Below are 115343 nucleotides of genomic sequence, written 5' to 3'. Positions count from 1 at the left end.
CTGCGTACTGAAAGTGCTGAAGACTTTGCGCGCATTCGCAGTTTGAAAGATCAATTTTAATTAAACTTCACCATCTCAATTGATTCATTTTCTGCTTGTTCAATAAAGTGGAAAATGAAATCATTTTTTACATTTTACCCAAGAAATTTTTTAAAAAAATTTGCTTCCACTCGAGTAAATAAAAAATATTTTATATAATAAATTCAATTGAATAACAAAAACACAGATAAAATTCTATCTATAAAAATTACGCTAAATTTACATTACTTACATGTGGAAAAATAAATCTATGCAATCCCCCTTTAAAAAATTTTAACTGACCCTTATTAATAAATACATGTTCACAAGGAGATCTGTCATGAAAAACAGAGTTGTTAAAGCAAAAAACGTATTGGCTTTCCGTATTTGGTTAGAAAAATTGGGATATTCAGTTAAAAATCTGACAGATAACCGTGGTTTTACATTTAGCTTTAAAAAAGAATATGGTTTAGTTACTTGTGATCTCTCTGGTAATGCTTTAGCAATGCAGTTGGGTGAAGAATTCGAAGATCATTTAAAAGCCTAATGACAAATTTTTCTAAACCTGAGGATTCCAAAGGGATTTGGAATCCTTGATTAATCAAGATAAGAATACTTCAAACTTTTATCCCTTTTAATTCTTCATTTTCTAACCATTTCCAACAAAATTTCATTGGAACAAACATAATTTCCAAGTATCATAATCCCCAATCGAGGGATGCTGCGACAATTGATCGGCACAAAAGATCAATTTGCCAGGCTCGATGTGAGAAGCAACGCTTCGCAAGACAACGGCATCCGCGAACAGAATGATCCATACTATTTTTCTAGGAGATCCTGATGAACGCGGTGAATGCTTCATTTTCAGATTTTAAAGTTGCTGATATTTCCCTTGCTGACTATGGTCGTAAAGAGATCAAACTTGCTGAAGCAGAAATGCCAGCTTTGATCGGTTTACGTAAGCGTTATTCGGCAGCTAAACCACTTGCTGGTGCAAAAATCTTGGGTTGTATCCACATGACAATCCAAACTGCCGTTTTAATCGAAACATTAGTTGAACTCGGCGCAGAAGTGCGTTGGACCTCATGTAACATTTTCTCAACTCAAGACCATGCTGCTGCTGCAATTGCTGCAAGCGGTGTTCCTGTTTTTGCTTGGAAAGGCGAAACTGAAGAAGAATATGTTTGGTGTTTAGAACAGCAGATCAATGTCAACGGTCAGCCTTGGGATGCCAACATGATCTTGGACGATGGCGGTGACTTAACTGCACTTGTTCATGACAAATATCCTGCACTTTTAGAACGTATCCACGGCATTACCGAAGAAACCACAACAGGCGTTCAACGTCTATTAGAAATGTGGAAAGACGGTTCACTTAAAGTTCCTGCGATCAACGTGAATGATTCGATTACTAAATCGAAAAACGACAACAAATACGGTTGCCGTCATTCATTAAACGATGCGATCAAACGTGCAACTGACATGTTGCTTTCTGGTCGTCGTGCGCTTGTGATCGGTTATGGTGACGTTGGTAAAGGTTCTGCACAATCTTTACGTCAAGAAGGCATGATCGTTCGTGTGACTGAAGTTGATCCAATTTGTGCTATGCAAGCATGTATGGACGGCTACGAAGTTGTATCTCCATACAAAAATGGCGTACAAACAGGTAAGAAAGAAGACATCAACCAAGATTTATTAGGCAATACTGATCTTGTTGTCACGACTACGGGTAACTACCACGTATGTGATTCTGCAATGTTAGATAGCTTAAAAGCGGGTGCTGTAGTGTGTAACATCGGTCACTTTGATACAGAGATCGACACTGCATACTTACGCGGTTACAAATGGGTTGAGGTAAAACCACAAGTACACCAAGTGTATCGTTCAGAAGACGAAAACAACTACCTTATCCTTCTTTCTGAAGGTCGTTTAGTGAATCTTGGAAATGCAACAGGCCACCCTTCACGCGTGATGGATGGTTCTTTTGCAAACCAGGTTCTAGGTCAAATGCATTTATTCGCTGAAAAATTTGCGGACTTACCTGCTGATCAAAAACAAGCTGCAATTCGTGTAGAAGTACTTCCTAAGAAATTAGATGAAGAAGTTGCTGCTGCAATGGTACTTGGTTTTGGCGGTGTGTTAACCCAGTTAACGCAAGTACAAGCAGATTACTTAGGCGTTCCTGTTGAAGGTCCGTTCAAATCTGACGCTTATAAATACTAAGAAATTCAGGGCAGACGTTTTACGGACTGCCCTTTTTTCTAAAAATTCAAAGCGATTTTTAAAAAGGATTTGAAATGACAAACCGTGTTCCTATTTCTTTTGAGTTTTTCCCACCCAAAACTGATGCTGGTGCGGAAAAATTAAAAACTGTTCATCAAGAATTACAACGATTAAATCCAGAGTTTTTCTCGATTACTTATGGTGCTGGTGGTTCAACGCGTGAACGTACGCTAGCTGCCATTCATGATTTTAATGGCAAAGGCACACCAGTTGCACCTCACCTATCTTGTATTGGTGATGACAAAGCACGGATTGCAGAACTCTTAGATTTGTATAAATCGCAAGGGATTGATCGTATTGTCGCTTTACGTGGCGATTTACCTTCAGGTCAGGTCGGTCTAGGTGAATTACCTTATGCCCAAGACCTCGTGCGCTTTATCCGTGAACATTCAGGCGATCACTTCCACATTGAAGTGGCTGCGTATCCTGAAATGCACCCTCAAGCCGATACATTTGATGGTGATATTCAGCGCTTTGTCGAAAAAGTGAATGCTGGTGCGAATGCAGGTATTACTCAATTTTTCTTCAATCCAGATGCCTATTTCTATTTCATCGAACGTATTGCCAAAGCTGGTGTGAATATTCCAGTTGCACCAGGTATTATGCCGATTACCAATGCGAGTAACTTGATCCGCTTTGCTGACGGAACAGGTGCAGAAATTCCACGTTGGATCCGTAAACAACTGGCTGCTTATGGTGATGACAGCGCAAGCATTAAAGCATTTGGTCACGAAGTGATTGTGAAACTTTGCGAACGCCTAATCGCAGGTGGCGCACCTACCCTACATTTTTATTCAATGAATCAAACCGAACCAACTCGACAACTCGTTGTTGATCTTGGTTTAAACTAATTTGTACGAGCACGACCCAAGCATGAATCGTTTTTATATCGAAACCGAATTAAATACTGGCAATACTGTTGAATTAACCGAAGCGGTATTTCATCACTGGGTACGTGTGCTGCGTGCAAAAGAACAAGAGCAAGCCATCTTTTTCAATGGAAAAGGTGGTGAATATGTCGTAACACTGACGCAAATCAACAAGAAAAATGCCTTTGTTTCTGTTGATCAATTTGAAGCTGCTGATCGTACCGCACCTTTCACCGTTGTTTTGGGTCAAGTGATGAGTAAAGGTGATCGTATGGATTATGCGATTCAAAAAGCCACAGAATTGGGTGTTACGACCATTCAACTGTTGACCAGTGAACGTTGCGAAATGCGTTTGAAATATGATCGCGACCAGAAAAAATTGGACCACTGGCAATCCGTTGCAATTGCGGCCTGCGAACAATGTGGCATGAATCGCGTTCCTCAAGTGCTCGCTCCAATTCCCCTATCAGAATGGCTAAGTTCTGAGCTACCGACATCTCGTTTGGTACTCGCACCAAATAAAGACCAGAACAATGTATTACTAAATAGTTCCCCTGATTTAGCCTTACTCATTGGTCCTGAAGGTGGCTTAAGTGAAGCAGAAATTAACACTGCCAATCAACATCAATTTCAAAACTGGTGTATTGGTGACCGTGTGCTCAGAACGGAAACTGCGCCCGTTGTTGCTTTATCCATTTTAAATTATCACTTCACATCGAACTAAAGCAGCGGCATTGCTTTCTGTTATGTTTAGCGTTAATTTAAAATAGAATTCTGCTCTGTTTACAAAAAAACAAAGACTGTAAATATAGATAAAAAATGAAAAGGATTATTCTTTGTATGTTAGGGGCTCAGGAAAAAAATTTGCCACAGTTTATCTACACGGATCAAATCGATTATCCAAATCATGTGCGCCTATTCGTATTAAGCGTATTTTGTATTTGCCTGTTAGATTATGCCCTATTTGGTCTTTTTTATTCTTTTGAATCTAATATCTTTACAACATGGATGAGTATCACTCTCGTCATTTTGTTTAGTTTTTCATGTATTTGTCATTTTTTACTCAAACGTTATTCATCAGTTCGCTGTACTAAACAAACCAATATTATTTTTCAATTGATTTGTTTTTTTACCGGCTTATTGATTGGGGTCAATACCATTGTGATTAATCACTATTTAATGGTAGACGTCCCACATCTGGTTGGATCGCATGTTTTAACCTTGACAGCATTGTTACTCACTGCATCTCATATCATTGCACTGACCTTCTTAACTCAACATATCCGCTATTTCTTTTTATTTTTTATCCCAAGTATTACCCCACTAATCGTATCTCAGTTATTACATCGAGATCATGATCATACCCTGTTCTATCTTGCTTATTATTCTTCATTTTTTGCAACAGTCCTATGCGCTCAAGCCACCTTCAAAATTCATAAACGTTTGGCCTTGGTGCTGGATAAAAATAAGCAATTGATTGATGTCGCTGAACAGCACAATCAATGGACAGAAGAGCTGTGCCAACAATTACAACGTGAAGTCAATAAATCTAAAGATATTGAAGCACAACTCCAGTTTAATAATCACTTATTGGAACAGAAAGTTCGTGAGCGTACATTTGACCTGACACAGATGAACGAAAGTTTAGAAGAACATCGCCAGAACTTAACCTTTGCTCATGAAACTGCGGGAATTCGTCCTTGGGACTGGAATCTTGAAAATCATACTGTTGGTGTGACCAATGCGCACAGTAACGCAGTCACTCGTGATTCTGAAAATCACTACACCCTATTGCATAAAATCATTCACCCAGAAGATATCGAGCGTGTCAAAAATACCTTATACAATCACCTCTGTGGCCAAACTAAACGTTATGAAGAAACGTTCAGGATCAAGCGTCAAAATGGCGAATGGACATGGATTCACGATGTCGGTCAGGTGATTTTGAGAGATCCTAAAGATGATACGCCTTTAAGAATGGTCGGTATTCATCGTGATATCAATCAGGAAAAGAAAGATCAAGAGCGCTTAAAACTCGCTGCCAGTGTGTTCGAACAAGCCTCTGAAGGCATTTTTATTTTAGATGAAAACTTTAACTATATTGAAGTGAATCCGAAATACGAACAACTTACAGGCATTGATAAACAAGCGATCGTCAATAAACAGTTATTTGAAATTACCAAGCAAAATAAACAGCATCACCATAATTTCCATTTGTCTATTCTTGATACCCTGCGTGAAGAACATGAGTATGAAGGCGAATTTCAAGAAACGTATAATTCTGAAAAATCATGCTTTTTATGGATCCACATCAATGCTGTGAAAAATGAGCAGGATCGCGTCATCAATTATATTGGCATTGTCTCAGACCAGACCGAACGAAAACATCAGGAACAACGTTTATCTTACCTCACCAATTACGACACGCTTACTGATCTGCCAAATCGTTTTTATTATCAGCAACAATTACATCAGTATTTGGTGAATGAAGCTTCAATTCAGCATTTGGCAGTTATCCGTTTAAATATCGATCGTTTCCGTGCATTAAATGAAATTATCAGTAACCAAGCAGGTAATGAACTGCTAAAACAGGTCGCACAACGTTTACGCATCAGTAATATTGATGCTCTGTTGGTCGCGCACTTAAGCGCAGATGACTTTGCGATTATTTATGAAATGTCGCCGCTACATCCGCCTATTCATCAACTCTGCAATAATATCGTTGAAGCCTTCAGCAAACCGTTTTATCTGGCTGATCAAGAGTACTTCGTCAGTATTTCAATTGGCGTTGCCATCTATCCTGAACATGGTCGCCAAGTCGATAATTTAAATACTCATGCGGAACAAGCCCTGACTGAAGCCAAGCGTTTGGGTGGCAATACGATTCGCTACTATTCAAATGAAAGAGCCAATTTTGTTGCGAAATATACAGATTTAGAACTCGATCTCAGAAAAGCCATTCAAAACAATGAACTGGTTGTTTACTATCAACCAAAAATCAATGCGCACAATAATCTTATTAATGGTTTTGAAGCCCTGATTCGCTGGAAACATCCAACTAAGGGTTTGATCATGCCAAGCATTTTCATTCCTTTGGCGGAAAGTACCAGCTTAATTTCTGATATTGGTCAGTTCGTTTTGCATGAAGCCGCTAAACAATTACAAACGTGGCAAAAGCTTGGTTTTAACACTATCAACATTGCGGTCAATATTGTGGCGCAACAAATTTTACGTGGTCAACTACTGCATGATATCGATGCGGTGTTAAATACCTATGCCATTTCAGGAAAAAATCTGGAACTAGAAATTACCGAATCAGCCTTTATTGAAAATACTGAAAGTGTCAAAACGGTATTACACGCCATTAAAGAACGTCAGATTTCAATCGCACTAGATGACTTTGGGACAGGCTATTCTTCACTCGCCTACCTAACCGAATATCCAATTGACATTTTAAAAATTGATCGCGCTTTTATTTCAAAAATTGGCAATGCCAAACAAGATGCGATCGTTAATGCCATGATCGCCATGGGCAAAACCATTGGCCTAAAAGTTGTGGCTGAAGGCGTTGAGACTGAACAGCAATACGAATATTTGAAACGACAAAATTGCGACATATTACAGGGTTACTTATTTTCACAACCACTTACTTCTGCCCATGCAACGGAATATCTGCAAAAACAGATGCAACAGTCAACTGTAAAATATTCCATTTAATAGCTAATTTTGAGCTTTTTGGCAGTTTATTTTACACGCCACATCGATTGTCAATAAGCTCGAAGTTCAGTGAAAATAAGCTTTTTTGACTGTGCGAAAGCATGAACTAGTGCTATATTCTTGTGCACTTATCTTAATATAGTAATTAGACTTCTATATGTCTGATTATTATCGGAACAAACGAGACTCAGATGGACGATCAATCTTTAAAACAAGCCGCTTTGTATTACCATGAATTTCCAACACCAGGCAAAATCAGTGTGACACCTAGCAAGCAGCTCGTTAACCAACGAGATTTAGCGCTTGCATATTCCCCAGGTGTTGCTGCTCCATGTTTGGAAATCGAACGTGACCCTTCTGCTGCTGCGAAATATACAGCTCGCGGTAATCTGGTCGCGGTTGTGAGTAATGGTACAGCCGTGCTTGGTTTGGGAAATATTGGTCCGCTTGCTTCTAAGCCGGTAATGGAAGGTAAAGGCGTTCTGTTCAAGAAATTCGCTGGCGTAGATGTATTCGATATCGAAATTGCTGAAAATGATCCAGACAAGATCGTTGATATTGTTGCTTCTCTAGAGCCAACTTTCGGTGGTATCAACCTTGAAGATATCAAGGCACCAGAATGTTTCTACATCGAGAAGAAACTTCGCGAACGTATGAAAATTCCAGTATTCCATGATGACCAACATGGTACTAGTATTATTGTCGGTTCAGCATTACTCAATGCTTTGCAACTGGTGAATAAAAAGATTGATGAAATCAAAATTGTTGCATCAGGTGCAGGTGCAGCAGCACTTTCGTGCTTAGATTTACTTTGTGCTTTAGGCGTAAACAAAGCCAATATCTTCGTTGCCGACTCTCGTGGTCTTCTCACAACATCTCATGAAGGATTGGATGATTCGAAAAAACGTTATGTTCAAGACATTCAAGTCAGCCAATTACATGAAGTGATGGCAGGCGCTGATATGTTCTTGGGTCTTTCAGCAGCAGGCATCTTAACCAAAGAAATGGTTAAAGAAATGGCTGAAAATCCAATTATTTTTGCACTTGCAAACCCAGATCCTGAGATTTTACCTGAACATGCACATGAAGTTCGCCCAGATGTCATTATGGCAACAGGACGTTCTGATTATCCAAACCAAGTAAACAATGCGCTTTGCTTCCCTTACATCTTCCGTGGTGCATTGGATGTTGGTGCAACCACCATTAATGAAGAAATGAAGATCGCATGTGTACACGCAATCGCACGCATGGCACATGTTGAAGCTGATGCTGCAACCTATGGTGAAAAATCTGCTTCATTTGGTCGTGATTACCTTATTCCTCGTCCACTTGATCAACGTTTGATTCTAGAAATCGCGCCTGCTGTAGCAAAAGCTGCAATGGATTCTGGCGTCGCAACACGTCCAATCGAAGACTTCTCTGCGTACCGTCAACGTCTTTCTGAGTTTGTTTATAACTCAGCATTCTTGATGAAACCGATTTTCTCTCAAGCGAAGACTGATCCAAAACGTATTGCCTATGCTGAAGGTGAAGACCAACGTGTATTACGTGCTGTTCAGATTGTGGTTGATGAAGGCTTAGCGAAACCAATTCTGATTGGTCGTACTGCCGTGATTGAAGACAATATCAAAAAGCTAGGCTTACGTTTACAACATGGTGTAAACATTGAAATCGTCGATCAGGAAAAGAATCCGTCGTATGATGATTTCTGGAAAGAATATCACCAAATCATGCAACGTAAAGGCGTGACAGTTGAATATGCGCAACGTGAAGCACGTCGTCGCTCTACACTCATCGCAGCGATGTTGGTTAAATTTGGCAAAGCTGATGGTATGTTGTGTGGTACTTACTCAAGCTATGACATTCATTTAGATTTTGTGAAAAATGTAATTGGCTTAAAAGAAGGTCGTAGTACCTTCTTCACGCTGAATGCCTTAATGCTTGAAGATCGCAATTTATTTATTGCTGATACGTATGTAAATACCAACCCAACAGCGGCTCAACTTGCTGAAATGACCATTTTAGCGGCTGAAGAAGTTCGTCGTTTCGGTATTACACCTCGTGTTGCCCTTCTTTCTCACTCAAGCTTTGGTAGCGATCAGACTGATGCAAGCGCACAAAAAATGCGCGAAGTCTATCGTTTACTTTCAGAGCAAGCGCCTGAGTTAGAAGTAGAAGGTGAAATGCATGGTGATGCGGCATTAGATGAAAATATTCGTCACTTCGCATTCCCGAACTCACGTTTCAAAGGTTCAGCAAACTTATTGATTATGCCTAACCTAGATTCAGCGAACATTTCATTCAACCTGTTAAAAGCGACTTCTGGTAATAATGTGACTATTGGTCCTATTTTATTAGGTGCTGCAAAACCTGTTCATATTCTTACACCTACGGCAACGACTCGTCGTTTGGTGAATATGACAGCATTAACGGTTGCCGAAATTCAGCAAAGTCAAAACTAATTCGACTTAAGCCTCGCTTTTCTTGAAAAGCTTTGCTTAACGCTTGAGAAAACCTCTATTCTGTAGCATGATTGTGTGAAGAATAGAGGTTTTTTCATGCAAGTTTATTTAGTAGGCGGTGCTGTGCGAGATCATTTGCTCGGCCATCCCTATCACGAAAAAGATTATGTGGTGGTTGGAGCAACGCCCGAGCAATTATTGGCTGAAGGTTATCAACCCATTGGCAAAGATTTTCCTGTATTTTTACATCCAAAAACAAAAGAAGAATACGCCCTTGCGCGCACAGAACGTAAATCTGGTGTGGGTTACCATGGCTTTCAATTTTTTACTGATACTACAGTTAAATTAGAAGAAGATCTGATACGTCGTGATTTAACCATTAATGCAATGGCGATGGATGACGCAGGTACAGTGTACGATCCCTATGGCGGACAACATGACTTAGATCAAAAAATTCTTCGCCATGTTTCAGATGCATTTACTGAAGATCCACTACGTGTACTTCGTGTAGCACGCTTTGCAGCGCGTTATGCAAGCTACGGGTTTAAAATCGCAGATGAAACTCTACAATTAATGCAGAAAATTGCCAAATCTGGTGAGCTTGATGCATTAACACCTGAACGCGTGTGGAAAGAAACCTCGCGCGCTTTGCTTGAAGATCATGCCGATGTCTACTTCCGAACACTCAAAGAGTGTGACGCCTTAAAAATCCTATTTCCAGAGATTGATGCATTATTTGGTGTACCACAACGTCCTGAGTATCACCCTGAGATTGATTGTGGCATTCATACTCTCATGGCACTCAAACAAGCTTGTTTAGCAGAATATGCACTTGATGTGCGCTTTGCAGTCCTTGTTCATGATCTTGGCAAGGCACTCACCCCTGTGGAGGAGCTGCCAAGGCATATCATGCATGAAGAACGTGGTATTAAGCCTGTGACAGATCTCTGCGACCGTTTAAAAGTACCTACACATTTAAAAAGCTTAGCCTTAATTGTGTGTAAAGAACATTTGAAATGTCATCAAGTCAAGAACCTGAAACCAGGAACTTTATGGCGTCTATTACAACGTTTAGATGTATTACGTCGACCTGAAAAAGTGGAAGCTTATGTTCAAGCCTGTGAATGTGATGCTAAAGGTCGTTTAGGTTTAGAGCAACGTCCCTATCCGCAAGCACAGTATATGTTAGATGCGATGCAAATCGTCAGAAATATACGCGCCCAAGATTTACCCGAACATGTAACTGGTCCAGAAATTGGTGAAATGCTGATTCAATATCGGATTGATGCCTTAGCTAAATTTAAAGAAAATGCACAATAACTGATTAATTTTTAAGTAAATAAAGTTATTTTTTTGCAGTTTTTCTTTTTTACAGACCAAAAAGATTATTAATCAAGCAAACGGTTAATTTTATTTACTATTGTTGTTGACGCATCTGCTTTTCATGCCTAAAATGCGCATCAGATTCTCCAATAGCTCAGTCGGTAGAGCGACGGACTGTTAATCCGCAGGTCCCTGGTTCGAGCCCAGGTTGGAGAGCCAATCTACTATTCTCCCATAGCTCAGTCGGTAGAGCGACGGACTGTTAATCCGCAGGTCCCTGGTTCGAGCCCAGGTGGGAGAGCCAAGATTCTAAAAAGCCCTGATCATTGATTGGGGCTTTTTTTATTACTCAATAATGAATGCCCCATAAAAAAAGCTTCTGATCAACAGAAGCTTTTTTATCTTTTAATTCAACTTAGGCAGCGATCTGTGCCGGCACACCGCTATGGAAACGGAACGTATCATCAGGACTTAAAATCAAATTCTTTTCCACTTCACGAATATGCTCAATGCGTAGTTGGATCGTCTCTTCTGGATCTTTAAGTTTCGCAGTTTTTGCAACATCCAAAGCAAGTGCTAAATAGTCCTCAAAATGACGCGATTCCGATTTAAGTAGATAGCGGTAGTAACGCCCCAGCTCATCATCTACAACCGGTGCCAGCGCATAAAAACGTTCACAAGAGCGTGCTTCGACAAATGCACCAATAATCATCACATCAATTAAAGCCTCAGGCTCATAGGTACGGATTTCTTTACGTAATCCACCTGCATAGCGCCCTGCACTCAAACCCTTCCACTCTTGGCCGCGTTTGTTCATGAATTCCAAGACCTGCTCATAATGCAGCATTTCTTCACGCACTAATTGTGCCAATTTCACTTGCAGGTCTGTAAAGAAACTATAGCGGAACATCAAATTCATGGCCGTACTTGCCGCTTTTTTCTCACAGTTGGCATGATCTTGCATTAATACATCAAGATTATTAACAGCTTCGTCCAACCACGCCTGAGGAGTCGTACACCCTAGAAACCCAATGACAGGCTGCATCAACTCGTCATAATTTATACTACTCATCAACTTATCTCGCAGCAGCCTGAATCGCTGCTTTCATCTCTGTTACCGCTTGCGATAGACCAACGAATACGCTGTCCGCAATAATCGAATGACCAATATTCAGCTCATGAATTTGAGGGATCGCAGCAATCGCAGCAACGTTATCTAAATTCAAGCCATGCCCTGCATTCACCACCAAGCCTTTTGCGGCAGCATACTCCGCACCTTGAATAATACGTGCTAATTCAACTTGCTGCTGCTCTACTGTCTCTGCATCTGCATACGCACCCGTATGAATCTCAATGGTTGGTGCACCACAGGCAACTGCTGCGTCAATTTGCGCCAAATCTGCATCGATAAACAAAGACACATCACTACCAATTGCTTTGAGTGCTTGAGTTGCTGCCTTCACTTTTTCAAAATGCCCCACCACATCTAATCCACCTTCGGTGGTCACTTCTTGACGACGCTCAGGTACAAAGCAAACATGTTGCGGTTGAATCTCTTTGGCAAACGCAACCATTTCATCGGTTACCGCCAACTCCAGATTCATACGTGTTTTTAATAATGGACGCATACGACGTACATCATCATCTTGTATATGGCGGCGATCTTCACGCAAATGTAAAGTAATTCCCTCAGCACCTGCTTGTTCACATACCAAAGCAGCCTGAACTGGATCAGGGTAAGTTGTCCCACGTGCCTGTCTTAATGTCGCAACATGATCAATGTTTACACCTAAGATTGCAGCCATAAAAATATCCTATCGGTTTAGCCCTGAATCATTATTTTCAATACATCAGGAATATCAAGTTTGTGTACTTTGAATCCAAAGTTGACGGCTTTTCAGCGGTCGATCACCCAACAAGGAGCTAATCATTTGACGGTATAGTTTACCCAATAATTGCAACTGTTCGTGAGAAAAATCCTGCCCATCTTCATAACTTTGCATTGAAGCAATCAACGCGCCATCAAGTGTTGAACGCGAGGCTTGTGAAACTGGCAAAAAGCCATCATTGAGCTGAAATTGATAATGCTGATTGACCTGAATATCTTGTTGACTCGCATCTATCGAGAAATCTATGGCATAACCAAGTTCTGGCAAGAGTACATGCTCAAATTGACGTAAAATCTGCCGAAGAAATACAGCAGCTTGCTGATGTGTCGCCAATTGCTGTAACAGTACTAAAATCAACTGATATTGTTCAAATGTCTGCGGCATCATCTCTTCTAAAGGACACAGTCGCAATAGAATTTCATTTAAATAAAAACCGGCAAAAAATGCATCACCATGAAAGAATACAGGTTGATTCAGAATTTCCAGTTTTGTGAAGTTTTTTAGTTCAGATTTGCCTGTGGCTTGCAGACGGATAGGCTGATATTGCGGCGGTGGGGTCTGTCTTAGAATCCCATCCACTCGACCATATTCTTGTGTAAATAAATGCACAATATGGCTTTTTTCACGATATTTACGATGATGAATCAAATAACCATGTAGGACTTCATTGCGCATCATAGTACGAGACTAGTCCTTCTTTTTCTCATCCTTTTCTTCATCATCGCCATCGGGAATCACTGCGCCAACAACCGCAGCAGTTCCTTTAACAACACCTTTGGTGGTCTTATAAGCAACTTTAACAGGTACAGTCACAAGCTTGTGAATACAGCCTTGCAACATGAATACGCATGTTGCGATCGCGAGTATACGAATTGTTGTTTTCATACCTGTTTCCATTGTCTTAAATACGATTAAATATCGCTATAACCCAAGCTTTTGAGTGCACGCTCATCATCAGACCAACCACCTTTGACTTTCACCCAAAGCGTTAGCATAATTTTTTGCTCAAACATTTTTTCCATGTCTGTACGTGCATCCATACCGATGCTTTTCAGCTTCGCACCTTTATCGCCAATCACAATGGCTTTTTGACCTTGGCGTTCCACAAAAATAGTCGCATCAATATATGTACAAGGTGGCTTTAAACGACCTGTTTTTTCATTTACTGCTGCTTCTTCAGTTTTAAATGATTCAATTTGAACCGTTAAATCATACGGAAGTTCTTCACCTAACTGACGCATAATTTTCTCACGAATGATTTCACTCGCAAGGAAACGCTCAGAACGATCGGTAATTTGATCCAATGAATACAAAGGTGGTTGATATGGCAGATATTTTTCAATCGTGTCACGCAAATGATCTAGATTTGCCCCACGTAATGCTGATACAGGCACAATTTCAGCAAAATTCATTAGCTTGGCACGCTCTCGAATCAGCGGTAAAGCCTCATTTTTATTTTCAAATGTATCGAGTTTATTGATCACAAGGATCACTGGCATATCTGCATTTTTAAGTTTTTCCAAAACCAATTCATCGTTTTGAGTCCACTTTTGTGCATCAACTACAAATAAAACCAAGTTCACATCACGCAATGCTGAATGTGCAGCACGGTTCATCATCTTATTGATGGCGCGCACTTCTTTTTTATGCATCCCAGGGGTATCTACAAATACGGCCTGTGATTTCTCACGCGAATCAATCCCCACGATTTTATGACGTGTGGTTTGTGGCTTACGTGAGGTAATCGATAGTTTTTGACCCAAGATATGGTTCATCAAAGTTGACTTGCCCACGTTTGGACGGCCAACAATGGCAACAAAACCGCTTTTGAAATCTGAAGGAATGGTCGTTCCTTGAGAACTAAAAAATTGATCAACTAGATTATTGCCATCTTGCTGTTCAGTTGCTTCTGGCTTATTTTCTTCCGAATGAGTCATCAGGTTATTGCTCCAATAATTTTAAAATCTCTGCCGCTGCCGTTTGTTCGGCAAAACGACGACTTGAGCCCTCGCCTATAATTTTTGGCAATCCCGCTACATCACATTCCACTTTGAAATGCTGATTAGGGGCATCACCCTGAATATCTACAACCTCGTAAACTGGGAGAGGTTTTTTACGTGCTTGTAAATACTCTTGCAAACGTGATTTAGGGTCTTTCAGTTGATCTGTCGGTTCGATATGATCAAGATATGGTTCATACCATTTTAGCACAATGCGTTCTAGCAAGTTGAGATCATTGCTGTCTAAATAAATAGCACCAATGATTGCTTCAACGGTATCCGCCAGAATTGACTCTCGGTGGTGTCCACCTGATTTTAACTCGCCAGTGCTTAAAATTAATGACCGGCTGAGTTGCAAATCATTTGCGATTTTTCCTAATGCTTCCTGTCGAACCAAAGTCGCACGCATTCGCGTTAAACGACCTTCATTTTCAAGCGGATAAGCATTGTACAAATAATTCGCAACGATCATTCCTAATAAAGCATCGCCTAGAAATTCTAGGCGTTCATAATTCTGCTTATGACTCACAGAGCGATGGGTCAAAGCCAGTTTTAACAAGTCAATTTGCTTAAACTGGTGACCTATTCGCCCTTGCAGCCGCGTATCATTGAGCTTGTTTTGCAGATTTTTGGTCAAAAGTCTTCTCAAAGGTCATCACTAAACTGATATTTAGCATGAAAGGCTTACGTATTTCATACTTCTTCATTACTACAAGATCATCTTTATAAGTCACTTGTGCAATATCTTTAAAATGTAAATCACGGATCCCATTCATATCAAAACGCTGATCCATCTGAGAGGCAAACTTACTCGGTGTAACATTTTGAGGACTCTCTTTTAATAGATCCTCAATTTGAGTATTAATCAGCTTGTCATCCCAATATGCTGGCCAAATTGCAATTGCCGCTTTCACAGCAACTGCAAATAAGACCACCCCAAATAAAATTGCAATATACGAAGTCCCTTGCTGAGATTTACGCATCTGTCTATTTCCTATGTGTTTTTATTTATTAGTCAATCTTACCATTTCGGTTGAAACTTGGAAGATTTAAACCAGGTTCTTTATGCATCCATACATAAAAAGCACGACCGGTTAAATTCGCTTCAGGTACAAAGCCCCAAAAACGACTATCAGCACTTTGATCACGGTTATCACCCATTGCGAAGTATTGTCCCTTCGGTACTGTTACTTCCCAATCTTGACCATTACTTTGGATAAATACATCATTCGCTTTTGCAACAAATGGTACCAAAGCTTCAGCCCCTCTTAATTGCGCAAATTGGAATTGTTCAGCAAGTGGATTGCGTCCTTCCAAGTAGCGAATTAGGTGCTGATGCTCACCCAAAGTTTCTTTAAAATAGAGTGCTGTCGGTGTATCTTGCTGATCTTTTGCACGCGTAAATTGAGTTGCAACTTTTGCAATTTGCTGACCATTGATGGTCAACTCACCCGCTTTAAACTGAATATGATCGCCAGGCAAACCCACCACGCGCTTGATATAGCTAATGGTTGGTTGTGGTGGATAACGGAATACGATGACCTCACCACGTTTTGGCTCACCAACATCAATGATTTTCGAGTTTACGATTGGCAGACGCACGCCATAATCAAACTTATTCACCAGGATAAAATCACCCGTTTCTAAGGTTGGGACCATAGAATCTGATGGAATATTAAATGGTTCATATAAGAAAGAACGTAGCACCAGCACAACAGCTAGCACAGGCCAAAAATCATAGGCCCATGTAATGACAAAGTTCTCTTGATTACGCCCACGTGTTGCACGCTGTTTCAATACCAACTTATCCAGTAACCACACTAAAAAGAAAATTAGTGTTGCTGGTACCAGAATCAAGTTAAAATCAAAATCCACAAACCCTCTCTTGCAGTTTCACTGCCTGTCGTTGGACTGGGTAAAACAAACGTTTCCCCAGCCTCATCTTTCTTTATCTATCAACTTTTAATACAGCTAAGAACGCTTCTTGTGGAATCTCAACACTTCCCACTTGCTTCATACGTTTCTTACCTTCTTTTTGTTTCGAAAGAAGTTTCTTCTTACGCGAAACGTCACCACCATAACATTTTGCCAATACGTTTTTACGCATTGCTTTTACAGTAGAACGGGCAATGATTTGTGCTCCAATCGCAGCTTGAATCGCAACATCATACATTTGGCGAGGAATCAGATCTTTCATCTTCTCAACCAATGCAATACCACGATGACGTGCATCTTGACGGTGGCAGATCATAGCTAAGGCATCTACCTTTTCGCTATTAATTAATACATCAACCTTAACCAGAGCTGAACTCTCGAAACGTACAAAGTTATAATCCAGTGACGCAAAACCACGTGAACATGATTTCAACTTATCAAAGAAATCCATCACCACTTCTGCCATTGGAATTTCAAAGCTTACTGAAACTTGGTTACCCAAGAACTTCATATCCTTTTGCACACCACGGCGCTCGATACACAAGGTCATCACATTACCCAAGTATTCTTGCGGCACGAGGATATGACATTCAGCAATTGGTTCACGCAGATCTTCAACCGTCGAGCCATCTGGCATTTTTGATGGACTGTCGATATAAATAATGTCGCCTTTTTTAGTTAATGCTTCATAAATTACCGTTGGCGCAGAACTAATCAGATCAAGATCATATTCTCGCTCTAAACGCTCTTGTACGATTTCCATGTGTAGCATCCCCAAGAAGCCACAACGGAAACCAAAGCCTAACGCATCTGAACTTTCTGGTTCAAAGAATAAGGCAGAGTCATTGATCTGTAATTTTTGTAATGCTTCACGGAATGGTTCAAAGTCACTTGAATCAATCGGGAACAAACCTGCATAGACCTGTGGTTTGACCTTTTTAAAACCTGGTAAAGTCGCAACATCAGGGGTATTAGACAATGTAATAGTATCGCCTACTGGCGCACCAAAAATATCTTTAATCCCCGCAATCACAAAGCCAACTTCGCCTGCTTCAAGAATGTCAGTTTCAGTATGTTTCGGGTTGAATACACCGACTGAAGTCACAGGATGTGTTTGTCCTGTTGATTTCACCAACATCTTGTCGCCCTTGCGGATACGACCTTGCTTGATACGAACTAATGACACTACACCAAGATAGTTATCGAACCATGAGTCGATAATTAAGGCTTGTAAAGGTGCATCACGATCACCTTCTGGTGCAGGAATCACATCAACCAGACGTTCTAAAACACCTTCAACACCTAAACCAGTTTTTGCTGAACAGGTTGGTGCATCTGTCGCTTCAATTCCGATAATTTCTTCAATTTCATGAATCACACGCTCAGGCTCAGCTTGAGGTAAATCAATCTTATTCAAGATAGGTAAAACTTCTAAGCCCTGCTCAATTGCGGTATAACAGTTTGCAACTGACTGTGCTTCAACACCTTGTGCAGCATCAACAACCAACAATGCGCCTTCACATGCCGCCAAAGAACGTGATACTTCATAAGAGAAGTCAACGTGTCCCGGAGTATCAATGAAGTTCAATTGATATTCTTGACCATTTGGATGCGTGTAATACAAGGTGACTGACGCGGCTTTGATGGTAATCCCACGTTCACGCTCAAGCTCCATAGAGTCTAATACTTGAGCTTGCATCTCGCGATCTTGCAAACCACCGCACATTTGAATGAAACGGTCAGCCAAAGTTGACTTACCATGGTCAATATGAGCAATGATCGAGAAATTGCGTATATTTTTGATATCTACGGATTTTTTAGCTTGCGCCATGGGTTACCTTAACAAAGTAGAACGCCCTGTACTTAAAAAAGTAGTGGGCCAAATGGTTTAATAAAATTGCTCGCGATTATAACAGAACAGGCTTTCAAAGTATTCAAAATAATAAACGCTTTGATATGAACAACTGAACAATTTATCTATATTTAAACCAATCAAACTGCTTCATATGAAATGGAGAAATCCATAGGGTTTAAATCAGCAGCAATCGGCTGATACGCTTGGGTAAAACTTGGTGACATCCGTTTCGGCCGACCTGTCTCAATTTCGATACAGGCCCATTTGGTATTGCCAACAAAGAGTATGCTTTGGTCTTTAGGTCGATAAAAGGCATACTGGCGAAATGAATAAAGGGCATTAATATCATCTAACCATGTCCTTAAGATGACTTCTTCACCTTCAAGTGCGGCCTTGCGATATTGAACATGGTGCTCAACTGCGACCATTGCATGTTTGAGTTCTAAATATTGAGCCAGCCCCAAACCCAAGGTTTCAATATGGGCTGCAGCAACATCTTGCATCCACTGCACATAAATCACGTTATTGACATGCCCAAGTACATCAATATGCTCAGGCTGAACTTGTATTTTTAAATCAAAAATCGTACTCATAATCTCAGGTATTTCATTCATCAAAGTTCAGCTAGCTACACTAGTCTAAACACAATAGCATTACAAAACAAAAACCACCCTATTTTAGAGTGGTTTTATTTAGTCAATATAAGGTCAATTCAAACTTAAGGTAAGCGTAAGCCAAGAATTGCACGCTGACCTTGACGAATAATCGTCACACGCGCAACGCTATTTTTTGGCAAGGCAGACACTGTTTTGGCAAACATTTGACTGTTGGTAATTGCTGTCCCATTCACTTGAACAATCACATCGCCTGCAACCAAATTAGATAAAGATGCTGTACCACCGCGCTTCACATCTTGAATCAAAATACCACCACGAACTTCCAAACGCGCTTGTTCAGCTGCGGTTAAGTCACGAATGCTCATGCCCAAACCACTGGTTGGGTTGTTTTTCTCTGCATCGGCAGCCGTATCATCTGGTGCAGTGCCTAAGGTTGCAGAAATCGAACGTGTTTTATCATCACGAAGGATTTCAAGCTGAACTGTTTGGTTTGGCGCAATACGGTTGAGTGAATAAAGTAAATCACTCGTACGTGAAATTGGCGCACCATTGGCTTTCAAAATTACATCACCCGATTTGAGACCTGCTTTTTCAGCCGGTGATTTCGGTGCAACTTGAGTAATCAACGAACCTTCTGGTTTCGGCAACTTATAAGCTTCTGCCAAGTTACGATCAATATCTTGCATCATAATACCAAGATAAGAACGGGTCACCTTACCTGTAGTTTTCAACTGTTGCACGACATCCATCGCCACATCAATTGGAATCGAGAACGATAGGCCCATATAACCGCCCGTACCACTGAAAATACGTGAGTTAACACCAACCACTTCGCCACGCTGGTTAAACAATGGACCACCTGAGTTACCAGGATTCAGTGCTGCGTCAGTTTGAATAAATGGAACCGAAGTCTCGCCACTCATATTCCGTGATTTTGCACTCACGATCCCTGCCGAAGCTGAGTAATCAAAGCCAAATGGTGAACCAATCGCGAGTACAGGCTCACCCACTCGAAGTTGATTGACATCACCTACTTTCAACTCTGGGAAATTATTGCCGTTCACTTTCAATAAGGCGATATCGGTACGTTCATCACTCCCCACAAGTGTCGCATCAAGCTCACGACGATCATTTAGAGTAATACTGATACGTGACGCATCTGCAATCACATGTCGGTTGGTAAGCAAATAACCATCTTTCCCAATAAAGAATGCACTTCCGAATGCTGTTTTTTCTTGCGGGCCCTGCTGTTGCGGGATAATTACTTGATTACCAAAAAAACGTCTTAAAATTTCAGGGACTTGTTGTTGCAATAACTCTTCCTGAGTCATTTTCTTTACAACATTGACACTCACAACAGCAGGACTGACCTGCTCAACGAGGTTTGAAAAATCTACTGGCGCAGCAGCATTGACTTGTGATGCTGCTATCGTAAATACCGCAGCATACATTCCTTGTTGTAAATAGCGACTTTTCATGAAGCAAGAACCTACATACTGATAATTAAAATGAAATTTAGGTCTATATTTCTAGCACATACCCATCATTATTTTCGTAAAAATATGTTTATATTTTCAATGCATACAACGATCTAGAATGATGGAATGTGAATAAACTGTGGAGAAATACGCCATAACTTACCCTATAGAAATGGTTTTATCCTGAACAGCTTAACGATAGATTAAAACAATGTACTGAAACGTAATCATTTTATCATTCGTACAGATGAGGCAAAAAATAATCGGCAAATAAATCGCATTCGCTAAAAATTCACTCAATTCTAGGCAGATTGGCCCTTGCCTTTTTGATAAAAAAGCGGTGTCATTAGCGAACGTTTAAAACTGAAGCAGATCGACGACATGCCTGATTTAAAAACAATTCACCATTTTGATGTGATTATTGTGGGCAGTGGCGGTGCAGGTTTAAGCCTTGCACTCTCTTTACCAAGTCATTACAACATTGCAATTTTAGCCAAGGCTGCATTGACAGAAGCCAGTACTTACTATGCGCAAGGCGGTGTTGCTGCAGTATTAGACGAAACAGATTCTATTCAACAACATATTAATGACACGATGATTGCAGGCGGTCATCTTTGTGAGTTGGATGCAGTAAAACATACTGTTGAAGGTGGCAAACCTTCTGTTGACTTCCTACTTAAGCAAGGTGTGCAATTTACGCTAGATGACGATGAACAGTTACACCTTACCCGTGAAGGTGGCCATTCACAACGTCGTATCATTCACTCTGCCGATGCAACAGGCAAAGCCATTTCAACCACTTTGGTTGAGCGCGCTAAAGAACGAAAAAATATTACAATTTTTGAAAATTATATTGCGATTGATCTGATCACCCTACACAAGCTGGGGTACCAAAACCAAGCCAATCGCTCAATCGGTCTATATGCTTTAGATGAAGCTACCGAACAGGTTCATACTTTCTTGGCCCCATTTACTGCCCTTGCCTGTGGCGGTGCAATGAAAGCCTATCTCTATACCTCAAACCCTGATATTGCGACAGGTGATGGTATTGCCATGGCCTACCGTGCAGGTTGCCGTGTTGCCAATATGGAATTTAACCAATTCCATCCAACTTGTTTGTATCACCCCAAAGCGCGCTCATTCTTGATTACTGAAGCAATGCGTGGTGAAGGTGCTTATTTGCGCTTACCAGATGGTGAACGCTTCATGCTGCGTTTTGATGAACGTGCTGAACTTGCACCCCGTGATATTGTGGCACGCACCATCGACCATGAAATCAAGCGCTTAGGGATCCGTCATGTCTGGTTAGACATCACCCATAAATCACCTGAATTTATTATTGAACACTTCCCGACACTCTATGCACGTTTACTCGAGCTCGGCATTGATATCACCAAAGATATGATCCCTGTTGTACCAGCAGCACATTATACCTGTGGCGGTGTGGTGGTCGATGAACATAGCCAAACTGATTTAGACGGTTTATATGCAATTGGTGAGACCTCTTATACAGGTCTACACGGCGCTAACCGCATGGCAAGTAATTCTTTGCTTGAATGTTTCGTTTATGGCATGAGTGCAGCAGAAGATATCGAACAAAAGTTTGATGCAGACTTTAAACTGCCAGACGTCCCTTCTTGGGATGAAACGCAAGTGACAGATGCAGATGAAGATGTCGTCATCTTACAAAACTGGGATGAACTTCGTTCCACCATGTGGAACTATGTCGGTATTGTACGTACCACTAAGCGTTTGCAACGTGCCTTACATCGTATTGAAATGTTGAAACGTGAAATTACTGAGTATTATCAGGATTATCGTGTCAGCAAGAACTTGATTGAATTGCGTAACCTAGTCTTGGTTTCGGAAATGATTGTACGTTGTGCAATGGAGCGTAAAGAATCACGTGGTCTGCATTACACGCTGGATTATCCAGAACTCTCAAATGAAATTCGCAAAACTGTGCTCACACCACCAAACTTTAAGGTAGAACAACCGTTGGTGAATGAGTGATGAAATTAAGGCTAAAGATTCTTACTTATATATCTTTAGCCTCCAAAATTATTCATAAATTCGAGCAGCCATAAGCATTTCTGCAAAGGTTTTCCAATCAGGTTGAGCTAAACGGTCAACCTGATCTGTATTTTTATAATATCCGTCCATATCTTCAGCCCATGAAGCTAAAGCATCAAGAAAATCAGCCAGATTGATATTCTCCCAACCATTGGGATCATCTATAAGATTCTGACGTAATTTTTGAATAAAAATCGCGAGTTCAATATGACTCGATATCGCATCAATTGCCTTATCTAAATGATAGCTATCATGATCTTTATTCATAAGGACTGGCCTATTTCAAATATTGCAAAGCCTCTTCAAACACAACATCTGCATTCTGTGTTGCATCCAAACGTTTCATCCGTTCAGGTTCTGCTTGCCACAAGGTCTCATAACCTGCACGCACCTTAGCAAAGAAACTTAATTTCTCTTGTTCAAAGCGATCCAATGCTCCACGCTCTCGCGCACGGGTCATCCCCAATTCAATCGGGGCATCCAGCCAAAAGGTAATATTCGGCATTCTCGCCACAAAAGTTTGATTTAACAATTGTAACTTTTCCTGACTTAAACCACGTCCAGAACACTGATAAGCAAAGCTGGCATCGGTAAAACGATCACTCAGCACAATCTTGCCCGCCTCTAATGCAGGTAAAATCACTTGCTGTAAATGCTGCGCCCGTGCTGCATAAATCAATAGCAGCTCGGTATCATGACTCATTTGCTCTTCATGATTTACTGCTAATAATAAAGAGCGAATCTGCTCAGCCAATGGTGTTCCACCTGGTTCACGGGTCAACACCACCTCTTTACCTTGCTGTTCAAAGTACTGATGAATTTTACGAATCAGCGTGGTTTTGCCTACACCTTCCGTCCCTTCAAAACTAATAAACATTATTCGCCCTGCTTTTTCTTTGAACGTAGCACAGTTAAATATTCTTGCACTGCACGATTATGGTCTTCTAAAGACGCGGTAAATTTATGCCCACCATTGCCCGTAGCAACAAAATAGATATTTTTAGCATCATCAGGATGCATCGCTGCTTCAATCGCTTTCTTACTTGGCAAAGCAATTGGCGTTGGCGGTAAACCATTAATGGTATAGGTGTTATAAGCTGTTGGGGTACGCAAGTCATTACGAGTGATATTGCCTTTATAATTCTCACCCATGCCATAAATCACCGTCGGATCCGTTTGTAAGCGCATCCCCATTTTCAAACGACGCACAAATACACCTGAAACCTGTTCTAACTCGCTATCTAGGCTGGTTTCTTTTTCAATAATTGAAGCCATGATCAACGCTTCATATTTATCTTTATAGGGTAAGTTTGGTGCTTTTTTGGCCCAAGCATCATCTAAAGATTTCATTTGACGGTGATACAAATCGGTTAAGATTTTTTTATCGGTCTCGCCTTTGGCAAAGAAATACGTATCAGGTGCAAATAGACCTTCTGGATGCGTATATGAGATATTTAATTGCTTTAGTAATTCACTGTGCGGAAGATCAAGCAAAGTATTGGTGACATTTGGGTCTTTTCTTAGACTCTGAATCAATTGTGAAAAAGTTGTTCCTTCAATCACTAGAATACGGTTCATCTGCGCATTATCTGCATCAGACAGCATATCCATCACCTGACGAATACTCATCCCTTCTGTAATTTCATAAACACCCGCTTTCATGGTTTCATGAATCATAAACTTCTGATACAGCTTTAGAACTATAGGAAAATTCACTTTATTTTCTTTGGCTAAACGATCAATAAAGCGTGAATAGGTATCGCCAGAAGAAATCACCAAAAGTTGTTTTTTACTGTCTACAGGATAATTTTTAAATAAGCTCGACCATAGAATGCCAAAGATCACCAAAACAAAAATAGCAATGGCGATCAAAAAGGATTTAAAAAAAGAAAATCTGGATTTCGGTTTAGCTTTTGGCTTTTTCTTACTTTTGCTGGAACTAGGCGGCTTTGGCATATTAATCAATCTGGCTAAGTTTTAAAGTTTCAAATAAATCAAGATAAGGTTGTTGCTCTAAACAACGGTCATGAAATCGAATCACCGCTTTCATTGGGTGTAACGCATTACAGAAAAATAAACTCTGAATGCGTCCAATTTCACTCATATCAATACAACGCTGCTCACAGTTCACCTGATATTGCTGCATTCTCGATAAAATTCTGGCACGCATCACACCGTGGACGCCATTATAGCGAAGTTCTGGCGTAATCCACCGATCATTTATACGAATAAAACAATTACTGCTCACCCCTTCAACAATAGAGCCCTGCACATCACTGACCAATGCTTCCAGCCAGCCTTGCTGATCTGCCTCTTGCTTGAGTAATACTTGTTCTAATCTGTTTAATGTTTTTAATCCAACCAGATGCGGCATGTTCAACCCCAAGGCATGATTTAACATGCCACTTTCAATCCATTCGGGTTGAAAAGCCTGTGTCACTCTTGGGTAATACCATACGTAGATGTCAGCAGCATGCAAAGGTAGACTATAGCCTCGATCGCCTTCACCGCGGCTAATCACTACCTTTAAAGTGCCATTCAAATTTGGATGTTGCTGTTGTAAGTGCACAAAAGACTTTTCAATAAAGGATAAATCTGCATCGAGACTTAGACTATTACACGCCAATTTTAAACGTGCAAAGTGAAGTTCTTTTAGCTCAAAATTTCCGTGAAAAATACGTGCTGTGGTAAAGCAGCCATCACCATAATGAAAAGCTCGGTCTAATAAGGGGATGGAGTCAACTAATTGCCCATTTTTATAACACTGCATAATCTAAATACCTATCCACTTTATAAACCAGCACCACCAAAAAAAATAAACCATTGATTTTAAACAAGTATAACAATTAAACCCTAAAATTAAAAATTGCTTATATATCAATAATTCAGCAAAGCTTATCTGTTTTATCTATTTCTATTTTTTTCATAACAAATTCGATTTTAATTATTTTTTTTGCAAAAAAACTGACGTTATGCTGCTTACATATTCCAAACAGTGATTTAGTTTTAAGGGGTTTTACATGCGTTTTTCTCAAGTTAAAGTCGGCGTAATTGCCGCATTACTCTCAGTTTCTTCATTCGCGGCACAAGAATTCTTAAACGTTTCTTATGATCCGACTCGTGAGCTGTATACAGATTTCAACAAACAATTCGGTACTTTCTGGAAACAACGTACGGGTCAAGACATTGACTTTAAACAATCCCATGGTGGCTCAGGTAAACAAGCCCGTGCCGTGATTGATGGCTTAAATGCGGATGTAGTAACACTTGCACTTGCAGCGGATATCGATGAGATTGCTGAAAATGCAAAATTGCTTCCGGCAGACTGGCAAAAGAAATTACCGAACAACTCTACGCCATATACATCAACAATTGTATTCCTTGTTCGTAAAGACAACCCAAAACAAATCAAAGATTGGGGTGATCTAGTTAAGCCAGGTGTAGAAATCATCACACCAAATCCAAAAACATCTGGCGGTGCACGTTGGAACTACTTAGGTGCTTGGGCATGGGCGAAACACCAAAAAGGTGGAAACGATGCTAAAGCTCAAGAGTTTGTTCGTCAAATTTATAAACAAACCAAAGTTCTTGATTCAGGCGCACGTGGTGCAACGACAACATTTGCTGAACGCGGTATTGGTGATGTATTGCTGGCTTGGGAAAACGAAGCTTATCTTGCTGTACGTGAACAGCCAGGCAAATTCGAAATCATCACACCGTCTCTCTCTATTCTTGCAGAACCACCAGTTGCTGTCGTTGAAAAAAATGCTGAGAAAAAAGGGAATCTACAAATCGCTCGTGGTTACTTGAACTACCTTTACTCACCAGCAGGACAAGAGATTGCTGCACGTAACTTCTACCGTCCACGTAATGCAGCCGTATTAAAGAAATACAGCAACGTATTTAAACCACTTAAATTGGTGACGATTGACAAAGAATTTGGTGGCTGGACCAAAGTACAAAAAACTCACTTTGATAATGGCGGTGTGTTTGACCAAATCGTCAAGCTCAACAACTCAGCGAAATAAAAAAATCTCCCTTGCGCTGCTATAAACGCAGCTCATCTCTTTAAAAAGTGAGGGAACTACACGGACTTTAGTCATTCAATAAATTCGTGTTAGCCCTCCCTTTCGCAAAGGGAGACTGGGAGGGGTTCTAAGGAGAATAGACATGATTCATACTGTAATTGTTCCAGGTGTAGGCGGTAGCGAAGCACAGCATTGGCAGTCTTGGTTACAACAGCAACTCGTGTCTAGCTCTCGCGTTCAACAGAAACATTGGGATCGTCCAGTGTTAAGTGAATGGGTTGCTCAATTTGTTAAAACTGTTGTTGCAGCTCCAGCGCCTGTTCAAATCGTTGCACATAGCTTTGGCTGCTTAACCAGCGTTGCTGCACTCGCTGAACACCCTGAACTCAAAGTAAAAGTTAAAAATTTGATTTTGGTTGCACCTGCGAACCCAGCTCGTTTTGGTGAAGCAGGTTTTGCTCGCCATAGCTTGACTGACTATAAACAGTATTTTCAGCAACTGAAAATTGACGTGCCAACCACGTTATTGATTAGTGAAAATGATCCTTGGTTGGGTTATGTCGATGCCCTACAACTCGCACAGGCTTGGAAATTGACACCCATCAATTTAGGTCCTGTTGGTCATATTAATGTTGCTTCCGGATTTGGCCCTTTCCCGGAGATTCTGAACTACTTGCTGCCTGAAAAAAAGACGCAGCGCACCGCCCGAATGAGTCAGGCAAATTTTAATCTAAAATTTGCCTGACATCGCCCCCGTATTTTTAGTATTCGCATTATTTATTTGCTTGTTTTAGCAAACATTTCTCTTTGAGGAAATATCATGTCGCAGCGTTCCCGAGTGCTGCCTGGGTTTGGTCTCTCATTAGGCTTTACCCTCGCTTACGTGTCTTTGATTGTGCTTATTCCTTTATCTGCTGTCTTTATCAAATCTTTAGGGATTGGATGGGATGGCTTATGGGAAATCTTAACTTCAGAACGAATTTTAAAGTCATTACAACTGAGCTTTAGTGCTGCATTGATTGCCGCTTTGGTAAATGTCGTCTTTGGCTTATTGCTCGCGTGGTGCTTGGTTCGTTATAACTTCCCTGGTAAACGAATCGTCGATGCATTAGTAGACTTACCTTTTGCATTACCGACTGCTGTTGCAGGTATTGCATTAACCTCTTTATATGCACCAACAGGCTGGATCGGACAATATCTTTCCCCTCTTGGGATTGAAGTGGCTTATACCCCAATTGGTATCACACTCGCTTTAATCTTTATTGGTTTACCCTTTGTAGTTCGTACCGTACAACCCGTACTTAGTGATATTGAAACTGAACTGGAAGAAGCGGCCTCTGCACTGGGCGCCAATCGCTGGCAAACCATCACCAAAATCATTTTTCCGATTTTATTCCCAGCCTTGTTAACAGGTTTTGCGTTAGCATTTGCACGCGGTGTCGGTGAATATGGTTCGGTGATTTTCATTGCAGGTAACCAGCCTTACAAAACAGAAATTGCACCATTGATGATCATCTCTCGATTAGAGGAATACGATTATGCAGGTGCAACCACCATCGCTGTGGTTATGCTTGTTCTCTCATTTGCCATTCTATTTTTAATTAACTTAGTTCAAGCATGGGCAAGCCGTCGCACAGGGAGAGTTGCACAATGAGCTTAAATACCAACAGCAACGCTTTAGCTCTCAAACTGCAAAGCCGAGATGCAACACGCGAACCGACATGGGTACGTTATAGCTTAATCGGTGTTGCCTTAATCTTTTTCTTAAGTTGCTTACTGCTTCCTCTCATTTTGGTTTTTGTTGAAGCATTTAAACAAGGTCTAACGGTTTATATCAATGCTTTAACCGATTCGGACACCTTATCGGCAGTAAAGTTAACCTTACTTACAGCTGCAATTGCCGTACCGATTAATGTCGTGTTTGGTGTCGCAGCAGCATGGGCTGTTGCAAAATTCCAGTTTCGAGGTAAAGCCATTCTCACCACCATTATAGATGTACCATTTTCGGTCTCTCCTGTGATTGCAGGCTTAATGTTGGTACTGATTTTTGGTGCGCAAGGCTGGATGGGTGGCTGGTTAATGGATAACGATATCAAAATCCTGTATGCCGTACCTGCGATTGTCCTTGCCACCATTTTTATTACTGTTCCATTTGTAGCCCGAGAATTAATTCCATTAATGGAAGCACAGGGTACAGAGGAAGAAGAAGCTGCGATTGTACTCGGTGCTTCAGGCTGGCAAACCTTCTGGCGAGTCACTTTACCTAATATCAAATGGGGTTTGATTTACGGCGTAATTCTCTGTAATGCCCGTGCAATGGGGGAATTCGGTGCGGTATCAGTGGTTTCTGGCCATATTCGCGGTCAAACCAATACCTTACCGTTACACGTCGAAATTCTCTATAACGAATATACCTTCAGTGCTGCATTTGCTGTGTCATCGTTACTGGCATTTTTAGCGATTCTCACTTTGATTTTGAAAACGTGGCTCGAAATCCGTCAAGACCAAGCAAATAAACATCAGCCGGATCACTAAGGAATAAACACATGAGTATTCAAGTTAAAAATATTGAAAAAAACTTTGGTGCATTCCATGCGCTAAAAAATATCTCTTTAGATTTTCCTGAAGGTGAATTGGTTGCCCTACTTGGTCCTTCAGGCTGCGGAAAAACAACATTATTACGCATTATTGCAGGTTTAGAATCCGCAGATGGCGGGCAGGTTTTACTTGAAGGCGAAGATGCAACAGACATCCATGTACGCGAGCGTCAGGTCGGTTTTGTATTCCAGCACTATGCCCTGTTCCGCCACATGACTGTTTTTGACAATATTGCCTTTGGTTTACGTGTTCGCCCACGTGCAACACGTCCTTCTGAAGCTGAAATCAAAAAACGTGTTACACGCTTACTTGATCTGGTGCAACTTGGTTTCTTGGCAGATCGTTATCCTGCTCAGCTTTCTGGTGGTCAACGTCAACGTATTGCCCTAGCTCGCGCACTTGCAGTTGAACCCCGTGTTTTGTTACTAGATGAACCATTTGGTGCACTTGATGCTAAAGTTCGTAAAGAATTACGCCGTTGGTTACGTACCTTACATGATGAACTACATATCACCTCAATCTTTGTCACCCATGATCAAGAAGAAGCTTTAGAAGTAGCTGACCAGATCATCGTCATGAATAAAGGTGACGTCGAACAGATTGGTTCACCACGTGAAGTGTATGAAAAACCAGCAACACCATTTGTTTTTGATTTCCTTGGTCAAGCAAATCGTTTTGAAGGTGAGCATACTGACGGTATTATCCGTATCGGTGATGACCGCATTCAGCTGCCGACACTATTAGATGCACCACAAGGTAAAGTCATTGCATTTGCGCGACCAAATGAATTACATATTCACACCCAACCTCAGGCCAATACCATTGAGGCAACGTTCTTACGTGAAGTGTGGATTGCAGGTCGAGTTGTGGCTGAATTACAAGATCGTAGTGGACGAACGATTGAAATTTTATTAAGTGTAGAAGAGGCGAACTTACATCAATTCAAACCAAATCAAACCGTTTGGATTAGTGCGGCTCAACTTCATTTATTTGCAGATCAATCAACGCAAGTTGCTTAAAATAATATTGATGGGGTAAAACACGCCCCATCCTCTTTTGAGGAAAAACTTTTATGAACTTTCAACAACTCAGAATTATTCGAGAAACTGTTCGCCAAAACTTTAATTTAACTGAAGCATCTGCTGCACTTTATACCTCCCAATCTGGTGTCAGTAAACACATCAAAGATTTAGAAGACGAATTAGGTGTACAGTTATTTGTACGTAAAGGTAAACGCTTATTAGGCCTCACCGAACCGGGCCAATCATTATTAAGCATTGTAGAACGCATGTTGGTCGATGCTGACAATATTAAACGTCTAGCCGATGATTTTAATAAAGTTGATGAAGGTACACTGACCATTGCAACTACACATACTCAGGCACGTTATGTGCTACCACCGATTGTAAATCAATTTAAAAAACTTTTTCCAAAAGTACATTTGGTTTTACAACAAGCCAGTCCAGTTGAAATTGCAGAAATGTTACTTCAGGGTGAAGCGGATATTGGTATTGCAACTGAGTCATTAACAACAGAAGATAACTTGGCAAGTGTACCTTATTATGAATGGCACCATAGTATTATCACACCAAAAGACCACCCTCTAGCAAAACTAGATAAAATCAATCTAGACGTCTTAGCTGAATATCCATTGATTACCTATCATGGCGGCTTTACAGGACGTTCTAAAATTGATAAGGCTTTTGAAGATGCGCAATTGCATGCCGATATTGTCATGTCAGCACTTGATGCCGATGTGATCAAAACCTATGTTGAACTGAATATGGGTGTTGGTATTGTTAACGATGTCGCTTACGATGCAGAGCGTGATTATCGTTTGCAGCAAATCAAAACAGATATATTTGGTGTTAATACGACATGGATTGCAGTGCGCAAAGGACACCTGCTCCGTGGCTATGGTTATGAATTTATCTCTCTTTGCTCACCAGAAACGGATATTAAAGCACTGAAAAAAGTGGCTTATCCAGAAGAATAAATCCGCGACAAAACAAAAGGCTCATCTAGAGCCTTTTGTTTTGCTTATTAAAAAACATAAAAAAACGAGCGTTAAGCTCGTTTTTTTATGTTGAATGCATCATGGATTAGAACTTGAAGCTCACACCCACTTTTGCAACTGGCATCCACTCGTAACGTGACTTGTCTTGAATCTTGCCTTCTTCTTTCGCAATTTCGTCATTTAGGTTAGCACCGCTTCCGTTAGAAGCCGTACCACCATTCACGTTTTGTAAAGTTGCTGTTGGGTTACCTGTATAGTAAGCACCAACTTCACCAAATACACCAATGTTTTTATACACTTGTGGCGCAATACCAACACCTAAATATGGTGCGATATCATCTTTGTAACGCATTTTACCTGCGATATGAACATCTGAAGTCGCATTGAAATCAGTATTGTTTACACTGAAGTTACGACCTTGGCTTACACGACGATCAAGCGCATAATCGTTATCTAAATAACCAACACCTGTAGCAACATAAACTGAGTTTGCAAAATTATTTGCACTTGTACCCCAAGGACGAATCTCAGCATTTAAATATGCCGTTTTATTGTCCATGTCTAGGTCATATTTAGAGCCATTTACTTTAAGATCATCTGACCAAGAAATGTCGCCACCATTATAACCAAGACTCAAGCTCACGTATGGGTTAACTCGATATGAAATTGCACCACCATAGCCTGTCGTACCGACTTCAGCACGAACTGAAACTGGATCTAAGTATGAAGGGAATGTATATACTGATTCCTTCACAACTTGCTCATCTGCTGCAAATGCAGTACCTGCAATCGCTGTTAATGCACCTGCTGCTAACATAACACGCAAAGCTTTCATTGAAGTCTCCTCACAAAACGCTTTTATTTAAATAAATATATAATTGTTGCTTGTGAACTAAGCATAAAAGAATGCTCGCTAACTTTTTATACAGAAACTGATTACTTTTTGTTATTTTTTGATACAAATTCGAATGAATTATGTATTTCTAAATTATAGATAAAAAACAATGGACTCCATTTTTATTACAGTTTTGTTGCGCAAATTTAAAACAATATTTTGTAACTACTTTTTTCAAAGATTCTTGCTGCAAATTAGTGTAAAATCTTCAAAATTTTTTTGGAAGAACGAAGATCATGTCTCAGCTTTCTACAATCATTGAGCAAGCATTTGAAGACCGTGCCAACTATAGCGCAACGGACTGCCCAACAGAAATCCGTCAAGCTGTAGAAGAAGCATTGACTGGTTTAGACAACGGTACACTTCGTGTAGCGGAAAAAATCGATGGTGAGTGGGTTGTTCACCAATGGTTAAAAAAAGCAGTTTTACTTTCATTCAAACTCAATGACAACAAGCCAATCGAAGCTTGTGATCTCCGTTTCTATGACAAAGTAGATACGAAATATGCAGGTTGGACTGAAGCGCAATTTAAAGCAGCCGGTGTACGAGTTGTACCTCCTGCTGTCGCTCGTCGCGGTAGCTTCCAAGCAAAAAATGTGATTTTGATGCCTTCGTATGTCAACATCGGTGCTTATGTAGATGAAGGCACCATGGTTGATACATGGGCAACAGTCGGTTCATGTGCACAAATCGGTAAAAACGTTCACTTATCTGGTGGTGTTGGTATCGGTGGTGTTTTAGAGCCTTTGCAAGCAAACCCAACGATTATTGAAGACAACTGTTTCATCGGTGCGCGTTCTGAAATCGTTGAGGGTGTCATTGTTGAAGAAGGTTCTGTGATTTCAATGGGTGTTTTCATTGGTCAATCAACCAAAATCTTTGATCGTGAAACAGGTGAAGTTCACTACGGTCGCGTACCAGCAGGTTCTGTCGTGGTCGCGGGTAGCCTTCCATCAAAATGCGGTACTTACAGCCTTTACGCTGCAATCATCGTGAAAAAAGTTGATGCAAAAACACGTGCAAAAACTAGCCTAAACGATTTATTACGTGCAGACTAATTTGTAATATATACGGAACTTGATGGTTCCTCGGAGCTTCTGTCGCTCCTCGTCTCTACGATCAGTCATGGTCGTAGAGATTTTGTTTTTTATGTAGCATGCTGCTTGTGTAGCACCTGTTTGTGGTAACTATTTATGGCTTCCTTACGTTCTTCTGCAATTCCTGTCTCTGATCCTGCGGCTGGTTTACGCATTACGGAGATCTTTTACTCTTTGCAAGGCGAAGCGAATACGTTTGGTCTACCAACTGTTTTTATTCGCTTAACAGGTTGCCCGTTACGCTGTAGTTATTGTGATACCACCTATTCTTTTGAAGGCGGTGAACGTTTATCACTTGAACAGATTATCGAAACAGCAAGCCAGCATAAAACACCTTATATTTGTGTCACAGGTGGTGAACCGCTTGCACAGCCAAACTGTTTGATCCTGTTACAACGTCTGTGTGATCTTGGCTTTCAGGTTTCTCTCGAAACTAGTGGCGCTTTGGATGTTTCCAAGGTTGATCCACGCGTTTCAAAAGTGCTGGATTTAAAAACACCAACCTCAAAAGAAGATCATCGTAATTTATACAGCAATCTTGACCATCTCACCCCCCATGACCAGATTAAATTTGTGATCTGTAATCGGGCTGATTATGAATGGTCGAAACAACAACTCGAACAATTTCAGTTGCAAGACAAAGTGAGTACGGTTTGGTTCTCACCCGCTTTTGCAGTTGAAAAAGGTGCAGTTGCCCTGCCAGCTTTGGCACGTGACTTAGCCCAGTGGATTTTAGAAGACCATCTCCCTGTTCGATTCCAATTACAGTTACATAAGCTGTTATGGAATGATGAATCTGGTCGTTAAAATACCTCCCCTGTCCGTTCTGCAAGATAGATCGGCTTTTATCAAATTTATTTTAGGTTGAATCATGGAAAATAATATGCGTTCTCGTGCCATCGTATTATTGTCTGGCGGCTTAGACTCAACAACGTGTCTTGCTTGGGCACAGGCAAATTATGAATGTATCGCCCTCAGCTTTATGTATGGTCAACGTTCGACCACTGAACTGGATGCAGCTAAAGCACTTGCACAACGTGCAGGTGTAGAACACCGCGTCATTAATATTGATTTAGGTAATTTAGGCGGCTCTGCGCTTACAGATCATAACATTGACGTCCCAGAACAATTACAAGAAGGCATTCCTGTAACTTATGTTCCAGCACGTAACACTATTTTCTTATCTTATGCACTTGCTGCAGCTGAAGTATTTGACGCTGCTGCCATCGTGATTGGAATCAATGCTGTTGATTACTCTGGATATCCTGACTGTCGCCCAGAATTTATTGACGCTTTTGCCAATCTTGCCCGTCTAGCAACAAAAGCGGGTGTTGAAGGAAAACCCCTTAAAATTGAAACACCTTTGTTACATTTATCTAAAGCGAATATTATACGCTTAGGCATCGAACATGGCGTAGACTATAGTCAAACGGTATCCTGCTATCAGGCAGATGCTCAAGGACGTGCATGTGGCAAATGCGACAGCTGTCGTTTACGTCAACAAGGGTTTATCGAAGCAGGTATTGCGGATCCAACGCGTTACGCTGAATAACCGATATAGGGTAAAAAATTAGGTACATTATATGAAGTTTTCTAAATCAAATCTTATTCTTTCTACAATGATGTCAGCTGCTGCATTATTTGCAACAGCAACTCACGCAGCTGATAATCCATTACAAACTGCGTATAAAAGTACCAATGTAAAAGCGGCGTTGGTCAATGTATGTAAAGACCAAACTGCGAAAGGCGGCAAATTAACAGCGGCAGAAGTAAGCAAGTTCTGTGGTTGTCAAATTGACGCGCAAGGTAAAGTAACTGAAGCACAAAAATGGGAAATCCAAAGCGCAATCAATGCGAAGAAAAGCCCAAGTTCTTTAGGTTTTGTACAACAGCAAAATAAAGACTTACAAGCTTGCTTAGGTGCGCCACTGGTAACTAAGTTAGAAAAATTAACTGAAGAAGCAATGAAAGCCGCTCAACAACAGCAGCAACAAGCTCCTAAAAAATAAGCTTGTATTGCTCAATAAAAAGCCTGCATTTATGCAGGCTTTTTATTGAGCTTTGTTAAAATCCCATTTATCTAGAATCAGTTGAATAACATCATGCAAGACCAATGGAAAACCAATGCTGAACAAAGGGAGTCAATTGTCTCATTCAGTGGCGGCAAAGACAGTTCCCTCGCCTTATATCATGCGATGCAAACAGGCACAGTCATTGGGCTAATTGTGATGCTAGAAGAACAAGGCCAGCGTTCTCGATCACATGCGATGCCCCTAGACATTATCCGTGCACAAGCAGATGCGGTTGGTTTACCCGTATTTATGAACTCTTCGAGTTGGTCTGATTATGAAACAAAGTTTATCGCACTGCTCAATCAAGCCAAACAACACGGTGCTGAAGTATTGGTCACGGGCGATCTGGACATGCCTCAACATGGCTGTTGGCACGATCAGGTGACTCAGCAAGTAGGACTCAAATTGGGTATGCCGCTTTGGTTGCGACCTCACCGTGAAGTGGTCGAAGAGTTTATCAATCTGGGATTCCAAAGTGTCATTGTGACAGTCAACTTAAAGCTCGGTATGCAAGTTGATGATCTGGGTAAAACTTTAACCCTAGACTATATCCAAGAATTAGAAGACCGTGGCATTGATCCATGTGGTGAAGGTGGTGAATTCCACACCACCGTGATTGACGGCCCCATTTTTAACAAAGCTATTCCTGTACGTCACGGCGATATTGTTTATCATGAGGAATATGCTTTTTTACCGCTTGAACTTGATCAAAATTAATTTTATTGAAGGATAAACAATGTCTGAAAATATTCAATTACCGAATCACACCTTCCCAACCACACAAGGTGAAATCAATCTTGCTGAAATCAGCAGTGAATGGTTAGTACTCTATTTCTATCCAAAAGATTCAACCCCAGGTTGTACTACCCAAGCGGTGGGCTTTTCATGTTTGAAAGATCAATTTGACGCCTTAAACTGCCAGATTATTGGTGTATCACGCGATTCGGTCAAAGCACATCAAAACTTTACTGAAAAACAAGCGCTAAGTATTGATCTCATCAGTGACAAAGAAGAAGTGCTGTGCAAACATTTCGATGTGATTAAAGAGAAAAATATGTATGGCAAACAGGTCATGGGCATCGAGCGCTCAACTTTTATTTTCCATAACAAACAGTTAGTGAAAAGCTATCGTAAAGTTAAAGCTGCTGGGCATGCAGAACAAGTCCTAGAAGACCTAAAAGCCTTACAAGCGGTTTAACACCAATAAGTAACAAAAAAGCGAGTTTCAAACTCGCTTTTTTGATTCAAGCAAATTGCTGTCGGCTTTACGCTTGGCGTATGATAAACAGATTAAAAGAATAAGCTAAAGACATCTAAAATGAATCATCTCCATGTATTGTTATCACTTCCCTTACTTATCTGTGTATCGGCATGTAGTTCAAATACACCCATCTCAGCTCAAGATCAATTACCTTTAGCCCCACAAATTCAAAAAATGGCCATTGAAATACGCTGCCAAGATATACAAAACCCTGCTTATCAACAGGTGATTCTGAAAGCAATTAATGAAATTCGACAGCATCCACGTCAATGCGGAGATCAATATTTTCCTGCAGTTGCACCACTTAAATGGAACAATTTTTTATATCAAAGTGCCGTTGTTCATGCCGAAGATATGGCTCAACACAGTACGCTTGGACATATCAGTACCTCAGGTCAAGATTTTAGGACCCGTTTAAAACAGACGCAGTTCAAGGGTCGTGGCGGTGGAGAAAATGTGGCTCGTGGACAGAAAAATTTAAATGATGTGATGGCGACATGGCTTGCCAGTCCCGTACATTGTCATAATTTAATGCATCCAAAATTTACAGACTACGCGCTAGCCTGTACAGTTGATCAATCAGCAAAGCAAAAAAGCTATTGGACTCAACAATTTGGTGTTCGATAAAAAGGAATATGTATGCAATCCGGTTCAATTATACCCATTCTACGTATTTTTAAAGTGGAACTCGCCGAATCATTTTATTTGGATTATTTGGGCTTCCAACTCGATTGGCAACATACTTTTGGGGATAACTTCCCGCTTTATCTACAGATTTCCAAAGGTGATTGTATCATCCATTTATCTGAGCACTTTGGTGATGCCAGCCCGCATAGTGCTATTCGTATTTATTGGGAGAATCTCAGTTTGCTTCATGCAGAATTGAATGCAAAAGATTATAAATTTGCCAAACCTCAAGTAGAGAAAACCGATTGGGAAACATTGGAGCTGAGTATCACCGATCCATTTTCAAATCGAATTATCTTTTGGGAAGATGCCTAATTTTTCCACGGTATCAAGATTCATCAATATTGGAACGGTCATTGTCCTTAAACTTTTGCTGTAGTTTCTGGTAGATCGGTGATTTTTGAAATTCGCTCAGGAACTGGATTGTCCCTTGTGGAAAAAACTCAGTTTGAATCTTACCGCGATAATAGGCTTCACGCATTGGCGTTGCTGAAATGGAATCTTTCAAACTCTCCAGCTCCACCATCTGCCACTCAGGAAATAAACGTAAATAATAAGAGGATTCATCCTTAAAGTGACCAATCAAACCAACTTTTGCATTGGATTGAATGACAGCATTGACTAAATCTTTAACCTGCTTAACCCATTTTTCATCGTTATAGACATCGACCACATGGACAAAATGAATTCGCTTTTGATCTTGCTCAGAAAAGTTCGACAAGATCATTTGCTCTCGCTCAATCGCCAGAAAAGGATTTTTGATATTCCGTTCAGATTGCGCCGAGCCCAAAGCCAAGATCACGTTTCGACTTTTTTGTAATGCTATTTCAATGGTTTGCATGTGTGCTAAATGAAATGGCTGAAAGCGTCCAATAAAAACAAGATAGTCAAATGTGTACATAGGCGTAATTTCACTTTTTTGTGAACTCATCAGTTGCGCCATTCTAATAAATATGCGACATAATGAGGACACTTAAAATCAATCTGGATTAAAGCAAGGATAGTACGATGACACTTAGCTGTATTCAACAACCTCATCAACATTTGCAAGCAAATTTAGAAGATGGCGTACTCACCTTAGCCATTAACCGTTCAGAAGCAAAAAATGCACTCTATGGCGAACTTTATCTTTGGATCGCAAAAGCTTTGGATGAAGCCGATGCAGATAAAGAAGTTCGTGTGGTAATTTTCCGCGGTGCAGAACAAGACTTTACTGCGGGTAATGACATGAAAGACTTTATGGGCTTTATCCAAAAGCCACATGAAGGCAAAGCTGGCGATCAACCTCCATTTGTGTTGCTAAAAGCAGCTGCTCGCTTTTCAAAGCCACTCATTATTGCCGTAAAAGGTGTCGCAATCGGAATTGGTGTGACGATTTTATTACATGCAGATCTGGTATTTGCAGACAATACTGCCTTGTTCCAGATTCCATTTGTCAGCCTTGGTCTGTCTCCAGAAGGTGCTGCAAGTCGTTTACTAGTCAAACAAGCAGGCTACCAGAAAGCGGCTGAATTATTATTCACAGCGAAAAAATTTGATGCAGCAACTGCGGTAAAAGCAAATCTAGTCAATGATGTGGTTGAAGATGTCTATGCAACTGCACAACAAACAGCGCAACATTTAGCAGCATTACCATTGGCGTCGATCAAACAAACTAAAGCACTCATGAAACAAGACTTGGCAGACATCATTGCGTGTGTCGATGATGAAGCTGAAATTTTCATGCAACGTGTACGCTCACCAGAAATGATGGAAGCGGTACAAGCCTTTATGCAAAAGCGTAAGCCTGATTTTTCTCAGTTCAATTAATCACTGCGTAAATCATTCCAACAAACCACTTGACCCTAAAAGTTAAGTGGTTTTTTATTTTGCGTATCCGTATAGATATTTATAACCAGACCAATTAAGCTCAATTCAGATTAAAACTAAATTTCAAAAATATGAAAGTTGTGATTGCTCCTGATTCATTTAAAGACAGCCTATCTGCACATCATGTAGCTGAAGCGATTGCTCTAGGTTGGCAACAGGTTTTTCCTGATGCAGAAATCATCACTTGCCCAATGGCTGATGGTGGTGAAGGATCAATTGAAGCAGTGTTAGAAGCATGCTCAGGGCAATGGCGAGAACTGAGTGTTCAAGGTCCTCTAGGACAATCCGTATTTGCAAGATGGGGATGGTTAGATGCAGACAAAATCGCCATCATTGAAATGGCACAAGCCAGTGGTATTCAACTGCTTCAACCATCACAACGAGATGCATGCCATAGTAGTACATACGGCACTGGGCAACTGATCCTCGCTGCTTTGGATGCTGGTGCAAAGGAAATTGTACTGACTGTCGGCGGCAGCGCAACCAATGATGCTGGTACAGGGCTTTTATCTGCATTAGGTGCTAAGTTTTTAGATGCAGATCATCAAGTCTTGCCTGCTGGTGGTCTTGCCCTGCAAAACTTAGTACAGATCGATCTGGAAAATTTCGATCCACGGATTCAACAGACTAAATTTTTATTGGCTGCTGATGTAACCAATCCACTTTGTGGTCCAAATGGTGCATCTCATATTTTCGGCCCGCAAAAAGGTGCGTCATCAAATCAAGTACTTGAGCTGGATCAAGCATTGTCACATTTTGCCGATGTCACAACACAATTGCTTGGCATTGATCAACGCAATGAAGCTGGTGCAGGTGCTGCGGGTGGACTTGGTTTTGCTGCAAAAACTTACTTACAAGCCGAGTTTCGATCTGGAGTCGAAGTTATTGCTGAACTGAATCAGCTTGCTACCAAAATCCAAGGAGCGGATTGGGTGATTACAGGCGAAGGAAAGTTTGATGAGCAAACTTTAAATGGCAAAACCCCATTTGGTGTCGCCAAAATAGCACAAGCAACCAATATTCCTGTGATTGTGATTGCAGGAACACTTGGAGAGAACTATCAAGCCTTATATCAACATGGTATTACGGCTGCCTTTTCTTTAACTTCAGGTCCAATCAGCCTAGAAGAGGCCTGTCAAAATGCAGCAGAGCTGATTCGCGCACGGACAACCGATATCGCCCGATTAATTCAAATCAATATGATTAAACATAATTAGACTCAATGAATCTCTAAAATCTGGATAAACTCAAAGGCTGGCTCTTCATATGGATGACTTGCCTTTAAAGCTTTTGCCACAGCTCTGGCCTTATCTTCTGCAACAATAGTTTCAACTCGCCATTCTTCGAGTTGCTCTAATTCATCCAATTGCCCTAAAAAAGGATTTGCACCTTTAACGGGCTTGAATTGCCCAATACCTTTGACTTGCCAAGCACAGTGTTCATAGTTTCCAATACCACCTGCCCCAGCATTAAAAATCGTTTGTTTGGTAGATTCCAGATGAGATTCAGGAACGTAATAAATCAGCTTTAGCATATTGAAACGGCTCAAATCGAAATCAATGAGACTTCAATCATAACGTTATAAAAGCTGAACAATCAAAGTGAAAGATTGATGATGAGATAGCTCACGATGATAAATAGCAGTTGAATGAGTACAGTTAAGCCAAACCAAAACCAGCCTTTGTCTTTTGAATATATTGTTCTCATATGATTTTCATGTTTCATCATGCCGTTCTCTCATATCTTATTCATTGTTGAAATATAAGAAGCAAGAATTGAACCAATTAGAAAAGATGTAATACCAATATAAAGAATGGATGCTCTGTAATCATATTAAATAATTAGCTTCTCTCTCAAAAATGCCAATGCTTCCTGAAAACTCTCATGCCAAATCTCATTTGGCTTTTGATTTAAAGGGAACCAAAAGAACTCAAAATCTAAACCACCGTCATACCGACAATGATGTATCCAAGTTTCAGCTAAATCTGCGCTGACCTCACATAAATAGAAATACCAATCTTGCTGATTAGATTTGAGTTTAAAATTTCCAATAAACTTAGGATTTGTTTCAGCAATCAATCCTGCTTCTTCAAATAATTCACGGATTGCAGCTTCATCATATTTTTCATCATACTCTATTGTCCCTTTAACCAATTGAATCCCTGCAAGTGGATGCCGAAAAGCCAATATTTCCAAGCCATGCTTTTGATGTCTTAAAATTACTGGAACAACTTTTTTCATACTTTCTTATCTTCCGAGCATTAACGACTTAAACATCAATACTTAACGTTTTTAACTGTCTTTTCTCATACAATGTCATCGCAAAAGCCAGCCCACACAAAATCACAAAGCCACTGGTCATCGGAATCAAAGTACCGTTATACAGCTGCCCAATGATCGAAGCGAGTATTAAAGACAGTACAGATGAAGATGCCCCAATAATCGCCGAAGCCATACCTGCCACATGCCCCATCGGCTCCATGGCAATTGCATTGAGATTGCCAAACAGTGTGCCAAACAACAAAAACAAAATGCAGGCATACAACATAAACATCCAGAATGAAACGGCGATACCGGCAAGCTGAATGATAAGGAATAGTAATGAGATTAAACATAGGCCAAGAAAGCCATAAATACAGATGGGACGCATCCCAAATTTCATGACAATTCTAGAATTGGTAAATGATGCAATCCCCATCACACCTGCTAATAACGCAAAGTAGGCACTAAATTCCTGCCCTGTTTTGCCAAATTGCTGCATAAAGATTTGTTGTGAAGTCCCAAGATATCCAATAAAACCGCCAAAACAGAAACCTGCACATAACAAATAACTCATGGTGGTTTTATTGCTCACCACTTCTTTAAAGCCATCCTTAAATGCTTGCACACGCATAGGCAAACGATTTTCAGGAATCAGCGTCTCTTCCAGTCGTAAGGCGACCCAAGCACCAACGGCTATCGCATAGACCATATACAACACAAAAATATCACGCCAACCAAAGAAATGAATAATCAATTGTCCCAAGCTTGGGGCAACTGCTGGCGCGACCATAAACACCATCATGATCAAAGACATGATACGTGCCATTTGTGCGCCACTGTATTTATCCCGAACAATGGAAATCGAAGCCACATAAGGCCCAGAAACACCCACACCCTGAATAAAACGCCCGACCAAGAACCATTCAAAACTTTGGGTTGAATAGCACAACAAGCTTCCTAAGAAATAGATGACAATGCCGGTAAATAAAATCCGCTTTCGTCCAATCGCATCAGACAATGGCCCTGCAATCAATTGGCCGATGGTCATTCCTGAGAAAATACTAATGATGACCCACTGCGCCTGATTGCTGTTTTGCAAGGTAAAAACTCGGCCAATTTCACCCAATGCAGGTAAAACAGCATCAATCGAGAAAGAGACGATGGACATTAATAATGCCATCAGTAATGCAAATTCGTGGAAATGGATTTTTGATTTCATTTTTCTTGTCCATTAATCATTATTTTATATGGAATTAAATAAGCCACCTGACGGTGGCTTATCGCATGTATCTAATTAACCAATAAATTTACGTGCATTACGGAACATTCGTAACCAAGCACCATCTTCAGCCCAGTCTTCTGGCTTCCAAGAATGCTGTAAAGCACGGAAGTTACGTTCTGGATGCGGCATCATTACGGTTGCACGACCATCTTTAGACGTTTGGCCTGTAATCGCTTCAGGTGAACCATTCGGGTTCAACGGATAGTGTTGAGTTGGGTTCCCCAAGCTATCCACATAACGCAAGATCACTTGTTTTTCAGCATTTAAAGCAGCAATCTGCTGTTCAGTAGCAACCAGACGACCTTCACCATGCGCAACAGCGATTGGTAAAATCGAACCTTGCATATCTTCAAGCAATACAGAAACTGACTTTTCTACGCGAACGTTTACCGCACGTGCTTCAAATACTTCTGAGGTATTACGGTGGAAACGACCCCAATGCTCTGCACCTGGAATCAGAGGTGCAAGTTGGGACATCATTTGACAGCCATTACATACGCCTAAGCTGAATGTATTTTGACGATGGAAGAACTGTTCAAACTGATCACGCAATTTCGCATTGAACAATACTGATTTCGCCCAACCACCACCAGCACCCATCACGTCACCGTATGAGAAACCACCACAAGCCACTAAACCTTCAAAGTCGCTCAAGCTGACACGACCTGCTAGTAAGTCACTCATGTGTACATCAATGGTATTGAAGCCAACTTTGTCAAAAGCAGCTGCCATTTCAACATGACCATTAACACCCTGCTCACGCAAGATTGCCATGTTTGGACGACGTGTATTGATAAACGGTGCTTCAACAGGTTCATTCAAGTCATAAGTTGCTTGTGCAATCAAACCTTTGTGATTTTTATCTGCAATCAAGGCAAACTCTTGATCAGCCGTTTCAACATTGTCACGTAAGCGCTGGATTTGGTGTGATACTTCTGCCCATGCTTGTTGTAATTCAGCACGTTCTAAAGTTAAACCATTGACAGCCAATTGATCAGTTGTATTAACACGGCCCACAACTACGATGGCCTCTTTCAGGCTTGAGGCTGCAACTTCAACTTCTAACTGCGCCCAATCAGCCGCTGTGATTTGAAGTACAGCACCAATTTCTTCAGCAAATAAACTTTCAGTTGTTTGATTTTCTAATGCTACACCTAAGCGTGAAGCAAACATCATTTCAGCAACAGTCGCCAATAAACCGCCGTCACCGATATCATGGTAAGCCTTAATCACACCACGATTGTTCCAGTCTTGAATCAGGGCAAAGAATGCTTTGAAGTCGTCAAAACTATCGACATCAGGTGTAACAGAACCAATCGCTTTATACACCTGCGCAAGGATCGAACCACCTAAACGGAACTGGCCTTTAGATAGATCAATACGAACCAATACAGAGTCTGCAAGGTTCTTAAGCTCAGGCGTTAAGGTTTTACGAACATCTAGAACTGGTGCAAATGCAGTGATTACCCCTGTCATTGGCGAAGTCACGGCCTTGTCTTCACCATCATTCCACGTAGTACGCATTGAAAGTGAGTCTTTACCGACTGGAATTGCGATACCTAATGCAGGACACATTTCCATACCAATCGCTTTCACACCTTCAAACAAGGCTTGGTCTTCACCTTTTTGACCTGCCGCGGCCATCCAGTTTGCTGAAAGTTTGATATCACTAATTTGTTCGATGTTGGCACAAGCAATATTGGTAATCGCTTCTGCAACCGCTAAACGCGCAGATGCAGCTGGATTTAACAATGCAACAGGTGGACGTTCGCCCATTGCCATTGCTTCACCAGTGAAACCTTGCAAACTTGTGGTCGTCACTGCTGCATCCGCAACAGGAACCTGCCAGCGACCGACCATCTGGTCACGTGCAACCATACCGGTAATCGAACGGTCACCGATGGTGATCAAGAATGATTTAGATGCAACTGTTGGATTTTTCAATACGCGGAAAATCGCATCTTTTAAATCAACTTTCGCAGCATCAAAGTTGTTACCCGTACGCTCAATCGTTTCATACGAACGTTGCATACGCGGTGTACCACCTAAGATCACCTGCATTGGGATATCAACAGGCTTGTTCTCAAACAACGGATCTTCAACGGTTAAGTGACGTGCTTCAGTCGCTTCACCAAGTACCGCAAACGGACAACGTTCACGTGCACAAATGTCTTCAAATTGTTCTAAAGACTCTGGGCGAATCGCAAGCACATAACGTTCTTGCGCTTCGTTTGACCAGATTTCCATCGGGCTCATGCCTGGCTCTAATGATGGAATTTTACGCAGGTTCAGCACTGCACCCAACTCATGATCATTCACAAGTTCTGGCATGGCATTAGATACACCACCCGCACCCACATCATGTACAGACACGATTGGGTTAAAGTCCTCTAAACGCCAGCATGTATCGATGACTTCTTGGCAACGACGTTCCATTTCTGGATTTTCACGTTGTACCGAAGCAAAGTCCAAACTCTCGCCCATCGTACCGCTGTCTACAGAAGAGGCTGCGCCACCACCAAGACCAATCAACATGGCAGGACCGCCCAACACGATAAGCAAGTCACCCGGTTGGATTGCATCTTTTTCAACATGATCAGGGCGAATGTTACCGTAACCACCAGCGATCATGATTGGCTTATGGAAACCTTTTACATCACCATTGACATTCTGTTCAAAAGTACGGAAATAACCATTCAATGCAGGACGGCCAAATTCGTTATTAAACGCTGCACCACCCAATGGACCTTCAATCATGATTTGTAATGGCGATGCCATACGTGAAGGTTTACCGTAGTTTTCTTCCCAAGGCTGTTCAAAGCCTGGAATATTTAAGTTAGAAACGGTAAAGCCCGTTAAACCTGCTTTAGGTTTACCACCACGACCTGTTGCACCTTCATCACGGATTTCACCGCCCGAACCTGTTGCAGCACCTGCAAATGGAGCAATTGCAGTTGGATGGTTATGCGTTTCCACCTTCATTAAGATATGAGCAGCTTGGCTCTTATATTTATAAACGAAGTGACCATTTTCATCCGCTTTCGGATAAAAACGCATGGTGTCATAACCCACAATCACTGACGCGTTATCTTTGTATGCCGACAACACATCGGTCGGAGATTCTTTATACGTATTTTTAATCATTTGGAACAATGATAATGGCTGTTTTTCGCCATCAATTGTCCATTCAGAACCAAAGATTTTATGACGACAGTGTTCAGAGTTTGCTTGTGCAAACATCATCAACTCGATGTCGTTTGGATTACGACCCAACTTGGTAAATGCTTCGGTTAAGTAATCAATTTCTTGCTCAGATAAAGCAAAGCCAAACTCATTGTTGGCTTTGACTAACGCTTCTTTTCCTTGACCCAAGATATCAATTGAGTTCAATGGTTTCGGTGCTGTTTCTGAGAACAAAGCCTTTGCATCATCAATTTGAGCAAAAACACTCTCTGTCATACGGTCATGTAATGCCAATTTCACTTCATTCGAAATCTCTTTCACACCTTTCAGTGTAAATAACAGACCTCGCTCTAAACGGTGAATTGGCGTATTACAGTTTTGGAAAATATCTGTTGCTTTAGACGACCACGGAGAAATTGTCCCTACACGCGGTGTGACTAAAATCTGGATTTCATCACTTGCAGCTTGGCGAAGTTCGAAAGATTGACCATCGTTTAAAAGTTGTAATGCCGATTGATGTTGCTGCTCGTTGAGCGCTTGATCAAACAAATAAACCCACTGGCTGTCAAAAGATTGAACAGAACTCATTGACGTTAATCGGTTTAAGAGTTGAGCTTTCTTGAAAGAAGAATGTGCTGATGCACCGGCCACGATAAACATGTTGACTTTGGCTCCACGGGTGGGTCTAACGAACCTACCACAATGTGACTTATGAAAGAGCGCATATTCTACTGTGAAAGGCTCATTTCAGCTAGCTAATCCATCTTAAAAATCAGAGTTTTCTGCTGCAAATGGCTCAATTTATTGTAGCTTTATCCATTTTACTTTATTCGTAACAATTCATTTAAGCGAATACATCAATCACATTCTTTGTTTGTCGGCGATCACGCCTCTTTGTTTTCTGTTACCCAAATCAGAATATATCCCTGTACAACAGGCTTTCCATCCTCTCTGTATGCGATTACTTCTACCTTCATATCTCCAACTTTCCAGTCTTCATTAATTCTTGCCTTAAGCTGAATATCAGAATTGGCTTTAGCAACATAATCCACATGCATACCTTTAGGTAACCATCTGAGATGCGAGGGAATAGAAGCTTCCATAGCAACCCCCATCACAAACTCCAAACCATTACAAATCGCAATCACATGTACCGTTCCAATATGATTTTCTACACTGCGACTTTTAGACATGGATGCTTCACAAAAGCCAACGTCTAGCTTTGTAATGACTGGATTAACCGTACGGAAATAAGGTGCAACTCGACTAATAACTTTGGAAAGTACAAGCAACCCACCTGGGAGGTGCTTTAATGTTTGATAAGCAAGCAATACAGTATTTGATTGAATCTTTTTCTGTTTTTTTATTTTATGACTGAGGTAATCAATTGGATTTTTCATCTTAGGTTTAAATAGATACAGTGAACGACAAATTAACATATGAATATAAATAGCTATATCGCTGCATTCCCCTGTGTAATTGTCAGAAGAGATAAGCAAAATGTTGAAACTCCGCTATTTACCTTATTAAGACAACTTGTGTCGCTCTACCCTAGTGCTTTAATCTTTTTTTTGGCATGATGAAACTGAATTCATAGTGAATAATGATAAATGGAACAAATGCGTTGGGTAGAGTTGCTGTCTGCAATTCGTTTAGGCAGCAAAAAAAGTAGTACTGAATTGGCTCGAAGCCCATTCCACAAAGATTATGACAGAATTATATTTTCTCAAAGCTTTCGCCAACTGAATAGAAAAACACAAGTTCACCCACTCACTCAGCATGATGGCATTCATACTCGCCTCACACACTCGCTTGAAGTTTCTTGTATCGGCCGCTCACTCGGCATGTTAGCAGCAGAAAAAATCAAAGATGAGTTACCGATGTGGATTTCCCCAGCCGATGTCGGAGCAATTATCCAAGCAGCCTGTCTGGCACATGATATTGGTAATCCACCTTTTGGTCATGCGGGTGAATATGCGATTCGGGAATGGTTTGATGATGCCTCACATCGTGACTTTCTCACCAAACTGACACCAGAAGAAGTAGCTGATGTCCGCCAATTTGAGGGCAATGCGCAAGGGCTTCGATTACTCAGCCGTATCGACTACCACCCTGATGATGGCGGTATGCGACTCACCTGCGCCACGCTGGGTGCATATTTAAAATATCCGTGGCTCTCAAAGACGATTGAAGAACAAGGTGATATGCCATCACATCAACGGGCAAAATTTGGCTGCTATCAATCTGAAAAAGAAATTTTAAAACAATTGGCAGAGCAACTCGGTTTGATTCAGCTCGGTGACTATCATTATTGCCGTCATCCACTGACCTATTTATTAGAAGCTGCCGATGATATTTGTTATGCACTGATTGATTTAGAGGATGGCATCATTCTCAATATGCTGAACTATGCCGAAGTTGAGCCAATCTTTCTGAATCTGATTGCGGATTATGGCTATCCAGAAGAATTACATTTACCGCATACCACTTGGCAGCAAAAAATCGCAGCATTACGCGGACGGGTCATGAAACGTTTAGTCGATGAGGTCACCACGGCTTTTGCAAAACATCATTATGAAATTTTGACAGGTCAGCTCAAAGGCAGCCTGTTACAATATTGTTCCCCCGATATTGAAGCAGGTATTCAAACCGCGAAAAATCTTGCGAGAGATCGTATTTTTGAACATCCGCAAAAGTCTGGTTTAGAGATTATTGCCCATCAAAGTTTGCAAACCATCTTAGATGCTTTCATCCCTTTAACCATGCCGCATAAGACATTGAGCTTTAAAGAACAACGTTTAATGTCAATTTTGCAACATTCAGGCGTAAATCTGCAAAACAACCACTATAATAATATTATGCAAGTCTTGGATATTATTAGTAAGTTCTCAGATCATCAGGCTTATAGCTTGGCGCAAGAGTTGCAAGGAAATAAAATAGGATTCTTTTAACGGCTTAAATTAAGCTCTGTTAGTCTCTTAAACCACCAACTAAATTGTTTTAAAAATAGTGAAATTTTACTCATGATCGGATGTTTAATTGGCGAAGTGTTTGCCCTAGAAGCCCCAACCGTATTACTCAATGTGAATGGTGTGGGTTATGAAATAGATACACCACTTTCAACATTTTGCCAATTACAAAAAGGACAGAAAGTTACCTTATGGACTCATTTAGTCGTTCGTGAAGATGCACAGCAACTTTATGGCTTTAGCGATGCACAAGAAAAAACTATTTTCCGTACTTTGCTTAAAGTAAATGGTGTAGGCCCTAAAATGGCTTTAGGCATCTTGTCCACTTTAAGTATTGAATTACTGATTCATACCATTGAACATGATGATATTAATACCCTGATTAAAGTTCCAGGTGTGGGCAAAAAAACCGCTGAACGTTTAATGATTGAATTACGAGATCGTTTCAAAGCCTTAGCACAATCAACTGGCAGTATAAGCACGACAGCGGCAACGCAAATCCAATTTATGTCAAATTCACCTGTTGCTGAAGCAGAAGCCGCATTACAATCTCTCGGTTATAAACCAGCAGAAGCACAAAAAGCCGTAGCAGCAGTGAAAGCAGACCATAGTGAATCTGCCGATATTATTCGTGCTGCGCTTAAATCAATGATGAAGTAATAGATATATGCAAGATCGTCTTATTAGCGGAACAGAAAAACCAGAAGATCAATTTGATCGTGCGATTCGCCCAACCTCATTGGCTGATTATATTGGCCAGCCCGTGGTTCGTGAACAAATGGAAATCTTCATTGGTGCTGCACGTGGACGTGGTGAAGCACTCGATCATACCTTAATTTTTGGTCCCCCAGGTTTAGGTAAAACGACCCTTGCCAATATTATTGCGCGCGAAATGGGTGGAAATTTAAAGTCTACTTCTGGTCCTGTATTAGAACGTGCTGGCGATTTGGCTGCCATGCTGACCAATTTGGAAGAAGGTGATGTTCTATTTATTGACGAAATTCACCGTCTTTCGCCTGTGATTGAAGAAATTCTTTATCCTGCAATGGAAGACTACCAATTAGATATTATGATTGGTGAAGGCCCCGCAGCTCGCTCAATCAAATTGGATTTACCGCCCTTTACTTTAGTTGCGGCAACAACAAGAGCCGGCTTACTCACCTCTCCGTTACGTGATCGCTTCGGGATTGTGCAACGCTTAGAGTTTTATTCAGTTGAAGATCTTACCCATATCGTAACACGTTCTGCCAACTTGATGGATGTTCCAATTACCAAAGAAGGTTCAACAGAAATTGCCCGTCGCGCTCGCGGCACACCACGTATTGCCAACCGCTTATTACGTCGTGTACGTGATTATGCGCAAGTCAAAGGTACGGGTGAAGTGACTCAAGAGATGGCGCAACGTGCTTTGGACATGCTTAACGTGGATAAAGCTGGTTTAGATACGCTCGATCGTCGTTATCTCAGTATGTTGCTGGAACGCTTTGAAGGACGACCGACGGGTGTTGAAGCTTTGGCTGCTGCAATGGCAGAAGACAGTGGCACACTTGAAGATGTGATTGAACCCTATTTAATTCAGCAAGGGTATGTAATGCGCACAGCGCGCGGTCGTATTGCTACCAATATGGCGTATTTACAGTTTGGTATGATACCACCTGAATAAATACTGAATAGAATAAATATCGTATTAATGCGATATTTATTCTAAAAACTATTTCAACATTTTTAAAAACAAAATATCTGGATATTAAAAATAAGAATCCCTGCTATAATTTCTCGTCTTAAAAACTAAACCACACATTTAAACCAACCAAAATTCAATATGAAGGGTGAAAGAAATGCCAAACAAATTATTAATTTCCACGATATGCTCTGGGGCATTCTTATTAACAGCATGTGGAGGTGGTGGAAATAATAATCAGACATCATTTGATAGCAAAGAAAAATTAGACTATACAAAGAAAGAGAATATTGGACTTATTAATGAACCTGTAGTTGCTATTTCGAATGAACATGACAATCCAGTAATTGACATTATCACCATAGCACAAGAACTTCACTATCTAATTAGTAACCAAGATTCTAGCAGCTACACAGCTTCGTGCCAATCAGGCAGCACCACCTTAAACAAAGATGGCAGTGTAACCCTAAATAACTGTAAAAACCTGACCATTTACTCAAATACTGGATCACATTCTGTCTTTGGTCAAGATGAAGTCGTCATCGCATCTGGTACAATTCAAGCTAAACTTACCCGAACAACGACCTTAAAAAAAACCGATTTAACTTTAGTTAATTTTAGTATTGATTTAGCAGATGAAACCGCTCTCGTTAATGGCAAACTAAGCAGCACCTCTACTTCTATCAATAGCGATAATTATCAGGATTTATTTGAAGCGAATCAATTCACTTATAAACATTTAGATAAACTCGACAAAACCAATAACCTTCAATATATTCTAAACAATTATTCTTTAGCCTCAAATAACTCAATCTCCAAAGGAAATATAGATAGTAAGGCTAAAGGTGAGTTAACTGGAGAGGTTAAAGCAAAAGCTTTCTCGGTAAACTTTAATTCTAATTTTGCCTTTAACAATGCTAAAGATCTTGAAAATATGAAACCTAGCCAAGCTAAGCTAAATATAGAAGATATCAATAATAAACAAAATTCGATTGTTATTACTCAAACCATCAATGGTCAAGCTTTAATTAATGCGTATGCCAACAATCACACCGTTACAGGTTTCCCTCAAACAATTGACTGGATTAAATTTTACTAATTTCTGCTTAAGCCCCAATAAGCCCTCTTTGTAGGGCTTATTTTTTATCTAGCTCAACAATATGTTATTTATTACTATTTCCTTAGCTCGTTTGACGCAATATCATTCGTGATTGCTCACAGTACGCAAAGTATAGGAAATAGACATGGCAAATCATTTTGAGTTCAAAATTCGCGTTTATATCGAAGATACTGATGCTGGCGGTATCGTTTACCATGCCAATCATATCCGTTTTATGGAGCGTGCTCGTACCGAATGGCTGCGTGCAGCAGGTGTAGATCATTACTGGCACCAAAAAGACTACAGCTTCGTGGTGCACCAAATTCAAGTCAAATATGTACGTCCAATATTAATGGATGATTTAATTACCGTTACAGCACGTGTTATTTCGTGTAAAGCCGCATCTTTTGTGTTGCAACAAAATATTTATCGTGGTGAAATCTTGCTGGCTTCAGGTGAGGTTGTGTTGGCATGTTTAAACAAAGATCTTATGCCGCGTAGACTTCCTGATGAAATTCGTGATCTGATTCAAAAAGAATTGGCACAGGACTAAAATAAACTTTCGGCACCGTAACTTATGGCAACTCACTTAGAATCTTCCCTGCATATTTCTGACCTAATTTTACAAGCAAGTCCTGTTGTACAACTGGTCATGCTGATCTTATTATTTGCTTCAATTTATAGCTGGTACTTGATCGCTAAATTATACATGGGCTTTAAAAAAGCAGAGCAAGATGATGAGCATTTTCAAAAAATGTTTTGGTCTGGTGCCGAATTAAATACGCTTTTTAATAATGCGCAGCTCAACTCAAAACGCCGTGGTTTAGAAGATATTTTCTATCAAGGTTTGGGTGAGTTCTTTAAACTACAAAAACGTAAAGCAGATACCAATCAAACGATCGAAGGAACAGAACGTATTCTTCGCGTCGGTTTAAGCCGCGATCAGAGTAGTTTAGAAGTTGGCTTAGGTGCACTTGCCAGCATCGGTTCAGTTGCACCTTATATCGGCTTATTTGGTACGGTTTGGGGCATTATGAATGCATTTATTGGTCTTGCCGCAGTTGATCAAGTCACCTTGGCAACCGTTGCCCCTGGTATTGCAGAAGCCCTCATTGCAACGGCAATCGGTTTATTTGCAGCTATTCCTGCTGTACTTGCGTTTAACCACTTTACCGCTAAAGGTGAATCAACTTATTCAGATCGTGCTTTATTTGCAGAAGAAATGGTTGCTCTTTTACAGCGTCAAGCGATTGGAACGACACAGGAAGATGCATAATGGCGATTCAACGCTCTGGACGTTTTGAACGGATTAAAAAACCACTCAAAAGTGATATGAACGTCGTTCCCTATATCGACGTAATGTTGGTACTTTTGGTTATTTTCATGGTGACTGCACCCATGATCACCAGTGGTATCAAAGTGGATTTACCTCAGGCGAACAACCATCCTATCGAATCCAAAGATATGCCCGCCATGGTCACCATTGGTAAAGATGGTGATATCTATCTTCAATACCAAGATCACAAAGGTAGTGACCCTCTCACACTTGAGCAACTTGAAAGTCTTTTAAGCGAAGCTCAAACTCAAGCTGAACAAGAAAACAAACAACTCACGGTTTTGGTGAATGGAGATAAATCCCGCCCGTATGGTGAAGTTGTATCACTGATGGCAAGTCTACAAGAAGCAGGCTTAACACAAGTTGGTTTACTGACAGAGCCGTTAAAATAAGCTATGAAAAAATTTCAAGAGCCGCCTTTTAAGCAAAATGCGATCGCGCTGGGTTTCACACTCGGCGTACATGCGATCGCGATTGTGGGCTTATTATTTTTAGGCTTAAGTAAACCACCTGAAGAGCCGAAAAAGCTCAAGACTGTTTTAGTTAGACCCGAAGATTTGCCACAACCACTTACACAGGTTGAACAAGAAACAACAGCTGACAATCAAGCTCCCGAAGTACAAAGTCCTGTTGTAGATAAAACATTACCTGAAAATATCCCTGTCGTCCCTCCGTCACCAAGTCCACAACAACTTGCAGCTGAAAAGCAAAAGGCGGAACAAGCCCAGCAAGCAAAATTAGCTGAGCAAAAACGCAAAGCAGATGAAGCAGCTCGTGCACAACAAGTTGAAGAACAGCGTAAACGTGCTGAAGCTCAAGCACAGAAGCAGCGTGCGGATGCAGAAGCAAAACGCCAAGCTGAGGCAAAAACCGAAGCAGAGACAAAACGTCGGGCAGAACAGAATGCCAAATCTGAAGCAGAGGCTAAGGCACGTCAAAAAGCTGAACAAGATGCGAAGTTAAAACAGCAGAAAGCGGCTGAAAACGCAAAACTTCAAGCACAACAGGATGCTAAACGCAAAGCTGAGGCAGACGCAAAGGCGCGTGCCGAAGCAGATGCAAAACGTAAAGCAGATGCTGATGCGAGAGCAAAAGCTAACGCAGACGCGAAACGTAAAGCGGATGCCGATGCGAAGGCAAAAGCTGAGGCAGACGCTAAACGTAAGGCAAATGCAGATGCCAAAGCAAAAGCTGAGGCAGATGCCAAACGTAAAGCGGATGCTGATGCGAAGGCAAAAGCTGAAGCAGACGCTAAACGTAAGGCAAATGCAGATGCCAAAGCAAAAGCCGATGCTGATGCAAAACGCAAAGCTGATGCGGATGCAAAACGTAAAGCTGACGCAGATGCCAAAGCGAAAGCCGACGCGGATGCGAAACGTAAAACCGAGGCAGATGCAAAACGTAAGGCCGATGCTGATGCAAAAGCCAAAGCTGAGGCAGATGCGAAACGTAAAGCGGAAGCTGAAGCAGAATTTAAGGCTGCAGCAGCTAAAAAAGCTGAACAAGAAGCTGCTCAGAAAAAAGCCGATGCTAAACGGATTGCATCAACAGCTAAGCGAGATTTTGAACAAAAAATCTATCGTGCTTGGAATATGCCGTCAGGTTCATCAGGCCAGCGAGCCAGTGCTCGTGTAACTTTAAGTGAAAGCGGTGCTGTTTTATCTGTTGTTGTTTCAGCAAGCGACCCTGATGTTAAGGCAAGTGTAGAAGCTGCTGTTCGTGCTGCCGCCCCTTATCCAATGCCAGATGATCCTGTTGCACGCCGTGAAGCAAGAAGTTTTACTTCAAGTTTTACTGCAAAATAGTAATGAATAGTTAACGTTACAGGCTTTTAATAGCACAAAGCATGTAACTATGTTAAATAATCAACAGCCACAAAAATACGAACGCAAGTAATTGTAACTATGGACAAGACTCGTAAACACCTCCTCTCGTTGGCAGTTTTCGCTGCAATTAGTGCAGTTGCTCCCACCGCAACTTTCGCACAATTACATCTTGAAATTGCTAAAGCTCCTGAACAAGCACCTAAAATCGCGATCATTCCATTTGCAAATGACAATGCGATCTATCCAATTGTGGAAAGTGACTTGAATCGCTCAGGCCGTTTTACCAGCGCATCTCAAAATTTACCTGCAACTGCCAGCCTCAATCAGGTTCAAGCAGGTGATTGGCAAAATGCTGGTGTTCCTTATGTCGTCGTCGGGCAAATGAAAGCCATGGATGCCAATACATTCGAAATTCATTACCAATTATATGATGTACAGAAACAACAATATTTATTGAATGAAGTACTCACCGTACCGAGTTCACGTGTACGTCAAGCGGGACATCTGATCAGCGATACAATCTATCAAGCTTTGACAGGTATTGCAGGTGACTTTAGTGGTCGTATTGCCTATGTATTGCGTAATCAGGCGACACCTGCTCAACGCTATACTTTGCAAATCGCAGATACCGATGGTGAACAACCTAAAACTGTACTTTCATCACGTGATCCAATCCTCTCTCCGGCTTGGACACCTGATGCAAAGAAAATTGCTTATGTCTCATTCGAAACCAAACGCCCAGCGATTTATCTGCAAGATTTAGCCACTGGCCAACGTGAAGTTTTAGCAAGCTTCCGTGGCTTGAATGGCGCACCAAGCTTCTCTCCAGATGGAAAGTCGATGTTGTTCACAGCATCAATGCATGGCAATCCTGAAGTGTATCAAATGGATTTAAGTACACGCCAAGTTCAACGTATGACCAATGATTCTGCGATTGATACCGAAGCGCGTTACTCGCCAGATGGCAAATCCTTTATTTTTACTTCGGATCGCGGTGGTTCACCACAAATCTATCGCTATAGCTTTGATGACAGCTCTGTCAAACGCTTAACCTTCAAAGGTGCATTCAATGCACGCGGTACATTAAGCGCAGATGGTAAAAAGATTGCCCTTGTCCATCGTCCAAGTGGCAGTAACTACAAAGTTGCAATCCAAGATATCAATACCGGTATCACCAATATTCTCACACCAACCAGTTTAGATGAATCACCAAGTTTCTCGCCAAATGGCCAAATGGTCGTTTATGCAACGCGTGAAGGAAATCGTGGTCTTTTATCAGTCATGTCTACTGACGGTCGTTTCCGCATGAATTTACCAAGCGAACAAGGTGAAGTTCGTGAACCAGCTTGGGCACCAAAATAAATTTAATCGATTGGAGAATCGTATGAACATTAAATATCTAACGCTTCCGCTGATTGCTGCAACGCTCGTTTTTACTGGCTGTGCAAGCCGTAAGCCTGCTGCTGAAATCACTGCGGGCAACACACCAAATGGCTCATCTACCGTAAGCACTGATGGCTTAAGTGAAGATGCAGCTTTAAATGCACAAAATTTAGCAGGTGCATCGTCAAAAGGTGTCACTGCTGCAAACAAAGCATTTTTAGCAAAACGCGTTGTGCACTTTAATTATGACAGCAGCGATTTATCAAACGAAGATTATCAAACTCTACAATCGCATGCACAATTCTTAGTCGCGAATGCCAACTCTCGTGTTGCATTAACAGGTCATACAGATGAACGTGGTACACGTGAATACAACATGGCTTTGGGTGAACGTCGCGCGAAAGCTGTTGAAAGTTTCTTAATCACCAATGGTGTAAATCCGCAACAACTTGAAGCGGTCAGCTATGGTAAAGAATCACCGGTGAATGCAGGTCATGACGAAGCGGCATGGAAAGAAAACCGTCGTGTAGAAATCAATTACGAAGCAGTTCCACCATTATTAAAATAATGGTTTAGTTTTAAATAAAATGCTCACTACATGTGGGCATTTTTATTTTTGGATCAAGATGATGATTGAGATTTAGACTCTGGTTGCATCGACTCAATCATATCGTGCTTATTGAAATCTTTATATTCAGGCTTGGCTTCATACTCTTTCCATGCATCCTTCACATTTTCTTTAGAAATCGTATCTAAGCTAATTGGCTCACTTGGTGTGGGGGTCGCCTCAAAATTCTTGGTTGACATCTTAATCTCCAAACATCCTGTCTAGTATCTGTCCAACATAGCATGTAATCACGTGCTTGTAATCATAAAAGCAACATAAATAAAGTAAGATAATTTTTATTTTTATGTGATCTCATCTAGAATAGCCACATTCTTTTTTTATCATTTTTTGACACGGCCAAACTGGAGCTATTTAATATGTCAAACCTTACTTTGACCCAATACTTAGAACAACAAAATGGGAATTTGACTCCAGAGTTGGCACAAGTTATCGAAACCATTGCGGCAACGTGTCAAACCATTGACCAAGCATTACAAAAAGGTGCTTTGGCCGGGATTTTAGGCAGCGCTGGCAATGAAAATGTTCAGGGTGAAACACAAAAAAAATTAGACGTTATTTCAAATGATTATCTAATTGATGCTTTAAAAGTTCATCCACAAGTTGGTGGCTTAGCATCAGAAGAATTAGATGACTTCACCCCTGCACAAGAAAACGGAAAATATCTGGTATTGTTTGATCCATTAGATGGGTCAAGCAATATTGATATTAATATGTGTGTTGGTACCATTTTCTCGATTCTTCCAGCAAAAAATGCTGTAACTCAATCTGCTGATTTTATGCAAGCAGGAACTGAACAAGTTGCTGCAGGTTATGTACTTTATGGTCCATCTACCATGTTAGCGCTTACGGTAGGTGCGGGCGTTGTGTTCTTTACTTTTGATCCAACAACTCAAACTTTCGTACTTACCACTGAGCAAGTTCAGGTTTCAGCAGATACACAAGAATTTGCCATCAACTCATCAAACCAACGTCATTGGGAAAACCCTGTAAAACGTTATATCGATGAGCTTTTGGCTGGTAAAACATCAGTACGTGAAAAAGATTTCAACATGCGTTGGGTTGCGTGTATGGTGGGTGACATTCATCGTATCTTATGCCGTGGTGGTATTTTCCTTTACCCTTACGATCTAAAAGATCCTAAAAAAGCGGGCCGTTTACGTTTAATGTATGAAGCGAACCCTATGAGTATGTTAATCGAACAAGCTGGTGGTGCATCAACTACAGGCCGTGTCCGCATTATGGACATTCAACCAACTGAATTGCATCAACGTGTTCCAGTCATTATTGGTTCTAAAAACGAAGTTGAGCTTGTGACGAGCTATCATTAATTATTTTTTAATAATCAAGGCATTATAATATTATAATGCCTTTTTGGATGTTTACTTTATGGCGGTTATTTTTCTAGAATCAAAAGACAATGCAAAAATCAAACATTTGCGTGGCTTAATCGAGCTCAATAGCGCTCGAAAAAAACATCAACAAACTGTTCTAGAAGGTACACATCTTTGTTTAGCTTGGTTGCAACAACAGAAAAAACTCTTTTCTTTATTTACCACTGAACAAGCATTAGAACATCCTGATTTACAAGAAGTCATCGAGCTACATCAAGGCCATGTTTTCGTGATTAGCGAAGTCCTCTATAAAGATTTAAGTACTTTAGGCACGACTCTACCTTGTTTAGCTATTATTGATCTTCCAAAAACATCAGTAACAATTGATTTTGAAGTAGATACTTTAATTCTAGAAAACATTCAAGATCCAGGTAATGTGGGAACATTACTGCGTTCAGCTGCTGCGGCGAACATCAAACAAGTGATTTGTACCCAAGGCTCGGCTACACTATGGTCTCCCCGTGTACTTAGAGCGGGCATGGGAGCTCACTTTAGTCTTCATTGTTTTGAAAACTTTCAATTACAAGACATTCTTCCAAAATTTCAAATTCCTGTTTTAGTTACCAGCTCACATCAATCGACCAGTCTGTATGAGCAAGATTTAACACAACCTTGTGTATGGATTTTAGGTAATGAAGGCCAAGGTGCGAGTGACTATGCTTTAGAACATGCAAAGGCAGTCGCCATTCCTCAGCCAGGTGGACAAGAGTCGCTCAATGTTGCAATTGCAGGATCAATTTGCTTTTTTGAAATGGTACGCCAACGTCAGTAAAAACGTTAAATTATTTTAAATACGATTTTTTACTGAGAAAATCAATTACACTACTAAAAATAATTGCTTAAGTTGTCAACGCGCCCACCAGTTTCAACGTTATATGATTAATGAATTGGAATTAATGGTGGGTATCCATGACAGGATTTTCCATCTCTATGGATTTAGCACCGAAACAGGCTCGAACTGAAACCAGTACTGATCGCAGTACGGTTGAACAACGTCTGCGTATTTTTATGCAAGACGTTACAGGTCGTGCATTGGTGATGATGGAAAGTGCAACTCAAGGACAACAAGGCATTGCGATGGATTTAGTGCAGGAAGCCTTTATTTCCTTGCATAAATCATACGCTGATAAAAATATAGAAGAATGGTATCCCCTGTTCTACACCATTTTAAATAACAAACTCCAAGATTGGAGACGTAAAGAAGCACGTCGTGCAACTCCCTTCTCATTATTCAAAAAGATTAGTTTAGATGATGACGAGGAAATGATTGATGTTGTAGATGAATCAACTCCCAATCCTTTTGATTTTCTTGATCAAGAAGTGACAATGGACGAAATTCAAGCAGCAGTCAACCAACTACCAGTCCGTCAACAACAAGCATTTATGCTAAGAGCATGGGAAGGCTTTGATACGATGACCACAGCACAGATTATGGATTGTAGTGAAGGCAGTGTGAAAACACATTACCACCGTGCAATTCAGGGACTCAGAATTGCTCTAGAGCACTTAAACCCACATACGGGAGGATCATCAGATGAAAAAAGATGAATTCACCAAACACGTAACATCCAAGCTTGATCAGCTTGCCAGAGAGCAACATCACAACAAAATGTTGGTGATGAACCATGTTCTCGATACGGTTCAGAAAAAACCAACATCTTATTACAGTGTTTGGAAAATGAGTGGTTTCGCACTCGCTGCGGCAATCATGGGTATTGTTGTTCTGCCGAGTTCCTTACAAATGGCTGATCAACCACAGAACCAAGTTGTTGTGAATCCCAAACTTTCACCACAAATGGTTGAAGATATGGAAATGTTATTGGTTTTGGGTGAGGATAAAGTTCCACATGGCAGCTAAAAAATTAGCACTTGTTGTGTGTACACTCAGCTTATTACAAACCAGTTTTGCAGGTTCAGAACGCTTTTGGGTATTCTCCAAACCGAACAAACCAACAACTGAAGAAGCTTGGGATGATTTGTCACCTGAAGAGCAGCGTGTTTTAATCAAACGCTATCAAACTTTGAAGGAAATTCCGACAAACCAAAGCTCACAATTACAACAACGCATGGAATGGTTCACCCAACTGCCTGAAGAAGAAAAGCAGAAAATGCGAGATGTTTGGCAGAAGATGAGTACACAAGAGCGCAATACTTTGCGTAAACGTATGCAAAATGCCAGTACCGAAGAACGCGTGAATATCAGAGAAGAATACCTCACCAAGTACGCTGAGCATTAATTTTTTATTTCCATGAATATTTAAAATAAAAATAGCGCCTTTAGGCGCTATTTTTTATCTTTGATAGGCTTATTTTCTGAAACGACGGTAGGCCAATAAACCTAATAATCCGAATACTGAGTAGAAACCTAAGCTACCGCCACCACTACTTGCTTTACGTGTGTCATCAGTAGTCGTTGCTGTACTAATTGTTCGCACTGTAGCTGTATTACTTGAGATCATACCGTTAGCATCATAAACTTGGTATTTAAATGAGAAGTTAAATGGATTAAATGTATTAACTTCTTGTACATAGATATTACCACCATAACAAGTTTCTTTTTGATCAGGTACTGGACATGGCCCTTGACGATCCGCAGTGATACCTAAATCATTTTTAGGCACATCGATTAAACGGATTGGTAATTCAACCCCATCCGCATTCTTCCAAAAATGAGGTTTATTCGGATTGCTTTCTGGGCCCGCTCCACCTACGCCAGTATCCCCATCATCATTTGCAAAATCGAGTAAGTTCAAACTTAATTTTTGTTTTGCCTGATATTTAAAAGTTAATGATGTATCTTTTACCACTGGTGCAATATTAGTGAACGTAGCCTTAATTAATCCTGATGACTTTACATTCTTATCTGATTTTAATGTAATTGTATATTTACAGAAAATCTGATCACCAGCTTGAGTAATCGTATCATCCTTACGATAGAAAATAATTTGCTGTAAATCAGGATTCCATTGGCAAACTAAATTCTTTTTATCACTTTCATCTATATCAGTAACAGCATCATTAATTTGTCCCTTACCTAAAGGCTCTGCTACAACCTCATATAGCTCAGGGCTAAAGAATTGTAATTTATAACTCTTTTTCTGATCATTTTGCTGTACATCTTGTGGTAAAGGTAATTGATAGTTTCTTAAATCAAGATAAATCGCACGGTATTTTAGATTTTCTTTGGTATATTTTAATAACCTTTGATACTGATCCAAACGAGATTTATAATAGGTTAAAAAGTCTGGATTGTTTGGATTTTTAACCAAATCATTAAAAAAGTCGTATTGTACCTGATAGTCAGCGATCTTCCCACCAATAGAAGTATTGGAAACATCAGTTATATCACCCGCTGTAAACTTCATTAATTCAACAGAACCGATGTCACAAGTATTGCGTGCATTAGGGTCATAATACAATGTTCCATCGGTAATACGAGCAAGACCACGTTGATCTGTTTTACTACAACCTGAAACGCCCGTGTCTAATAAACCAACAAGCTTCGTATCATTGCCCACAGTAACAGGTATGGCATTTTTCTCTGGATAGTAGATAGGCAAAAATGCTGTATGCTCCGTAGGGTCTTGCAAAGGGCCTAATAAAGTTCGAATATTATCAACTTTTGCTATATTAATATTGGTTTTATTCTCTTTCAGTGATTCCTTTGGCACATCACATACATTATTAATAGGCAAGGTAGAATTTTCTTCTTTTAGTACAAGAGCATTATATTGAACATTTAATTTAACCTCTTCCAGTTCTGCTGCCGCACCTAGTAAATACCGACAAGCATAACTATTACCGCCTCCATTATAGGCAATAATGTTAAATGCTAATGTCTTAGTCCCTAGCTTGTCATATAATAGGGTCGTAAAAGCCTTATTCTCAACAATTGTATTACTTGTCAGAGATAAAGAACTGCTACTACTTAGAATACTGGATGGATCATCTGGTTTAGGATCTGTACCGGCTTTGGTATCACCAGAGAATTTAATCAAATTCCCTGTAGTCGAATTTACAGTATTTTGAGCAATGGTGTTAGTGCTCAAATCAACTTTAGCCGTACCACAGAACTCGATCATGCTTTTCGAATTTGCAGCACCGTTGCCAACAAAGCTATTCGAAAGAAGATTAATCGTATGTATAGAATACTGTAGATCGTTTTTACAACTCATCGCAAGTACACTACCATTTTCCGCCTGATTCCCTTGAATCAAGCTTTGAGATAGCGTCAATGATGACGATGGGCCTGCTAAAAAAATTGCCCCACCTTCTTTAGCTTTTGAATTTAAAATTTGAGAACTTTGTAATAAAACGTCAGCTCCTGCATAAATTGCACCTCCTCGATCTGAACTATTTCCACCCGTTAAAATCAAATTGGTGAGTGTCAATGCATTCTTGCCAAGAGTCGTATTAAAAATACGAGAATTTTCTGCTTTAATGGTTGTTTGTAATGTAATTTGTGCTGGATATTGAGTAACAACATCATTCAACAGTACATTCTTACCATCCCAATTCACAGGACTAGAACCAACAATTGAAATGTTTGTGTATGGCGTTAATTCCTTTTTAAGTGTATACGTACCTTTTTCAAGCTCAATAACTTTTTGGCTCGTCGATGACATGTCGGTCACAGGACAACCACCAAAAGATACTCGATCAGCTGCTGTTTTTATCGCCTCTCGTAATGAGCAAGCACTTAGATTTTCACCATCTTCATCATCAAAGGTTGTGACCTTGATTGGAGTACTTGTGGCAGCTAATAATGGCATTGTTGCCAACATCATCGTCGCCAATAACGTTTTTTTATAATGTTTCATCTCATCACATCCCTGATTACGATTTAAAACGGCGTATTCCTACTAGCCCCAACAACATTAGAATTACACCTGTACCAAAACTACCGCCACTCACATTTACCGTTTTACTTTGGAAGTTATTTGGCGGGTCTTGTACAATATTCGTTGGAATATCAATATAATAACTAGTTGCATCATTAAAGCGAGTGATGGTTGTCATAACCCGTAACTTAAACATATCGGCGCCATGCCAGTCACTATAAGGAACATAAGTCACGTTGCCATCTTGATCTAGAGTCAATTTACCTTTGGAAGGGATATGAAGATTCTGCACAATCTCTAAACAACCAGGTTGCCAAGGTTGGCCGTCTGTACGTTTGCCCAGTTCCGCTTCGCATGTTGCAGGGTCAAGTAACTCACCATCAGCTAAACTATCAAGAATACTAAATTTTGCAATTTGCTTATAAAGAATATCCATACCATTGGTTGGGATATTACTACGATCAATAAACAACTCTATTGCGCCTAGATCACATAATTCATCAAGACCACTGCGTTTCTTTCCACGTTGATCGGAACCTTCACAACCACCTAAACTGTATGATGTGCCATCACTATAAATCCGCCCTCTATTCACAATAGGAGAATCAGCCACACTCAAGTATGAAGTTAACAAACGAGGTTTAAAATAACCTAGCATCTGATCTTTTGGCGTGTAATATGGGCAAAGCAAGCCTTTTGCTGGCGGAGCAGCACACACACCCTCGTCATTCTCTCCCCCAGCGACCAATTTTTGCTCTGGATCATTCTGATTCCAAATTATATTCGGCTGACATTTGGTAGTACCAAAACCTTTACATTCAGAGGTCGTAAAATTACTTTGAACAATGCTATTATCTTCAGCTGCACTACTAATATCATTATTTCCATTCGAAACAATAATACTATTTGATACATAAGCACTTGGATATTCTTTAACTGTTTCTTTCGTCTCACCATTTTCTTTGGTTTCTGTCGTGACTTTCCACTTTAGCGACTGTAAATATAATCCAGCAGCATTTTTGATCATTGTATTATTATTTAAAGTCATACCTTCGCGGATATTGGCAACATAACCACCTTTATTATGAAAAATAGTGCTGTTCTTTATACTAGCGAAGCCTATCAATAATGCGCCACCGATTGTGTCATTATTAAGGCCCTCTTGTACATATAACAAAGCACCTGCTGGACCTGTAACACCTTCATTGTCACGTATCACTGACTGTGAAATCGCATACCTAGGCATTTCACTAAAAATGACTGCACCTTGGTCTGCCTTGTTCCCTTGTAAAAGAGTGTTATTGATTGAAACATATCCCGCTGTATTTTTAACATCAGCTGAAGTACCAACGTTATAAATTGCGCCACCTTTATTGGCCAAACCACCAGTTAAACGAGAATATTGGATTGCTAATTCTTCACGATTAAGGATTAAACCACCGTTATTCACTTTAGTAGATGAGCCCTGCAAATTTAATTCTACAAAATTTACACCGATTAAAGCTTTTTCTACATTTTCATCATCAATTACAAAAAGTCGATCTTTTCCGACCATTTTAATAGTTGCATTATTTAACCCTTTCGTATTATTAAAGTCATAACTCATTTCTGACTGAATAGTTGTTGCCGATTTGATATTTAAAGCTGAATTTAACTGATAAGTCTGATCACGCTTCAAAATAATCACAGAAGAGGAATCTTTATTACCACATCCACGGTAACCATTTTCGAACTCTTTTTTGCTTCTTTGATTCAAAAACTCTACAGCATTTCGTAACGAGCAACCGGTATAATTCTCTTCATCGAGTAACGTAGTGACTTGAATATCCGCAGAATATGCGTGTCCAGTAATCGCAAATAAAGCGCAGGCAAGCGTCCGTTTGAGCATACCGATCTCCTTCTTTTTTCATTTTTCTTCGTATTACAAACTCGGAGTTTGCAACCACATTCCTTTGTGCGTACTTTGTCATAGCTCTCGAAATTACTCAAGAAATTTTATGCTATTGGCGATATTCATCAATCAGCGCATAAATTTGCTTAAGTGTTGTATTTGAAAGCTTAGTCTTTTCGCCTTTCAGCATTTTTTCCAGTTGAGCCAATGTTTGCAACAACACTGAAGCCTGATGCGGCCCATTACTTAATAGATAATCCACAATTTGCTGATCAAAATGAATTCCCCGACGTGTCATCACCGATTGTAATAAGGCTTGTCGATCGATATAAGAGCTACCATTAGGTACTTTCACACTAACTGCTTGAGTTAGCCTTGATTGTAAATCTGGCAATTCAAGCTTGAGCTCAATTGGCGCAACACGAGACGAAAAGACCAGTTGCCCTTCATGGTTATTCATTAAATGGAAAACGGCTTTCTGCCAGTGTGGAACTCCACTGATCGCATCAATATCATCTAAAGCGACTAGATCATAAAACTCTAAAGAGGTAATCGCTTCAATCGGCGCATCTAATAATTCTAATAATGAGACTTTAATTGCTGGTCGACCTAATTCTAAGTACGAATCACATATTGCTGAGAGTAAATGGCTCTTACCCGTACCTGCCCCACCATATACATAAAAGCGGCTGACTAAACCTGCATGTAATTGTCTGACCGCATCAACCACAGGTCCCCAACCCGGCCCCGAAAAATCACTGATTCGGGCATCGAGTTGTGGTTCTATATCCAGTTGTAGTTGACGCATATATTTAATGAATTCCTCAATTACTTTAGGTCATTCGAGTTTGAAGTCTCTGTATCTTGAGAGTTTTTAATTTGAATATCAAGCTCTACTTGACTAGTTTCAACATTTATATGCTGAGTTTCGCCTTGCGCCAAAACAACTTCAGTTGGTAATCCATACAAGGGACTTTTTTCGTAATTATCACGGGCATGTTTTAATAATACGACAATAACAGCAGCTACAGGCAATGCAATCAACATACCAAGGAAACCACCCAATTGTGCGCCTGCCAATACAGCAAAAACAACCGCTACAGGAGATAATCCAATTTTATCCCCTAACAGGAATGGCTGAAGAATATAACCTTCGACCATTTGCCCAATCATAAATACAACACCAACAAGAAGTAACTGCGTCCAATCTAATCCAAACTGGAACAATGTAGCGATCACGGCAGCGATAATGCCGACACCAAATCCTAAATAGGGAATGATACTTGCCAAACCTGCAATCATGCCAATGATTAAACCAACTTCTAAACCAATCAGCTGCAATCCGACAGCATAGACAATCCCTAATAAAAGCATCACAAGGAATTGACCTTTGACAAAAGCACCCAACACACTATGGCATTCACGAACGATTGTTAAAGTTGAAGCTTCGTAAGGACGTGGAATTAAACGTCTAAAGCTTTGCAGCATTCTCTCCCAGTCTAGCAGGAAGTAGAATGAAATAATTGGAATCAGGATAACGACCCCACCAATTTGGATAAAGTTCAAGCCAGATTGAGCAACTTTTAATGCCATCGTTTGAATACTATCAGCACTATAATTAGTCTGAATATAGTCCATCAATGCTTTGGTAATCTGCTCTGTATCAATTTCCATTGGCACAAGATTAAAAGTATGTGACACCCATGGTAAGAAGGTTGCATTAATCCAATGAATACCCGCAGGAATACTATCCCGAGCGTACATTAATTGCTTCCAGATGAGTGGTACAAGGAACCATAAAACCATGGTCAAGGTCACACCTATACCAATAAATACGACACTGATCGCCAACCAACGTGGTAATTTGATTTTTACAAGAACATCAACAAGTGGGCTAAATAAATAGGCAATAAAAAATGCGCCTACAAAAGGAATCACAATGGGCTTCAATAGATAGAGCACCCAAAGGAACAATGCGAGCCCAGCGATGATAAAGATACGACGTAGTACCTGATCTTGCATAAAATCTAGCCTTTTCTTGTGTAATCGTTATAAAAGAAAAAAAATTTAATTAAAGATAGCATTTTCGAGCATAAATAACATAAGAGTTTCGTATATTCAGGTTATAATCTGCCGCCAATGCGGAGACTTCACTATGAGCAACTCAACTTCTACCCCAAATACTGGTTTAAGCTATAAAGATGCGGGGGTCGACATTGAAGCGGGCGACGCACTGGTCGATCGTATCAAATCTGTCGCTAAACGTACCACTCGTCCTGAAGTCATGGGCGGTCTAGGTGGTTTCGGTGCCCTATGCAAAATTCCAAAAGGTTATGAAGAACCAGTATTGGTTTCAGGCACTGATGGTGTAGGCACAAAATTACGTTTAGCACTTAATCTCAATCGTCACGATACGATTGGTCAAGATCTTGTTGCAATGTGCGTAAATGACTTACTTGTTTGTGGCGCAGAGCCTTTATTCTTCCTTGACTATTATGCGACTGGTCATTTGAATGTTGATGTTGCAGCAGATGTAGTGACAGGTATTGGTAAAGGTTGTGAACTTGCTGGTTGTGCATTGGTTGGCGGTGAAACTGCTGAAATGCCTGGCATGTATGAAGGCGAAGATTACGATCTTGCTGGTTTTGCTGTGGGTGTTGTTGAGCACAGCAAAATCATTGATGGGTCGAAAGTGAAGTCTGGTGACGTACTTCTTGGTGTAGCATCAAGCGGTGCTCACTCAAATGGTTACTCATTGCTGCGCAAAATCCTAGACGTTAAGAATGTAGATTTAACTCAAATCGTTGATGGTCGCCCACTTGCAGATGTTGCAATGGAACCAACGCGTATTTATGTAAAACCAGTGTTAGAGCTTTGCAAACAAGTTGATGTTCATGCTATGGCTCACATCACTGGCGGTGGTTTACCTGGCAATCTGCCACGTGTACTTCCAAATGGCGCGCAAGCTGTCATTGACGAATCTAGCTGGGAATGGTCTGAATTGTTCCAATTGCTACAACGTGAAGGTAACGTAGAACGCTTCGAAATGTATCGTACATTTAACTGTGGCGTTGGTATGGTAATTGCCGTTGATGCAAGTGAAGCAGATAAGGCAATTGATCTCTTAAATGCCCAAGGCGAAAAAGCATGGAAAATTGGTTATATCCAAGAAAATGCTGAATCAGTTGAAGGCGCAGACGAAAAAATTCGCGTGATCTTTGCATAATGAGAATTGCTGTCCTTGTCTCTGGCAACGGTAGCAACTTACAAGCCCTGATAGATGCAAATCTGTCAGGGCAAATCATTGGTGTGCTCTCAAACAAAGCTGATGCCTACGCATTGCAACGTGCCGAGAAAACCAATATTGCGACCGCTGTTATTTCACATAAAGATTATCCCAATCGAGAAAGCTTTGACGACGCTATGCATCAACAATTGTTAGCATGGCAAGTGGATCTGGTTATTCTTGCGGGTTTCATGCGTATTTTAACGCCGAGCTTTGTCAGCAAATGGCAAGGTAAGATGTTAAACATCCATCCTTCTCTCCTGCCTTTCTATAAAGGTGTTCATACGCATCAACGTGTATTGAATACAGGAGATCGTTTGCATGGCTGTACCGTTCATTTTGTCACAGCCGAACTCGATGCAGGACAAAGTATTGCACAATCGGCAATTCAAGTTGGTTTGCATGATTCTGTAACAAGCTTGGCGCAACGTGTGCATGAACTTGAGCATTTTATCTATCCTCAGGTTGCACAATGGTTCTGTACAGGTCAACTGACTTGGCAGAATGGTCAAGCCTATTTCAATCAGAAACCTTTAGAACGACCGATTCAGTTTGCACAATTCTAAAAAACAAAACGCATCCTCGGATGCGTTTTTTTATTGATTTAAACTACTAAACTTTTAATTTTCTTTACTGTTTCCACAGGATGCTCTAATGGAAACATATGACCACCCTCAAGCACAGAAAAAGGAATACCCAATTTCTTTTTCGCTACTTGTGGAAACTTTTCTTTCAAGAAAACACTCTCTTGCCCAACAACCAAATGCACGGGTACGGGTGGTTTTGGCATTGGTAACCACCACATAGATGGAGTAGTTCTAAACATAGCCACTTCATCCTCTTTAGGTATCGTTAAAGTCACCCCACCATTTTGATGATCATCCGTCAAAGCGTGTTCAATATAAGCTTGGAAACAATCAGGATCAAAATGTTGATAAAACCCTCTCGAACCTAATAACTCAGCGGCTTGTTCACGTGACTCCCAATGATCACGTCGACGTACTGACAAACCTGCTGGGGTAATTATATCTACCAATTTAGGTTTAAACATTTTAGCAAGATGAAAGACAAAGGATGCTTTACCGATAATAAGTGGTGGATCTAGCATGATCACTTGTGAAAATAATTCAGGGCGGCGATAAGCTGCCATCAGTGTCAAGACTGAACCCAATGAATGTCCCAAACCAATCACTTTACGCCCTTGTGCTTGCTGCACAATGCTATCAATAATCTGATCGACCAAGTGCGTCCATCCATGGGTAATTGGATAGCGTTTATCATTTCCAATTTCTGCCACGTAAATAATGTCGTATTGATCTTTTAATTGATCAAACAGCTTTTGATAAACTTTAGATGGGACACCATTGGCATGGGCAAAATGAATCAAAGGTTTCATAAGCTTGTCTTTTATTTTCACTGATTGGTCAATTATCCTGCTCTATATATGTATTGCAAATTAAAAGGATAACTGCCCAGTTATTTTTAGAATAAAAAAGGGTTGTGATCGACACAACCCTTTTTGAAATATTATTGTATTTTCGCGTTTTGCTGAGTCTCAAGTTGAGCAGCTAGCGAACTACTAATTCCTGCGCCAAGCTGTGCCCCCATACGTCCTAAAATAGACTCTAATGGATTGCGCTGTACTGTATAGTCCACTTTTTGCTCGATTTTTAAATCACGCATCAATGTTGTTAGACTGCCGTTACGATCCGCCACTCCTAAAGCAACCGCTTGCTCGCCTGTCCAGAACAGACCTGAGAAAATCGCTGGATCGTTTGACTTCAAACGTTTACCACGACCCTCCTTAACCGCATTAATAAAGTGAGTATGCACATTATCAAGCACTGACTGCACATGTTGTTTCTGTGCTGGATCAAGTGGTTTGGTCATACTTAAAATATCTTTATTGCTACCAGCTGTAAGTGTCCGGTCTTCAATCCCCAGTTTTTGTGCTAAGCCACTTAAACCATAGTTCGGCATGATCACACCGATTGAACCCACTAAGCTTGACGGATTGACGATAATTTCATCTGCCGCAGAAGCAATATAGTAAGCACCCGATGCGCCCATATCACCGATCACCGCATAAACTTTTTTATCTGGATGCTGTTTTTTCAGATAGCGAATTTCTTGCCAAATTTCATCAGACTGTACTGGTGAACCACCTGGTGAATTAATATTTAAAGCAACGGCCTTACTACCACTCGCTTCAAATGCACGCTTTAAGGCTTTATTGGTATCTTCACTATTCACTGTAGACTGACCTGCAGATGAATCGATGGTGCCCACAATATCGACCACAGCCAAGTGATTACTACTAACACTTGTGGTTGATTTATCAGATGAGGTGGTACAGCTCTTGGTCATTGCCAATAATACGATCAGCAAATATGCAAAGCCCAAACATTTGAAGAAAATACCCCAACGGCGGCTACGACGTTGTTCTTCAACAGAAGCAAGAACGGCTTTTTCTAAAATCTGCCATTCTTTGCCTGTCACATTATTACTATTTGTAGATTCGTTTTGTGGTTTTGGTGGCCAATCGGACATAAGATTCCAATCCAATATATTTTAAAGTGGCTTTATTATATACGTGGATTTGAGCAAAACTGTTTAAATAACTTGTCTTAACTTATAATTATTTTTTGCTTTATACTTCCCTTTGTAATTTTTCTAACTTTTAATACATGACTCAGCCCAAAACAACCAGTTCAAATTACCGTCTTATCAAGCTTATTAGTCGTCAACCAATTCAATTGGGACGGTTCTTTGCACGCTTGGTTGCCACTTTAGTCAATACATTTCCGCTTTCCAAGCTTTCAAAAATTATCAGCTTAAATATACAAATTGCTTTTCCAGAAATGGAACAACAACAAAGACAACAACTTACCAAACAAGCGATTCAGAACGAACTGACCTCTTATTTCGAGTTTTTGAGTATTTGGGGTTCAACAAATGAAAAAAATATTAAAAGTATCCATAGCATTCAGGGTGAACATTATTTCCATGAAGCTGTAGCAGAAAAGAAAGGTTTGGTTTTAGTCATCCCTCATTTTGGCACATGGGAAGTCATGAACTCATGGTTATCAAAATACACCCAAATGACGATCCTCTATAAACCTGTTAAAAATCCCGACGCCGACCAGTTTGTCCGTGATGCGCGTAGTCGCGAACAAGCTCAACTGGTTCCTACTGATGAAAGTGGGGTTCGACAGATATTCAAAGCCTTGAAACAAGGCGGAACTACGGCCATTTTACCAGATCACACCCCTGACCATGGCGGTGACATGATCAACTATTTTGGCATTCCTCTTGCCTCTAGCAGTCTCAGTACCAAACTGATTCAAAAAACCAAGGCGAAAGCCCTTTTAATCTACACAAAAAGAAATGATCAAGATGGCTTCGATATGTACATCGAGCCAATCAATCCTCAGATTTATGAAGGTACAGCAGAAGATGGGACTTTAATTATCCATCAGACACTCGAGCAGTTGATTCGACGCTATCCAGAACATTATCACTGGAGCTATAAACGTTTTCGGGCTAACCCCAATTTAAAGAAAATTTATGATATTGATGAAAAAGAAGCACTCGCAAAAGTTGCTGAAGTTCGTCTACAAACACAGCAAAAAGAGAATGCTTAGGCTATTCTCTTTTCAACCACTTCAATTGTTGTCTCTGTTGTTTTAACTCTACGGTGTCATGCTCAAAGACAAAACTCAGACTGCCTGTCTGTGCGGTATTCAGTAAAGGAATATTTAAGGCTTGAAGACGACTTTGTAGCTCTTGGCTTGGATGACCATAACGATTATTAAATCCTGATGAAGCAATCGCCAGTTTCGGTTTTAACGCAGCTAAAAAATCATATGCAGAGCTATTTTTACTGCCATGATGGCCAAGCACCAAAACATCCACTTTTAAATCAGGATATTGACGTAATAGCTTATATTCAGTTTCCCACCCTGCATCCCCCATAATCAAAAAGTTTTGATAAGGTTGGGCATTTGAGAACTGTAGGTAAACAACACAGGACTGTTCATTCTGCTGATGCTTTGCAAGTGCTAAACCGTCCAGATCAGGTGATAGAATTTCTATTTTTAGATTTGAATAAGACCAATTTTGCCCTTGCTGACACAATGAAAAATTATCTTTAAACGGTATAATGTCACTCCGCTCATTGGATTGAACTTGGGTAATATCAAACGCATTTTGAATCGAGGGAAACGCACCGCTATGATCTTGATCAAGGTGAGATAGAATGACGTGATCCAATGCTCGGATGCCCTGCTGCCTTAAGAAAGGGATAACCACGCGCTCACCTATACTAAATTTGGTTTCATCATAAGAGCCACCTGTATCGATCATTAAAGTCTGCTGTGGATGCTGCAAAAAGATCGCTTGCCCTTGCCCCACATCAACAATATTCAGGACAGTAGGCTGAGTTTTTAGGCCTAAAACTATGGGCAAAAAACAGATGCCCGCCCAAAGCTTTGGAATTGTCCCTTTTGGCATAAATAGAATAATCAACCCAACAATTAAACTCACCATCATCAAAGGCGTATAACTCACACCATACAGGCTTGGTGAAAGATGCTGGAGCATATTCAACAACCACATCAGTATCGATAACAACACATCATTCAACTGAAATAACAGCTTGCCAAATGTAGGAATCAGCAACCAAATACAAGCGGCAATGATATTCAAAGGAACAATCAAGCCACCGAGTAAGGGAATCGCAATCAGATTGCTGAATGGTGCTGACCAAGAAATTTGCTGAAAGAAAATAACAACCAAAGGTAATAAGGCAATAAAGATTTTCCATTGCGATTCAATAAAAATATTGATGGTCAAAACCATTTTTTGTGTCGGTGTCAGAATCAATTGTTGCGGCACTTGTTGAATGGTTTGATAGATACGCAGCAGAATAAAACATGCCCCATAAGACAGCCAAAATGCAGCGGAAAGAATACTAAATGGATCATAAAGCAGTAATAAACTGGCGCTGTAAACCAGTAACGCTAATGGCTGAATCGACTGGCGCAATAATAGAAAAAGACATGCAATGACGACGGTTAATAAGGTTCTTATCGCGGGGATTTCAAAACCGACAAAAATCACATACAGCAATACGCTGACCGCAAAGGGCACTAACAGCAAGATCTGTCGTGGTTGCCATAAATATAATTTTGGAGAATAACGTTGCAGCATACTTTTCAATAACCATGTCAGCAGCAACGCAAAAATGAGTACATGCGGTCCTGAAATCGCCAAAAGATGTGAAATTCCCAACTGTTGAAATTGTTGCTTTAAGCGATTTGATAAAAGGCTTTCATCCCCTGTAAGTAATGCGAGAAGTAAACCTTTATGTTGCAGACCCGAAGCCTGAAACATGTTACGAAATGACAGCCGCATGGTCTCAACTTTTAATAACAACACTGCTCGAATACTTTGTTGCTGGTTAAGATGCTGGTGATAACCTAGGTGGTAGATTTCTTCGCGACTCAATGGCTGAATCTGTTTTACCGAAAATGCCGACATAACATTTTGTTGTAAAAACCATTTCTCCTGGTCAAAAGCGCCTGCAACTGCATAACTATGGGCAGGTCTGATCATTCCATTAATACGATAATAATGACCCAACTCTAAAACCTGTTCTGGAATCGCTTGTTGTTTTGCCTTATTCAAATAAAGAAACCAAGCCACCGGCTGCTCATGTCGGTTCAGTACCTCGGCAATTTGTTTTTTTCCATCTTCGGTCAGCTGATCTATTTTTTTAATATAAACAATTACTTCAAATGGCTGAACTTCAACCTTTCTCAATTTGAGACGCTGCGCTAAAGCTGAGTCAGCATAATGATAACCCGCAGCAAACAGTGCCCAACTGGCACTGATTAAAATTAGCGCTTTATAAACAGGAAGAGACAAATGAGATCGTCTTTGAAAAAGGCTAAAGGCAAAAATTATAGTTGCTAAAACCAACCATACCCACCATGTGGCTGCGACAAAAGCGAGGTCCCGTCCCATAAAGGCAATCCCAGCAATCCAACCCAATAAAATAATTTTTAACATTTTACTAAATTAATTTTTTAATTATTCTAAAGACAAAATTAAAGCCCGTTTTCAGGGCTTTAACAAGAGCTTAATCAAAATATTTATTATTGATCAAGCCATAAACCATCTTGCATATGCAAAATAGAGTCCGCTGACTGCGCCAATTGCTCATCATGGGTCACAATTAACATTGCCATGTTGAGCTCTTTTTTCAAATCAGTCAGTAATTCAAAAATGCTGAGTGCTGTTTTTCGATCTAGATTACCCGTCGGTTCATCTGCTAAGACCACAGCAGGTCTGGTCACCAATGCGCGTGCCAATGCCACACGTTGACGCTCACCACCAGACAGTTCACCGGGTTTATGGTCCATACGATGAGATAAGCCAACACGATCCAACAGGTATTCCACCTGCTTTTTCACATCTTTGAAGTTGCTTTCACCACGTATCATTAATGGCATTGCCACATTTTCCAGTGCTGAAAATTCTGGCAGTAAATGGTGGAACTGATAAACGAAACCTAAATACTGGTTCCGCTTATAGCCACGTTCAGCTTCGCCTAAATTATCAAAGCGTTGCCCCTGTAAAAACACTTGCCCTTGTGAAGGTTGCTCTAAGCCACCCAATGCATGTAACAACGTACTTTTACCTGAACCGCTTGAACCAACAATGGAAACGAATTCACCTGCTTTCACTTGAAGTGATAAACCTTTAATCACTTCAACTTTGCTTCTACCATCATCAAAATGCTTATAGATGTCTTTTGCTTCTAAAACAATCTTACTCATAACGTAACGCCTCAGCAGGTTGAACTTTGGCTGCACGCAATGCAGGATAAACTGTCGCCAAGAAACTCAATAATAGAGATACCGTTACAATCACTACCACATCTTGCCATCTGAGATATGAAGGTAGGTAATGCACAAAGTACGCATCAAACAGATTCAAACCTAAGACGGTATTGAACCAAGAAATAATATCGCTAATGGTCAAGGCCAGAGTCACACCTAAAATCGTACCAGCAATGGTACCAATCACCCCAATCACCGTACCTTGCACCATGAAAATTTTGGTAATCATCGAAGGCGAAGCACCTAAGGTGCGCAAAATCGCAATATCAGACTTTTTGTCTGTAACCACCATGACCAGTGATGACACGATATTAAATGCTGCAACGACAATAATCAGTACCAGTAATAGACCGACGAGCGTTTTTTCCATTTGGATCGCATTGAACAAATTACCATGGGTATAAGTCCAGTTCGATGCATAGAAATTACCTGGCAACTGGCTGACAATATCATTGGCCACTTTTGGGGCAGCAAAAATATCATCCAGTTTCAAACGAACGCCTTGTGCGCCATCTGGTAACCGTAGCAAGGTAGACGCATCATTCAAGGCGATATACCCCACCATTGAATCCACTTCTGCACCTACACTGAAGATACCGACGATTTTAAAACGTTTAAAACGTGGTACGACACCTGCAGGAGATGGTGTTGCTTCAGGTAAAACCAAAGTCACGTTGTCATTTAAACCCAGACCCAGCGCATCCGTCATGTCCTTACCGAGAACAATACCGAACTCACCTTTCTTCAAGGCATTTAAATCACCTGAGACCATATGGTTTTGAATGATTGAAACCTTCTTTTCATATTCAGGTTCAATCCCTGTCACCATGATTCCTGCTACTTGACCTTGCGCAGTTAACATTCCCTGCAATTGGGTAAATGGCGCAACCCCAGTGACATGAGGATGATGCTCAACTTTTTTTACAAGCTCAGGCCAATCTGTTAGAATTTGAGTAGAAGAAACAGTGGCTTGTGGAACCATTCCCAGAACACGAGTTTTTAATTCGCGATCAAAACCATTCATGACAGATAATACTGTAATGAGGACAGCAACGCCGAGGGTTAAACCAATCATGGAAACCAAGGCAATAAAAGAAATAAAATGATTACTCCGCCGAGCACGAGTGTATCTCAACCCTATATACAGCGAAATTGGCTTAAACATACCATCTAGTCCGAGGTGATTTATTATGGAAAATTCACAACATCATCTTGTTGACGACAACACTGAACGTCGAGTGATGTCTCGTATTGATGCCGTGTTGAGAATCAACTATCAAATCATTCCAGATGATGTTGCGCTGAATGATCCTTATGACTCTCATTTCGTATTACCGCGCTATTTTCTACTACTTGCAGAATTAGATCAATTTGATCACGCGTTTCGCTACGAATTAGAACAATTAAATGAAAAAGATCAACAAATTGCTCGCATCTTATCCCTTTTTAACCAGAAATTGAATCTGATTACAGGGTCTTTTTACGACAATATCGTGCAATCATTGTTGCCAGTCCCTGAACAGGTGAACTTTTCGGAGAATGGATTAAGCTTCTTTAGCACTCAAGATATTAACGAAGGCACTTATATTCATATTACCTTGAGCCACCCTGAAAACTTCTTCCATATTGCAGCGACTGCTCAAGTGGCACATAGTAGTGCAGAGGAACAAGGTAAGTTCCGTATCGGCGCCTATTTCATCACCTTGAACCCGCAAGATCGTGCAAAGTTGGCAGCCAGCGTTCAACAAAGCCAGCAGCCTGAGACCACTTAAGTCTTATACTTTTAATCGACGATATGCACGTAAATCTCTAAAGAAATAGAGAAATAAACCAAAGAGAATAATGCTTGCCCCAACAAAGACCTGAACTGACAATTGCTCGTGGTTCAGGTATGCCCCAATCAAGATTGCCAACATTGGTGTCATCACTGTCGTTAATGACAATGTCGTGGCTTGAAGATTTTGAACCAGTTTAAAATAACAGAACATCGCAATCAGAGATGCCATAACAATGGTATAAGTGAGTGCTAATAGCGATTTAGCAGATGGCATATGAGTCGGCGCATATTGCCAAATCCACGGCAATAATAGACTCGCCAGTATCGTAGAAACAAGGATTGAACCTGTCGCTTGCGCCATTACGGGTAGATCTGCATTAATCTTTTTCACTAAAAAAATTGAGAGTGAGTAAGAAAAAACACTGATCAACATTAAAACAATACCTAGCGGCTGCACATGTTTCTGACCGCCACTGAGACAGATCATTGCTAATCCAATAATAGATGTCGCCATGCCCAGCCATTGTAAGCCTGCCAATTTTTGCTGGAAGCCAAATCGACCGATCAGACCTGCCATGATGGGCGCCAAACCAAACATCAATGCAATCAATCCAGAACTAAGATAAGCAGTTGCCGCATAGGTAAAGATTTGCGAACCGATCAAACTTAATGAACCTGCGGCATAACTGAATAATGCAATTTTATGTGTTGGGAATTTTACTTTTAACAGCAATAAAACTGTTACAGCCAAAGGCAAGGCAATAAAAAAACGAATCAGCAATGCCCACATAGGATGTAAATCAGAAACACTCCACACAATGGCTAAAGGCGTGGTTGCCCAAATGAATACCAATAATCCATAAGTGAACATTAAGTTAATACGTGATGGCATATTCAACTCAAGAAGCTGTTTTACGTTTCTGTTTTAAAATGGTCTGATCCAGTGAACTTGAAAACTCTCGCTTATCTCGCTCTGAGATCGGAGGAGGCCCACCTGTTTGCACACCTGCACCCCGTAAAGTATCCATAAAGTCACGCAAATGCAGACGCGCTTTCACATTTGCAGTGGTATAAATCTCGCCACGTGGATGAATCGCAATGCCACCCTTTTCAATCACTTGTGCTGCAAGCGGGATATCCTGTGTAATGACAATGTCATTTTCTTGCATTCGATCTACAATTTCTTGGTCGGCCTTATCTGCACCACTCATTACCTGAATTGATTTAATCCGCAGTGACGGCGTAATACCCACATTTTGATTGGCAACAAAAATAACTTCAAGTTGATAACGATCAGATGCGCGTAGAATGACTTCACGTAAAATTTTAGGCAAAGCATCAGCATCCACCCATAATTTAAATGGCAGCACGTTGGCAAAAGCTCATGAAAGTAAAAATATAGTGTAACAGATTACTGGAAAAGTAGAGTGAACATCATCCAACTATTCGCATAGACAGTTTCAGTTCAGCGCGCTTGGGGCAGCATATTGATATTTCGAACTAAAAACTAAATTAATTGTAGAGAATTACAGATTCAGACTTGAAATATGACAGTTACCCTCGATTTAATAGAGTAAGTTCAACCTTTTTAGCATTACGCTTTATGAAAAATCAAAACAGTCCAGAAATCATTAAAATTCAAGATCAAAATTTCGGTAATCATGTCGAGCATTGGAACTTATTGACAGATACTCCCGAAACGGATGTTCCCAAATGGTTAGGATTGGCTCTTGATGCTCCAGTAATGCCGATGGGTCTCTGCCAAGATGAACATGAAATGGATCAATCCTTTTGGCTGATTCAAGGTCCGAGTGGTGAAGCTGTTTCGATCAATCAAATTATTGCAGTTGAAGATCAAAAACCACGTGCATTAAAAACAGCATTTCCAAGTTTTGATAGCCCATATAAATATGATGCACAAATCGAGCGAATTATTACCTGTGATTCTTCAACTCAAGCAGTATTACGTCTGAACTTAAATAAAAATACCATTATTTATGCCTTCGATAATTTATTCAGTGTAAATAGCTGTCAATATGACAAAAATCAAACCTATCAAGTTCAATTTAATGCTTGGGCATATGAATTAGAGACGGTTTCAGCAGATGAGAAAATCATTGTTGATGACCCTGCTTCAATTAAACATCACCGCGCATTAAATGCGATTTTGTCCGAACATAATGGAATTGCTCCAGATAATTTACAAGAATTGATTAATGACTGGCAACCAAAAACGCCAGAAGATCAAGAACCTGTCACTGTCGACTTTTCTAAAATGGTGGCCTATTTATTTGGTGAAACATTAGGTCAAGAAGACGAAGCTTGGTTTCAAGGTAATATCGTAGGCAAAACTTCAATGCAGTTTATGCAGGAAGAATATACCCTTTATGATGTGACACTGGTATTAGAAGATGATTTACCTGCAATCCTGATTCGTATTGCAACCAAGAATGAATTGTATAAAAACTTTAACATTGGCCAATATATTCGCGGTAACCTATGGATTCAGGCGAATATTTATGCTAAAACTGCACATAAGTGACAAAAAATCACATAAATGGCATTTTAGGCGTTCTAATGAAAATTATACCAGAACAAACGACCACCAGTCTGATTCACTCGAGTGATCAAGGTCTTAAACTTGATGTTGGTGCTTTTTGCTTTTTTTTACTTGGTATGTTTTTAGCAGCACTCATGTTTCATCAAATTGGCTTTTTTTAAATTTTTGACCACTACCTTATTCACAGATAAAAGCCCTCAATGCTGAGGGCTTTTATTTTAGCTATGCTTTATTGCTTAACCATGACGTTTTGCAAACTCATCCATAAAGTCGACTAGTGCTTGAACACCTGCTAATGGGACTGCATTGTAAATACTTGCACGCATACCACCTACAGAACGGTGGCCCGCTAAATTTAACAAATGATTTTGCTCTGCTTCTTTTAAGAAGGTCTTTTCAAGTGCTTCATCTGCAAGTGTAAAAGGTACATTCATCATTGAACGGTTTGGAACAGCAATTGGGTTGTTATAAAAGTCGCTTGAATCAATATAACCATAAAGAAGTTTCGCCTTCTCTTGGTTCATTTTGTAGATTGCATCTACCCCACCCTGCTCAAGCAACCACTCAAACACCAAACCAGACAAATACCAAGCATAGGTTGCAGGTGTATTCACCATTGAACCATTATTGGCTTGATCGGCATATTTTAAGATGCTCGGAATCTCAGGTTTTGCTTGATCTAGTAAATCATCACGAATAATGACAATAGTTAAGCCTGCTGGACCAATATTCTTTTGCGCACCCGCATAAATCAAACCAAACTTGCTGACATCTAAAGGTGCAGACAAAATACTAGATGAGTAATCGCAGACCAATGGAGCGTTTACCTCTGGAATCCCAGCAAATTGTAAGCCACCAATCGTTTCATTATCTGCATAATGCACATAGGCAGCATCAGTTGAAAGATTCCAGCTGCTTTGTTCAGTAATCGCATGTTTACCATCAATTAAAGTACCCGCTTCAACAATATTAATATCGCCATAGCGTTTTGCTTCTTTTAGAGCTTTCTCAGACCAAATACCCGTATGGATATAATCTGCCTTGTTATTTTTGCCCAGCAAGTTAAGTGGAATCGCTGAGAATTGCAAGGATGCACCACCTTGTAAAAACAAGACTTTATAGTTCTCAGGAATATTCATGAGCTTACGTAAATCAGCTTCAGCCTTTTCTGCCACAGCAACATAATCATTGCTGCGATGACTCATTTCCATGATCGACAGACCCTTACCCTGCCAATCCAACAATTCTTGTTGAGCTTTTTCTAAAACAGCCGTAGGTAATGCAGCAGGACCAGCGCAGAAATTATAAGCACGCATGAGTTTTCCCTTGTTTAAGTGGAACAAATTGGAATGGGAATTTAACCATAGATTGGCGAAGCTTGCAGCAGCTTATCCAGTAAATATTTCAATTTTATTGAGAAAATAGGACTAATTTTTCAATCATGTTTTTGTCATTACATTTATTTTTAAGTTGAATTATCAGTTCATATATATTCGTTCAAAAAACAATAATTTCGCCCGTTTTAATTAGATTAAAAACTCTACTTTTTACAAATTCACTACACCAAACCAAGCGATATAACTATTTAATTAAAAACATATTATTTTAATTTTATAAAAAGAATTTAGACTAACTCAGGATATTATTAAATTGCGACTCACCCTAATGTTGAAACGACATGATCGACCGATTTTTAAGGTCAAACGGTTTCCTAAACAGTTAAGCTTAAGTATGAGCTTGATTAGCTGTGCTTTATTTTCAACTTCTTTATTTGCCCAAAGCTATAGTTATATCGAAGCTGAACAATATGTTGTAGAAAATGCTTATGGAACACAAGCACAGCAAGCGCTACAACAAGCCTCGCAACTTGAAATGGAAGCCGTCAAACATCTAGGTTTACCACGTATCGACTTAAATGCGCGTGCCTACTCATTTCATAGCGAAACCAGTGTGCCTTTAGAATCAAGTAAACGTCGGCTTGAAAACTCCCTCACGCGAGGTTTTGATGACAAATTGTCACAATGGGGAAATGTGCTACCTCCAGAAGTGATTGATCAAGTTAGCCAAGGTTTTGATCAGACTGTACAAGAAGGCTTAAATCAAGTCCCCAACAATCTAGATGTCACGGTAAAAGACCATGATGTTCGAACTTCAATTTCAATGGTTATGCCACTTTATACCGGCGGTAAGATTAACAGTGCCAAACAGATTGCTACGATTCAGGCGCAACGCTCAAACATTAGTGAAAAACAGCAACAAGATTCACAACGTTTTGAAATGATTCAATCGTATTTTAATGTGCAATTACAACAGCAGTTACTCAATGCCAGCCTGTTTAATTTAAATGCGATGCAAGAACACTATAACAATGCACTTAAATTAGAAAAACAAGGCTTTATTAACAAAGGCCAACGTATGCAATTTGAGGTGGCACGCAATAATGCAGAACGCACCTATCAAAATGCTCAATCCAATTTGCAAGCCAGTCAGTTTAGCCTGCAAAATTTATTAAAAACACGAGAAAGTTTAAATCTCACTACTCCACTGTTTGTGAATAATGCCCAAAATCATTCTTTGGATAAACTTCTGGCAAACTATGATCAAAACTCCAGTTTGATTAAAAAGCTGCAAATGGATACCCAACTGGCCAATGAAAATGTCAAAGTTCAACAATCCGCCAAGAAACCCAGCGTTTTTGCATTTGGGGAATATGGATTGGACAACAAAGAGAATTGGATTGTCGGTGTGATGGCCAAATACAATTTATTCTCGGGCATTGATAACAACAAAAACATACGTGCTGCCGAACTTAAAAAGTATGCAGCAGAACTCATGACTGAACGCACTAAGCAAGAAGTTGAAAATGTCCTGTACAAATCCTATAGCGAATTAAATTCATCGCAAACCAGCCATCAACTACTGACTCAGAATATCAAAGCCGCACAAGAAAATTTACGTATCCAACAACTTTCATTTAAAGAAGGTATGGGCACAGCCACACAAGTGATTGATGCACAAAATGCTCTCAGCGCGTTAAGAAGTGAAATGGCCATTAATTCATATAAATACATTTTATCTTTAGCGACTTTATTGCAAAGCTATGGCTCGATTGATGAGTTCAAGCTTTATGTTAATCAACCACGTACTGACTATATCCGTTAATTGGAGAATTTTATGAGCCAAGACCAATCATCATCCAATTCAGAACGCGATAAAGATCAAGTGGTTAACACAGCTGAATCACCAATTTCTGAATCGCCTAAAGAGCAAATGACTTCGACACAAAAACTTGATGAACCAAAATCTGAGACAAGTACCTCAAATACACAGCAGCCCCCTCCACCCAATGAGCCACCTAAAAAAGGAAAGGCAAAAATCATCGGTTTAATTATTCTGATCTTACTGTTAGGTCTGATTGCCTTTGGCTTATGGAAAGCTTATCAACCTCAAGCCATTGAATTACAAGGTCGGGTTGAATCAGAAACGGTACATATCAGTACGAAAGTACCAAGCAGAATTGAAGAGTTTTATGTATCTGAAGGTCAACCCATCAAGAAAGGTCAAGCACTGGTTCGTTTTGTCAGTCCTGAATTAGAGGCGAAAAAAGAACAGGCACAAGCTGCCCTACAAAGTGCGACTGCCTTCCATTCCACTGTGTATCGTGGTGCTCAACAAGAAAATATTGACACCTTATATGCCAACTGGCAAGCAATGAAAACCCAAGCAGAATTGGCAGCAACCACTTATAAACGTGGCGAAACGCTTTATCAACAAGGCGTAATTTCGCGTCAACGTCGTGACGAAATGCTTGCTGCTCAAACTTCTGCACGAGAAACAGCAGAAGCTTCCTATCAACAGTATGCACGTGCCAAACGTGGCAGTACCGAACAACAAAAATCGACGGCTGATGCACAAGTCGCGATGGCACAAGCGGCGGTGAAAGAAGCCAACGCCCTGACCGAAGAAACCAAACTGTATTCGCCTACAGATGGGACTGTATCTAAAACCTATGGCAAACCAACTGAGCTAGTCGCAACCGGTGTGCCTGTCGTAAGCATCATTGAAGACCATGATTTATGGGTCAGCTTAAATGTCCGCGAAGACATGTACAGCTCTGTTTATAAAATGAAAACAATTGAAGGTTTTATTCCCGCACTGAATCGTAAAGAAACCTTCAAAGTCAAAAATATTGATGCCGAAGGTGACTTCGCAACGATTAAAACCACGCGCCAAACAGGTGGCTATGATATTCGCAGCTTTAAATTTCATTTAGTCCCTGAGCAATCAATCCCAGATTTGAAAGTCGGGATGAGCGTACTGTTTAAAATTGAAGAGGCAAAATAAGCGATGTTTGCAGTTATGCTGCGGGAGTTGCGCTACTTAAAACGCCATAAAGTTGATCTTTTTATGGCGGTGATTGCCCCTTTGTTGGTGATTTTGCTATTTGGCAGTATGTTTTCCGCGGGTAAAGCGGAACATTTGCCCATCGTCGTGATTGACCAAGATCAAAGTGAGATGAGTCGTAAAGTGATTCATGCGCTTAGCATCAATCATACCTTAAAAGTAAAAACCATTACTGCCAGCCAAGATGAAGCAGAACGCTTGATTAATAAAACGGATGCTTGGGGTTTTGTGATGATCCCCGAGGGTGCAGAACAACGCTTAGTCAAAGCTCAAGATGCGCAGATCAGCATTGCCTACAACCAGTCTTTTTTTAGTATAGGCAATACCATTTCTTCGGCTATGTTGATTAGCACTTTGAATGGGATAGCTGATTATATGGGGCAAAGCTATTTAGCCAATACCATCCCCTATTTGGATATGCCGACACCGCACATCAAAATCTCCACCTTATATAACCCAAGTATGAGTTATGAACTGTTTCTGGAACCCTTCATGGTGCCAGCAGTTTTACACTTATTGTTATGTTGCTGTGTGGCTTTTGCCATAGGCCAGGAGTTTAAACGAAAGACTGTCGGTGAATGGGTCAGTTCTAAGCAGGTGATTTCCAGCTTACTCGGCAAAATTCTACTCTATGTCTTTATTTTCTGTGCATGGACTTGGTGTTGGATGTTCTGGCTCGCCCATATTCGCGGTTATTTTATTGCAGGTTCGCTGACGTTGATTTTGTTCGCGCAATTTCTATTGTTTTTTTCCTATGCAGTGATCAGCAGTACCGTTGTTCTTGCCACACAAAACTTACCGAAGACTTTCGGTTTTATTGCACTGTATGGTGGATCATCACCAAGTTTTTCAGGGATTACCCTTCCCTTAAATAATGCGCCTGCATTTACTCAATTTTGGTCCATGCTAATCCCTTACACCCCTTATGCCAAACTACAAACTGAACAGTGGATTATTGGTAGTGACCTCTATGTTTCCATTATTCCTTTTGGCATTTTAGTCATTTTTTCCTGCTTATTCTTTGTACTAAGCGTGCGTCTGTTAAAGAAAAATACTCAGGAGCTTTGTTCATGAAGTCATTTTTCGCTTATTACTTACAGACCTTTAAAAACATATTTGCCAATAATTCGGTTTTTACTACACTGATTGCAGCGACATTGGTCTATAGCTTCTTCTATCCAACAGCCTACAAAGCACAAACGGCTGAAGATATTCCGATTGTCATTGTGGATGAAGAACAAAGCATTTTGACCTCTAAAATCATTAGCCAAGCGTCTAATAGTCCTCACATCAAAATTACCACTGTGACGGATAACTTCTTGGAAGCACAGCGTATGGTGCAGAACCAACAAGCTGAAGGCATTCTCTTACTTCCTGAAAATCTCACCAATAGTTTAAAACGTGGAGAGATGGGTGGAATTGGTCTGTACTTAAGTACAGCTTATTTCATTCGTACCAAAGAAGTGGGTGTAGGTTTAGCAGGTTCTATTGAATATACGCTAAAAGAGCATTTAGAAAAGTTTGGCAATGCATCATCTTTCGAACCCGAACTTTCGATCCACCAAATTCCATTGTTTAATACCATGTCAGGTTACGGTAGTTATATCTTTCCTGCTGTCGCCAGTTTAATCGTTCATCAAACCATTCTGTTGGGACTCGCGATGCTAATTGCCAGCTACAGAGAAAAAGGATGGGTGGCAAAACCAGTCGAGTTTTGGGCAATCTTTGCTGCAATTTTTACTACAGGTTGTTTAAGCTGCTTATATTTATTTGGTTTTACCTTTTGGTTATATGAATATCCCCATGGAGGAAACTTCTGGGGCATGTTAATTGCCGTGCCGATCTATGTCAGTTGTTTGATTGGCTTAGGGATGTTGGTCGGTTCTCTGGTCGATATGCCAGAACGAGTGGGTCATTTGATTGTGGTCACTTCAGTGCCTCTTTTTTTGCTGACAGGCACCGCATGGCCACATGAAGCCATGCCGCATTGGATGCAATACTTCGCTTGGATTTTCCCGTCAACCCATGGTGTACAGATGTTTGTACAACTCAATCAGATGGGTGTACCCACCTCAATCGTGGTGCCAAAATTGATTTATCTTGCGACTGTCGCTGCAATATTATTGGCGATCTCTTATTCTCGTCTGGTTAAAAAATAGTATTTTTCTCTTTAAGTTGAGATTAAGGATCTGTTGGCATATTGCTTCAATCGTAGGGATTAAAAGGTAAGGCTAAATTTGACTTACCTTTTAATCCATCTAAATTGAGGCTTGGATATGGCTAAAGTATGCTATTGCGCTGATGACTTCGCAATGAATTCTGAGATTTCAGATGCGATTCTATTGCTGATTAAAACAGGTGCTTTACATGCAACTTCTTGCATGACACAAGCAGAGCAATGGCCTATTGCAGCAAAACAGCTCAAACCAATCTCCAACAATGTTGATATCGGATTACACCTAAATTTCACCCATAGGTTTAGCTCAGCGACCCCAACATTCTCATTGCCGATATTAATGTTCAAAGCATGGAGCCGACAGCTAGACAGCAAACTCATTCAACAAAGTATCGAGCAACAGTGGAATGCATTTGTTGAGGCAATGGGAAAACAACCAGATTTTATCGATGGTCATCAGCACATACACCAATTTCCGATTATTCGGGATGTCTTAATTTCCTTCCTCAAACAACAAAATTTTCAAGGCTGGATTAGAAATCTACAACATCCAATCACAGCCCCTCACTATTTAATCAAAACTCGCTTACTGTCAGCACTTGGTGCATCCACACTAGCCACAATATGCCAGCAACAGAAAATTCGACAAAATCGATATTTCGCAGGGATCTATAACTTCGAATCAAACAACTACCCCCATTTAAACCAACAATGGTTGCAGCAGGCTCAGGATAATTTACTGATCATGTGCCACCCTGCCACACAAGCAATTGATCAACATGACCCAATTTCGGCTGCACGCGTTCAAGAATTCCATTATTTGAATTCAGCCCAATTTCACTCTGACTGTCAGCGCTATCACATTACACTTAGCCCAATGGATACATTATTATGATAAACAGTCCATTTCTATCTTGCGTTGTTCCTGCCTACAACGAAGCAGAAAACCTTAAAAAATTTATCCCAGCTTTGGCACAGCAATTAGAACAACAAAATTTACGCTACGAGATTATTATTATTGATGATGGTAGTCAGGACGATAGTATAGCCATTTTACAGCATATGCTTGAGGACTACCCGCTACGAATAGTTACTTTCTCACGTAATTTTGGCAAAGAAGCGGCATTAAGTGCAGGTCTGGACTACGTTACAGGTGATGCTGCATTGCTTATTGATGCCGATTTTCAGCATCCACTTGATGCAATTCCAACGATGCTTCAACTCTGGAAAGATGGCTATGACATGATTTACGGAATTCGGGATCGACGTACAGAATCATGGCTCAAAAAAATCTTTACCCAAGGCTATTATCATGTATTGAATTTAAGTTCTTCGGTCGACATTCCTGAAAATGCAGGTGATTTTCGCCTATTAGATGCAAAAGTCGTTGAAGCAGTAAGAAAACTTCCTGAAAAGAACCGTTATATGAAAGGGCTGTATGCCTGGGTTGGTTTCAAGAGTATCGGGATCCATTTTAATGAGCAACAACGCCAATATGGACAATCCAGCTTCAACTTTAAGGCATTGTTGCAATTGGCCATGTCAGGCTTGACGGGCTTTTCCGATTTACCGCTACGCTTATGTATCTATCTTGGTGCATCACTTGCGCTCTTTGCAATGAGTTATGGTGTCTGGATCATTATTGAAACAATGATTGAAGGTATCCGTGTCCCCGGTTGGGCCACCTTGGCTGCTGGAATGACACTTTTAGGTGGCATCCAACTGCTCTGTATTGGGATTTTAGGTGAATATATCGGCCGTATTTATGCGGAAGTTAAAAACCGCCCCCAATACATTGTTTCTGCTGAGTATTCACATAGCCACACTAAACCGTTCGTACGTGATAAGCAAAATAATGTAGTTTCTCTCTAATGCAAACTCATGTCCTACAATTCCTTCGTTTTGGTATTGTTGGCTTGATTGCAGCACTTTCACACTACCTCCTTGTGATATTGCTGATTCAGCCTCAATACCAAGTTTCACTAAAATATGCAAACCTCCTCGCCTTTCTCGCGGCTTTCTGGGTCAGCTACTTTGGTCACCGTATTTTTACCTTTAAAGCAATACATCTTAAGCATAGGGAAACGCTAAAGAAGTTTATCGCCGTAGCTGGACTGGGATTCATTTTGAATGAATCTGTTTTATTAATCAGCCACCATTACCTTGATACGCCTATTTCCATACTGATTATTTTTAGTATTGGCATTACTTCAATTTTTACTTTTTTGCTCAACCGTTATTTTGCATTTCAATAATAGGAATTCGATATATGCAACAATGGCTACGATCATCTAAATTTTTACTTATCTTTTTACCTGTTTGGTTATTGATTACCTCATGGATTCGTCCACTTTCTGTGCCTGATGAAGGACGATATGGAGATATTAGTCGCGCGATGCTTGAATCAGGTGACTGGCTGATTCCACGTATTAATGGCTTACCTTTTATGCACAAGCCACCTTTGCTGCATTGGCTCTCTACAGCTTTTATGGAAGTATTTGGCCTTCACACTTGGGTGCTGCGACTGGTTCCTACCTTAGCTGGCAGTATGATGCTGGTCAGTCTTTTTGTTTTTTTAAAAAAGTACGTTTCAGAACAAATCGCGCAGCTGACCATTATTATCTTAGCAACCAGCTTGTTGTTCTATGGCAGTAGTGAATATATCAACCATGATCTATTAGTTGCTTCTTGGATGACGGTTTGTATCCTGAGTTTTGTTGACTTTACCCTTTCAGGCAAAAAAACCATTCTCTTTCTCGGCTATTTTGCAGCGGCAGCAGGCTTTCTCAGCAAAGGTCTAATAGGCGTCTTGATCCCCGGACTCGTACTATTGCCTTGGCTTCTTTACACACAACAATGGCGAAAAATCCCAGCATTACTTAACCCATTTGCAATTTTATTCTTTCTTGTTCTCACTGTGCCATGGATCTATTTAGTTCAATTAAAATACCCACAGTTCCTACACTATTTTTTCATTGATCAACAATTTAGTCGCTTTAGTTCTAACGGATTTAATAACAAACAACCTTGGTTCTTTTACTATCTTATTCTCTTTATCAGCTTTTTACCTTGGTTTCTTATCAGCCACTTTCTCTTTGCTAAACGTATTTTTAAAGAATCGTTAACCCCATCTTTGCTCATTCTACTTTGCTGGTGGTTTATATCCGTAAGTATTTTCTTTTCTATTCCACCTTCAAAATTAGCAGGCTACATCCTCCCTGCTGTACCACCTTTAGCCATTTTACTTGCCGTCAACGTACGTCCTATTTTAGATCACCTTGCTAAGAGCAAACTCCAAATCTCGGGTCCTGCCACCTTTATCTTTATCTTAGGACTTGGGATTAGTTTAACACCACATTTCATGAAGAATAACCATGATTTTTATACAAGTCACACTATTCAAATCTATATCATTGGCGCGATTCTTTGCATTGTTCCTTTCGGCTTAATGCTGTTATTTAGACTGAAGAAAATAGACTATTTAACCGCAATTTTCTTAAGTCTGATTCTATTTTGTACGTCTATTTCAGTAGCAGTACGCGTTCTCGACACCAAGAATAATGCTGACCAAGTCGACTTTGCAAAATCGATGAATCCCAAGTCGGATGTGGTCTTTTATTACAATTACTTCTACGACCTTCCTTTTTTATTAGATTTAAAAAAACCAGTCTATATTGTCAATGATTGGGATAGTGTGAAAACTGATAACTCATCTTTAGAGCTTAAAGATGGCTTGCTATTTGAACCTGAGCGTAAACAATATTTATGGAATAAACAGCAACTCCAAAATACTTTAGAACAAAAACAGCCAATAGTTGTTATTAGTAATCCTGGCGGCTATAAAACAAATAATCAAAACGTTAAAGTTCTACATTACCGCAACTACGATGTATTTCTAATTAACCAAAATTTTTAAATAAAAAAGGAAGCTAATGAGCTTCCTTTTTTATAATCAGAATATTTACGCTTCTGGCGTATCATCTTTAGGTTCTACGGCGACTTCTTCAGAAGTTGCAGCCTCAACAACCTCGGTATTTTCTACTTCTTCTGTAGCATCTAACTCTTCGTCATCTTCTACAGCTTCAATCGAAACAACACCGACTAGAGTTTCAGCATCGCTTAAACGGATCAAACGAACACCTTGTGCATTACGACCCGTGGTTGCAACTTCAGCTGCACGCGTACGTACCAATGTACCACCATCCGAAATCAACATCAGTTCTTTGCTTTCATCAATAGATACAGCACCGACAAGCTCACCATTACGTTCACTGGTCTTGATTGCAATCACACCCTTACCACCACGTTTTTTGGTCGGGAAGTCATCTACAGGTGTACGTTTACCATAACCATTGGCACAAGCACACAGTACTTCACCTGTTACTGGTACAACCACCAGTGAAACAATGCGGCTAAGCACATTTGAATCTGACGAATCATCATTGTCATCTGTATCGTCATTTTCAACGTCCGCATCTTCAGCTTCAATGGTATTACTTGCAAAACTTACACGCATACCACGTACACCTTTCGCGGTACGTCCCATTGCACGAACATCAGTTTCAGCAAAACGAATTGCTTTACCTTCGTTCGAGAACAGCATGATTTGCTGTTGGCCATCGGTAATTGCAACACCGATAAGCGTATCTTCTTCATTCAGTTCAATTGCACGTAGACCATTTGAACGAACGTTGCTAAATTGACTCAATTCAACACGTTTTACTGTGCCTGAAGCTGTTGCCATAAAGACATAATGGTTTTCAGGGAATTCTGTCAACGGTAAGATTGCAGTCACGGTTTCATTTGCATCTAATGGAAGCAAATTAATAATTGGACGACCTTTCGCACCACGAGATGCCTGAGGTACTTCAAATACTCTTAAGCGATACACTTTACCGACATTGGTAAAGCATAAAACCGTCGCATGGTTGGATGCCACAATTAAATGTTGGATGATGTCATCATCTTTCATTGAAGTTGCTGACTTACCACGACCACCACGGCGCTGCGCTTGATAATCAGAAAGTGGTTGAGTTTTCGCATATCCCGTTTGAGAAACAGTCAATACAACCTGCTCTTCAGGAATCAAATCTTCACGGCAGAAATCAACACCAGACTCGACAATTTCTGTACGACGTCCATCACCATATTGCTGCAAGATTAAAGCAAGCTCTTCACGGATCACATTCATCAATAAATTAAAATCATTGAGAATTGCTGTTAATTCAGCAATTTGACCTAAAATTTCACTGTATTCTGCGTGTAGCTTGTCTTGTTCCAAACCAGTTAAACGGTGCAAACGTAATTCTAAAATTGCTGCAACTTGCGTAGGTGACAAGCGATAGATATCACCAACTAGTCCAAACGGGCGTGCTGGATCTTCACCTTCAATCTCATCTGGACGAACAGAAATCGCACCCGCTTTTTCAAGCAATGCAACCACACCACCGCCGGCCCATTCACCTGCTTGTAAACGCTCGCGGGCTTCAGATGGATTTGCAGAGGTTTTAATGGTTTCAATAATGGCATCGATATTTGCCAAAGCAACCGTTAAACCTTCTAAGATATGTCCACGCTCACGTGCTTTACGCAATTCGAACATGGTACGGCGAGTCACAACTTCTTGGCGGTGACGAATAAATGCCGCAATAATATCTTTCAGGTTCATCAACTTCGGCTGGCCATTATCCAGACAAACCATGTTGATGCTGAACGAGTTTTGAAGCTGGGTATGCAAGAACAGGTTGTTCACCGCCACTTCTGCATTTTCGCCACGTTTCAAGTCGATTGCGATACGCATACCGTCTTTATCAGACTCGTCACGAAGCTCTGAAATACCTTCCAGTTTCTTTTCTTTCACTAATTCAGCAATACGCTCAATCGTTCTTGCTTTATTAACTTGATAAGGAATTTCAGTAAATACGATCGTAGTACGACCTGTTTTTTGATCTTCTTCGAAGTGATATTTACCACGAATATGCAAACGACCTTTACCTGTACGATAGGCATCAACAATGCCTGACTTACCGTAAATAATACCGCCTGTAGGGAAATCTGGACCCGTGATATGCTCCATCAAACCTTCGATAGAAATATTCGGGTTATTGGCATAGGCCAAACATGCATTCACGACTTCAGTCATGTTATGCGGCGCCATGTTGGTCGCCATACCTACCGCAATACCTGTCGTACCATTAATCAGAAGATTTGGAATACGTGTTGGCATTACTTGAGGAATACGTTCAGAACCGTCGTAGTTATCTTCCCAATCAACAGTATCTTTTTCTAAGTCTGCCAAAATTTCATGGGTTAGCTTTTGCATACGAACTTCGGTATAACGCATTGCTGCTGCGCTATCACCATCGACTGAACCGAAGTTACCCTGACCATCAACTAACATATAACGTAAGCTGAAGTTCTGCGCCATACGAACGATTGTTTCGTATACTGCACTGTCACCATGAGGGTGATATTTACCGATCACATCCCCGACAACACGAGCAGACTTTTTGTACGCTTTGTTATAATCATTGCCCAATTCGTGCATCGCAAATAAGACGCGACGATGAACAGGTTTTAGACCGTCTCTCACATCTGGCAATGCACGAGATACAATTACGCTCATCGCGTAATCTAAATATGAATGCTTGAGTTCGTCCTCAATGGCAATCGGTCTGATTTCCGATACGCTCATGCATACTCCTTGTTTACAGATAGAGAGTTCTACCTGTTTTTATGTCTTCAATCTTGCAAAAATTTAGCTCAAGAGCTTGAACTAAAAATAAAAAATACAGCGAAAAATTATAGCATAAAGGTCAAACCAACTGTGAGTTTAAACTTTGAAAAATAGCATTTTTTTACAATAAAAATTATATATAAATTAACAACTTAAAATTATCAAATGCAAGACTGACAGATAAAAATTGATTCTTACCCATTTTGGGCAAAAGATCATCAAATGATGAGATAAAAAGAATGAATTTAATGTACTAATTTTAATTAAGCTCAACCTCAAAAAATGAGCTGAGCCAGATGAAATGACTCAAAAATAAGAGCCTGACTTAGCTTCAATTGCAAGCGTTTATGGCTCCGCCACTTCAACTTCATCTCGTTTCAAATAACTCATCTACAATCTCCTGATTCATTACATCCGCTAATAGCCACTTATAAATGACATGGTGAGGCTCGATACTCTCAGCAAAGGTAAGGACAGGATTGCAATTAAGAAATACAGAACAAGATTCCCTTCCGCCCTCTTCTTCCTAATTAGAATCTAACATTCAGTTGTCTGGACGATATTGTGTAGGAATCCACTGGTAACCCTTGCTATTTTTTACGATATGACCAATTCCAGGGAAAGCAACATGCGCAGCTCCAATCCACCATTGATTTTGAGAAGCTCGCTTGAAAATACTTTTACGAACTGCAATTGCACGCCGAGAATGGGTATCAGGTTTATAACTTGCTTCAGGGTAGGGAAATTGCACAGCAGCATAATGCACCACATCGCCCAAGCCCAAGAACTTTTGTCCATTCAGTCCATCGACCAAATAAGATGAATGACCTTCGGTATGACCATGGGTGCTAATCAATTCAACATTTGGGACCTTAAACGAATCTTTGGTGAACGCAATCAACTGCCCTGTCTGTTGATAAGGCTTTAATGCATCACGGGTCATTTTAAATAAAGGTTTAAAGAAATCAGTGGCTTTTGCTTCATTCTTGGCTGATGTCCAGTAGTCCACATCCGCTTTGGCCAAGTAGACTTTGGCATTTGGATAAACCATTTTCCCATTCAGCGTAATTCCACATAAATGATCAGGATGCGCGTGGGTAATTAAAATAGTATCAATTTGCTCAGATTGTACCCCTGCCTTTTTCAAATTTTCAGGGACATGGCCCAAGCTTGGGCCAAAACATTTTGCCGTGCCCGCATCAATTAAAATATTTTGCGTCGGCGTTTGTACCAGATAGGCAGAAAAATCAGTCACAACCTGATTGTGTTCATTAACAGGTACAAAATTCTCTGCGAATAGCTGATTGGCTTTCTCTGTCGAAATACCCAACAAATCACTGCGCGGTAGCCCCAGTTCACCATCAAATAAAGCCGTGACTTTCAAGTTCCCAACGGGCTGTAAAAAATACCCATCAACCTGTTGTACCTTTGTTCTGGATTCTGCATATGCCGTACCAGCGCTAAACAATAGTGCGACCAGAATAGGTTTTAATAATTTCACACTCATCACCTTAATATTTGATTGATTTAAATCTAACCATTTTTAGTGATGAAAATCGCTCAATCATCTACGTGAATCGCTCAATTTAGATTATTACAGAGATAAAACAGCAGGATCCACTTCATAACGCTGCATAAACCGTTCACGAAACGTTGCAGTAGATTGATAACCAGATTTTGCTGCAATCGTTTTCATCGGTAGCTTATTTGAGTACAACAACTCCAATGCATAAGCTAGCCGCGCCTGAGTAATGATTTCTCGCAAGGAAGTCTGCTCATGACTCAGTTTACGACGTAGTGTGGCACTACTTAAACCTAAACGCATTTCAATTTCATTGGATTGCCATTGATGCTGCGGGTCATCGATAACCCACTGGTATATTTGTTTTGATAATTTTGGTGGAGGGAGAATCAATACATCTGCACAATGCTGTTGACATAATTGTACCAGTATTGCGGCAATAGATAAGCGCGCTTTTACGAAGTCCTGCTCAAATAGCGCTGTTTGCCACGCCAAAAGATGGATGGCAAAGTCATGAATTGAAAATCGTAAGATTGCTGCTGTTTTATCGGTAATTGGCTTGGCCCAAATCATTTGTGCTGCATGAATCACTTCTTCACACATTGGCACCAGAATCGTCAAATACTCCCCTGTGTTTGGATCTGGGATATTGACCGTATCCGCAATGGTATCTGGTTTGATGATAAAAAGATCACCCACATTGAGATCAATCTGATGGTGATCAACATTCAATTGCTGTTGCCCATGCAGAATAATCCCCATGTGCAGCTGATTCACTTGAATATTTGACAGGCCATGCTGGTTCTTCGCTCGAATGCACAAATAATCTCGCGCCATATCTGCGCGTGCTAATTTAATCAGTAAACCATGCAAATGATCAGCTTCAATGGAAGCAGAAGAATCAATATTCATAATCATGAAAAATAAAAAAGCCCTTGTGCAATGTATAGCACAAGGGCTTTTTTAGAATAAGTAGCAGGCTGTAAATTACAGCTTGCTTACCAACTCTGGAACAACAGTGTTCAAATCACCAACTAACCAGTAGTCAGCAACACTGTTGATTGGCGCTTCTTCGTCTTTGTTGATTGCAACAATAACTTTAGAATCTTTCATACCTGCCAAGTGCTGAATCGCACCTGAGATACCAATCGCCATGTAAAGATCTGGAGCAACGATTTTACCTGTTTGACCCACTTGGAAGTCGTTTGGTACAAAGCCAGCATCTACCGCAGCACGTGAAGCACCTTGAGCAGCACCAAGCTTATCCGCTAATGGATCAAGTACTTTATGGTAGTTCTCACCAGAACCAACACCACGACCACCAGAAACAACGATACGTGCAGCAGTTAACTCTGGACGATCAAGTTTCACGATTTCTTCGTTTACAAATGTAGAAATACCAGCGTCTTTCACTTCAGCAACAGCTTCAACCGCAGCAGAACCACCTTCAGCAGCAACTGCATCAAATGCTGTACCACGAACTGTACCAACGATGATTGCTTCGTCAGATTGAACAGTTGCAATCGCGTTACCAGCATAGATAGGACGCTTGAATGTGTTTGCAGATTCAACAGCAATAATGTCTGAAATCATGCTTACGTCAAGAAGTGCAGCAACGCGTGGAAGAATGTTCTTACCCGTCGTTGTAGAAGCAGCTAATACGTATTTGTATCCGCCTTTTGCGATGTCAGCAACTAAGCCAGCAACGTTTTCAGCCAATTGGTTTGCATAAGCAGCATTGTCAGCAAGTAATACTTTGCTCACACCAGCAACTTTAGCAGCAGAGTCTGCAACTGATTGAGCGCCAGAACCAGCAACTAATACAGTAATATCACCACCGATTTTTTGAGCTGCCGCAACAACGTTTAAAGTTGCACCGTTAAGTGTCTGGTTGTTGTGATCAGCGATAACTAAAATACTCATGATTTTATCCTTCTGTATTAGATCACTTTCGCTTCGTTTTTCAATTTTTCAACAAGCTCGTCTACAGACTTCACTTGTACGCCAGCTTTACGTTCAGCAGGTGCTTCAACTTTAATTGTTTTAAGTTTAGTACCAGTTGCAACGCCATAATCAGCAGGTGACTTCGTATCAAGTGGCTTTTTACGTGCTTTCATGATGTTCGGAAGAGCAGCATAACGTGGCTCATTCAAACGTAAGTCAGTCGTGATAATTGCAGGAAGTGCAAGCTCAACAGTTTGTAAACCACCGTCAACTTCACGAGTCACTTGAACTTTACCGCCATCAACTTTAACTTCAGATGCGAAAGTACCTTGACCAGCACCAAGTAAAGCACCAAGCATTTGACCTACTTGGTTAGAGTCATCATCAATTGCTTGTTTACCAAGAAGGATAAGTTCTGGTTTTTCAGCATCAACAACGCCTTTCAAGATTTTAGCAACTTCTAAAGCGCCAACTTCATCAGCAGTTTCAACTAAAATACCGCGATCAGCACCTAAAGCCATTGCAGAACGGATTTGTTCTTGAGCGTCTTTAGAACCCACTGAAACAACAACGATTTCAGAAACTGTTCCTTTTTCTTTTAAGCGAACCGCTTCTTCCACTGCGATTTCACAAAATGGGTTGATTGACATCTTAACGTTGGTAAGGTCAACCCCACTATTGTCCGGCTTAACACGAACTTTAACGTTGGCATCAACCACACGTTTTACAGCGACAAGAGCCTTCATGTAATCCTCGGCTGTTCTAAGCAAGTAAATGTAATGAAGAGCATTCTAACTCTTCGATCGAAACTTTTTAGGTGCCCTATCTTGCAATGTATTTGGCATTTCGGTCAAGTCACAATTTCCGCTACAGCTATAAAAAAGATGAAACGCTCAGTTCACATATTGAAAATAGTTATCCATTTTGTAAATTTAGTGAACAAGAATGATAGATATTAAACTTTGATTTTTTTAATATTTTATAAAATTCAATGATCTAAAACAGGCTTTTTCGATCTTGCTCGCGCGCACTGTAACGGATCATTTCAAGTAAAAACTAACGGCTTTAAGGTTTTGCAAAAATATGGCAATTAAGTAAGAACAACAATTCAACAGATATTGTGAATAAAGTGGAAAAGTCATCGACTATTAAACGCTCAAATTTGCAACATAATATATCAAAATTTAGTTTTTTTGCGCGCGCGGATGTGTTTGATCATAGACTTTAGCCAGTTGCTCAAAGTCAACATGCGTATAAATTTGGGTGGTCGACAGATTACTATGCCCCAGCATCTCCTGCACAGAACGCAAATCACCACTGGCAGATAGCATATGACTGGCAAAACAATGGCGTAATAAATGTGGATGTAGGTCAACATTCACACCTGCGCGTTGCGCTTGTAATTTGACTCGATTCTCAATCTGACGTGGTGTTAAGGCATTGCCGCGTTGTGAGATAAAAACTGCTGAATCAGCATTAAAGCTCCCTTGCCAAATCCGATAGATTTTCAGCCATTCCACTAGACTATCTTTGGCTTTAGTTCCGAATGGAACGATTCGAGTTTTGTTGCCTTTACCTGTAATACGTAACAACTGTCGATTAAAATCAATATCTTTAACCGTTAAACCCTGCAATTCAGCCAAACGCAAACCACTTGAATATAACAGCTCAAGCATGGCTTTATCGCGTAGCCACAATTGTTGTTCAATTGGCTTCTCTGGTGCGGTTTGATCTAGAATTTGATGAACCGTCTCAATATCAATCATCCCCGGCAAAGGTCGTGGCTGACGCTTTAACTTAAAATCTTCAGAAGGATTTTGCTCTAGATATTGACCTTGTTCTGCCCACTTCATAAATTGGCGAATCGACGTTAAATGCCGTTGTAAACTGCTGCTACTCAGTTGATCTCGTTCAACACGGGCAGCCAGATATTCCCTCAAATCCGATGCTTCAATGTCTTGTAGCTGTAATTTTTTATATTCGCAAAACTGAAAGAAATCGGTTAAGTCACGTTGATAAGCGGCAATCGTATGTTCAGATTGATTTTGAATCATTCGTTCTTTTAACCACATGGACAGCAGTTTTTCAGGGCCTTCAGAACTTATCATTACTATACCTATTTAATAGCCTTAATGATTTACACGAAGATGTTGCTCTAAGCTAAGCAATAAAGGTTCAACTATCTCCTTTCCTTTCAGCAATTTTAACCAAGTTTTTGGTAATTCATCATAACCATAAATAATTCCAGCTAAACCTCCAGCAACACAGGCAGTTGTATCTGTATCTTGCCCCAATTTTACAGCCGTTTTGATCACATCTTCAAAGGTAGTTTGCTGAAGTGAAAACCGCGCTGAATGCAAACAATCCACCACATAGCCACTGCCTGTTAGCTCTTCTGGTATTGGTGAAATATGCTCTTGAAACTCCTTTAGCTCTTCAGTCCTGTTTTTGTAGACTAAATTCAATTTCTTAACACTTTTATCCCAAGCTTCATTTACATCATTTCCTGACAATAAATATCTTGCCCATAAGCAATATAAAGCTGAACAAATCTTTGAACGGATATGTGCATGTGTTAAATGTGATTGTGCATATGCATCTTGGATTAATTGCTCATCACTCCCCTTATGCCATAAAGCCAAGGGTAATGTACGCATCAATGCTCCATTCCCGTTTGAATATTCATCCCGATTTGCTATTTGAGAAATCTCACCCCCCTCTTTATATCGACGCAGAGCTTGAGCTGTTTGCACACCAACGTCAAAGACTTCATAATCAATAGCCATATAACCATATTGAAACCAATTACATAATCTATTAGCAAAATCTAATTCTTCATATTTTCCACAATATAATAAAGAAGCTAATAGACAAAGTGATTGTGCTCCATCATCAGACCATGTACCTACAGGAATCTCAGGATAAGTTTTTCTAAAACCTTGAGGAGGAATCATATCAATCTCATGATATGAGGGCAGCAAATCTGGAGGGTTAAACTCATAAGGAACACCAACGGCATCTCCTATTAGCAAACCATAGAGACCACCTCGAATTTTATTTTCTATCATTTAAATTTTATTCGAACTTCAACTAAATACAGTCTAGCAAATTTTACTGTGATTTATCGCTAAACCAATATGGGAGAATGGATGTCGCTGTAATACAATAAATTTCAAGTTTTGAGTGGCACCATCATTATGACAACAATGCTTATTCCTTATCTCATCGCAATCACTCTCTTGACCGTTACGCCTGGTCTAGATACCACGCTGATTATTCGCACTGCTACTTTGGAAGGTAAAGCCAAAGCATTCCAAGCGGCATTGGGTATTAATTTAGGCTGTATTGTATGGGGAATGATTGTGGCCTGTGGTTTAGGAGCTTTATTGATGACCTCAGACCTTGCTTTCAATGCTTTAAAATGGATGGGCGCAATTTATCTGACATGGTTAGGTTTAAATCTGCTTTTAAAACCACGTACCCAACTTGCAGATATCAATGAAACGACCTCAACGCAGAACTGGTTTATTAAAGGCTTCTGGGGCAATTTACTCAATCCAAAAGTCGGCATTTTTTATATCTCATTTTTACCGCAATTTATCCCACAGTCTTCCTCACCAGTCATTTGGACCATGGGTTTGGTGATGATTCATGTGCTGATTGGCTTTATCTGGTCTATTTTCCTGATCTCCGCGATGCAGTCCATTTCAGGCTATTTAAAACGACCAAAATTCATTAAATATATGGATCGGATTACAGGCAGTATTTTTATCCTGTTTGCATTGAAACTGGCATTCAGCAAACGATAGACAATAAAAAGCGCGTCGATTAAAACGCGCTTTTTTAAATCTTAGATCATTAGCCTTGGAAATATCTTAAATCCAAACGGGCATCATAAACATGTGTGGTTGGACCTGTCATCCACACCACATCACCTTCACGCCAAGCAATATGCAGCTTACCGCCCGCAAGCTGAACTTCAACTTCATTACCAAGTAGCCCCTGACGCATCCCGCTGACAGCGGCTGCACAAGCACCTGTACCACACGCCAGAGTTTCCCCTACACCACGTTCGAACACACGTAACCGGATGTGCTTTTCATCGATAATTTGCATAAATCCTGCATTAACACGTGCTGGGAAACGCGCATGTGATTCCACTTGTGGGCCGATACGCTCAACATCCGCAGTCAATACATCAGGAACAATGGTGACCGCATGCGGATTTCCCATGTTCACCACATCAATATTAATGCTTTGATTATCAGCAAGTGCCAATCCATATAAGCCTTCGATATCTTCATGCTCTTGGGTCAGAAACGGAATTTCTTCTGGCAGAAACTTCGGTTGCCCCATATTGACGCGCACCCAACCATTGGCACCCAATTCTGGCTCAACGATACCGGCTTTGGTTTGCACACGAATCTTGGTTTTGGTCGTGAGTTGACGCTCATGCACAAAGCGAGCGAAACAACGCACACCATTACCACACTGCTCTACTTCTGAGCCGTCAGCATTAAAGATTCGATATTTGAAATCGACATCTGGCAAATCAGGTGGCTCAACAATCAATAGCTGATCAAAACCCACACCGAAATGACGATCAGCTAAACGCTGAATCGTGACTGTATCTAAATAAGCTCGCTGGGTAACGAGGTCAACGACCATAAAATCATTGCCCAACCCATGCATTTTGGTAAATTCTAAATACATCTCAATTTACTCCTCAGGCAACAAACGCTCTTTTTCCCAAAGTGATTCTATGGTTTCGCGCTCACGAATTATATAGGCTTGATCGCCACTGACCATAACCTCAGCAGCACGACCACGCGTATTATAGTTAGAGCTCATCACAAAACCATATGCGCCTGCACCTAGCACAGCTAATACATCATTTTCCTGAAGCGCCAAGTCACGCTCTTTACCCAAGAAATCACCAGTTTCGCAAATGGCACCGACCAAATCCCACGTTTTAACTTCAACATCAGCATTCAGGTTCACTGATTGAATATCCATCCAAGCTTCATATAAAGCTGGGCGAATTAAATCATTCATGGCCGCATCAATAATGGCAAAGTTACGATGATTAGTCGGTTTGAGTAAATCCACCTTGGTTAATAATGCACCTGCATTAGCAGAAATACTACGCCCTGGCTCCATATATACTTTAAGACCCAATTTTTCTAAAGCTGGACGCATTGAATTAGCGTACTCTTCAACACTTGGTGGCGTTTCATCTTTATAACGCACACCTAAACCACCACCAATATCAATATGTTTGAGGTTGATACCCAAGCTTTTCAATTGCTCAATCATCAAAATGACACGATCAAGTGCATCCACAAAAGGCTTGGTCTCGGTCAATTGCGAACCAATATGACAATCAATCCCAACAATCTCAAGATTTGGCAATGAAGCCGCATATTGATAAGTTTCATCAACAGTATCGCTTGGAATACCAAACTTGTTTTCTTTCAAACCAGTCGAGATATAAGGATGCGTTTTAGCATCAACATCTGGGTTTACACGTAAAGAAATAGGTGCTTTTTTTCCTAATTTCGCCGCAACTTTTTGAATGCGATCCAGTTCGGCATGTGATTCCACATTGAAGCATGCAATTCCAACGCCTAAGGCTTTTTCAATATCTGCTTCAGATTTACCCAAACCAGAGAATACGATTTTTGCAGGATCACCCCCTGCCGCCAATACACGTGCTAACTCTCCACCCGTCACGATGTCAAAGCCTGCACCTACTTTCGCCAATACATTCAACACAGCCAAATTTGAGTTTGACTTCACTGCATAACAGATTTGATGATCAATAAAATCAAAAGCACGGTGCATATCCAAGTAATGCTTTTCAAAAGTTGCTTTTGAATAAACATACAAAGGCGTGCCGTATTGCTGTGCGAGCTGATCCAGTGAACATTGCTCAGCATGCAATACTCCATTAATGCGAGTGAAACTCATGAAGATGTCCTTATTTACAAACTTAAGGTGAGATGGTCTGTGATTGAGTCGTTGAAGACGTCGCTGGGCTTTCCATTTTTACATCATCTGCTTTGCTTGCTGACGATGCTTTCGCCTGAGATGCTTCATTTTTATAAAGCAGATATTTTGCACGGTTATCGTAGTTTGGATCAGATGGCAATTGCAGCGCACCTGACTGACCACATGCAGTTAAAACCACACTGCTGAGCAATAAACTGATTGAACAAATGACTTTAAGCATCTGAGCACCTAACTTTTTACAATTCGGAGCAGTATAGCGTGATCATCAGATTGGCTAAAGTCTAAACTTCAATGAATAAAACAATTAAGCATAAAAAACGCCGACCTTAAAGTCGACGTTTTCATCATCTATTGGCTAAAAGCTTACTTTTTCTTATAGAAGAAATAACCAATGGCCAAAATTACGAACCAGATTGGACTGACTTTTAATGATTCTAAAGTCGTTTCATCCAACGCCAGGAAGTAAATTGTTGCAAGGAAGAATAAAATCACAACCCAACAGGTAAACACGCCACCAGGCAATTTAAATGTCGACTGCGCATGTAATTCAGGACGATTTTTGCGGTAGTTAATATAACTCCACATAATAATGATCCATACACAGATGAACAGAATCGTTGATAAGGTCGTTGCTAAAGTAAACGCTGTAACTTCGTCATTTGTACCCGTTTGTAATTTATAAACGAACTGTACGAATGCACCAATAAAGATACAGATTGACGAGAAAATCAATGCTTTTGCAGGAACGGCAGATTTAGACAGCTTTCCAAACAGTTTAGGTGCTTGATTATCTCCAGATAAACCAAACAACATACGACTAGTCGAAAAGACACCACTGTTCATTGATGACATCACTGACGATAACACCACCAAGTTCATAATGATCGCAGCAGATGCAATCCCCGCTTGCGAGAAGATATTGACGAATGGACTGACTTTAGGATTAATTTGATCCCAAGGCGTCACACACATCACCACGAACAATGCCAATACATAGAAAATAATGATACGAATTGGAATCGAGTTAATCGCTTTTGGTAAATTGCGTTTTGGATCTTGTGTTTCAGCAGCAGTTGTACCCACCAATTCCACACCAACAAAGGCGAAAATCGCAATCTGGAAACCAGCCAAGAAACCATCCAAGCCTTTAGGAAACATGCCACCATGTGTCCAAAGATTAGATACACTTGCGACAGTACCAGAAGCATTGGTAAATCCAGTAAAGATCATCCACAAACCAACAGCAATCAACACAATAATCGCCGTGATCTTCACCATTGCAAACCAGAACTCCATTTCACCAAATAGCTTTACGGTGACCAAGTTCAAGCCAAGTACGAACAGAATAGCGACTGTACTAATCAGTAAACCGCCAGCAGCACTGAAAGATTCACCACCATTAAAGAATTCAAGATAATAAATAATAGCGGATAAATCTGCGATACCAATCGTGACCCAACAGAGCCAGTAGGTCCAACCAACAAAATAACCCGCCCAAGGGCCAATTAAATCCGTCGATAAATCGATAAAAGATTTATAGTTTAAGTTTGATAGTAATAATTCCCCTAATGCGCGCATTACGAAGAACACCATCAAACCAATGGTCATGTAAATAAACAGAATTGATGGTCCAGCTAAACTGATGGTTTTACCAGATCCCATGAACAACCCTGTTCCAATGGCACCGCCAATCGCAATCAACTGTAGATGTCGATTAGATAGACTACGGTGAAGTCCGCTTTGTTCAGCAGCCTCACTCAGATTTTGATTCGACATTTTACAAAAACTCTCCAGTGTTTTAGTTCATTAGCGACAACAACGCCTAACAACGCCTAACAACGATTCGTACCATTTTTAGTATCTTTTCTCGTTATCCATGAGTTGGCTTGCTTTCGCTAAGAAATGTTTTACCTGTATTTTTTTCAAGTGAAATACAATCGAATTCGATCATACGCACAAGGTTAAAACAATACAATGAACTTATGAAGGCAACTCGTCAGTCATAAAAAGGCACTTTAAAATAAAAGAGTGGCGATTGAAGCCACTCTTTTTCTATTCGAAAAAATATTGATTTATAATTCAATCATTAGAAGATTGCTTCTGTTTATTTTTGAGACGCTCCTCCCAAAAAGTTGCATTACGGATACCCAATTTAATTGGATCAAATGTAAACTCCTTAACGCCTGCTTTTTGTTGTTCTTCATAGTCACGTAAAGCTTTAATAGTCGGTTTCCAAATAAAATAAGTGACGATAATGCCAATAATATTGATCCATGCCATTAGACCAACGCCAATATCACCAATTCCCCAAATGTAACCCGTTGCGCTTACGACACCATAAGCCACAGAAAGCATAATGAAGCATTTGGTGATGAACAATAGTGATGGTGTTTTAGTGATATAGCTGAGATAAGTAATATTGGTTTCCGCAATATAGTAATAGGCCACAATTGTTGTAAAGGCAAAGAAGAACACAGCTAAAGCCACAAAGATTTGACCAAAGCCACCAAATACTGTGCTCACCGCCATTTGCGTAAATGCAGGTGAACCAATCTCTGTTGTCGTGGCCACATTTTGAACAATAAACTGTCCTGCCTCCAACGTTCCTTGTACGTTGTACATCCCCGTAATTAAAATCATAAATGCCGTTGCAGAGCATACAAACAACGTATCTACATAAATGGAGAAGGCCTGCACAAACCCTTGCTGCGCTGGATGTTGAACCTCAGCCGCCGCTGCCGCATGTGGTCCAGTACCCTGACCAGCTTCATTAGAGTAAACACCACGTTTTACCCCCCAACCAATTGCCGCACCTAAACCAGCCATTGGAGAAAAAGCATCTGCAAAAATTAGTTTGATTACACCAGGTAGCTCTTGGATATTCATTCCAACAATGATGAGAGCCATCAAGATATAACCCAAGGCCATAAATGGCACGACCAACTCTGCAAATCGAGCAATACGTTTGATGCCACCAAAAATGATGATCGCCAATAAGCAAACAATAATAACAAGTGCTAATAACTTATAAGCACCAACATTACCAAAGACGATGGCCCCTTCACCTGTAATTTGGGTAAAAGCATTGCCAACAGCATTGGCTTGAATACCTGGTAAAAATAAGCCACACGAGATAATCGCTGCAATCGCAAATAGAATCCCTAACCAACGCTGTCCCAAACCACGATCGAAATAGAATGCAGGGCCACCACGATACTCACCCTGATACTCCACTTTATAGATTTGACCGAGTGTTGATTCGACATAAGCAGTACTTGCACCAAGAAATGCAACCAGCCACATCCAAAACACAGCACCTGGGCCACCGAAACCAATTGCTGCCGCAACACCAGCAATATTACCTACACCAACACGCCCTGATAGCGATACAGATAGCGCTTGGAATGATGAAATCCCTTGTGCTGAAGATGAACCATTAATCAACAGTTTTGCCATTTCCTTAATTTGGCGGACCTGTACAAACCGAGTTAAAATCGAAAAAAATAAACCTGCGCCTAGGCATAAATAGATCAGTCCCTTACTCCAGATGATACTATTTACCCAATTCACAATTTCTGCTGCACTCATAGACATCAACCTTGTTATATATTTTTAAATGTAGCGATTGCTAAATTTTTATTCGTTTGAGCATGAGCAATATCTATGCCATTCGATAATGATGTCATGACAATAAATAAGCGAATACCTGCAAACCATCCATGGAAAAAGTGAATTGAACAAAAAAACGAATGCTAAAAACACACTGTCTATAACTTGTAAAAGTTGTATATCATGTTATTTTCCTGAGCACTTCCCTTTAACCAATCAGTGACGAAATCGTACTGTCTTCTTGTTTTATCCTTGTAAAGAACGATCAGCATTGTTAAAAAATTTTCGTCCTGACTCATTTTTATCTAATTTTAAGAAAGTTTTCAATTTTATCTTATGGCAAAAATTAAATCCGTTTACAGATGTGAACAATGTGGTGCAGATCATCCCAAATGGGCTGGGCAATGTTCGGAATGCGGCGAATGGAATAGTTTGCTGGAAGTCCGTGTCGAACCAGTAGTGACCCATCGTGGTCAACCTAAAATGGGCGGCGGTTATGCTGGACAAATAGCCAATATCACCACACTCAATCAAATCTCGGTCTCACACGAAACCCGTCTGCAAACGGGGATTAGTGAGTTTGATCGCGTATTGGGTGGCGGCTTGGTCACAGGCTCTGTGGTACTGATTGGTGGTGATCCGGGTATTGGTAAATCGACCATCTTGCTACAAACTGCAACCCACATGGCCAGCAAGAAAAGCTCAGCACTTTATGTGACAGGTGAGGAATCTCTTTCACAGGTCGCTCTGCGTGCACAGCGTTTAGATCTACCCACAGACTCACTTAAAGTCATGGCGGAAACTTGTGTCGAACGTATTTGTGAAGTGCTGGCACAAGAACGTCCTGCTGTTGCGATTTTAGACTCAATTCAAACCTTATATACCGAAACACTGCAATCGGCACCTGGTGGCGTCTCACAAATCCGTGAATCTGCTGCCTTGCTCACTCGATTTGCCAAAAATAGTGGTACTGCTTTATTCCTTGTGGGTCATGTCACCAAAGAAGGTGCATTGGCAGGTCCACGTGTTTTAGAACATATGGTCGATTGTGTACTTTATTTTGAAGGTCAATCCGATTCTCGTTATCGCATGATACGTGCGGTAAAGAACCGTTTTGGTGCAGTGAATGAATTGGGCGTATTTGCGATGACCGATAAAGGTCTACGTGAGGTTGCCAATCCATCTGCGATTTTCCTGAGTCGCTATGATGAGGCTATTCCGGGCTCAATCGTAATGATTAGCCGTGAAGGAACTCGACCACTGTTGGTTGAAGTTCAGGCACTGGTCGATGATGCACACGGACAACCCCGTCGAGTGGCACTGGGTTTGGAGCAAAACCGTTTAAATATGTTGCTTGCAGTGATGCATCGACATGGTGGTGTGCAAACTTCAGGACAAGACGTCTATGTCAATGTGGTGGGTGGTTTAAAGATTACTGAAACAGGCTCTGACTTAGCTGTTTTGCTTGCCTGTGCTTCAAGCTTAAGAGGCAAAGCTCTGCCACAACAGTTAGCAGTTTTCGGTGAAGTGGGGTTATCTGGAGAAATTCGTCCTGTACCCAATGGTCAAGAACGCCTGAAAGAAGCGGCAAAACACGGCTTTAAATACGTGATTTTACCGAGAGGTAATGCACCGCAAAAATCCGTTGAAGGCGTGCAAATCATTGCGGTTGCCCGTTTACATGAAGCATTGACCGAAGCCATGCAGCTAAGCGATGAGTTGCTGTGATGCGTTGACATAAAAAAACATACTTTTCTAGTTGAAATTACCTCGAAATACCTGCATAAATACATTTACAAATTGAATTTAAATAGGAATTTTCGATGCAAGTACATCAGCGTGGCTTGATGGCAGCTCTTTTAATGGCAACTTTGGTTGCTGCGCCGCTTGCGGAAGCAAAACGTGCAGGTGGCGGTAAAAGCCACGGCATGAGCAGATCTAGTTCATCTAGCCAATCTTACCAGCCATCTCGTCAAGCAACTCCAGCACCTCAACAACAAACTGCACCACAGAAATCTGGTCCAGGCGTAGGTACGATGGTTGCTGCGGGTGTCGCTGGTGCTGCAGTAGGTGCTGTGGCTGCCAATGCATTAGCAGATGACAAGCAACATAATCCAACAGCAACTGAGCAACAAACCAATGCTCAAGCGCAGCAACAGGAAGAAAAAGGTGGCATTCCTAGCTGGCTTTGGGTTCTTCTTGCTGCAGCGATCGCTTTCTTTGTTTTCCGCAAATTAGGCGCAAAAAAAAAATTAGCAACCAATAATCCATATGCACCAAACAATGACGGTCAAAACAATTTTGGTCGTCAAACACCACCTCAGCCTGCGGCACGTCAAGCAGCAACTGACAACACCAATATTTTTGGTCAGTCTGTAGGTGGTGGTACTGCTGCGCCACAAGCGCCATTTGGTGCTGCATCAATGAGTAGTGGCAACCAATTACCAGATGGTACTGAACCTGCTGCGTTTTTACGCATTGCACGCCAACGTTTTAACCATATTCAATCGGTGAACAGTGCGAGTAATGTCGAAGAAATTCGTCGTTATTTAACACCTGAGCTTTATAACTCAATGTATAGCGATATTATGGCGAACCAAGATCAAGACGTGGCAGAATTTAGCAACCTCAATGCAATGGTTGTCGAAAGTTCTACTGAAAATGGTCAATACGTAGTAAGCGTACGCTTTACAGGTACTGTGAGTGAAGACTTAAACAGCTTGCCTCAACCATTTGCTGAAATCTGGCATTTTGTGAAGCCTGCTGGCTCACAACAAGATTGGGTTGTTGCAGGTATTCAACAAGCTTAACTGCGTTGATTGAACAAAAAGAGCTGTTTCGACAGCTCTTTTTTTATGGCTTGGCTTTGAGCAATGCTAAAAAAAGCCACTCTCTATATCGGAGAATGGCGGAGTGTAAATAGAACAACGCTTGATACTTATTATAATAATGAAACAACACAACCTAGCACGATCTGTCTATTGATACTAACGGAAAAGTTCATGGAAAAACTATTCCTCTTTTGGGGAATAAAGCTATTTTATTGAGACTATACTCAACAACGTTCAACTCCCCCATTGTTGTGAATATCTCGCCTCTACGCCTCTAGAAATTACTATGGGTACGATAAGGCTGGCAATGTATTCTCCTACAATATAAAACAACAAGCCTACAGGTGAAATCAGTTCAGATTCATCACGCTATATAAACCGACTCACATAAAAAAGGCTTTGCCGAAGCAAAGCCTTTACATCAGATTTTGAATTTAACTATTCAGGATCATGAAACAAACTGTAAGAACAACCAATATAGACCACCAGACAAGGTAATCGTTGCTGGTAACGTAAAGATCCACGCAGAAAGAATTGTTCGAACTGTTGCGAAGTTTAAACCTGACTTATTGGCAACCATGGTACCTGCAACCGCACTGTTTAAAACATGCGTTGTCGAAACTGGCATACCAAGACCATCTGCCGCAGCAATCGTACTCATTGCGACAAGCTCAGCAGACATCCCCTGACCATAAGTCATATGGTTCTTACCAATACGCTCGCCCACAGTCACAACAATACGCTTCCAACCCACCATGGTGCCTAGACCAAGTGCAAGTGCAACTGCCACTTTCACCCAGTTTGGAATGTACTGAAGGAATGAATCTAAACTACTACGGTATTCTTTCACAAGTTTAGCTTGGTCTTTATCCATTTCTGGCAAAGCTTCAGCTTTATCTAAACGCTTAAACGTTGTGGTGCTTAAGTACATGTCATTACGAATTTCACTAACAGCAGCCTCAGGGATTAACTTGAGATCACCGTAACCTGCAACGCGTGTACCAATATGTGCCGTCATGCTTGCAAGCGCGGGCACAACCTCAGCCGTTTGTTCTTTGGTTTGGATATATTTGGTTAATACATCACGCGCTTTCTCATCGGTCAGCTCGTTTTGGTTCACGTTTAAAACGGTTGCTGTCTGTGCAGAAAGTTGTTCGAATGATTGTAAATGCTGTGCATCCAAGTTTTTATTTAATGAATAAGCCAATGGAACCAAGCCAATTAGGATCAACATGATCAGGCCCATGCCTTTTTGACCATCGTTTGAACCATGTGCAAAGCTCACACCTGTACAAGTAAAAATGAGAATTGCTCGAATCACTGGTGGTGGTGGCTTATTGCCTTCTGGTGGCTGAAACAGCTCCATTTGGCGTTTAAATACTTTCTTCACCAATAAGAACAAGATTGCTGCAAACGCAAAACCAATCAGTGGAGAGAATAATAATGCCTTACCAACTTTAATCACCTGATCCATATCAATACCGCTACTGGTCGCACCAGCTGACGCGTTTAAGATATGGTTCATGATGCCCACACCCAAAATCGAACCGATTAAGGTATGTGAACTTGATGCAGGAATCCCCAAAAACCATGTGCCTAAATTCCAGAGAATCGCTGCTATTAGTAATGCAAAAACCATCGCAAAGCCAGCGCCGCTGCCGACATTCATGATCATTTCTACAGGGAGTAATGCAATAATACCGTATGCAACTGCACCACTCGCTACCATAACCCCAAGGAAGTTACAAAAGCCAGCCCACATCACTGCCGCTGGCGCGGGTAATGCATTGGTATAAATAACCGTCGCTACAGCGTTCGCCGTATCGTGAAAACCATTTACAAATTCAAAGCCTAAAGCAATGAAAAGAGCCGTCGATAAAAGAATAACTGAATATAAACTTAAAGGCGGTACATGTGCCAAATCAGCACTGAGCTGAAAACCGATATAAATCAGTGTTGCAACAATAATTGTCAAAAACACCGGCATAAAGAATTTCGGTGTTGGTACATGTACATTCGTCGATTTTGCCTGAGAGCTGGCAAGCGGTGAATCCGAAACAGGAGGAAGATTAGAATTCATGTAGACGGTTAGAGGATAATAAAATCCCCTGTATTGTTTAATTAAATTATGACAATTATATGACAAAGGACGGTCACATAAAGCCAAAATTTCATGTTTTCATCACATTTTTTTGTATTTTTCAGTAATAAATCCACCTTGTTTTTTATTTTAGTCAATAAAAAACAATACATTACAAAACCAAAAACAGTGATAGAACTGTTTGTCTGATTTTGCAACAAATGCTACGAAATGTGACATCGAACTGTCATATTTCGAACTGTATGTTTTCTTTTTAAGCATTATTCAATTCAATTGTGACAACTTCATGAACATTTTATGACATTTTCTAAGTGACCCGATGAATCACTGTTCAAGCTTGCTGAAAATACGCGCTTTTACCTTGCATCTGTTACAATGCCCCTGCTTTTTATCATGATCATTGACTGGGGTTCCTGAATGTCCACGCTTACCACCCTACAATCACTTCTTGCCCAACGTATCCTGATTATTGATGGTGCGATGGGAACGATGATTCAACGCCATAAATTAGAAGAAGAAGATTATCGTGGGGAACGTTTTGCAGATTGGGCATCAGACCTTAAAGGCAATAATGACTTATTGGTATTAACACAGCCGAAAATTATCCAGGGCATTCATGAAGCGTACTTGGATGCAGGTGCTGACATCATTGAAACCAACAGCTTTAACGGCACCCGTGTTTCAATGTCGGACTATCACATGGAAGACCTCGTACCAGAGATCAACCGTGAAGCAGCTCGTTTAGCGCGTGCAGCATGTGACAAATACTCAACCCCAGACAAACCACGTTTTGTTGCAGGTGTCCTTGGCCCAACATCACGCACCTGTTCAATTTCACCGAATGTAAATGACCCTGCCTTCCGTAATATTACCTTTGATGAGCTCAAAGAAAACTATATTGAAGCAACTCATGCGTTGATTGAAGGTGGCGCAGACATTCTATTAATCGAAACTGTATTCGATACCTTAAACTGTAAAGCAGCAATTTTTGCGGTAAAAGAAGTATTCAAACAAATTGGTCATGAATTGCCGTTGATGATTTCAGGCACCATTACCGATGCATCAGGTCGTACCTTAACGGGTCAAACCGCAGAAGCGTTTTGGAACTCGGTTCGCCACGGTGATTTACTCTCAATTGGTTTTAACTGCGCCTTGGGTGCAGATGCGATGCGTCCTCACGTTAAAACGATTTCTGATGTTGCCGATACCTTTATTTCAGCCCATCCGAACGCGGGCTTGCCGAACGCCTTCGGTGAATATGATGAAACTCCAGAACAAACAGCGGAATTCATTAAAGAGTTTGCCGAAAGTGGTCTCATCAATATCACGGGTGGTTGTTGTGGTACCACGCCAGATCATATCCGTGCGATTTATAATGCAGTTAAAGATATCAAGCCGCGTCAAATTCCTGAAACCAAACCTGCCTGCCGTTTAAGTGGTTTAGAACCCTTTAATATTGATGAAAATTCCTTATTCGTGAATGTTGGTGAACGTACCAACGTGACGGGTTCAAAAAAATTCCTACGTCTCATCCGTGAAGAGAAATTTGCCGAAGCTTTAGAAGTGGCTCAGCAGCAAGTGGAAGCTGGTGCACAGATCATCGACATCAACATGGATGAAGGGATGCTCGATTCGCAAAATGCGATGGTGCATTTCCTCAACCTTGTCGCATCTGAACCTGATATCTCACGTGTGCCAATCATGATTGACTCATCGAAATGGGAAATCATTGAAGCAGGCTTGAAATGTGTGCAAGGTAAACCCGTCGTCAACTCGATTTCCTTAAAAGAAGGTTATGACGAGTTTGTCGAAAAAGCACGCCTATGCCGCCAGTACGGTGCTGCGATTATTGTCATGGCCTTTGATGAAACGGGTCAGGCAGATACCGCTGCACGTAAACGTGAAATCTGTAAACGTTCTTATGATGTTTTAGTCAATGATGTCGGCTTCCCTGCTGAAGATATTATTTTTGACCCGAACGTGTTTGCCGTGGCAACAGGGATTGAAGAACATAATAACTATGGCGTCGATTTTATTGAAGCCACAGGCTGGATCAAACAGAACTTGCCACATGCGATGATTTCGGGTGGTGTCTCTAACGTATCGTTCTCCTTCCGTGGTAATGAGCCTGTCCGTGAAGCGATTCACTCAGTATTCCTTTACCATGCCATCAAACAAGGCATGACCATGGGAATCGTAAACGCAGGTCAAATGGCGATTTACGACGATATTCCAAAAGAGTTGAAAGAAGCGGTTGAAGATGTTGTTCTGAATCAGAACCAAGGTGAGTCTGGTCAAAATGCCACAGAGAAACTGCTTGAAGTAGCAGAAAAATTCCGTGGTCATACGGGTGCACAACGTGAAGCTGAAAATCTAGAATGGCGTAATGAGTCTGTTGAAAAACGTCTTGAGTATGCCTTAGTCAAAGGCATCACCACGTATATTGATGAGGATACCGAAGAAGCTCGCTTAAAAGCTAATCGTCCACTTGATGTGATTGAAGGCGCATTGATGGATGGCATGAACGTGGTTGGTGACTTGTTTGGTTCAGGTAAAATGTTCCTGCCACAGGTAGTAAAATCTGCACGTGTAATGAAGCAAGCTGTCGCTTGGCTGAATCCGTACATCGAAGCTGAAAAAACAGGTAGCCAATCTAAAGGTAAAGTGTTGATGGCGACTGTTAAGGGTGACGTACACGATATTGGTAAAAATATTGTTGGCGTGGTCTTGGGTTGTAATGGTTATGACATCGTTGACCTTGGCGTGATGGTACCTGCGGAAAAAATTCTGCAAACTGCGATTGATGAGAAATGTGACATCATCGGTTTGTCTGGTTTGATCACGCCATCTTTGGATGAAATGGTATTTGTTGCCAAAGAAATGCAACGTAAAGGCTTTGACATTCCACTGTTGATTGGTGGCGCAACCACATCGAAAGCACACACTGCGGTGAAGATTGATCCTCAGTATCAAAATGATGCTGTGATCTATGTGGCTGATGCTTCACGTGCAGTGGGTGTTGCAACGACCCTGCTCTCTAAAGAAATGCGTGGCAACTTTATTGCAGAACATCGTGCTGAATATGCCAAGATCCGTGAGCGCTTAGCCAACAAGCAACCCAAAGCAGCCAAACTCAGCTATGCCGAATCAATTGAGAATGGTTTCAAGGTGGATGACAACTATGTGCCACCAATTCCAAATACGTTAGGTACGCAAGTCATTACCAATTATCCATTGGCGACATTGGTTGAGTACTTTGACTGGACACCATTCTTTATCTCTTGGAGCTTGGCAGGTAAATTCCCGAAAATCCTAACAGACGAAGTTGTGGGTGAAGCAGCCACTGATTTATATAACCAAGCGCAAGCGATGTTGAAAGACATTATCGAGAATAACCGTTTCGATGCCCGTGCTGTATTTGGTTTATATCCTGCACAACGTACAGGTGCAGATACAGTCAGCGTGTTTGATGAAGCGGGTCAAAAAGTTACACATACCTTTGAGCATATTCGTCAGCAATCTGACAAAGTCACAGGCAAACCGAATTTATCTTTAGCGGACTTTATTAGTACTTCTAAAGACAATACCGATTATCTTGGTGGTTTCACTGTATCGATCTTTGGTGCTGAAGAATTGGCAAATGAATATAAAGCCAAAGGTGATGATTACTCAGCCATTCTGGTTCAGTCTTTAGCTGATCGTTTTGCCGAAGCCTTTGCTGAGCACTTGCACGAGCGTATCCGTAAAGAATTCTGGGGCTATAAAGCTGATGAGACTTTGGGCAATGAAGAATTGATCAAAGAGAAGTATGTCGGTATTCGTCCTGCACCTGGTTATCCTGCTTGCCCAGAGCATTCTGAAAAAGCAGTGTTATTTGATTGGCTAGACTCGGAAGCGAGAATTGGTACCAAGTTAACTGAACATTTTGCGATGATGCCGCCTTCTTCTGTCAGCGGTTTCTATTATTCGCATCCTGAAAGTGAATACTTTAATGTGGGCAAGATTTCTCAAGATCAGCTTGAGGATTATGCGAAACGTAAAGGCTGGACACTGGATGAAGCGAAGCGTTGGTTAGCACCGAATTTAGATGATTCGATTGCGTAAGTTAGACTTCTAATCTCCCCTAACCCCTCTTTAAAAAAGAGGGGGATTTCATGTGATTAAATGAATTACGTGACAGCTCCTCCCTTTTTCAAAGGGAGGTTGGGAGGGATTTATAAAGTCTCATACTTTTTATAATCGTAAAGGCATAATAACTTCTTATAGTTTGAATCTAAATCACCATCAATATTTACTAGATATTTTTTTAGGTCATCAGGGGAAATTGAATTATTAAAAACTCTATAAAATATATAATCGTTTTTATAGCTTTCTGGAATATTTTTTGTGTCCAAAATATCATCAATGTTATTTAAACCATGAACATCAAATCTACTTAGATTGTTTTTCAAATTATTCGTAAGCTTTAATTTTTGTTGAATTTTTAAAATTTCTGCTTTTTGTAAATCAGGAACTAGATGTACAAATCCAAATATAGGAAACCAATGTGATTTAGCTATAGGAAACTCGTCGATCAACTTTATCAAATTTTCACTTTTGCTTTCAATTATATCAAAATAATCAATTATTAATTGTGATGAATCCGTATATGTATATTCAATAGTA

108 protein-coding genes and 2 tRNA genes (2 of these 110 running past the window's edge) are annotated in these 115343 nt (G+C 40.6%); 60 read left to right on the top strand and 50 right to left on the bottom strand.

The window, feature by feature from the left end:
* The 10 genes from gloB to F909_RS07420 form a co-directional block, all read left to right on the top strand.
* Positions 1-60 carry the end of a hydroxyacylglutathione hydrolase gene (gloB, locus tag F909_RS07375; RefSeq protein ID WP_005151894.1) on the top strand. 672 nt of this gene lie to the left of the window's left edge, so only the last 60 of its 732 coding nucleotides appear in the window; the start codon falls outside the window, past its left edge; it ends in the stop codon at positions 58-60.
* A 298-nt stretch (positions 61-358) separates the two neighbouring features.
* Complete coding sequence (locus F909_RS07380; RefSeq protein ID WP_004654498.1) at positions 359-565, top strand: hypothetical protein; 207 nt, start codon at positions 359-361, stop codon at positions 563-565.
* 293 nt (positions 566-858) lie between these two features.
* Entirely contained in the window at positions 859-2241 is a 1383-nt protein-coding gene (gene ahcY, locus F909_RS07385) for an adenosylhomocysteinase (protein WP_005151893.1), read from the top strand.
* Between the two features lie 74 nt (positions 2242-2315).
* Positions 2316-3152, top strand: a complete 837-nt coding sequence (gene metF, locus F909_RS07390; RefSeq protein WP_005151892.1) for a methylenetetrahydrofolate reductase [NAD(P)H] — start codon at positions 2316-2318, stop codon at positions 3150-3152.
* Between the two features lie 22 nt (positions 3153-3174).
* Entirely contained in the window at positions 3175-3894 is a 720-nt protein-coding gene (locus tag F909_RS07395) for a 16S rRNA (uracil(1498)-N(3))-methyltransferase (RefSeq protein WP_005151890.1), read from the top strand.
* A gap of 116 nt (positions 3895-4010) precedes the next feature.
* The gene (locus F909_RS07400; RefSeq protein WP_005151889.1) at positions 4011-6887 is read left to right on the top strand and encodes a bifunctional diguanylate cyclase/phosphodiesterase; all 2877 of its coding nucleotides are present in this window, start codon (positions 4011-4013) and stop codon (positions 6885-6887) included.
* 191 nt (positions 6888-7078) lie between these two features.
* Positions 7079-9349 (top strand): NADP-dependent malic enzyme, encoded by a 2271-nt coding sequence (locus tag F909_RS07405; protein WP_005151887.1) that lies wholly within the window; start codon positions 7079-7081, stop codon positions 9347-9349.
* Positions 9350-9445: 96 nt separating this feature from the next.
* Positions 9446-10669, top strand: coding sequence for a multifunctional CCA addition/repair protein (locus F909_RS07410; RefSeq protein WP_005151885.1), 1224 nt, complete (start codon positions 9446-9448; stop codon positions 10667-10669).
* Between the two features lie 146 nt (positions 10670-10815).
* Positions 10816-10891: transfer RNA gene (locus tag F909_RS07415), tRNA-Asn, on the top strand.
* A 9-nt stretch (positions 10892-10900) separates the two neighbouring features.
* Positions 10901-10976, top strand: a tRNA-Asn gene (locus F909_RS07420).
* A gap of 111 nt (positions 10977-11087) precedes the next feature.
* Here F909_RS07420 and F909_RS07425 read toward each other — a convergent pair.
* From F909_RS07425 to F909_RS07475, 11 genes are all read right to left on the bottom strand, one after another.
* Complete coding sequence (locus F909_RS07425) at positions 11088-11744, bottom strand: MiaE family protein (protein ID WP_005151883.1); 657 nt, start codon at positions 11742-11744, stop codon at positions 11088-11090.
* 4 nt (positions 11745-11748) lie between these two features.
* Complete coding sequence (gene pdxJ / locus F909_RS07430; RefSeq protein ID WP_005151879.1) at positions 11749-12477, bottom strand: pyridoxine 5'-phosphate synthase; 729 nt, start codon at positions 12475-12477, stop codon at positions 11749-11751.
* Positions 12478-12531: 54 nt separating this feature from the next.
* A complete protein-coding gene (gene recO, locus F909_RS07435) occupies positions 12532-13239 on the bottom strand; it encodes a DNA repair protein RecO (protein ID WP_005151878.1) in 708 nt (235 codons plus the stop codon).
* 9 nt (positions 13240-13248) lie between these two features.
* Positions 13249-13446 (bottom strand): NF038104 family lipoprotein, encoded by a 198-nt coding sequence (locus tag F909_RS07440; protein WP_005151876.1) that lies wholly within the window; start codon positions 13444-13446, stop codon positions 13249-13251.
* 26 nt (positions 13447-13472) lie between these two features.
* Complete coding sequence (gene era / locus F909_RS07445) at positions 13473-14498, bottom strand: GTPase Era (protein ID WP_005151875.1); 1026 nt, start codon at positions 14496-14498, stop codon at positions 13473-13475.
* 4 nt (positions 14499-14502) lie between these two features.
* Positions 14503-15198, bottom strand: a complete 696-nt coding sequence (gene rnc / locus F909_RS07450; protein WP_005151874.1) for a ribonuclease III — start codon at positions 15196-15198, stop codon at positions 14503-14505.
* Positions 15167-15544 carry a DUF4845 domain-containing protein gene (locus F909_RS07455; protein WP_005151873.1) on the bottom strand — a complete coding sequence of 126 codons (378 nt, stop codon included), beginning with the start codon at positions 15542-15544 and terminating at the stop codon, positions 15167-15169. Before F909_RS07455 ends, rnc begins: the two co-directional genes overlap by 32 nt.
* 28 nt (positions 15545-15572) lie before the next feature.
* Positions 15573-16436, bottom strand: a complete 864-nt coding sequence (gene lepB, locus F909_RS07460; protein WP_005151872.1) for a signal peptidase I — start codon at positions 16434-16436, stop codon at positions 15573-15575.
* Between the two features lie 73 nt (positions 16437-16509).
* Positions 16510-18327 (bottom strand): translation elongation factor 4, encoded by a 1818-nt coding sequence (lepA, locus tag F909_RS07465; protein WP_005151871.1) that lies wholly within the window; start codon positions 18325-18327, stop codon positions 16510-16512.
* A gap of 161 nt (positions 18328-18488) precedes the next feature.
* Positions 18489-18944, bottom strand: a complete 456-nt coding sequence (locus F909_RS07470) for an acyl-CoA thioesterase (RefSeq protein WP_032862807.1) — start codon at positions 18942-18944, stop codon at positions 18489-18491.
* A gap of 125 nt (positions 18945-19069) precedes the next feature.
* Positions 19070-20446 (bottom strand): Do family serine endopeptidase, encoded by a 1377-nt coding sequence (locus F909_RS07475; RefSeq protein WP_005151869.1) that lies wholly within the window; start codon positions 20444-20446, stop codon positions 19070-19072.
* Positions 20447-20827: 381 nt separating this feature from the next.
* Here F909_RS07475 and nadB point away from each other — a divergent pair, with 381 nt between their 5' ends.
* Positions 20828-22459, top strand: coding sequence for an L-aspartate oxidase (nadB, locus tag F909_RS07480; protein ID WP_005151868.1), 1632 nt, complete (start codon positions 20828-20830; stop codon positions 22457-22459).
* A 48-nt stretch (positions 22460-22507) separates the two neighbouring features.
* Here the strand turns inward: nadB and F909_RS07485 are convergent, their stop codons facing one another.
* Genes F909_RS07485 through pabC form a run of 4 tightly spaced genes read right to left on the bottom strand, consistent with a single transcriptional unit; the run spans position 22508 to position 25289 of the window.
* A complete protein-coding gene (locus F909_RS07485) occupies positions 22508-22786 on the bottom strand; it encodes a DUF7660 family protein (RefSeq protein WP_005151867.1) in 279 nt (92 codons plus the stop codon).
* 10 nt (positions 22787-22796) lie between these two features.
* Positions 22797-23396 carry a dTMP kinase gene (gene tmk, locus F909_RS07490; protein ID WP_005151865.1) on the bottom strand — a complete coding sequence of 200 codons (600 nt, stop codon included), beginning with the start codon at positions 23394-23396 and terminating at the stop codon, positions 22797-22799.
* Positions 23396-24475: an endolytic transglycosylase MltG gene (gene mltG, locus F909_RS07495; RefSeq protein WP_005151863.1), complete on the bottom strand. Its 1080-nt coding sequence runs from the start codon at positions 24473-24475 to the stop codon at positions 23396-23398. The genes tmk and mltG overlap by 1 nt, the downstream gene beginning before the upstream one ends.
* 1 nt (position 24476) lies before the next feature.
* Positions 24477-25289: an aminodeoxychorismate lyase gene (pabC, locus tag F909_RS07500; protein ID WP_005151861.1), complete on the bottom strand. Its 813-nt coding sequence runs from the start codon at positions 25287-25289 to the stop codon at positions 24477-24479.
* A gap of 250 nt (positions 25290-25539) precedes the next feature.
* Here pabC and F909_RS07505 point away from each other — a divergent pair, with 250 nt between their 5' ends.
* From F909_RS07505 to F909_RS07530, 6 genes are all read left to right on the top strand, one after another.
* The gene (locus tag F909_RS07505; protein ID WP_005151859.1) at positions 25540-26547 is read left to right on the top strand and encodes a sulfate ABC transporter substrate-binding protein; all 1008 of its coding nucleotides are present in this window, start codon (positions 25540-25542) and stop codon (positions 26545-26547) included.
* 142 nt (positions 26548-26689) lie between these two features.
* Positions 26690-27292, top strand: coding sequence for an RBBP9/YdeN family alpha/beta hydrolase (locus tag F909_RS07510; protein ID WP_005151857.1), 603 nt, complete (start codon positions 26690-26692; stop codon positions 27290-27292).
* A gap of 75 nt (positions 27293-27367) precedes the next feature.
* Complete coding sequence (gene cysT, locus F909_RS07515) at positions 27368-28201, top strand: sulfate ABC transporter permease subunit CysT (RefSeq protein ID WP_005151854.1); 834 nt, start codon at positions 27368-27370, stop codon at positions 28199-28201.
* Positions 28198-29082 (top strand): sulfate ABC transporter permease subunit CysW, encoded by an 885-nt coding sequence (gene cysW, locus F909_RS07520; RefSeq protein ID WP_005151850.1) that lies wholly within the window; start codon positions 28198-28200, stop codon positions 29080-29082. Before cysT ends, cysW begins: the two co-directional genes overlap by 4 nt.
* A gap of 11 nt (positions 29083-29093) precedes the next feature.
* Entirely contained in the window at positions 29094-30164 is a 1071-nt protein-coding gene (locus F909_RS07525) for a sulfate/molybdate ABC transporter ATP-binding protein (RefSeq protein ID WP_005151848.1), read from the top strand.
* 53 nt (positions 30165-30217) lie between these two features.
* Complete coding sequence (locus F909_RS07530) at positions 30218-31141, top strand: CysB family HTH-type transcriptional regulator (protein WP_005151839.1); 924 nt, start codon at positions 30218-30220, stop codon at positions 31139-31141.
* Between the two features lie 106 nt (positions 31142-31247).
* On the opposite strand, the gene carO is transcribed toward F909_RS07530, so the two are convergent.
* Positions 31248-31997 (bottom strand): ornithine uptake porin CarO, encoded by a 750-nt coding sequence (gene carO / locus F909_RS07535; RefSeq protein WP_005151837.1) that lies wholly within the window; start codon positions 31995-31997, stop codon positions 31248-31250.
* A gap of 296 nt (positions 31998-32293) precedes the next feature.
* On the opposite strand from carO, the gene dapD reads away from it, so the two are divergent.
* From dapD to F909_RS07575, 8 genes are all read left to right on the top strand, one after another.
* Positions 32294-33115 carry a 2,3,4,5-tetrahydropyridine-2,6-dicarboxylate N-succinyltransferase gene (dapD, locus tag F909_RS07540; protein WP_005151836.1) on the top strand — a complete coding sequence of 274 codons (822 nt, stop codon included), beginning with the start codon at positions 32294-32296 and terminating at the stop codon, positions 33113-33115.
* Between the two features lie 135 nt (positions 33116-33250).
* Positions 33251-33961 carry a 7-carboxy-7-deazaguanine synthase QueE gene (gene queE / locus F909_RS07545; protein WP_005151835.1) on the top strand — a complete coding sequence of 237 codons (711 nt, stop codon included), beginning with the start codon at positions 33251-33253 and terminating at the stop codon, positions 33959-33961.
* Positions 33962-34037: 76 nt separating this feature from the next.
* On the top strand, positions 34038-34706 hold the full coding sequence (queC, locus tag F909_RS07550) for a 7-cyano-7-deazaguanine synthase QueC (RefSeq protein WP_212749617.1): 669 nt from the start codon (positions 34038-34040) through the stop codon (positions 34704-34706).
* A 31-nt stretch (positions 34707-34737) separates the two neighbouring features.
* Complete coding sequence (locus tag F909_RS07555; RefSeq protein WP_005151830.1) at positions 34738-35163, top strand: hypothetical protein; 426 nt, start codon at positions 34738-34740, stop codon at positions 35161-35163.
* A gap of 93 nt (positions 35164-35256) precedes the next feature.
* The gene (locus tag F909_RS07560; protein WP_005151828.1) at positions 35257-35943 is read left to right on the top strand and encodes a Dph6-related ATP pyrophosphatase; all 687 of its coding nucleotides are present in this window, start codon (positions 35257-35259) and stop codon (positions 35941-35943) included.
* A 19-nt stretch (positions 35944-35962) separates the two neighbouring features.
* Entirely contained in the window at positions 35963-36424 is a 462-nt protein-coding gene (locus F909_RS07565) for a peroxiredoxin (protein ID WP_005151825.1), read from the top strand.
* A 120-nt stretch (positions 36425-36544) separates the two neighbouring features.
* Positions 36545-37114, top strand: coding sequence for a CAP domain-containing protein (locus F909_RS07570; RefSeq protein WP_005151823.1), 570 nt, complete (start codon positions 36545-36547; stop codon positions 37112-37114).
* A 12-nt stretch (positions 37115-37126) separates the two neighbouring features.
* The gene (locus F909_RS07575; RefSeq protein ID WP_005151822.1) at positions 37127-37489 is read left to right on the top strand and encodes a glyoxalase superfamily protein; all 363 of its coding nucleotides are present in this window, start codon (positions 37127-37129) and stop codon (positions 37487-37489) included.
* A 13-nt stretch (positions 37490-37502) separates the two neighbouring features.
* Here the strand turns inward: F909_RS07575 and F909_RS07580 are convergent, their stop codons facing one another.
* Entirely contained in the window at positions 37503-38075 is a 573-nt protein-coding gene (locus tag F909_RS07580) for a nicotinate-nicotinamide nucleotide adenylyltransferase (protein ID WP_171067335.1), read from the bottom strand.
* A gap of 107 nt (positions 38076-38182) precedes the next feature.
* Here F909_RS07580 and F909_RS07585 point away from each other — a divergent pair, with 107 nt between their 5' ends.
* Together F909_RS07585 and F909_RS07590 are read left to right on the top strand one after the other, a co-directional pair.
* Entirely contained in the window at positions 38183-38983 is an 801-nt protein-coding gene (locus tag F909_RS07585) for an enoyl-CoA hydratase-related protein (protein WP_005151820.1), read from the top strand.
* A 131-nt stretch (positions 38984-39114) separates the two neighbouring features.
* Complete coding sequence (locus F909_RS07590; protein WP_005151819.1) at positions 39115-40260, top strand: glycerate kinase; 1146 nt, start codon at positions 39115-39117, stop codon at positions 40258-40260.
* A 2-nt stretch (positions 40261-40262) separates the two neighbouring features.
* On the opposite strand, the gene F909_RS07595 is transcribed toward F909_RS07590, so the two are convergent.
* The 6 genes from F909_RS07595 to F909_RS07615 form a co-directional block, all read right to left on the bottom strand.
* On the bottom strand, positions 40263-40577 hold the full coding sequence (locus F909_RS07595) for a YqfO family protein (protein ID WP_005151816.1): 315 nt from the start codon (positions 40575-40577) through the stop codon (positions 40263-40265).
* 62 nt (positions 40578-40639) lie between these two features.
* Positions 40640-40771 (bottom strand): KGW motif small protein, encoded by a 132-nt coding sequence (locus F909_RS21660; RefSeq protein ID WP_005151814.1) that lies wholly within the window; start codon positions 40769-40771, stop codon positions 40640-40642.
* A gap of 105 nt (positions 40772-40876) precedes the next feature.
* On the bottom strand, positions 40877-41284 hold the full coding sequence (locus F909_RS07600) for an NUDIX hydrolase (protein ID WP_005151812.1): 408 nt from the start codon (positions 41282-41284) through the stop codon (positions 40877-40879).
* A 28-nt stretch (positions 41285-41312) separates the two neighbouring features.
* Positions 41313-42524: a multidrug effflux MFS transporter gene (locus tag F909_RS07605; protein WP_005151810.1), complete on the bottom strand. Its 1212-nt coding sequence runs from the start codon at positions 42522-42524 to the stop codon at positions 41313-41315.
* Between the two features lie 75 nt (positions 42525-42599).
* Positions 42600-46430, bottom strand: coding sequence for a phosphoribosylformylglycinamidine synthase (purL, locus tag F909_RS07610; protein WP_005151807.1), 3831 nt, complete (start codon positions 46428-46430; stop codon positions 42600-42602).
* Between the two features lie 224 nt (positions 46431-46654).
* Positions 46655-47170 (bottom strand): hotdog fold domain-containing protein, encoded by a 516-nt coding sequence (locus tag F909_RS07615; protein WP_032878177.1) that lies wholly within the window; start codon positions 47168-47170, stop codon positions 46655-46657.
* A gap of 210 nt (positions 47171-47380) precedes the next feature.
* Here F909_RS07615 and F909_RS07620 point away from each other — a divergent pair, with 210 nt between their 5' ends.
* The 10 genes from F909_RS07620 (at position 47381) to pal (ending at position 56632) form a co-directional block, all read left to right on the top strand.
* Positions 47381-48721, top strand: a complete 1341-nt coding sequence (locus F909_RS07620; protein WP_005151805.1) for a deoxyguanosinetriphosphate triphosphohydrolase — start codon at positions 47381-47383, stop codon at positions 48719-48721.
* 72 nt (positions 48722-48793) lie between these two features.
* Entirely contained in the window at positions 48794-49399 is a 606-nt protein-coding gene (ruvA, locus tag F909_RS07625; RefSeq protein ID WP_005151804.1) for a Holliday junction branch migration protein RuvA, read from the top strand.
* A gap of 7 nt (positions 49400-49406) precedes the next feature.
* The gene (gene ruvB / locus F909_RS07630; RefSeq protein ID WP_005151803.1) at positions 49407-50402 is read left to right on the top strand and encodes a Holliday junction branch migration DNA helicase RuvB; all 996 of its coding nucleotides are present in this window, start codon (positions 49407-49409) and stop codon (positions 50400-50402) included.
* A gap of 175 nt (positions 50403-50577) precedes the next feature.
* Positions 50578-51519 carry a hypothetical protein gene (locus tag F909_RS07635; protein WP_005151802.1) on the top strand — a complete coding sequence of 314 codons (942 nt, stop codon included), beginning with the start codon at positions 50578-50580 and terminating at the stop codon, positions 51517-51519.
* Positions 51520-51664: 145 nt separating this feature from the next.
* Positions 51665-52072: a tol-pal system-associated acyl-CoA thioesterase gene (gene ybgC / locus F909_RS07640; RefSeq protein WP_005151801.1), complete on the top strand. Its 408-nt coding sequence runs from the start codon at positions 51665-51667 to the stop codon at positions 52070-52072.
* A 24-nt stretch (positions 52073-52096) separates the two neighbouring features.
* Positions 52097-52795 carry a protein TolQ gene (gene tolQ / locus F909_RS07645; protein ID WP_005151800.1) on the top strand — a complete coding sequence of 233 codons (699 nt, stop codon included), beginning with the start codon at positions 52097-52099 and terminating at the stop codon, positions 52793-52795.
* On the top strand, positions 52795-53247 hold the full coding sequence (gene tolR, locus F909_RS07650) for a protein TolR (protein ID WP_005151799.1): 453 nt from the start codon (positions 52795-52797) through the stop codon (positions 53245-53247). Before tolQ ends, tolR begins: the two co-directional genes overlap by 1 nt.
* 3 nt (positions 53248-53250) lie before the next feature.
* Positions 53251-54660 (top strand): cell envelope integrity protein TolA, encoded by a 1410-nt coding sequence (tolA, locus tag F909_RS07655; RefSeq protein WP_005151798.1) that lies wholly within the window; start codon positions 53251-53253, stop codon positions 54658-54660.
* Positions 54661-54759: 99 nt separating this feature from the next.
* Complete coding sequence (gene tolB, locus F909_RS07660) at positions 54760-56043, top strand: Tol-Pal system beta propeller repeat protein TolB (protein WP_005151792.1); 1284 nt, start codon at positions 54760-54762, stop codon at positions 56041-56043.
* Positions 56044-56065: 22 nt separating this feature from the next.
* A complete protein-coding gene (pal, locus tag F909_RS07665) occupies positions 56066-56632 on the top strand; it encodes a peptidoglycan-associated lipoprotein Pal (RefSeq protein ID WP_005151791.1) in 567 nt (188 codons plus the stop codon).
* A gap of 53 nt (positions 56633-56685) precedes the next feature.
* On the opposite strand, the gene F909_RS07670 is transcribed toward pal, so the two are convergent.
* Positions 56686-56871: an NF038105 family protein gene (locus F909_RS07670; RefSeq protein WP_005151788.1), complete on the bottom strand. Its 186-nt coding sequence runs from the start codon at positions 56869-56871 to the stop codon at positions 56686-56688.
* A gap of 177 nt (positions 56872-57048) precedes the next feature.
* Here F909_RS07670 and F909_RS07675 point away from each other — a divergent pair, with 177 nt between their 5' ends.
* The 5 genes from F909_RS07675 (at position 57049) to F909_RS07695 (ending at position 60320) form a co-directional block, all read left to right on the top strand.
* Positions 57049-58020, top strand: a complete 972-nt coding sequence (locus F909_RS07675) for a class 1 fructose-bisphosphatase (RefSeq protein ID WP_005151785.1) — start codon at positions 57049-57051, stop codon at positions 58018-58020.
* Between the two features lie 58 nt (positions 58021-58078).
* On the top strand, positions 58079-58855 hold the full coding sequence (locus F909_RS07680) for a TrmH family RNA methyltransferase (RefSeq protein WP_005151784.1): 777 nt from the start codon (positions 58079-58081) through the stop codon (positions 58853-58855).
* A 158-nt stretch (positions 58856-59013) separates the two neighbouring features.
* A complete protein-coding gene (locus F909_RS07685; protein ID WP_005151783.1) occupies positions 59014-59631 on the top strand; it encodes an RNA polymerase sigma factor in 618 nt (205 codons plus the stop codon).
* Positions 59618-59941, top strand: coding sequence for a hypothetical protein (locus F909_RS07690; RefSeq protein ID WP_005151782.1), 324 nt, complete (start codon positions 59618-59620; stop codon positions 59939-59941). The genes F909_RS07685 and F909_RS07690 overlap by 14 nt, the downstream gene beginning before the upstream one ends.
* Positions 59931-60320: a DUF3106 domain-containing protein gene (locus F909_RS07695; protein ID WP_005151781.1), complete on the top strand. Its 390-nt coding sequence runs from the start codon at positions 59931-59933 to the stop codon at positions 60318-60320. Before F909_RS07690 ends, F909_RS07695 begins: the two co-directional genes overlap by 11 nt.
* A 69-nt stretch (positions 60321-60389) precedes the next feature.
* Here F909_RS07695 and F909_RS07700 read toward each other — a convergent pair whose 3' ends face one another.
* From F909_RS07700 to cxpE, 4 genes are all read right to left on the bottom strand, one after another.
* Entirely contained in the window at positions 60390-62903 is a 2514-nt protein-coding gene (locus F909_RS07700; protein ID WP_005151780.1) for a CSLREA domain-containing protein, read from the bottom strand.
* 16 nt (positions 62904-62919) lie between these two features.
* Complete coding sequence (rbtA, locus tag F909_RS07705) at positions 62920-64812, bottom strand: rhombotarget A (RefSeq protein WP_005151779.1); 1893 nt, start codon at positions 64810-64812, stop codon at positions 62920-62922.
* A 112-nt stretch (positions 64813-64924) separates the two neighbouring features.
* Positions 64925-65623: a DnaA regulatory inactivator Hda gene (gene hda, locus F909_RS07710; RefSeq protein ID WP_005151777.1), complete on the bottom strand. Its 699-nt coding sequence runs from the start codon at positions 65621-65623 to the stop codon at positions 64925-64927.
* Between the two features lie 20 nt (positions 65624-65643).
* On the bottom strand, positions 65644-66837 hold the full coding sequence (gene cxpE / locus F909_RS07715) for a chloramphenicol efflux transporter CxpE (protein ID WP_005151776.1): 1194 nt from the start codon (positions 66835-66837) through the stop codon (positions 65644-65646).
* A gap of 133 nt (positions 66838-66970) precedes the next feature.
* Here cxpE and purM point away from each other — a divergent pair, with 133 nt between their 5' ends.
* Positions 66971-68041 carry a phosphoribosylformylglycinamidine cyclo-ligase gene (gene purM, locus F909_RS07720; protein WP_005151774.1) on the top strand — a complete coding sequence of 357 codons (1071 nt, stop codon included), beginning with the start codon at positions 66971-66973 and terminating at the stop codon, positions 68039-68041.
* Positions 68038-68667, top strand: a complete 630-nt coding sequence (purN, locus tag F909_RS07725; RefSeq protein WP_171067333.1) for a phosphoribosylglycinamide formyltransferase — start codon at positions 68038-68040, stop codon at positions 68665-68667. The genes purM and purN overlap by 4 nt, the downstream gene beginning before the upstream one ends.
* Before the next feature lie 38 nt (positions 68668-68705).
* Here purN and F909_RS07730 read toward each other — a convergent pair whose 3' ends face one another.
* On the bottom strand, positions 68706-69497 hold the full coding sequence (locus F909_RS07730) for an alpha/beta fold hydrolase (protein WP_005151769.1): 792 nt from the start codon (positions 69495-69497) through the stop codon (positions 68706-68708).
* A gap of 131 nt (positions 69498-69628) precedes the next feature.
* Positions 69629-70651 carry a signal peptide peptidase SppA gene (gene sppA, locus F909_RS07735; protein WP_005151767.1) on the bottom strand — a complete coding sequence of 341 codons (1023 nt, stop codon included), beginning with the start codon at positions 70649-70651 and terminating at the stop codon, positions 69629-69631.
* A gap of 137 nt (positions 70652-70788) precedes the next feature.
* On the opposite strand from sppA, the gene F909_RS07740 reads away from it, so the two are divergent.
* Positions 70789-71745 carry a lysophospholipid acyltransferase family protein gene (locus F909_RS07740; RefSeq protein WP_005151765.1) on the top strand — a complete coding sequence of 319 codons (957 nt, stop codon included), beginning with the start codon at positions 70789-70791 and terminating at the stop codon, positions 71743-71745.
* Position 71746: 1 nt separating this feature from the next.
* Here the strand turns inward: F909_RS07740 and F909_RS07745 are convergent, their stop codons facing one another.
* The 3 genes from F909_RS07745 to F909_RS07755 all read right to left on the bottom strand — a co-directional run bounded on the left by F909_RS07745 (position 71747) and on the right by F909_RS07755 (position 76171).
* On the bottom strand, positions 71747-74173 hold the full coding sequence (locus F909_RS07745; protein WP_005151763.1) for a DNA internalization-related competence protein ComEC/Rec2: 2427 nt from the start codon (positions 74171-74173) through the stop codon (positions 71747-71749).
* A gap of 86 nt (positions 74174-74259) precedes the next feature.
* On the bottom strand, positions 74260-74943 hold the full coding sequence (gene lolD / locus F909_RS07750; RefSeq protein WP_005151761.1) for a lipoprotein-releasing ABC transporter ATP-binding protein LolD: 684 nt from the start codon (positions 74941-74943) through the stop codon (positions 74260-74262).
* Positions 74936-76171 carry a lipoprotein-releasing ABC transporter permease subunit gene (locus F909_RS07755; RefSeq protein WP_005151760.1) on the bottom strand — a complete coding sequence of 412 codons (1236 nt, stop codon included), beginning with the start codon at positions 76169-76171 and terminating at the stop codon, positions 74936-74938. Before F909_RS07755 ends, lolD begins: the two co-directional genes overlap by 8 nt.
* A gap of 25 nt (positions 76172-76196) precedes the next feature.
* On the opposite strand from F909_RS07755, the gene F909_RS07760 reads away from it, so the two are divergent.
* Positions 76197-76778, top strand: coding sequence for a PilZ domain-containing protein (locus F909_RS07760; protein WP_005151758.1), 582 nt, complete (start codon positions 76197-76199; stop codon positions 76776-76778).
* A gap of 3 nt (positions 76779-76781) precedes the next feature.
* Here the strand turns inward: F909_RS07760 and F909_RS07765 are convergent, their stop codons facing one another.
* A complete protein-coding gene (locus F909_RS07765) occupies positions 76782-77675 on the bottom strand; it encodes a DMT family transporter (RefSeq protein ID WP_005151754.1) in 894 nt (297 codons plus the stop codon).
* A gap of 7 nt (positions 77676-77682) precedes the next feature.
* Positions 77683-78153, bottom strand: a complete 471-nt coding sequence (locus F909_RS07770) for a YaiI/YqxD family protein (RefSeq protein ID WP_005151751.1) — start codon at positions 78151-78153, stop codon at positions 77683-77685.
* A 233-nt stretch (positions 78154-78386) separates the two neighbouring features.
* Here F909_RS07770 and F909_RS07775 point away from each other — a divergent pair, with 233 nt between their 5' ends.
* Positions 78387-79325: a hypothetical protein gene (locus tag F909_RS07775; protein ID WP_005151749.1), complete on the top strand. Its 939-nt coding sequence runs from the start codon at positions 78387-78389 to the stop codon at positions 79323-79325.
* A gap of 35 nt (positions 79326-79360) precedes the next feature.
* Positions 79361-79504, top strand: a complete 144-nt coding sequence (locus F909_RS21275; RefSeq protein WP_005151747.1) for a hypothetical protein — start codon at positions 79361-79363, stop codon at positions 79502-79504.
* A 75-nt stretch (positions 79505-79579) separates the two neighbouring features.
* Here F909_RS21275 and serC read toward each other — a convergent pair whose 3' ends face one another.
* Positions 79580-80659 (bottom strand): 3-phosphoserine/phosphohydroxythreonine transaminase, encoded by a 1080-nt coding sequence (serC, locus tag F909_RS07780; RefSeq protein WP_005151746.1) that lies wholly within the window; start codon positions 80657-80659, stop codon positions 79580-79582.
* A 349-nt stretch (positions 80660-81008) separates the two neighbouring features.
* Here serC and F909_RS07785 point away from each other — a divergent pair, with 349 nt between their 5' ends.
* The 8 genes from F909_RS07785 (at position 81009) to F909_RS07820 (ending at position 89839) form a co-directional block, all read left to right on the top strand.
* The gene (locus F909_RS07785) at positions 81009-82505 is read left to right on the top strand and encodes a TolC family protein (RefSeq protein ID WP_005151745.1); all 1497 of its coding nucleotides are present in this window, start codon (positions 81009-81011) and stop codon (positions 82503-82505) included.
* A 12-nt stretch (positions 82506-82517) separates the two neighbouring features.
* On the top strand, positions 82518-83687 hold the full coding sequence (locus tag F909_RS07790; RefSeq protein WP_005151743.1) for an HlyD family secretion protein: 1170 nt from the start codon (positions 82518-82520) through the stop codon (positions 83685-83687).
* 3 nt (positions 83688-83690) lie between these two features.
* Positions 83691-84821 carry an ABC transporter permease gene (locus tag F909_RS07795; protein ID WP_005151740.1) on the top strand — a complete coding sequence of 377 codons (1131 nt, stop codon included), beginning with the start codon at positions 83691-83693 and terminating at the stop codon, positions 84819-84821.
* Positions 84818-85906 (top strand): ABC transporter permease, encoded by a 1089-nt coding sequence (locus F909_RS07800; RefSeq protein WP_005151737.1) that lies wholly within the window; start codon positions 84818-84820, stop codon positions 85904-85906. Before F909_RS07795 ends, F909_RS07800 begins: the two co-directional genes overlap by 4 nt.
* A 117-nt stretch (positions 85907-86023) precedes the next feature.
* Positions 86024-86818: a ChbG/HpnK family deacetylase gene (locus F909_RS07805; protein ID WP_005151735.1), complete on the top strand. Its 795-nt coding sequence runs from the start codon at positions 86024-86026 to the stop codon at positions 86816-86818.
* A complete protein-coding gene (locus tag F909_RS07810; protein WP_005151733.1) occupies positions 86815-87795 on the top strand; it encodes a glycosyltransferase family 2 protein in 981 nt (326 codons plus the stop codon). Before F909_RS07805 ends, F909_RS07810 begins: the two co-directional genes overlap by 4 nt.
* Positions 87795-88178 carry a GtrA family protein gene (locus F909_RS07815; RefSeq protein ID WP_005151732.1) on the top strand — a complete coding sequence of 128 codons (384 nt, stop codon included), beginning with the start codon at positions 87795-87797 and terminating at the stop codon, positions 88176-88178. Before F909_RS07810 ends, F909_RS07815 begins: the two co-directional genes overlap by 1 nt.
* A gap of 14 nt (positions 88179-88192) precedes the next feature.
* Complete coding sequence (locus tag F909_RS07820) at positions 88193-89839, top strand: ArnT family glycosyltransferase (protein WP_005151731.1); 1647 nt, start codon at positions 88193-88195, stop codon at positions 89837-89839.
* A gap of 45 nt (positions 89840-89884) precedes the next feature.
* Here the strand turns inward: F909_RS07820 and gyrA are convergent, their stop codons facing one another.
* From gyrA to F909_RS07855, 7 genes are all read right to left on the bottom strand, one after another.
* Positions 89885-92617, bottom strand: coding sequence for a DNA gyrase subunit A (gene gyrA, locus F909_RS07825; protein ID WP_005151728.1), 2733 nt, complete (start codon positions 92615-92617; stop codon positions 89885-89887).
* Between the two features lie 586 nt (positions 92618-93203).
* The gene (locus F909_RS07830) at positions 93204-94166 is read right to left on the bottom strand and encodes an MBL fold metallo-hydrolase (protein ID WP_005151726.1); all 963 of its coding nucleotides are present in this window, start codon (positions 94164-94166) and stop codon (positions 93204-93206) included.
* 87 nt (positions 94167-94253) lie between these two features.
* A complete protein-coding gene (locus tag F909_RS07835) occupies positions 94254-95093 on the bottom strand; it encodes a helix-turn-helix domain-containing protein (RefSeq protein ID WP_032878173.1) in 840 nt (279 codons plus the stop codon).
* Between the two features lie 75 nt (positions 95094-95168).
* Entirely contained in the window at positions 95169-96104 is a 936-nt protein-coding gene (locus F909_RS07840) for an electron transfer flavoprotein subunit alpha/FixB family protein (protein WP_005151722.1), read from the bottom strand.
* A gap of 17 nt (positions 96105-96121) precedes the next feature.
* On the bottom strand, positions 96122-96871 hold the full coding sequence (locus tag F909_RS07845) for an electron transfer flavoprotein subunit beta/FixA family protein (protein WP_004654672.1): 750 nt from the start codon (positions 96869-96871) through the stop codon (positions 96122-96124).
* A gap of 438 nt (positions 96872-97309) precedes the next feature.
* The gene (gene xerA, locus F909_RS07850; protein ID WP_032878172.1) at positions 97310-98197 is read right to left on the bottom strand and encodes a site-specific tyrosine recombinase/integron integrase; all 888 of its coding nucleotides are present in this window, start codon (positions 98195-98197) and stop codon (positions 97310-97312) included.
* A 57-nt stretch (positions 98198-98254) separates the two neighbouring features.
* Positions 98255-99190 carry an ADP-ribosylglycohydrolase family protein gene (locus F909_RS07855; protein ID WP_032878170.1) on the bottom strand — a complete coding sequence of 312 codons (936 nt, stop codon included), beginning with the start codon at positions 99188-99190 and terminating at the stop codon, positions 98255-98257.
* Between the two features lie 132 nt (positions 99191-99322).
* Here F909_RS07855 and F909_RS07860 point away from each other — a divergent pair, with 132 nt between their 5' ends.
* Complete coding sequence (locus F909_RS07860) at positions 99323-99934, top strand: LysE family translocator (protein ID WP_005151719.1); 612 nt, start codon at positions 99323-99325, stop codon at positions 99932-99934.
* A gap of 49 nt (positions 99935-99983) precedes the next feature.
* Here the strand turns inward: F909_RS07860 and dapF are convergent, their stop codons facing one another.
* The 5 genes from dapF to F909_RS07885 all read right to left on the bottom strand — a co-directional run bounded on the left by dapF (position 99984) and on the right by F909_RS07885 (position 105725).
* On the bottom strand, positions 99984-100838 hold the full coding sequence (gene dapF, locus F909_RS07865; RefSeq protein ID WP_005151718.1) for a diaminopimelate epimerase: 855 nt from the start codon (positions 100836-100838) through the stop codon (positions 99984-99986).
* 6 nt (positions 100839-100844) lie between these two features.
* Positions 100845-102095 (bottom strand): diaminopimelate decarboxylase, encoded by a 1251-nt coding sequence (gene lysA, locus F909_RS07870; protein ID WP_005151715.1) that lies wholly within the window; start codon positions 102093-102095, stop codon positions 100845-100847.
* A 22-nt stretch (positions 102096-102117) separates the two neighbouring features.
* Positions 102118-102357: an LPS translocon maturation chaperone LptM gene (gene lptM / locus F909_RS07875; protein ID WP_005151714.1), complete on the bottom strand. Its 240-nt coding sequence runs from the start codon at positions 102355-102357 to the stop codon at positions 102118-102120.
* A gap of 143 nt (positions 102358-102500) precedes the next feature.
* Positions 102501-103913, bottom strand: coding sequence for an amino acid permease (locus F909_RS07880; RefSeq protein ID WP_005151713.1), 1413 nt, complete (start codon positions 103911-103913; stop codon positions 102501-102503).
* Between the two features lie 303 nt (positions 103914-104216).
* Positions 104217-105725, bottom strand: coding sequence for an alanine/glycine:cation symporter family protein (locus F909_RS07885; RefSeq protein WP_005151712.1), 1509 nt, complete (start codon positions 105723-105725; stop codon positions 104217-104219).
* A gap of 357 nt (positions 105726-106082) precedes the next feature.
* Here F909_RS07885 and radA point away from each other — a divergent pair, with 357 nt between their 5' ends.
* Positions 106083-107474, top strand: a complete 1392-nt coding sequence (gene radA, locus F909_RS07890) for a DNA repair protein RadA (protein WP_005151711.1) — start codon at positions 106083-106085, stop codon at positions 107472-107474.
* Positions 107475-107569: 95 nt separating this feature from the next.
* Positions 107570-108556, top strand: a complete 987-nt coding sequence (locus F909_RS07895) for a Tim44 domain-containing protein (RefSeq protein ID WP_005151710.1) — start codon at positions 107570-107572, stop codon at positions 108554-108556.
* Between the two features lie 469 nt (positions 108557-109025).
* On the opposite strand, the gene F909_RS07900 is transcribed toward F909_RS07895, so the two are convergent.
* A complete protein-coding gene (locus tag F909_RS07900) occupies positions 109026-110657 on the bottom strand; it encodes an inorganic phosphate transporter (RefSeq protein ID WP_005151709.1) in 1632 nt (543 codons plus the stop codon).
* Positions 110658-111095: 438 nt separating this feature from the next.
* On the opposite strand from F909_RS07900, the gene metH reads away from it, so the two are divergent.
* On the top strand, positions 111096-114782 hold the full coding sequence (gene metH / locus F909_RS07905) for a methionine synthase (RefSeq protein WP_005151707.1): 3687 nt from the start codon (positions 111096-111098) through the stop codon (positions 114780-114782).
* A gap of 110 nt (positions 114783-114892) precedes the next feature.
* Here metH and F909_RS07910 read toward each other — a convergent pair whose 3' ends face one another.
* A protein-coding gene (locus F909_RS07910) for an SIR2 family protein (RefSeq protein WP_005151706.1) crosses the window boundary here: on the bottom strand, positions 114893-115343 show its end. It continues 1061 nt past the right edge of the window; only the last 451 of its 1512 coding nucleotides appear in the window; its start codon lies beyond the right edge, outside the window — the gene reads right to left on this strand; its stop codon occupies positions 114893-114895.

Source organism: Acinetobacter sp. ANC 3929, assembly GCF_000369405.1.
GTDB lineage: Bacteria > Pseudomonadota > Gammaproteobacteria > Pseudomonadales > Moraxellaceae > Acinetobacter.
Note: the sequence above shows the minus strand (reverse complement) of the source record. Positions and strands in the feature narration are given on the sequence as shown.

Excerpts from the sequence above, each read along its gene's own strand:
- F909_RS07380 (WP_004654498.1), top strand. The coding sequence starts at position 359 with ATGAAAAACAGAGTTGTTAAAGCAAAAAACGTATTGGCTTTCCGTATT.
- ahcY (WP_005151893.1), top strand. The coding sequence starts at position 859 with ATGAACGCGGTGAATGCTTCATTTTCAGATTTTAAAGTTGCTGATATT.
- metF (WP_005151892.1), top strand. The coding sequence starts at position 2,316 with ATGACAAACCGTGTTCCTATTTCTTTTGAGTTTTTCCCACCCAAAACT.
- F909_RS07395 (WP_005151890.1), top strand. The coding sequence starts at position 3,175 with ATGAATCGTTTTTATATCGAAACCGAATTAAATACTGGCAATACTGTT.
- F909_RS07400 (WP_005151889.1), top strand. The coding sequence starts at position 4,011 with ATGTTAGGGGCTCAGGAAAAAAATTTGCCACAGTTTATCTACACGGAT.
- F909_RS07405 (WP_005151887.1), top strand. The coding sequence starts at position 7,079 with ATGGACGATCAATCTTTAAAACAAGCCGCTTTGTATTACCATGAATTT.
- F909_RS07410 (WP_005151885.1), top strand. The coding sequence starts at position 9,446 with ATGCAAGTTTATTTAGTAGGCGGTGCTGTGCGAGATCATTTGCTCGGC.
- F909_RS07425 (WP_005151883.1), bottom strand. The coding sequence starts at position 11,744 with ATGAGTAGTATAAATTATGACGAGTTGATGCAGCCTGTCATTGGGTTT.
- pdxJ (WP_005151879.1), bottom strand. The coding sequence starts at position 12,477 with ATGGCTGCAATCTTAGGTGTAAACATTGATCATGTTGCGACATTAAGA.
- recO (WP_005151878.1), bottom strand. The coding sequence starts at position 13,239 with ATGATGCGCAATGAAGTCCTACATGGTTATTTGATTCATCATCGTAAA.
- F909_RS07440 (WP_005151876.1), bottom strand. The coding sequence starts at position 13,446 with ATGAAAACAACAATTCGTATACTCGCGATCGCAACATGCGTATTCATG.
- era (WP_005151875.1), bottom strand. The coding sequence starts at position 14,498 with ATGACTCATTCGGAAGAAAATAAGCCAGAAGCAACTGAACAGCAAGAT.
- F909_RS07455 (WP_005151873.1), bottom strand. The coding sequence starts at position 15,544 with ATGCGTAAATCTCAGCAAGGGACTTCGTATATTGCAATTTTATTTGGG.
- lepA (WP_005151871.1), bottom strand. The coding sequence starts at position 18,327 with ATGGCGCAAGCTAAAAAATCCGTAGATATCAAAAATATACGCAATTTC.
- F909_RS07470 (WP_032862807.1), bottom strand. The coding sequence starts at position 18,944 with ATGAGTACGATTTTTGATTTAAAAATACAAGTTCAGCCTGAGCATATT.
- F909_RS07475 (WP_005151869.1), bottom strand. The coding sequence starts at position 20,446 with ATGAAAAGTCGCTATTTACAACAAGGAATGTATGCTGCGGTATTTACG.
- nadB (WP_005151868.1), top strand. The coding sequence starts at position 20,828 with ATGCCTGATTTAAAAACAATTCACCATTTTGATGTGATTATTGTGGGC.
- F909_RS07485 (WP_005151867.1), bottom strand. The coding sequence starts at position 22,786 with ATGAATAAAGATCATGATAGCTATCATTTAGATAAGGCAATTGATGCG.
- tmk (WP_005151865.1), bottom strand. The coding sequence starts at position 23,396 with ATGTTTATTAGTTTTGAAGGGACGGAAGGTGTAGGCAAAACCACGCTG.
- mltG (WP_005151863.1), bottom strand. The coding sequence starts at position 24,475 with ATGCCAAAGCCGCCTAGTTCCAGCAAAAGTAAGAAAAAGCCAAAAGCT.
- pabC (WP_005151861.1), bottom strand. The coding sequence starts at position 25,289 with ATGCAGTGTTATAAAAATGGGCAATTAGTTGACTCCATCCCCTTATTA.
- F909_RS07505 (WP_005151859.1), top strand. The coding sequence starts at position 25,540 with ATGCGTTTTTCTCAAGTTAAAGTCGGCGTAATTGCCGCATTACTCTCA.
- F909_RS07510 (WP_005151857.1), top strand. The coding sequence starts at position 26,690 with ATGATTCATACTGTAATTGTTCCAGGTGTAGGCGGTAGCGAAGCACAG.
- cysT (WP_005151854.1), top strand. The coding sequence starts at position 27,368 with ATGTCGCAGCGTTCCCGAGTGCTGCCTGGGTTTGGTCTCTCATTAGGC.
- cysW (WP_005151850.1), top strand. The coding sequence starts at position 28,198 with ATGAGCTTAAATACCAACAGCAACGCTTTAGCTCTCAAACTGCAAAGC.
- F909_RS07525 (WP_005151848.1), top strand. The coding sequence starts at position 29,094 with ATGAGTATTCAAGTTAAAAATATTGAAAAAAACTTTGGTGCATTCCAT.
- F909_RS07530 (WP_005151839.1), top strand. The coding sequence starts at position 30,218 with ATGAACTTTCAACAACTCAGAATTATTCGAGAAACTGTTCGCCAAAAC.
- carO (WP_005151837.1), bottom strand. The coding sequence starts at position 31,997 with ATGAAAGCTTTGCGTGTTATGTTAGCAGCAGGTGCATTAACAGCGATT.
- dapD (WP_005151836.1), top strand. The coding sequence starts at position 32,294 with ATGTCTCAGCTTTCTACAATCATTGAGCAAGCATTTGAAGACCGTGCC.
- queE (WP_005151835.1), top strand. The coding sequence starts at position 33,251 with ATGGCTTCCTTACGTTCTTCTGCAATTCCTGTCTCTGATCCTGCGGCT.
- queC (WP_212749617.1), top strand. The coding sequence starts at position 34,038 with ATGCGTTCTCGTGCCATCGTATTATTGTCTGGCGGCTTAGACTCAACA.
- F909_RS07555 (WP_005151830.1), top strand. The coding sequence starts at position 34,738 with ATGAAGTTTTCTAAATCAAATCTTATTCTTTCTACAATGATGTCAGCT.
- F909_RS07560 (WP_005151828.1), top strand. The coding sequence starts at position 35,257 with ATGCAAGACCAATGGAAAACCAATGCTGAACAAAGGGAGTCAATTGTC.
- F909_RS07565 (WP_005151825.1), top strand. The coding sequence starts at position 35,963 with ATGTCTGAAAATATTCAATTACCGAATCACACCTTCCCAACCACACAA.
- F909_RS07570 (WP_005151823.1), top strand. The coding sequence starts at position 36,545 with ATGAATCATCTCCATGTATTGTTATCACTTCCCTTACTTATCTGTGTA.
- F909_RS07575 (WP_005151822.1), top strand. The coding sequence starts at position 37,127 with ATGCAATCCGGTTCAATTATACCCATTCTACGTATTTTTAAAGTGGAA.
- F909_RS07580 (WP_171067335.1), bottom strand. The coding sequence starts at position 38,075 with ATGTACACATTTGACTATCTTGTTTTTATTGGACGCTTTCAGCCATTT.
- F909_RS07585 (WP_005151820.1), top strand. The coding sequence starts at position 38,183 with ATGACACTTAGCTGTATTCAACAACCTCATCAACATTTGCAAGCAAAT.
- F909_RS07590 (WP_005151819.1), top strand. The coding sequence starts at position 39,115 with ATGAAAGTTGTGATTGCTCCTGATTCATTTAAAGACAGCCTATCTGCA.
- F909_RS07595 (WP_005151816.1), bottom strand. The coding sequence starts at position 40,577 with ATGCTAAAGCTGATTTATTACGTTCCTGAATCTCATCTGGAATCTACC.
- F909_RS21660 (WP_005151814.1), bottom strand. The coding sequence starts at position 40,771 with ATGATGAAACATGAAAATCATATGAGAACAATATATTCAAAAGACAAA.
- F909_RS07600 (WP_005151812.1), bottom strand. The coding sequence starts at position 41,284 with ATGAAAAAAGTTGTTCCAGTAATTTTAAGACATCAAAAGCATGGCTTG.
- F909_RS07605 (WP_005151810.1), bottom strand. The coding sequence starts at position 42,524 with ATGAAATCAAAAATCCATTTCCACGAATTTGCATTACTGATGGCATTA.
- purL (WP_005151807.1), bottom strand. The coding sequence starts at position 46,430 with ATGTTTATCGTGGCCGGTGCATCAGCACATTCTTCTTTCAAGAAAGCT.
- F909_RS07615 (WP_032878177.1), bottom strand. The coding sequence starts at position 47,170 with ATGAAAAATCCAATTGATTACCTCAGTCATAAAATAAAAAAACAGAAA.
- F909_RS07620 (WP_005151805.1), top strand. The coding sequence starts at position 47,381 with ATGGAACAAATGCGTTGGGTAGAGTTGCTGTCTGCAATTCGTTTAGGC.
- ruvA (WP_005151804.1), top strand. The coding sequence starts at position 48,794 with ATGATCGGATGTTTAATTGGCGAAGTGTTTGCCCTAGAAGCCCCAACC.
- ruvB (WP_005151803.1), top strand. The coding sequence starts at position 49,407 with ATGCAAGATCGTCTTATTAGCGGAACAGAAAAACCAGAAGATCAATTT.
- F909_RS07635 (WP_005151802.1), top strand. The coding sequence starts at position 50,578 with ATGCCAAACAAATTATTAATTTCCACGATATGCTCTGGGGCATTCTTA.
- ybgC (WP_005151801.1), top strand. The coding sequence starts at position 51,665 with ATGGCAAATCATTTTGAGTTCAAAATTCGCGTTTATATCGAAGATACT.
- tolQ (WP_005151800.1), top strand. The coding sequence starts at position 52,097 with ATGGCAACTCACTTAGAATCTTCCCTGCATATTTCTGACCTAATTTTA.
- tolR (WP_005151799.1), top strand. The coding sequence starts at position 52,795 with ATGGCGATTCAACGCTCTGGACGTTTTGAACGGATTAAAAAACCACTC.
- tolA (WP_005151798.1), top strand. The coding sequence starts at position 53,251 with ATGAAAAAATTTCAAGAGCCGCCTTTTAAGCAAAATGCGATCGCGCTG.
- tolB (WP_005151792.1), top strand. The coding sequence starts at position 54,760 with ATGGACAAGACTCGTAAACACCTCCTCTCGTTGGCAGTTTTCGCTGCA.
- pal (WP_005151791.1), top strand. The coding sequence starts at position 56,066 with ATGAACATTAAATATCTAACGCTTCCGCTGATTGCTGCAACGCTCGTT.
- F909_RS07670 (WP_005151788.1), bottom strand. The coding sequence starts at position 56,871 with ATGTCAACCAAGAATTTTGAGGCGACCCCCACACCAAGTGAGCCAATT.
- F909_RS07675 (WP_005151785.1), top strand. The coding sequence starts at position 57,049 with ATGTCAAACCTTACTTTGACCCAATACTTAGAACAACAAAATGGGAAT.
- F909_RS07680 (WP_005151784.1), top strand. The coding sequence starts at position 58,079 with ATGGCGGTTATTTTTCTAGAATCAAAAGACAATGCAAAAATCAAACAT.
- F909_RS07685 (WP_005151783.1), top strand. The coding sequence starts at position 59,014 with ATGGATTTAGCACCGAAACAGGCTCGAACTGAAACCAGTACTGATCGC.
- F909_RS07690 (WP_005151782.1), top strand. The coding sequence starts at position 59,618 with ATGAAAAAAGATGAATTCACCAAACACGTAACATCCAAGCTTGATCAG.
- F909_RS07695 (WP_005151781.1), top strand. The coding sequence starts at position 59,931 with ATGGCAGCTAAAAAATTAGCACTTGTTGTGTGTACACTCAGCTTATTA.
- F909_RS07700 (WP_005151780.1), bottom strand. The coding sequence starts at position 62,903 with ATGAAACATTATAAAAAAACGTTATTGGCGACGATGATGTTGGCAACA.
- rbtA (WP_005151779.1), bottom strand. The coding sequence starts at position 64,812 with ATGCTCAAACGGACGCTTGCCTGCGCTTTATTTGCGATTACTGGACAC.
- hda (WP_005151777.1), bottom strand. The coding sequence starts at position 65,623 with ATGCGTCAACTACAACTGGATATAGAACCACAACTCGATGCCCGAATC.
- cxpE (WP_005151776.1), bottom strand. The coding sequence starts at position 66,837 with ATGCAAGATCAGGTACTACGTCGTATCTTTATCATCGCTGGGCTCGCA.
- purM (WP_005151774.1), top strand. The coding sequence starts at position 66,971 with ATGAGCAACTCAACTTCTACCCCAAATACTGGTTTAAGCTATAAAGAT.
- F909_RS07730 (WP_005151769.1), bottom strand. The coding sequence starts at position 69,497 with ATGAAACCTTTGATTCATTTTGCCCATGCCAATGGTGTCCCATCTAAA.
- sppA (WP_005151767.1), bottom strand. The coding sequence starts at position 70,651 with ATGTCCGATTGGCCACCAAAACCACAAAACGAATCTACAAATAGTAAT.
- F909_RS07740 (WP_005151765.1), top strand. The coding sequence starts at position 70,789 with ATGACTCAGCCCAAAACAACCAGTTCAAATTACCGTCTTATCAAGCTT.
- F909_RS07745 (WP_005151763.1), bottom strand. The coding sequence starts at position 74,173 with ATGTTAAAAATTATTTTATTGGGTTGGATTGCTGGGATTGCCTTTATG.
- lolD (WP_005151761.1), bottom strand. The coding sequence starts at position 74,943 with ATGAGTAAGATTGTTTTAGAAGCAAAAGACATCTATAAGCATTTTGAT.
- F909_RS07755 (WP_005151760.1), bottom strand. The coding sequence starts at position 76,171 with ATGTTTAAGCCAATTTCGCTGTATATAGGGTTGAGATACACTCGTGCT.
- F909_RS07760 (WP_005151758.1), top strand. The coding sequence starts at position 76,197 with ATGGAAAATTCACAACATCATCTTGTTGACGACAACACTGAACGTCGA.
- F909_RS07765 (WP_005151754.1), bottom strand. The coding sequence starts at position 77,675 with ATGCCATCACGTATTAACTTAATGTTCACTTATGGATTATTGGTATTC.
- F909_RS07775 (WP_005151749.1), top strand. The coding sequence starts at position 78,387 with ATGAAAAATCAAAACAGTCCAGAAATCATTAAAATTCAAGATCAAAAT.
- F909_RS21275 (WP_005151747.1), top strand. The coding sequence starts at position 79,361 with ATGAAAATTATACCAGAACAAACGACCACCAGTCTGATTCACTCGAGT.
- serC (WP_005151746.1), bottom strand. The coding sequence starts at position 80,659 with ATGCGTGCTTATAATTTCTGCGCTGGTCCTGCTGCATTACCTACGGCT.
- F909_RS07785 (WP_005151745.1), top strand. The coding sequence starts at position 81,009 with ATGTTGAAACGACATGATCGACCGATTTTTAAGGTCAAACGGTTTCCT.
- F909_RS07790 (WP_005151743.1), top strand. The coding sequence starts at position 82,518 with ATGAGCCAAGACCAATCATCATCCAATTCAGAACGCGATAAAGATCAA.
- F909_RS07795 (WP_005151740.1), top strand. The coding sequence starts at position 83,691 with ATGTTTGCAGTTATGCTGCGGGAGTTGCGCTACTTAAAACGCCATAAA.
- F909_RS07800 (WP_005151737.1), top strand. The coding sequence starts at position 84,818 with ATGAAGTCATTTTTCGCTTATTACTTACAGACCTTTAAAAACATATTT.
- F909_RS07805 (WP_005151735.1), top strand. The coding sequence starts at position 86,024 with ATGGCTAAAGTATGCTATTGCGCTGATGACTTCGCAATGAATTCTGAG.
- F909_RS07810 (WP_005151733.1), top strand. The coding sequence starts at position 86,815 with ATGATAAACAGTCCATTTCTATCTTGCGTTGTTCCTGCCTACAACGAA.
- F909_RS07815 (WP_005151732.1), top strand. The coding sequence starts at position 87,795 with ATGCAAACTCATGTCCTACAATTCCTTCGTTTTGGTATTGTTGGCTTG.
- F909_RS07820 (WP_005151731.1), top strand. The coding sequence starts at position 88,193 with ATGCAACAATGGCTACGATCATCTAAATTTTTACTTATCTTTTTACCT.
- gyrA (WP_005151728.1), bottom strand. The coding sequence starts at position 92,617 with ATGAGCGTATCGGAAATCAGACCGATTGCCATTGAGGACGAACTCAAG.
- F909_RS07830 (WP_005151726.1), bottom strand. The coding sequence starts at position 94,166 with ATGAGTGTGAAATTATTAAAACCTATTCTGGTCGCACTATTGTTTAGC.
- F909_RS07835 (WP_032878173.1), bottom strand. The coding sequence starts at position 95,093 with ATGAATATTGATTCTTCTGCTTCCATTGAAGCTGATCATTTGCATGGT.
- F909_RS07840 (WP_005151722.1), bottom strand. The coding sequence starts at position 96,104 with ATGAGTATTTTAGTTATCGCTGATCACAACAACCAGACACTTAACGGT.
- F909_RS07845 (WP_004654672.1), bottom strand. The coding sequence starts at position 96,871 with ATGAAGGCTCTTGTCGCTGTAAAACGTGTGGTTGATGCCAACGTTAAA.
- xerA (WP_032878172.1), bottom strand. The coding sequence starts at position 98,197 with ATGTGGTTAAAAGAACGAATGATTCAAAATCAATCTGAACATACGATT.
- F909_RS07860 (WP_005151719.1), top strand. The coding sequence starts at position 99,323 with ATGACAACAATGCTTATTCCTTATCTCATCGCAATCACTCTCTTGACC.
- dapF (WP_005151718.1), bottom strand. The coding sequence starts at position 100,838 with ATGTATTTAGAATTTACCAAAATGCATGGGTTGGGCAATGATTTTATG.
- lysA (WP_005151715.1), bottom strand. The coding sequence starts at position 102,095 with ATGAGTTTCACTCGCATTAATGGAGTATTGCATGCTGAGCAATGTTCA.
- lptM (WP_005151714.1), bottom strand. The coding sequence starts at position 102,357 with ATGCTTAAAGTCATTTGTTCAATCAGTTTATTGCTCAGCAGTGTGGTT.
- F909_RS07880 (WP_005151713.1), bottom strand. The coding sequence starts at position 103,913 with ATGTCGAATCAAAATCTGAGTGAGGCTGCTGAACAAAGCGGACTTCAC.
- F909_RS07885 (WP_005151712.1), bottom strand. The coding sequence starts at position 105,725 with ATGAGTGCAGCAGAAATTGTGAATTGGGTAAATAGTATCATCTGGAGT.
- radA (WP_005151711.1), top strand. The coding sequence starts at position 106,083 with ATGGCAAAAATTAAATCCGTTTACAGATGTGAACAATGTGGTGCAGAT.
- F909_RS07895 (WP_005151710.1), top strand. The coding sequence starts at position 107,570 with ATGCAAGTACATCAGCGTGGCTTGATGGCAGCTCTTTTAATGGCAACT.
- F909_RS07900 (WP_005151709.1), bottom strand. The coding sequence starts at position 110,657 with ATGAATTCTAATCTTCCTCCTGTTTCGGATTCACCGCTTGCCAGCTCT.
- metH (WP_005151707.1), top strand. The coding sequence starts at position 111,096 with ATGTCCACGCTTACCACCCTACAATCACTTCTTGCCCAACGTATCCTG.